Source organism: Arthrobacter sp. SAFR-044 (assembly GCF_051965175.1).
In the GTDB taxonomy this organism is placed as follows: Bacteria; Actinomycetota; Actinomycetes; order Actinomycetales; family Micrococcaceae; genus Arthrobacter.
The window spans coordinates 1-111549 of record NZ_JBQCMK010000010.1 but is presented as its reverse complement, the minus strand read 5'-3'; the positions used below and the strand labels follow the sequence as shown (position 1 = coordinate 111549).

Annotated in this window: 108 protein-coding genes and 1 pseudogene (1 of these 109 only partly in view); 53 read left to right on the top strand and 56 right to left on the bottom strand. The window is 65.7% G+C overall.

The window, feature by feature from the left end:
- Together ACTHQS_RS15980 and ACTHQS_RS15975 are read left to right on the top strand one after the other, a co-directional pair.
- Window positions 1-88, top strand: the final stretch of a protein-coding gene (locus ACTHQS_RS15980; protein WP_440170859.1) for an IclR family transcriptional regulator. It extends 656 nt beyond the left edge of the window; only the last 88 of its 744 coding nucleotides appear in the window; its start codon lies beyond the left edge, outside the window; the stop codon is at window positions 86-88.
- 132 nt (window positions 89-220) lie between these two features.
- On the top strand, window positions 221-1408 hold the full coding sequence (locus ACTHQS_RS15975; RefSeq protein WP_440170856.1) for a 4-hydroxybenzoate 3-monooxygenase: 1188 nt from the start codon (window positions 221-223) through the stop codon (window positions 1406-1408).
- 39 nt (window positions 1409-1447) lie between these two features.
- Here ACTHQS_RS15975 and ACTHQS_RS15970 read toward each other — a convergent pair whose 3' ends face one another.
- Window positions 1448-1987 (bottom strand): TetR/AcrR family transcriptional regulator, encoded by a 540-nt coding sequence (locus ACTHQS_RS15970; protein ID WP_440170854.1) that lies wholly within the window; start codon window positions 1985-1987, stop codon window positions 1448-1450.
- Window positions 1988-2045: 58 nt separating this feature from the next.
- Here ACTHQS_RS15970 and ACTHQS_RS15965 point away from each other — a divergent pair, with 58 nt between their 5' ends.
- Window positions 2046-3113 (top strand): FAD-dependent monooxygenase, encoded by a 1068-nt coding sequence (locus ACTHQS_RS15965; RefSeq protein ID WP_440170851.1) that lies wholly within the window; start codon window positions 2046-2048, stop codon window positions 3111-3113.
- Here the strand turns inward: ACTHQS_RS15965 and ACTHQS_RS15960 are convergent, their stop codons facing one another.
- From ACTHQS_RS15960 to ACTHQS_RS15940, 5 genes are all read right to left on the bottom strand, one after another.
- Window positions 3114-4937, bottom strand: a complete 1824-nt coding sequence (locus ACTHQS_RS15960) for an ABC transporter permease (protein ID WP_440170848.1) — start codon at window positions 4935-4937, stop codon at window positions 3114-3116.
- Window positions 4934-5998, bottom strand: a complete 1065-nt coding sequence (locus ACTHQS_RS15955; RefSeq protein WP_440170846.1) for an ABC transporter ATP-binding protein — start codon at window positions 5996-5998, stop codon at window positions 4934-4936. The genes ACTHQS_RS15960 and ACTHQS_RS15955 overlap by 4 nt, the downstream gene beginning before the upstream one ends.
- A 47-nt stretch (window positions 5999-6045) precedes the next feature.
- On the bottom strand, window positions 6046-7122 hold the full coding sequence (locus ACTHQS_RS15950; protein WP_440170844.1) for an extracellular solute-binding protein: 1077 nt from the start codon (window positions 7120-7122) through the stop codon (window positions 6046-6048).
- Window positions 7123-7306: 184 nt separating this feature from the next.
- Window positions 7307-7741, bottom strand: coding sequence for an acyl-CoA thioesterase (locus ACTHQS_RS15945; RefSeq protein ID WP_440170842.1), 435 nt, complete (start codon window positions 7739-7741; stop codon window positions 7307-7309).
- A gap of 54 nt (window positions 7742-7795) precedes the next feature.
- Complete coding sequence (locus tag ACTHQS_RS15940; RefSeq protein WP_440170840.1) at window positions 7796-8299, bottom strand: GNAT family N-acetyltransferase; 504 nt, start codon at window positions 8297-8299, stop codon at window positions 7796-7798.
- A gap of 156 nt (window positions 8300-8455) precedes the next feature.
- On the opposite strand from ACTHQS_RS15940, the gene ACTHQS_RS15935 reads away from it, so the two are divergent.
- The 3 genes from ACTHQS_RS15935 (at window position 8456) to ACTHQS_RS15925 (ending at window position 10213) form a co-directional block, all read left to right on the top strand.
- The gene (locus ACTHQS_RS15935; protein ID WP_440170838.1) at window positions 8456-8971 is read left to right on the top strand and encodes a MarR family winged helix-turn-helix transcriptional regulator; all 516 of its coding nucleotides are present in this window, start codon (window positions 8456-8458) and stop codon (window positions 8969-8971) included.
- 70 nt (window positions 8972-9041) lie between these two features.
- On the top strand, window positions 9042-9248 hold the full coding sequence (locus ACTHQS_RS15930) for a hypothetical protein (protein ID WP_440170836.1): 207 nt from the start codon (window positions 9042-9044) through the stop codon (window positions 9246-9248).
- Window positions 9245-10213, top strand: a complete 969-nt coding sequence (locus tag ACTHQS_RS15925) for a serine/threonine-protein kinase (protein ID WP_440170834.1) — start codon at window positions 9245-9247, stop codon at window positions 10211-10213. Before ACTHQS_RS15930 ends, ACTHQS_RS15925 begins: the two co-directional genes overlap by 4 nt.
- Window positions 10214-10221: 8 nt before the next feature.
- On the opposite strand, the gene ACTHQS_RS15920 is transcribed toward ACTHQS_RS15925, so the two are convergent.
- Window positions 10222-10899 (bottom strand): histidine phosphatase family protein, encoded by a 678-nt coding sequence (locus tag ACTHQS_RS15920; RefSeq protein WP_440170832.1) that lies wholly within the window; start codon window positions 10897-10899, stop codon window positions 10222-10224.
- Window positions 10900-11033: 134 nt separating this feature from the next.
- Window positions 11034-12476, bottom strand: coding sequence for an adenylosuccinate lyase (purB, locus tag ACTHQS_RS15915; RefSeq protein WP_440170830.1), 1443 nt, complete (start codon window positions 12474-12476; stop codon window positions 11034-11036).
- Window positions 12477-12657: 181 nt separating this feature from the next.
- Here purB and ACTHQS_RS15910 point away from each other — a divergent pair, with 181 nt between their 5' ends.
- Window positions 12658-12945: a hypothetical protein gene (locus ACTHQS_RS15910; RefSeq protein ID WP_440170828.1), complete on the top strand. Its 288-nt coding sequence runs from the start codon at window positions 12658-12660 to the stop codon at window positions 12943-12945.
- Window positions 12945-14291, top strand: coding sequence for a hypothetical protein (locus ACTHQS_RS15905; protein ID WP_440170825.1), 1347 nt, complete (start codon window positions 12945-12947; stop codon window positions 14289-14291). Before ACTHQS_RS15910 ends, ACTHQS_RS15905 begins: the two co-directional genes overlap by 1 nt.
- A 29-nt stretch (window positions 14292-14320) precedes the next feature.
- Here the strand turns inward: ACTHQS_RS15905 and ACTHQS_RS15900 are convergent, their stop codons facing one another.
- The gene (locus tag ACTHQS_RS15900; protein WP_440170822.1) at window positions 14321-15073 is read right to left on the bottom strand and encodes a hypothetical protein; all 753 of its coding nucleotides are present in this window, start codon (window positions 15071-15073) and stop codon (window positions 14321-14323) included.
- 399 nt (window positions 15074-15472) lie between these two features.
- Window positions 15473-15898 (bottom strand): phage holin family protein, encoded by a 426-nt coding sequence (locus ACTHQS_RS15895; protein ID WP_440170821.1) that lies wholly within the window; start codon window positions 15896-15898, stop codon window positions 15473-15475.
- Between the two features lie 109 nt (window positions 15899-16007).
- Between ACTHQS_RS15895 and ACTHQS_RS15890 the strand changes: the two genes are divergently transcribed.
- The 5 genes from ACTHQS_RS15890 (at window position 16008) to ACTHQS_RS15870 (ending at window position 21597) form a co-directional block, all read left to right on the top strand.
- Window positions 16008-17126 carry a histidinol-phosphate transaminase gene (locus ACTHQS_RS15890; protein WP_440170819.1) on the top strand — a complete coding sequence of 373 codons (1119 nt, stop codon included), beginning with the start codon at window positions 16008-16010 and terminating at the stop codon, window positions 17124-17126.
- A 148-nt stretch (window positions 17127-17274) separates the two neighbouring features.
- Entirely contained in the window at window positions 17275-18507 is a 1233-nt protein-coding gene (pdhA, locus tag ACTHQS_RS15885) for a pyruvate dehydrogenase (acetyl-transferring) E1 component subunit alpha (RefSeq protein ID WP_440170817.1), read from the top strand.
- Window positions 18507-19487, top strand: a complete 981-nt coding sequence (locus ACTHQS_RS15880) for an alpha-ketoacid dehydrogenase subunit beta (protein WP_440170815.1) — start codon at window positions 18507-18509, stop codon at window positions 19485-19487. The genes pdhA and ACTHQS_RS15880 overlap by 1 nt, the downstream gene beginning before the upstream one ends.
- 7 nt (window positions 19488-19494) lie before the next feature.
- Window positions 19495-20976 (top strand): dihydrolipoamide acetyltransferase family protein, encoded by a 1482-nt coding sequence (locus ACTHQS_RS15875; protein ID WP_440170813.1) that lies wholly within the window; start codon window positions 19495-19497, stop codon window positions 20974-20976.
- 3 nt (window positions 20977-20979) lie between these two features.
- Complete coding sequence (locus tag ACTHQS_RS15870; RefSeq protein WP_440170810.1) at window positions 20980-21597, top strand: phosphatase PAP2 family protein; 618 nt, start codon at window positions 20980-20982, stop codon at window positions 21595-21597.
- Window positions 21598-21627: 30 nt separating this feature from the next.
- Here the strand turns inward: ACTHQS_RS15870 and ACTHQS_RS15865 are convergent, their stop codons facing one another.
- The 5 genes from ACTHQS_RS15865 to ACTHQS_RS15845 form a co-directional block, all read right to left on the bottom strand.
- Window positions 21628-21963, bottom strand: a complete 336-nt coding sequence (locus ACTHQS_RS15865; protein WP_440170996.1) for a hypothetical protein — start codon at window positions 21961-21963, stop codon at window positions 21628-21630.
- A 173-nt stretch (window positions 21964-22136) separates the two neighbouring features.
- Complete coding sequence (locus ACTHQS_RS15860; RefSeq protein ID WP_440170808.1) at window positions 22137-22565, bottom strand: universal stress protein; 429 nt, start codon at window positions 22563-22565, stop codon at window positions 22137-22139.
- Window positions 22566-22609: 44 nt separating this feature from the next.
- On the bottom strand, window positions 22610-23902 hold the full coding sequence (locus tag ACTHQS_RS15855) for a PLP-dependent aminotransferase family protein (RefSeq protein ID WP_440170805.1): 1293 nt from the start codon (window positions 23900-23902) through the stop codon (window positions 22610-22612).
- A 70-nt stretch (window positions 23903-23972) separates the two neighbouring features.
- Window positions 23973-24632, bottom strand: a complete 660-nt coding sequence (locus ACTHQS_RS15850; protein WP_440170803.1) for a GerMN domain-containing protein — start codon at window positions 24630-24632, stop codon at window positions 23973-23975.
- Window positions 24633-24817: 185 nt separating this feature from the next.
- Window positions 24818-25375, bottom strand: a complete 558-nt coding sequence (locus ACTHQS_RS15845; RefSeq protein ID WP_440170800.1) for an NAD(P)H-dependent oxidoreductase — start codon at window positions 25373-25375, stop codon at window positions 24818-24820.
- Window positions 25376-25494: 119 nt separating this feature from the next.
- On the opposite strand from ACTHQS_RS15845, the gene ACTHQS_RS15840 reads away from it, so the two are divergent.
- The 6 genes from ACTHQS_RS15840 to ACTHQS_RS15815 all read left to right on the top strand — a co-directional run bounded on the left by ACTHQS_RS15840 (window position 25495) and on the right by ACTHQS_RS15815 (window position 33478).
- Window positions 25495-26106: a TetR/AcrR family transcriptional regulator gene (locus ACTHQS_RS15840; protein WP_440170797.1), complete on the top strand. Its 612-nt coding sequence runs from the start codon at window positions 25495-25497 to the stop codon at window positions 26104-26106.
- A 267-nt stretch (window positions 26107-26373) separates the two neighbouring features.
- A complete protein-coding gene (locus ACTHQS_RS15835; RefSeq protein ID WP_440170795.1) occupies window positions 26374-27357 on the top strand; it encodes an ABC transporter permease in 984 nt (327 codons plus the stop codon).
- 2 nt (window positions 27358-27359) lie between these two features.
- A complete protein-coding gene (locus ACTHQS_RS15830; protein WP_440170792.1) occupies window positions 27360-28349 on the top strand; it encodes an ABC transporter permease in 990 nt (329 codons plus the stop codon).
- A complete protein-coding gene (locus tag ACTHQS_RS15825) occupies window positions 28346-30544 on the top strand; it encodes a dipeptide ABC transporter ATP-binding protein (protein ID WP_440170790.1) in 2199 nt (732 codons plus the stop codon). The genes ACTHQS_RS15830 and ACTHQS_RS15825 overlap by 4 nt, the downstream gene beginning before the upstream one ends.
- A gap of 51 nt (window positions 30545-30595) precedes the next feature.
- Window positions 30596-32311: an ABC transporter family substrate-binding protein gene (locus ACTHQS_RS15820; RefSeq protein WP_440170788.1), complete on the top strand. Its 1716-nt coding sequence runs from the start codon at window positions 30596-30598 to the stop codon at window positions 32309-32311.
- 105 nt (window positions 32312-32416) lie between these two features.
- The gene (locus ACTHQS_RS15815) at window positions 32417-33478 is read left to right on the top strand and encodes a Gfo/Idh/MocA family protein (RefSeq protein WP_440170786.1); all 1062 of its coding nucleotides are present in this window, start codon (window positions 32417-32419) and stop codon (window positions 33476-33478) included.
- A gap of 75 nt (window positions 33479-33553) precedes the next feature.
- On the opposite strand, the gene ald is transcribed toward ACTHQS_RS15815, so the two are convergent.
- Window positions 33554-34672, bottom strand: coding sequence for an alanine dehydrogenase (gene ald, locus ACTHQS_RS15810; protein ID WP_440170783.1), 1119 nt, complete (start codon window positions 34670-34672; stop codon window positions 33554-33556).
- A gap of 235 nt (window positions 34673-34907) precedes the next feature.
- Here ald and ACTHQS_RS15805 point away from each other — a divergent pair, with 235 nt between their 5' ends.
- Entirely contained in the window at window positions 34908-36128 is a 1221-nt protein-coding gene (locus ACTHQS_RS15805; protein ID WP_440170780.1) for a PucR family transcriptional regulator, read from the top strand.
- Here the strand turns inward: ACTHQS_RS15805 and ACTHQS_RS15800 are convergent.
- Genes ACTHQS_RS15800 through ptsP form a run of 3 tightly spaced genes read right to left on the bottom strand, consistent with a single transcriptional unit; the run spans window position 36091 to window position 39071 of the window.
- The gene (locus ACTHQS_RS15800; RefSeq protein WP_440170778.1) at window positions 36091-36879 is read right to left on the bottom strand and encodes an alpha/beta fold hydrolase; all 789 of its coding nucleotides are present in this window, start codon (window positions 36877-36879) and stop codon (window positions 36091-36093) included. The genes ACTHQS_RS15805 and ACTHQS_RS15800 overlap by 38 nt on opposite strands.
- Before the next feature lie 41 nt (window positions 36880-36920).
- Entirely contained in the window at window positions 36921-37343 is a 423-nt protein-coding gene (locus tag ACTHQS_RS15795; RefSeq protein ID WP_440170776.1) for a helix-turn-helix domain-containing protein, read from the bottom strand.
- A gap of 42 nt (window positions 37344-37385) precedes the next feature.
- Window positions 37386-39071: a phosphoenolpyruvate--protein phosphotransferase gene (ptsP, locus tag ACTHQS_RS15790; protein ID WP_440170773.1), complete on the bottom strand. Its 1686-nt coding sequence runs from the start codon at window positions 39069-39071 to the stop codon at window positions 37386-37388.
- A 161-nt stretch (window positions 39072-39232) separates the two neighbouring features.
- Here ptsP and ACTHQS_RS15785 point away from each other — a divergent pair, with 161 nt between their 5' ends.
- The 6 genes from ACTHQS_RS15785 (at window position 39233) to ACTHQS_RS15760 (ending at window position 45635) form a co-directional block, all read left to right on the top strand.
- The gene (locus tag ACTHQS_RS15785; protein WP_440170771.1) at window positions 39233-39961 is read left to right on the top strand and encodes a TetR/AcrR family transcriptional regulator; all 729 of its coding nucleotides are present in this window, start codon (window positions 39233-39235) and stop codon (window positions 39959-39961) included.
- An 88-nt stretch (window positions 39962-40049) separates the two neighbouring features.
- The gene (locus ACTHQS_RS15780; RefSeq protein WP_440170769.1) at window positions 40050-42104 is read left to right on the top strand and encodes a PTS mannitol transporter subunit IICBA; all 2055 of its coding nucleotides are present in this window, start codon (window positions 40050-40052) and stop codon (window positions 42102-42104) included.
- A complete protein-coding gene (locus tag ACTHQS_RS15775) occupies window positions 42104-43267 on the top strand; it encodes a mannitol-1-phosphate 5-dehydrogenase (protein ID WP_440170767.1) in 1164 nt (387 codons plus the stop codon). The genes ACTHQS_RS15780 and ACTHQS_RS15775 overlap by 1 nt, the downstream gene beginning before the upstream one ends.
- A 129-nt stretch (window positions 43268-43396) precedes the next feature.
- Entirely contained in the window at window positions 43397-43888 is a 492-nt protein-coding gene (locus tag ACTHQS_RS15770) for an N-acetyltransferase family protein (protein ID WP_440170994.1), read from the top strand.
- Window positions 43889-43930: 42 nt separating this feature from the next.
- Complete coding sequence (locus ACTHQS_RS15765; RefSeq protein ID WP_440170764.1) at window positions 43931-44371, top strand: MarR family winged helix-turn-helix transcriptional regulator; 441 nt, start codon at window positions 43931-43933, stop codon at window positions 44369-44371.
- A gap of 37 nt (window positions 44372-44408) precedes the next feature.
- A complete protein-coding gene (locus ACTHQS_RS15760) occupies window positions 44409-45635 on the top strand; it encodes an MFS transporter (protein WP_440170761.1) in 1227 nt (408 codons plus the stop codon).
- Between the two features lie 117 nt (window positions 45636-45752).
- Here ACTHQS_RS15760 and ACTHQS_RS15755 read toward each other — a convergent pair whose 3' ends face one another.
- The 3 genes from ACTHQS_RS15755 to rraA form a co-directional block, all read right to left on the bottom strand.
- Window positions 45753-47195: a sugar porter family MFS transporter gene (locus ACTHQS_RS15755; protein ID WP_440170758.1), complete on the bottom strand. Its 1443-nt coding sequence runs from the start codon at window positions 47193-47195 to the stop codon at window positions 45753-45755.
- Between the two features lie 214 nt (window positions 47196-47409).
- Entirely contained in the window at window positions 47410-49074 is a 1665-nt protein-coding gene (locus ACTHQS_RS15750; protein WP_440170756.1) for an MDR family MFS transporter, read from the bottom strand.
- A 119-nt stretch (window positions 49075-49193) separates the two neighbouring features.
- Entirely contained in the window at window positions 49194-49679 is a 486-nt protein-coding gene (gene rraA / locus ACTHQS_RS15745) for a ribonuclease E activity regulator RraA (protein ID WP_440170754.1), read from the bottom strand.
- Between the two features lie 120 nt (window positions 49680-49799).
- Here rraA and ACTHQS_RS15740 point away from each other — a divergent pair, with 120 nt between their 5' ends.
- The 5 genes from ACTHQS_RS15740 to ACTHQS_RS15720 all read left to right on the top strand — a co-directional run bounded on the left by ACTHQS_RS15740 (window position 49800) and on the right by ACTHQS_RS15720 (window position 54345).
- Window positions 49800-51083: an MFS transporter gene (locus ACTHQS_RS15740; RefSeq protein ID WP_440170751.1), complete on the top strand. Its 1284-nt coding sequence runs from the start codon at window positions 49800-49802 to the stop codon at window positions 51081-51083.
- A 138-nt stretch (window positions 51084-51221) separates the two neighbouring features.
- Window positions 51222-51830: a TetR/AcrR family transcriptional regulator gene (locus ACTHQS_RS15735; protein ID WP_440170748.1), complete on the top strand. Its 609-nt coding sequence runs from the start codon at window positions 51222-51224 to the stop codon at window positions 51828-51830.
- A gap of 276 nt (window positions 51831-52106) precedes the next feature.
- Window positions 52107-53306 carry an NAD(P)-dependent malic enzyme gene (locus tag ACTHQS_RS15730; RefSeq protein ID WP_440170746.1) on the top strand — a complete coding sequence of 400 codons (1200 nt, stop codon included), beginning with the start codon at window positions 52107-52109 and terminating at the stop codon, window positions 53304-53306.
- Between the two features lie 102 nt (window positions 53307-53408).
- Window positions 53409-53912: a DUF456 domain-containing protein gene (locus ACTHQS_RS15725; RefSeq protein WP_440170743.1), complete on the top strand. Its 504-nt coding sequence runs from the start codon at window positions 53409-53411 to the stop codon at window positions 53910-53912.
- Window positions 53913-53952: 40 nt separating this feature from the next.
- Window positions 53953-54345, top strand: a complete 393-nt coding sequence (locus tag ACTHQS_RS15720; RefSeq protein ID WP_440170741.1) for a nuclear transport factor 2 family protein — start codon at window positions 53953-53955, stop codon at window positions 54343-54345.
- Between the two features lie 11 nt (window positions 54346-54356).
- Here the strand turns inward: ACTHQS_RS15720 and ACTHQS_RS15715 are convergent, their stop codons facing one another.
- Window positions 54357-54632, bottom strand: a complete 276-nt coding sequence (locus tag ACTHQS_RS15715) for a hypothetical protein (RefSeq protein ID WP_440170738.1) — start codon at window positions 54630-54632, stop codon at window positions 54357-54359.
- A 94-nt stretch (window positions 54633-54726) separates the two neighbouring features.
- Between ACTHQS_RS15715 and ACTHQS_RS15710 the strand changes: the two genes are divergently transcribed.
- Window positions 54727-55704, top strand: a complete 978-nt coding sequence (locus tag ACTHQS_RS15710) for a hypothetical protein (RefSeq protein ID WP_440170736.1) — start codon at window positions 54727-54729, stop codon at window positions 55702-55704.
- Here ACTHQS_RS15710 and ACTHQS_RS15705 read toward each other — a convergent pair.
- On the bottom strand, window positions 55701-56354 hold the full coding sequence (locus ACTHQS_RS15705; protein WP_440170734.1) for a LysE family translocator: 654 nt from the start codon (window positions 56352-56354) through the stop codon (window positions 55701-55703). The genes ACTHQS_RS15710 and ACTHQS_RS15705 overlap by 4 nt on opposite strands.
- Window positions 56355-56460: 106 nt before the next feature.
- Between ACTHQS_RS15705 and ACTHQS_RS15700 the strand changes: the two genes are divergently transcribed.
- Window positions 56461-56916 (top strand): Lrp/AsnC family transcriptional regulator, encoded by a 456-nt coding sequence (locus ACTHQS_RS15700; RefSeq protein WP_440170732.1) that lies wholly within the window; start codon window positions 56461-56463, stop codon window positions 56914-56916.
- Between the two features lie 13 nt (window positions 56917-56929).
- On the opposite strand, the gene ACTHQS_RS15695 is transcribed toward ACTHQS_RS15700, so the two are convergent.
- On the bottom strand, window positions 56930-57388 hold the full coding sequence (locus ACTHQS_RS15695) for an Lrp/AsnC family transcriptional regulator (protein WP_440170991.1): 459 nt from the start codon (window positions 57386-57388) through the stop codon (window positions 56930-56932).
- A 324-nt stretch (window positions 57389-57712) separates the two neighbouring features.
- Between ACTHQS_RS15695 and gluQRS the strand changes: the two genes are divergently transcribed.
- The gene (gluQRS, locus tag ACTHQS_RS15690) at window positions 57713-58594 is read left to right on the top strand and encodes a tRNA glutamyl-Q(34) synthetase GluQRS (RefSeq protein ID WP_440170730.1); all 882 of its coding nucleotides are present in this window, start codon (window positions 57713-57715) and stop codon (window positions 58592-58594) included.
- Here the strand turns inward: gluQRS and ACTHQS_RS15685 are convergent, their stop codons facing one another.
- The 3 genes from ACTHQS_RS15685 to ACTHQS_RS15675 form a co-directional block, all read right to left on the bottom strand.
- Window positions 58595-59140: a flavodoxin domain-containing protein gene (locus ACTHQS_RS15685; protein ID WP_440170728.1), complete on the bottom strand. Its 546-nt coding sequence runs from the start codon at window positions 59138-59140 to the stop codon at window positions 58595-58597.
- Window positions 59141-59192: 52 nt separating this feature from the next.
- A complete protein-coding gene (locus ACTHQS_RS15680) occupies window positions 59193-60509 on the bottom strand; it encodes an ATP-binding protein (RefSeq protein ID WP_440170725.1) in 1317 nt (438 codons plus the stop codon).
- 120 nt (window positions 60510-60629) lie between these two features.
- On the bottom strand, window positions 60630-61577 hold the full coding sequence (locus tag ACTHQS_RS15675) for an L-lactate dehydrogenase (protein ID WP_440170723.1): 948 nt from the start codon (window positions 61575-61577) through the stop codon (window positions 60630-60632).
- An 85-nt stretch (window positions 61578-61662) separates the two neighbouring features.
- On the opposite strand from ACTHQS_RS15675, the gene ggt reads away from it, so the two are divergent.
- A complete protein-coding gene (gene ggt / locus ACTHQS_RS15670; RefSeq protein WP_440170721.1) occupies window positions 61663-63495 on the top strand; it encodes a gamma-glutamyltransferase in 1833 nt (610 codons plus the stop codon).
- Window positions 63496-63582: 87 nt separating this feature from the next.
- Here ggt and ACTHQS_RS15665 read toward each other — a convergent pair whose 3' ends face one another.
- From ACTHQS_RS15665 to ACTHQS_RS15615, 11 genes are all read right to left on the bottom strand, one after another.
- Window positions 63583-65097 carry an amino acid permease gene (locus ACTHQS_RS15665; RefSeq protein ID WP_440170719.1) on the bottom strand — a complete coding sequence of 505 codons (1515 nt, stop codon included), beginning with the start codon at window positions 65095-65097 and terminating at the stop codon, window positions 63583-63585.
- A gap of 26 nt (window positions 65098-65123) precedes the next feature.
- Window positions 65124-66545, bottom strand: coding sequence for an aspartate ammonia-lyase (locus ACTHQS_RS15660; protein ID WP_440170716.1), 1422 nt, complete (start codon window positions 66543-66545; stop codon window positions 65124-65126).
- 7 nt (window positions 66546-66552) lie between these two features.
- Window positions 66553-67617 carry an asparaginase gene (locus ACTHQS_RS15655; protein ID WP_440170714.1) on the bottom strand — a complete coding sequence of 355 codons (1065 nt, stop codon included), beginning with the start codon at window positions 67615-67617 and terminating at the stop codon, window positions 66553-66555.
- A 30-nt stretch (window positions 67618-67647) separates the two neighbouring features.
- Window positions 67648-68355 carry a FadR/GntR family transcriptional regulator gene (locus tag ACTHQS_RS15650; protein ID WP_440170712.1) on the bottom strand — a complete coding sequence of 236 codons (708 nt, stop codon included), beginning with the start codon at window positions 68353-68355 and terminating at the stop codon, window positions 67648-67650.
- Between the two features lie 42 nt (window positions 68356-68397).
- Window positions 68398-69048 (bottom strand): DedA family protein, encoded by a 651-nt coding sequence (locus ACTHQS_RS15645; protein ID WP_440170710.1) that lies wholly within the window; start codon window positions 69046-69048, stop codon window positions 68398-68400.
- A 9-nt stretch (window positions 69049-69057) separates the two neighbouring features.
- Complete coding sequence (locus tag ACTHQS_RS15640) at window positions 69058-69816, bottom strand: phosphatase PAP2 family protein (RefSeq protein WP_440170708.1); 759 nt, start codon at window positions 69814-69816, stop codon at window positions 69058-69060.
- An 87-nt stretch (window positions 69817-69903) separates the two neighbouring features.
- The gene (locus ACTHQS_RS15635) at window positions 69904-73314 is read right to left on the bottom strand and encodes a DEAD/DEAH box helicase family protein (RefSeq protein WP_440170705.1); all 3411 of its coding nucleotides are present in this window, start codon (window positions 73312-73314) and stop codon (window positions 69904-69906) included.
- Between the two features lie 260 nt (window positions 73315-73574).
- Complete coding sequence (locus tag ACTHQS_RS15630) at window positions 73575-74168, bottom strand: NYN domain-containing protein (RefSeq protein WP_440170703.1); 594 nt, start codon at window positions 74166-74168, stop codon at window positions 73575-73577.
- A gap of 19 nt (window positions 74169-74187) precedes the next feature.
- Window positions 74188-75126 (bottom strand): restriction endonuclease, encoded by a 939-nt coding sequence (locus ACTHQS_RS15625; RefSeq protein WP_440170700.1) that lies wholly within the window; start codon window positions 75124-75126, stop codon window positions 74188-74190.
- Window positions 75126-76271 carry a restriction endonuclease subunit S gene (locus ACTHQS_RS15620; RefSeq protein WP_440170697.1) on the bottom strand — a complete coding sequence of 382 codons (1146 nt, stop codon included), beginning with the start codon at window positions 76269-76271 and terminating at the stop codon, window positions 75126-75128. Before ACTHQS_RS15620 ends, ACTHQS_RS15625 begins: the two co-directional genes overlap by 1 nt.
- The gene (locus tag ACTHQS_RS15615) at window positions 76268-77764 is read right to left on the bottom strand and encodes a type I restriction-modification system subunit M (RefSeq protein WP_440170695.1); all 1497 of its coding nucleotides are present in this window, start codon (window positions 77762-77764) and stop codon (window positions 76268-76270) included. Before ACTHQS_RS15615 ends, ACTHQS_RS15620 begins: the two co-directional genes overlap by 4 nt.
- Window positions 77765-77842: 78 nt before the next feature.
- Here ACTHQS_RS15615 and ACTHQS_RS15610 point away from each other — a divergent pair, with 78 nt between their 5' ends.
- Window positions 77843-79078: a hypothetical protein gene (locus tag ACTHQS_RS15610; RefSeq protein ID WP_440170693.1), complete on the top strand. Its 1236-nt coding sequence runs from the start codon at window positions 77843-77845 to the stop codon at window positions 79076-79078.
- A 394-nt stretch (window positions 79079-79472) separates the two neighbouring features.
- Here ACTHQS_RS15610 and ACTHQS_RS15605 read toward each other — a convergent pair whose 3' ends face one another.
- The 3 genes from ACTHQS_RS15605 to ACTHQS_RS15595 form a co-directional block, all read right to left on the bottom strand.
- Window positions 79473-80192 carry a thermonuclease family protein gene (locus ACTHQS_RS15605; protein ID WP_440170690.1) on the bottom strand — a complete coding sequence of 240 codons (720 nt, stop codon included), beginning with the start codon at window positions 80190-80192 and terminating at the stop codon, window positions 79473-79475.
- Window positions 80193-80353: 161 nt separating this feature from the next.
- The gene (locus ACTHQS_RS15600) at window positions 80354-80971 is read right to left on the bottom strand and encodes a uracil-DNA glycosylase (protein ID WP_440170688.1); all 618 of its coding nucleotides are present in this window, start codon (window positions 80969-80971) and stop codon (window positions 80354-80356) included.
- Between the two features lie 87 nt (window positions 80972-81058).
- Complete coding sequence (locus ACTHQS_RS15595; RefSeq protein WP_440170686.1) at window positions 81059-82471, bottom strand: HNH endonuclease; 1413 nt, start codon at window positions 82469-82471, stop codon at window positions 81059-81061.
- A 102-nt stretch (window positions 82472-82573) separates the two neighbouring features.
- Here ACTHQS_RS15595 and ACTHQS_RS15590 point away from each other — a divergent pair, with 102 nt between their 5' ends.
- Entirely contained in the window at window positions 82574-83086 is a 513-nt protein-coding gene (locus ACTHQS_RS15590; protein ID WP_440170684.1) for a hypothetical protein, read from the top strand.
- A 17-nt stretch (window positions 83087-83103) separates the two neighbouring features.
- Here the strand turns inward: ACTHQS_RS15590 and ACTHQS_RS15585 are convergent, their stop codons facing one another.
- From ACTHQS_RS15585 to ACTHQS_RS15565, 5 genes are all read right to left on the bottom strand, one after another.
- On the bottom strand, window positions 83104-83487 hold the full coding sequence (locus tag ACTHQS_RS15585; RefSeq protein WP_440170681.1) for an RNA-binding S4 domain-containing protein: 384 nt from the start codon (window positions 83485-83487) through the stop codon (window positions 83104-83106).
- A 54-nt stretch (window positions 83488-83541) separates the two neighbouring features.
- Entirely contained in the window at window positions 83542-84657 is a 1116-nt protein-coding gene (locus tag ACTHQS_RS15580; RefSeq protein ID WP_440170678.1) for a sulfite oxidase, read from the bottom strand.
- An 87-nt stretch (window positions 84658-84744) separates the two neighbouring features.
- Window positions 84745-85614: an SDR family oxidoreductase gene (locus ACTHQS_RS15575; RefSeq protein ID WP_440170676.1), complete on the bottom strand. Its 870-nt coding sequence runs from the start codon at window positions 85612-85614 to the stop codon at window positions 84745-84747.
- On the bottom strand, window positions 85615-86619 hold the full coding sequence (locus ACTHQS_RS15570) for an aldo/keto reductase family protein (protein WP_440170673.1): 1005 nt from the start codon (window positions 86617-86619) through the stop codon (window positions 85615-85617).
- Between the two features lie 39 nt (window positions 86620-86658).
- A complete protein-coding gene (locus ACTHQS_RS15565; RefSeq protein ID WP_440170671.1) occupies window positions 86659-87309 on the bottom strand; it encodes a hypothetical protein in 651 nt (216 codons plus the stop codon).
- A 162-nt stretch (window positions 87310-87471) separates the two neighbouring features.
- Here ACTHQS_RS15565 and ACTHQS_RS15560 point away from each other — a divergent pair, with 162 nt between their 5' ends.
- Window positions 87472-87870 (top strand): YchJ family protein, encoded by a 399-nt coding sequence (locus ACTHQS_RS15560; RefSeq protein WP_440170669.1) that lies wholly within the window; start codon window positions 87472-87474, stop codon window positions 87868-87870.
- Here ACTHQS_RS15560 and ACTHQS_RS15555 read toward each other — a convergent pair whose 3' ends face one another.
- The 3 genes from ACTHQS_RS15555 to ACTHQS_RS15545 all read right to left on the bottom strand — a co-directional run bounded on the left by ACTHQS_RS15555 (window position 87871) and on the right by ACTHQS_RS15545 (window position 91184).
- Window positions 87871-88755, bottom strand: a complete 885-nt coding sequence (locus ACTHQS_RS15555; protein ID WP_440170666.1) for a TIGR04086 family membrane protein — start codon at window positions 88753-88755, stop codon at window positions 87871-87873.
- 64 nt (window positions 88756-88819) lie between these two features.
- Window positions 88820-90820, bottom strand: coding sequence for an acyl-CoA dehydrogenase family protein (locus ACTHQS_RS15550; RefSeq protein WP_440170663.1), 2001 nt, complete (start codon window positions 90818-90820; stop codon window positions 88820-88822).
- A gap of 61 nt (window positions 90821-90881) precedes the next feature.
- Window positions 90882-91184 (bottom strand): hypothetical protein, encoded by a 303-nt coding sequence (locus ACTHQS_RS15545; RefSeq protein ID WP_440170660.1) that lies wholly within the window; start codon window positions 91182-91184, stop codon window positions 90882-90884.
- Between the two features lie 258 nt (window positions 91185-91442).
- Between ACTHQS_RS15545 and ACTHQS_RS15540 the strand changes: the two genes are divergently transcribed.
- From ACTHQS_RS15540 to ACTHQS_RS15525, 4 genes and pseudogenes are all read left to right on the top strand, one after another.
- On the top strand, window positions 91443-92900 hold the full coding sequence (locus ACTHQS_RS15540; protein WP_440170658.1) for a DUF3375 family protein: 1458 nt from the start codon (window positions 91443-91445) through the stop codon (window positions 92898-92900).
- Between the two features lie 130 nt (window positions 92901-93030).
- Window positions 93031-93798, top strand: a pseudogene (locus tag ACTHQS_RS15535) (DUF4194 domain-containing protein); the annotation flags it as partial.
- A gap of 191 nt (window positions 93799-93989) precedes the next feature.
- Window positions 93990-97466: an ATP-binding protein gene (locus tag ACTHQS_RS15530; RefSeq protein WP_440170656.1), complete on the top strand. Its 3477-nt coding sequence runs from the start codon at window positions 93990-93992 to the stop codon at window positions 97464-97466.
- A gap of 198 nt (window positions 97467-97664) precedes the next feature.
- Complete coding sequence (locus ACTHQS_RS15525) at window positions 97665-98342, top strand: hypothetical protein (RefSeq protein ID WP_440170653.1); 678 nt, start codon at window positions 97665-97667, stop codon at window positions 98340-98342.
- A 67-nt stretch (window positions 98343-98409) separates the two neighbouring features.
- Here the strand turns inward: ACTHQS_RS15525 and ACTHQS_RS15520 are convergent, their stop codons facing one another.
- Entirely contained in the window at window positions 98410-98904 is a 495-nt protein-coding gene (locus tag ACTHQS_RS15520) for an FBP domain-containing protein (protein WP_440170652.1), read from the bottom strand.
- A gap of 357 nt (window positions 98905-99261) precedes the next feature.
- Between ACTHQS_RS15520 and ACTHQS_RS15515 the strand changes: the two genes are divergently transcribed.
- From ACTHQS_RS15515 to ACTHQS_RS15490, 6 genes are all read left to right on the top strand, one after another.
- Window positions 99262-100347, top strand: coding sequence for an iron-siderophore ABC transporter substrate-binding protein (locus tag ACTHQS_RS15515; protein WP_440170650.1), 1086 nt, complete (start codon window positions 99262-99264; stop codon window positions 100345-100347).
- 10 nt (window positions 100348-100357) lie between these two features.
- Window positions 100358-101440, top strand: a complete 1083-nt coding sequence (locus ACTHQS_RS15510) for a FecCD family ABC transporter permease (protein ID WP_440170647.1) — start codon at window positions 100358-100360, stop codon at window positions 101438-101440.
- 38 nt (window positions 101441-101478) lie between these two features.
- Window positions 101479-102546 (top strand): FecCD family ABC transporter permease, encoded by a 1068-nt coding sequence (locus ACTHQS_RS15505; RefSeq protein ID WP_440170989.1) that lies wholly within the window; start codon window positions 101479-101481, stop codon window positions 102544-102546.
- A 1-nt stretch (window position 102547) separates the two neighbouring features.
- On the top strand, window positions 102548-103375 hold the full coding sequence (locus tag ACTHQS_RS15500; protein WP_440170644.1) for an ABC transporter ATP-binding protein: 828 nt from the start codon (window positions 102548-102550) through the stop codon (window positions 103373-103375).
- Window positions 103372-104424, top strand: coding sequence for a siderophore-interacting protein (locus tag ACTHQS_RS15495; protein WP_440170642.1), 1053 nt, complete (start codon window positions 103372-103374; stop codon window positions 104422-104424). Before ACTHQS_RS15500 ends, ACTHQS_RS15495 begins: the two co-directional genes overlap by 4 nt.
- A 207-nt stretch (window positions 104425-104631) precedes the next feature.
- Window positions 104632-105495, top strand: a complete 864-nt coding sequence (locus ACTHQS_RS15490) for an SGNH/GDSL hydrolase family protein (RefSeq protein ID WP_440170640.1) — start codon at window positions 104632-104634, stop codon at window positions 105493-105495.
- On the opposite strand, the gene ACTHQS_RS15485 is transcribed toward ACTHQS_RS15490, so the two are convergent.
- Window positions 105492-105797 (bottom strand): YciI family protein, encoded by a 306-nt coding sequence (locus tag ACTHQS_RS15485; RefSeq protein WP_440170637.1) that lies wholly within the window; start codon window positions 105795-105797, stop codon window positions 105492-105494. The two genes, ACTHQS_RS15490 and ACTHQS_RS15485, sit on opposite strands and share 4 nt — an antisense overlap.
- A gap of 59 nt (window positions 105798-105856) precedes the next feature.
- Here ACTHQS_RS15485 and ACTHQS_RS15480 point away from each other — a divergent pair, with 59 nt between their 5' ends.
- Together ACTHQS_RS15480 and ACTHQS_RS15475 are read left to right on the top strand one after the other, a co-directional pair.
- Complete coding sequence (locus ACTHQS_RS15480; protein WP_440170635.1) at window positions 105857-106342, top strand: MarR family winged helix-turn-helix transcriptional regulator; 486 nt, start codon at window positions 105857-105859, stop codon at window positions 106340-106342.
- Window positions 106343-106398: 56 nt separating this feature from the next.
- Window positions 106399-107160, top strand: a complete 762-nt coding sequence (locus tag ACTHQS_RS15475) for an SGNH/GDSL hydrolase family protein (protein WP_440170633.1) — start codon at window positions 106399-106401, stop codon at window positions 107158-107160.
- A gap of 5 nt (window positions 107161-107165) precedes the next feature.
- Here ACTHQS_RS15475 and ACTHQS_RS15470 read toward each other — a convergent pair whose 3' ends face one another.
- Genes ACTHQS_RS15470 through ACTHQS_RS15460 form a run of 3 tightly spaced genes read right to left on the bottom strand, consistent with a single transcriptional unit; the run spans window position 107166 to window position 109982 of the window.
- On the bottom strand, window positions 107166-107993 hold the full coding sequence (locus ACTHQS_RS15470; RefSeq protein WP_440170631.1) for an FAD:protein FMN transferase: 828 nt from the start codon (window positions 107991-107993) through the stop codon (window positions 107166-107168).
- Window positions 107977-108519 (bottom strand): FMN-binding protein, encoded by a 543-nt coding sequence (locus tag ACTHQS_RS15465; RefSeq protein ID WP_440170628.1) that lies wholly within the window; start codon window positions 108517-108519, stop codon window positions 107977-107979. The genes ACTHQS_RS15470 and ACTHQS_RS15465 overlap by 17 nt, the downstream gene beginning before the upstream one ends.
- Window positions 108516-109982, bottom strand: coding sequence for a ferredoxin reductase family protein (locus ACTHQS_RS15460; RefSeq protein ID WP_440170626.1), 1467 nt, complete (start codon window positions 109980-109982; stop codon window positions 108516-108518). The genes ACTHQS_RS15465 and ACTHQS_RS15460 overlap by 4 nt, the downstream gene beginning before the upstream one ends.
- A gap of 315 nt (window positions 109983-110297) precedes the next feature.
- On the opposite strand from ACTHQS_RS15460, the gene rpmB reads away from it, so the two are divergent.
- From rpmB to rpsN, 3 genes are read left to right on the top strand one after another with little or no spacing between them, the layout of a single operon-like run.
- A complete protein-coding gene (gene rpmB / locus ACTHQS_RS15455; RefSeq protein WP_015938871.1) occupies window positions 110298-110534 on the top strand; it encodes a 50S ribosomal protein L28 in 237 nt (78 codons plus the stop codon).
- Window positions 110534-110701: a 50S ribosomal protein L33 gene (gene rpmG, locus ACTHQS_RS15450; RefSeq protein ID WP_013602737.1), complete on the top strand. Its 168-nt coding sequence runs from the start codon at window positions 110534-110536 to the stop codon at window positions 110699-110701. The genes rpmB and rpmG overlap by 1 nt, the downstream gene beginning before the upstream one ends.
- Window positions 110702-110703: 2 nt before the next feature.
- Entirely contained in the window at window positions 110704-111009 is a 306-nt protein-coding gene (rpsN, locus tag ACTHQS_RS15445) for a 30S ribosomal protein S14 (protein WP_009358853.1), read from the top strand.
- Window positions 111010-111250: 241 nt separating this feature from the next.
- Here rpsN and ACTHQS_RS15440 read toward each other — a convergent pair.
- A partial coding sequence (locus ACTHQS_RS15440) for a hypothetical protein (RefSeq protein ID WP_440170624.1) occupies window positions 111251-111549 on the bottom strand: 299 nt, incomplete at its 5' end.

The window sequence follows — 111549 nt, the reverse complement described above, 5'->3', positions numbered from 1 at the left end:
TCCGCTCCGGGAGATGCGGCTTCAGGCGCTGGTTCCCGCGCTGCAGACGGCGGCCCGCGGCATTGCGCGCGGCCTGGCCGAGGCGTGATCCGGCCCGGAATGTCCCTGCCAATCCGTTCAACGGAATAGCTGTAACGCCGGTCACCGTGCCTGCCGCACACTGAATCCAGGCAACCATTCCGGCCCTTTCCCGGGCCCCGCAACGAAGCGAGACAAAGCCATGGCACGAAAAGTCATCACCACCCAAGTAGCCATCATGGGAGGCGGTCCGGCAGGGCTGATGCTCTCCCATCTGCTGGCCAAGGCAGGCATCGAATCCACCGTGATCGAGATCCGCAGCCACGAGGAAATCTCCCACACCGTGCGCGCCGGCATCCTGGAGCACGGAACCGTCAACCTGCTGGTGGACAGCGGCGTCTCGGACCGGGTGCTGCGCGACGGCGACCGGCACGACGGCATCGAGCTGCGCTTCAACAACGAAAGCCACCGCATCGACTTCAAGGACCTCGTGGGCGAGTCGGTGTGGCTGTACCCGCAGACGGACGTCTTCCTGGACCTCGCCGCGCGCAGGAAGGACGACGGCGGCGACGTCCGCTACAGCGTCACTGACACCACCGTCCACGACCTGGAGGGCAAGCCGAAAGTCTGGTTCACCGATGCCGACGGCGCCGAGTTCGAGATCCAGGCCGACTTCCTGGTGGGTGCAGACGGCTCGCGCAGCCACTGCCGGTTCCAGATTCCGGAGGCCCACCGCAAGTGGTACTTCCACGAATACCCCTTCGCCTGGTTCGGCATCCTGGCCGAGGCGCCGCGCAGTTCCGACGAACTGATCTACGCCAACTCGGCCAACGGCTTCGCCCTGATCAGCCAGCGCACGGAGACTGTGCAGCGGATGTACTTCCAGTGCGATCCCAAGGAGAACGTGGCGGAATGGGATGACGACCGGATCTGGGCCGAATTCCGCAGCCGCGTCAACGGCAACGGCTTCGAGCTCAAGGAAGGCCCGGTCCTAGAGAAGATGGTCCTGCCGTTCCGCAGCTTCGTACACACCCCCATGCGCTACGGCAACCTGTTCCTGGCGGGGGACGCCGCACACACCGTGCCGCCCACCGGTGCCAAAGGCCTCAACCTGGCCATCAACGACGTCAAGGTCCTCTTCGAGGGGCTGGACAGCCATTACAACTCCGGCTCGGACCGGCTCCTGGAGACCTACAGCGACCGCGCCCTGGACCGGGTGTGGAAGGCGCAGCAGTTCTCCTACTGGATGACCACGATGCTGCACACTCCGGCTGATGCGGACGATTTCTCCCGCGCCCGCCAGCTCGGTGAACTGAACTCCGTGGTCTCCTCCCGCCACGGCCGGGCTTACCTGGCAGAGGCGTACACGGGCTGGCCCGCCTCGGCCTAACGCGGCTGGAGAAGTACGACGCCGGCTGGCCGGGTTGGTTCAGGGGGTCGCCAGCCGCCGGACAGCCGCCGCGATGGCCTTGGGGTCGGGGTCTTCATCCCGGCGCACGGTGAGCAGGTGCAGCAGCACGCCGTCGCCGTAGTCGGCCACGTCCCGTGCCCGGGCCCGCGCGTCCGGCACTCCCAGTCCGGCAAGGGCCTGTTCGAGGCCTCCCACCAACTGGAAGTGGCCGGCCGTCACGGACTCCGGCTTGTCCAGGGACAGTGCCAGCCGGGCGCGGGTCAGGCCGGCGTGCCGGCCGGCAAGCAGCACCACCATGGAAGCGAGTTGGCCTGCCAGTTCACCCAAGTCCTTCGGCGGGCCGGCAGGACCCTGTTCCCGGAGGAGGGCGGCGTCCAGTTCCAGCAGCCGGTCCAGGACGGCGTCAACCAGGGCTGCGCGGTTCCGGTAGTAGTTGGATGTAGTGCCTTCCGATAGGCCTGCGGCAGTGTCCACGGCCCGGTGGGTGAGCCCCTTCATGCCCTTGTCCGCCACCACGGCCAGGGCGGCGTCGAGCAAGAGGGTGCGTCGGTCCGGCATGGGATTCAGTGTAGTGGGACCTCTTCCGGTTCACTACAAAAGTAGTAAAATGGCGCGCATGGAAACGATTACGATCGTTGGCGGCGGCATCGCCGGCCTGGCCCTCGCGGCTGCTTTGGACACCAGCCGCTTCCACGTGACGGTGTACGAGAAACGGCCGGAACTGCCCGCCGTCGGCAACGCCCTTGGGATGTGGCCCAACGCCCAACGCGCCCTGGCCCGGCTGGGGATACTGGACCAGGCGCGGGCCGTGAGCCCGGTGCTGGGGAGCGGATCGGTCCGGAACGCCCAGGGTGAGCCGTGGGTGACCGTCGACGCCGGGGAGATGTTCGGCATTTCCCGGATCGACCTGCTCCGGCTGCTGGATGGCGCCGTGCCCGCCGCCGTCCGCCGTGTCACCGACACCGTGCAGGCAGTCCCCGCGGACGGCAGCCTGGTAGTGGGCGCCGACGGCGTCCATAGCATGGTTCGCCGTGCGGGACGGGGCCCCGGCGCGGATGCCCGCCTGACGCCCTACCTTGCCCTCCGGGGAACCCTCCCGACGCCGGTCGCTCCGGACGAGGTGGGCGAGTACTGGGGCCGCGGTGATCTCTTCGGCATGGCCGCCGCCCGGGGCGGGTCTTTCTGGTACGCGAGTTTCCGGTCCGGACTGGGCCCCTACGGAATCGACGTTCCGTCAGCGCTGGAACAGGCCCGGGAGCGCTTTGCGGGCCACGCACCTGCCATCCGGCGAACCCTCGCAGCTGCCACGCCGGAGGAATGCCTGGTCCAGCGGCTGTGGACGGTGCCCCATCTGCGCTCGTATGTCCGCGGCCGGACGGTGCTCATTGGTGATGCCGCGCATGCCATGATGCCAACCCTTGGCCGCGGTGCCTGTGAATCGTTGGTGGATGCGGTGACACTGGCCGACCTCTTCAACAACACGCCTGAAGGCCGCGGCCAGGACCAGGCGCTGCGCGCCTATGACCGGCAACGGAGACTTCGCACCCAGGCCGTGAGTCTGGCGTCCTCAGCGCTGGGGCGTGCCGCCCTCGCTGACCGTGCCCAGCCGCTGCGTGACCGCATGCTCAACCTGGCCCGACGGCGGAACTCACGGGCCGCCGTCGGCAGCGGTTCGGGGCGATAGTCAGCGGACGGCAGCTGCCGGGCGCGTGGCGTCGTCCTCACCCGGGGCCTGGGCACCGGGAAGTCCCGGCGCGGGGGCCTGCGGACCGCGCGGAGCGGCGGGCAGCCGCTTCCGGTTCCTCCGCCGCCCGGACCTGCCGTAGACCAGATACATCGTCACCCCGGTGATGACCATGAGGAGCACCGTGTAAACGAAGGTGTTCGCTATGCCCTCAGTGCCTTCCGCCCCGTCGGTGTTGGCCTTGATCACCAGGCCCAGCGGCTGCACCAGCGGATGGGCCAGGAAGATGGCAGTGTCATAGTCGTCCAGCAGGCTGTTGAAGTTCAGGGCCGTGATGGCTGCAGCCGCCGGGAGGACCAGCGGCAGGAGGATCCGGCGGAAGACGTACAGCGTCTTGGCGCCCATGATGGCGGCGGCCTCCTCCAGGGAAGAGTTCACGGCGGCAAAGGACGCCTTGAGCATCCGGAGCGTGAACGGGATCTTCACCGTGACGAAGGCGATGAGCAGGATCACCGTTGTTCCCGTCAGGACAGCGCCGCCCACCAGGGGATTGGGGTGGTCGTAGCTGACGATCAGGCCCAGGGCCAGCAGCGCGGAGGGCAGGATCCACGGGATGTGCAGCAGGTACTCGAAGGCTGAGGCCACCCAGTTTTTGTACTTCTGCAGGAGCCGGGCCACGAAGAGCAGGCCGCCGACGGCGATTACCGCCGCCAGGGCGCTGTACACCACGCTGACGATGAACGGCCGGAGCCCGGACTGCTGGGTGAGGACGCGGACATAGTTGTCCAGCGTCAGGTTGGAAAACGAAAGCTGTCCGGTCTGGATGGCCGCGCCGTCGGCAAATGAATAAAGCACGATCAGCACCACGGGAAGCGTGTAGATGGCAAAGAGGAGATAGGCCGCGGCGTGCACGGCCACGTTGGCGGCGGGGTTGGCAATGTCCTGTTTCTGCAGCTCGGAAGACACCTTTGACACCGAAAAGTACGTGCCGCCCTTCTCCAGCCGCGACATGACGGCGAGCATCAGCATGGTGGCCACGCCAAGGATCACGGCCAGCAGTGCCGCCAGGTCACGCGAGGTGGGGCTGTTGGTGAACGTCAGGATCATCGGCGTGATGGTCTGGAAGTCGCGGCCGCCCAGCACCTGCGGGGCGCTGAGGGCGCCCAGGCCGGTGAGGAAGGACAGGATGGTGACGGCGAACAGGGTGGGCTTGAGCATCGGCAGGACGATGCGGCGCAGGATGGTCCACGTGGAGGCGCCAAGGTTCCGCGCGGCCTCGATGGTCTGGTAGTCGATGCCTTTGAGGGCGTTGGCAACGAACAGCATGTGGTTGGTGGTGGTGGCAAAGGTCATGACCACCAGCACGGCAAAGAATCCGGAAAACCAGCCGGGGTCCATGCCGGGGACAACCCGGACCAGCAGCGACGTGACAATGCCCTTGTCCCCGTAGATGAATTTGTACCCCGCCGCCAGCACAATGCCGCCATAGATGAAGGTGGAGGCATAGCCCAGGAACAGGATCCTTGAACCCCGGATCCTGAAGTAATGCGTCACCAGGACGATGAAGACGCCCACCAGGTTGACCGTGACGGACAGCGCCACGGCCAGCAGGAAGCTGTTGCCCAGTGCCTTCATTGCCCGCTGGGAGGAGAACAACTTCTCTGCGGCGCGGCCCGAAAAGCTGCCGTCCGGGAAGAAAGTGGCGATCAGGATGTTCACGTTGGGCCATACCAGGAACGCGGCTATGAACCAGGTGAGGATGACCCCCACCACCAGGACGAACGGGGAGCGGGCCATGCTGCGCACCGCGTTGTTGCCGCTCATGGCAGGGCAACCGCCTGGTCCTGTGCACGTGCGGCACCGGATCCCGGATGGTACTGGAGGATGTGCCCGGGTTGGACGTAAACCGTTGTAGCCGTGCCGGCCCCAGGGTGCGCGGCTCCGTCTTCCCTGACCAGGAGGCGGATGTCCGCGCCATGGCTGCGGACCACATACCGGCTGTGCAGGCCGTGGTAGGTCCGGGACACCACGGTGGCGGGAAGCCCGACGGCGGTCCCTCCGTCCGCGGGCCGGTCCAGGGAGGCCTTTTCCACGCGCAGGTAGGACCTGGCATCCGTGCTGAGGCCGGCGCCTGAGAGCCGGTTGACCTCCGCCACGAAATCCGGTGTCAGGGCCGAGCTGTCACCAATGAAGTTGCAGACGAACTCCGTAGCGGCATGGTCGTAGATGTCCTGGGGCGTCCCGACCTGTTCCACCACGCCTTTGTTGAAGACCGCCACCCGGTCGCTCATGGCGAGGGCCTCGTCCTGGTCGTGCGTAACGTACACGGTGGTGATGCCGAACTCGCTCTGCAGGTCCTTGAGCTGCTGGCGCAGCTGGTGGCGGAGCTTGGCATCGAGGTTGGACAACGGCTCGTCCAGCAGCAGGATCTTGGGCCGCAGCACCAGGGCCCGGGCAACAGCCACGCGCTGCTGCTGGCCGCCGGACAGCTCGGCCACGTTCTTTGCCAGCTGCTCGTCGCTGAGCTCCACGCGGCGTGCAATGTCCCGCACCAGCCGGTCGCTGTCTGCCGGTTTTTCCTTCCGGACCCGCAGCCCGAAGGCAATGTTCTCCCACACGCTCATGCTCGGGAACAGGGCATAGTTCTGGAACACCATGCCCACCTGCCGCTTGTCGCTTGGAAGGCGGGTTACGTCCTTCCCGTCCACCCTGACCGTACCCCTGGCCGGCTGGATGAAGCCGGCCAGGGTGCGCAGCGCCGTCGTCTTTCCACAGCCGGAGGGTCCCAGGAGGGTGAAGAATTCGCCTGGCTGGACATGCAGGTCCAGGTGCGGAATGGCGGTGAAATCGCCAAAGGTAACTTCGATGTTTTCCAAGCGGATCATGGCAACCCTGTCTGATGGAACGCGGAAACGGCGGCTGGCAGGACGGGTTACGTCATGTATTCGAGTTCGATCTTCTCCACCCAGGCGCCCATGTTCTTCTGGACGAATTCCCAGTCGATGTCCTGCTGCTTGAGGCCGGCAAAGAAGTCCACCACCTCGGGATTGGCCTTTGCCTGGGCGCCCTTGTTGACCGGCATGGAGTTGAACTTTTGGGCGAATTCGCCCTGGACCTCGGAGCTGCCAAACCAGTCAATGAACTTTTGGGCCTGTTCTTTCTTCTTGGTTCCCTTCACCAGGGCTATCTGCTCCACTGCGAGCGGGACGCCCACGGAAGGGATGACCGTGTCCACGTTCACTTTGAAGGACTTTTCGCGGTCGGCGATGATCGAGGAGGGCATTTGGCCCATGTCCACTTCGCCGGAAGCGATGCGGGCGAACAGGTCGGTCTTGGCAACGGCGGGGCTGCCGTTCTTGAAGTACTGCTCAACCTGCTTCCATCCGTCGTCGGAAATCCCCAAATCGCCGGAGTCGTCGCGATACCGGGAGAGGATGCCCGCGAAGACCAGTTGGGCCGTGGCGGTGCCCAGACCGGTGACCCGCTCGTAGCGGCTCTTGAATTCGTCCTTGGTCCACAGGTCCGGCCAGTCCTTTGGTGCGGCGTCCTTGGAGATCTTGTCCGAGTTGTAGCCCAGGAGGATGGCCTGCTTCACCAGGGGCCAGTACGTTTCGCCATCGCCCAGGCCCTTGTCCACCTCACCGGCCCATGCAGGCTGGTAGGCCTCCAGCGCGCCCTCGTTCTTGACCTGTGAGAAGTACATGTTGTTCAGGCCGAACGCGACGTCGGCGATGGGGTTGTTCTTTTCGGCAATGAGTTTGTTGGTGGCATCGGCGCCGCCGGCCCCCACGATCTCGATCTTGAACCCGGCTTCGGCCGCCTTGGCAGCCAGCCAGTCGCCCCGGCCTTCGCCGTTGGAGTTGGTATAGATCACCAGCGTGTCCCCGGACCCACCCGCCGGGGCTCCGGAGGCTTCACCGCTCGCGGCGGGCGGGGTGGAGCCCCCGCCACAGCCGGTGAGAAGGGTGGCGGCGACAGCGGCGGCAACCAAAGTCTTCAATTTACGCACGATCAGGACTCATTTCTGGACTGGAATCGGAGCATGTCCGCACAGCCTATAGCCGGGCATGACGAAAACCGGGCTGTTATAGCTATCGATTCGATAAACAGCCCGGCTGCTCACTCTGGACCAGTCGGGGAAACGGCTGGGGGCCGCCGCGTAAACCCGGGGGAAACGTTAGCCCTTGACCGCGTCAGTCCTTGATGGCGGTCCCGCTGAGGTGGTGGGTGGGGATCCGGTCCCGGTCATAGGTGATCTCCGTGTAGCCGTGCGGCTCGGGTTTGCCCTCCTGGTTCAGGTTCACGAAAACGATCTCCTCGATGGTGAGGATGCTCTGCCTGGTGATCATGTTGCGGACCTCGGCCCGCATGGTCAGCGACGTCCGGCCGAACCGGGTGGCCGTCAGGCCCATTTCGATCAGGTCGCCCTGGACCGCGGAGCTGACGAAGTTGATCTCCGAAATGTACTTGGTGACTGCGCGCCCGTTTCCCAGCTGGAGGATGGCGTAGATGGCGGCTTCTTCGTCAATCCACTTCAGCAGGCTGCCGCCAAAGAGGGTCCCGTTGGCGTTGAGGTCCTCAGGCCGGACCCACTTGCGGGTCCGGAAGGTGATGTCTGCTGTTTCCATAGGCCGAGATTAGCCGAAGCTGGTGCGGGCAACCCCAGTGTGACGGAGTTGCGGCTAGGCCATGGCGGTCTGCGCGGCGCTGTAGGCGTTGATGCGCTTGGCGTAGCAGTGCGAGTGCTCCACGCCGATGTAGGGCCCGAAGTTGGGGATCTGCTCGAACCCTGAGTTTTCATAGAAGTTCCGGCCGTCAGGCTGGGCGGATCCGGCCTCGGCCTTGATGCGGGTGATGCCCTGGCTGAATGCCTCCGCTTCCAGGGCCGCGAGGATGGAGCTGGCAACGCCGGAGCCCCGGGTGTACGGCAGCACGTAGAGCCGTTTTATTTCCGCCGTTGCTCCATCCAGGAGCCGCAGCCCCCCGCAGCCCACGGGCTGCCCCGACCCCTTGTCGTATGCCACGAGGAACACGGCACAGTCAGCGCCCGACGGCGGCGGGCCGGGTTCGTGGTCTGGCCGGCCAAAGCGGGCGTCGAGTTCGGCCTGCTGCGCACGGCGAAGGTCGGCACCCACGGGGTTGGACCAGGAAACTTGCCGGATGTTGAGCCTGGGGTTGGTCTGCATATCTGCCTCGATTCGCCGGAGGGGTATGCCTGATAAGGCTAGGCGCGGAGAGTTACGGAGGTGTTTCCCGGCGGTTAGCACCTGGATAACGCAGCGAAGCCAGCTAGGGAGGATGTTACTTGGCGGTCTAGTTACCAGTTGGTCTAAAATGATGGGATGGTTTCTACAGGCAACGAGGGATCCGGCTACTGGTACGGACCCGACGGGCAACTGGACTACGGCGCAGCAGTACTGAAGGCCCTCCGGGACTACCGCGCGGCCGAGACCGAAATCCGCCGCAGCACCAGGGACTCCATGGGTATGGGCGAAACGGACATCCTAGCCCTGCGTTACCTGCTGCGGGTCCAGGCGTCCGGCAAGCAGGTTGTCCCCAAGGATCTGAGCAGGTTCCTCAATATTACTAGCGCTTCCACCACTTCGCTGATCGATCGTCTTGTGGCCAGCGGCCATGTGCGCCGTGAAGCGCACCCTTCCGATCGCCGCTCGGTGGTGGTAGTCCCCACGGCTGAGTCGGACAAGGAGGTCCGGGAGACGCTCGGCGCCATGCACAAGCGGATGATGGCGGTGGCGGAAGGCCTCACGGCGGAGGAGGCGCGCGTGGTGGTCGACTTCCTCCAGCGCATGACGGAGTCGCTTCAGGCGCGTGAAGGCGAAGAAAGAAAAGTTCACTAGCCGGACTAGCTAGATCGCCTAGTTATATGTAAGCTTACGATTGTTCCTGAAGCTGCTTCCCAACGGAGTCGTGAGTGTTTTGGTTTCTGTCACCGAAGTTCCACCGCGTGGGTCCGGCATGGGTGTGACCACCCCGGATGAGCACATGGACCTGGGATCCACCCTGGACGGCACTCCAGCGCCGCAGGGAAAGGCCGTTGTCCACCGCGGTTCTCCAATGCACGTGGTCACCTCGGCTCCCGGCGTCGCCTGCCCGTCCGCAGCTTTTCCCGCATGAGGGGCGCCGGGACGGCAGTGCCGGCGCTGACGCATTCGTCGCTGAATAGCGGGCAGCCCCTGGCCGGCCGCTGGCAGATAGGGGAGCGCCTGGGCAGGGGGTCCGGTGCCGAAGTCTTTCGTGCGGTAGACCTGGAAGGCGGTCCGGCCGTTGCGGTCAAGATTGCGGCGTCCGGCGGCCGGAAGCAGCATCAGCGGATCAGGAACGAAGCTGCTGTCCTGGCCGGCCTGAACCATCCATCCATCGTCAGGCTTGTGGCCCAAGGCGTCCCGGGCGGCAGCGGGGCCCATTCGGAGCGGCCGTATCTCGTCGAGGAACTGGCCCTGGGGACAAGCCTGGCCGAAACCATCCGGGCGGAGAGTCCCAGCTCCGGTGATGTGGCAATTTGGGCCCGCGGTCTTTTTGGTGCGCTCGCGCACCTCCACTCCAGAGGGCTTGTGCACCGTGACATCAAGCCCGCAAACCTGATGCTGAGCGGCCTGCGGAGAAGTCCCGTCCGGATTGTCGATTTTGGAATTGCCGCCGCAACCGGTTCGCCACCAGAGCCGGGGATTTCGTCCGGCACAGTGCATTACATGAGTCCTGAGCAGGCATCCGGCGGGGCAGTGGCGCCGTCATGGGATGTCTACGCCATGGGGCTGGTCCTGCTGGAGCTCCTCACGGGCTCAAAGGCATTTCCGGGCACCGCGATCGAATCCCTTGTGGCCCGGACCCTGCGACTGCCGGAGGTCCCGGACCACCTCGGTGACTGGGCCCCCCTGCTGCGTTCGCTGACAGCCATGGATCCGTGGGAACGCCCGACGGCGGCAGACGCCGCAGGGATGGCGGCGCGGCTGATGCCCGGGGTACCGTCCGGCGGCCAAAGCATGCAAGGGGACCGCGGCAGCCGGCGAGGACCGGCGGGTGCCGCGGTCTGTCCCAGGATGCGGGCATTTTCTCCCGGGCGCCCCCGGCAGCAGGCCTAGCACCACGATCAGGGGGCGGCTACGTCCCGGCCTGTCGGATCCTCGGCAGTGGGGTCCGCCAGGGCGAGGCCCCCCACGGGGCTTCCGTCCCAGTGGATCAGGTTCCAGCCGCCAGCCAGGCTGCCCTCGAGCGCCACGATTCCGGTGTTGGCCAGGACATGGCGGGCAGCGAACTCGTGGTCCGCGCCCTCGGCCCGGAGCCCGGCCCAGGTACGGATTGCGGCACCGTGGCTGACCACAGCAACGGTCCCATGCTCCTGCTGTTCCGCCCGCCCAACTACGCGGGCGATCGCAGCATCGAACCGGTCGAAGAAGGCGTGGCCGTCCGGTCCTGCCGGCATGCGGCGGTCCAGGTCACCGGCAGCCCAGGAGATCACGGTGCCCATGTAGCGCTTGTGGGATTCGTGGTCTGTGAGCTTTTCCAGTGATCCTGCCTCGATTTCGTGCAGTCCCTCCAGCACCTCGATTTCGAGGCTGTGCAGCCGTGCCAGCGGAGCAGCCGTTATTTGCGTCCTGATCAACGTCGAGGCGTAGAGCGCACCGATGCGCTCGTTGGCAAGCGCACGTGCCATGGCCTCTGCCTGGCGTTCGCCGAGTTCGGTCAGTCCGGGGCCGGGGTGGTCGGTGTCCAGCTGGCCCAGCACATTGCCGGGGGTTTCGCCGTGGCGGATCAGGAGCAACTTCATATTCACAGTTTCCCACTCCTGGATGGGTGCAGGCGCACGGCGGCATCGTCCGTCACGCTGCCGGTGCCACGAAGAAGGCGCCGGGCCCCTGGGAGCCCGGCGCCGCCGTCGTACTTCCCAGCCGGCTGCGGGGCCTACTTCAGGTGGTCCACCAGCTGGTCCGCGATGCCGGTGTACTTTCCGGGAGTGAGGGCAAGCAGTCGTGCCTCAGCCTCGGGCGAAAGGCCGAGGCTTTGGACGAACTCCTGCATGCGGGCGGCGTCCACGCGGTGGCCGCGGGTGAGGTCCTTGAGGCGTTCGTAGGGGTTTTCCATGCCCTCGACGCCGGCAATCGCCTCGGCGCGCATGACCATCTGGATGGCCTCGCCCAGGACCTCCCAATTGGTGTCCAGGTCCGCTGCCAGGACGTCCTCGGCAACGTCCAGGCGCTCCAGGCCCTTGGCAACGTTGGAGATGGCCAGCAGGGAGTGGCCGAATGCCACGCCGATGTTGCGCTGGCTGGAGGAATCGGTGAGGTCCCGCTGCCAGCGGGAGGTGACCAGGGTGGATCCCAGGACGTCCAGCAGGCCGGAGGAGATCTCCAGGTTGGCCTCGGCGTTTTCGAAGCGGATGGGGTTGACCTTGTGCGGCATGGTGGAAGAACCCGTTGCGCCTGCCACGGGAATCTGCGCGAAGTAGCCGATGGAGATGTAGCTCCAGATGTCGGTGCAGACATTGTGCAGGATGCGGTTGAAGCGGGCCACGTCAGCGTAAAGCTCTGCCTGCCAGTCGTGGCTTTCGATCTGCGTGGTCAGGGGGTTCCAGGCGAGGCCCAGGCCCTCCACAAACGACTTGGAGACCTGCTGCCAGTCGGCTCCTGGGACGGAAGCCACATGGGCCGCGTAGGTACCGGTGGCACCGTTGATCTTGCCCAGGTATTCGGTCTTCGCGATCCGGTCCAGCTGGCGCGTCAGGCGGTGCGCAATGACGGCGAGTTCCTTGCCAAGGGTGGTGGGCGTGGCCGGCTGGCCGTGGGTGCGGGACAGCATGGGGACCGCCCGGTTTTCCTCAGCCATCGTGCTGATCTGAGCCACCAGGGCGCGGGCTGCCGGAAGCCACACGTCCTCCACCGCGCCCTTGACGCCCAATGCGTAGGAGAGGTTGTTGATGTCCTCGGAGGTGCAGCCGAAGTGGACCATGGCGGTCAGGTTCTCGATGCCGATTGCCGGGAGGCGGCGGCCGATGTAGTACTCCACGGCCTTCACGTCGTGCACGGTGACGGCTTCGATGTCAGCCAGTTCCGCTACGGACGCGGCGTTGAATTCGGTGACGATGGCACGGAGCTGGGCCTGCTGTTCTGTGCTCAGGGGTCCGGCGCCGGGGAGGACGTTGTTGCTGGTCAGGTGGATGAGCCACTCGACTTCGACGGCCACGCGGTCCCGGTTCAGGGCGGCCTCGGACAGGTAGTCCACCAGTGGCGCGACGGCGGACTGGTAACGGCCGTCCAGGGGGCCAAGCGCGATTTTTTCCGATGACGCGGCGAGGGCCAGGCGTCCTGAGGGCGTACGGGTATCAGCTGTGGCGGCAGTTTCAGGCATGTGCTGATTCTTTCATGAAGTCCGGCGCCCCCTTAAGCGGGCCATGCACGTTACTTGTCCACATAGCCGACGGCGGCCCTTACCCGGGCAGGGACGCGTGCCTAGCGTTGGGAACGGCAAGGTTGGGGCGCACTGTCCGGCCGGGGAGGCCGGGACGGAAGCTGGGCAGGGGGACGGTCTGATGGACGGGATATGGGGTGGCGGGCTGGACGTCAGCCTCGGAGTCCAGGAGGTGGGCAGGAAGGTGTCCCAGTCTTCGGACCGCACTGAAGAGGTGCTGGCGGGATTTCACGAGATCCAGATGGCGGACTGGCAGTCGCCGGCCGGACAGGCATACCGCGATTCCGTGAGCCTGCAGGCGGTGGCGGTACGGCGGGCCCTGGACCGGATCCGGGAGGCTTCTGCCGCAGTGGCCGTCCATGCCCGCGCTGCACTGGCGGCCGACTGTCCAGCTGAGGGACAGTTCTGATGGCGGAGGCAACCCCTTCCGGATCAGGCGGTCCGCTGCACATCTCGGCGCCACCCCCCGATGGCATCCTGAGAATTTCCGGCGGCGTGGGTGGCATCACGGTCCAGCTGGAGGAACTGGAGGCGGGAGCTGCGAAGCTGGATGGGCTCGCCGGGCGGCTCGGCGGCGTTGAGTCGGAACTGCTCAGCGCCTGGCAGGAGCTTGGTCCCTTCCAGAACCAACCCCGCTCCACAGGCTCCGCCGCGCTCGTGGCGGTTGGGGAGGCGCGGGACGCGGTCCGGAAAGTCCGCCTGGAACTGCAGCGGATCAGTGGACAGGTGCGCAGCTGCAGGTGGGATTACGAAATGGCCGAATCCTCTGCCCACATGCAGTGGATGGTGGGTCTGTCGGAACCGGCGGTGGAACTTCAGAAGCACGTGGACTTTTGGCGCACGGGCTTCCTGAACGGTGATGCCACTGAATCAGTGCTGGCGAACGCCGTCACGGCCCTTCCCGTGATCAAACCGGCGGTTGGCTGGCTCGTCCCATCGCTGCGCCCAGGCCCTGTAACGGCCAGGCAGGAAGAGAGCGTGCAGATCGACCTCGACGCCACTCCCGCGGGGCTGCTTGAGCGGGTGAGGCTGATCGAGGAGCGCGGCAGCGGCTACATCGAAATTATCGAGGTGGATACCGGCGGCGGAAAGGCCTACGTCGTGGTGGTTCCCGGGACACAAATGAACGACGCCGACCACGGCACCAATCCTTTCGATCTTTCCGGCATCGTCGACGGGATGGGCAACAACTCCGGGCAGGTAAATGCAGCTGTCCTCCAGGCGCTTCGGGCCGCCGGTGCGGAACCGGGAGCAGATGTGGTGGCGGTGGGATACAGCCAGGGCGGCATCCATGCCATGAACCTGGCGGCGGATGAGGACGTCCTCAGGGAGTACCGCATGAAATATGTCCTGACTGCCGGATCTCCCGTTGCCCGCATAACGCCTGCGCCGGAGGTGAGCACGCTTCACCTGGAACACCGCACGGACTGGGTGCCGGGCACTGATGGCCTGCCGAACCGGGACGCGAGGAACCAGGTCACCGTGACCGTGACCAATGACCTTTACGTGCGTGGCGGAGAAGACGCCGGCCTGGGCCCAGGGCACCGCCTGACCGGTTACGAGGAGGCGGCAGAGCTTGTGGGCGCCAGCAAGGATCCGTCGCTGGTCCAGTCCACCGCTGTACTGGGCGGAGTCCTGGGCGCCGGCGGGGCCGCCACTGCCACCCGTTTTTCCTTGTCGAAACCTCCGCAGCCCGCTCCGCCCATGGACCGCAGGGATCCCTTTTCCGGGCGGCCGCAGCCGGGTGCCAGGTAGGTGCTGATTGTCCCTGGCTGTTGCCGCCCTTACGAAATCTGGGCGGCGTGCAATTCTGCGTACCGGGTGGAGCGCGTCTGTTCAGGTTGCGGGACCGGTGGAGACGGTTGCGGGGCAGGCTGCGGACGGGGCGCTGGAGCGGGCACAGGAGTGGCTGCCGGGCACCGGTAGTTGTAGTCCAGGTTGTTCTCGGTGAACTGGGTTGTGGTGACGGTCCCGCCGGGGGTCAGGGGGGCGGACCCGCAGTACTCCCTGGCGGACCATGCCGAGTCGGGGCCAGCCAACCAGTTCCGGAGCGCGTACAGGTTGCTGCCAGGGCTTACCTCGCCCACAATTTCGCCGAACTGGTAGGAAGTGGAATAGATTCCCACTTCCGCGCCCGTCCCCTGCAGGTAGGCGGTCATGCCTTCCAGTTCGGCCGCATTGACTGCCTTGTCCCACAACCAACTGTTTCCGGTTTCGACGTCCAGCCACCACAGTCTGCGTACCCAGCTGCCGTCGGATTCCTTCAGGGTGGTGACGTCCGCGACAGCCATGGCGTAGCCGTGGACGTATGCGCAGGCCGGAGAGGCGGCGCCGTCGCATAATCCATACGGGTTGCTGACCTCAGCGCCCCGGTAGGTGTTGTCTGCCGGCCACCACAATGAGTCCACACGTCCTGTCGCGGCGGTGTTTACATACACTGCCGCCGGCGTGCCTCCGGCCGACTCTGCGCTCTGGTCCGCCCACGCCAGCTGCGCCCCCAGGCACGGGTTGACCGTCTCCGGGCGTCCGCCGTTCACCCCCACTATTGCAAATGCGGGGGGAGCCGGAAGCTCAGTGCCGCATTGCGGCCAGGAGATGTCATTGCCCAGCGTGGCGGCGCCCTCTGGCCCCGGCTCTGTTTCGGCGTGCGCGGGGCCTGCCTGCAACGTTAGGAGCAGGCAGGCAGCGACGAGCGATCTTATGGGCTTCATTGGGTCCCCGTCTTCCCGGAACTGGCAGCAACGGGCCTTTCGCGGCCCGGTTTGCAGCCTAGGCGGATGGTCCAGCCGGGGTCATGGGTGGCGGGTACTGAAGTTTTTGCTGCTGTTCCCCGGAATGGCACCTAATGGGTACCTGTTCTCCGCCGTCCTCCTACTTAGGTGGGCAGGTTTCCCCGGGGAGGGACTCGTCGAAAGAGGGGGCGATGCGCCCGGGAGTCAGCGCCTGCCGCCGGGCAGCAAACCCGCCACCAGCGACACCAGGGAGATGATGATCGCGGCAAGGAGTGCAGTCCAGAAGAACGAATCGATGGTGAGGTGTACCGGGGTGTAACTACTGATCCAGGCGGTCAGATAAAGCATGGCGGCATTGATGACGATGGCGAACAGGCCAAGCGTCAGGATGGTGATGGGAAGTGCGAGGAGCCGGACCAACGGCCGCACGAACGCGTTGACCACACCGAAGATGAGGCCGATGAACAAGTAGGCCAGGACAATCCCGATGGTCCCGGTGTCCTGCGAAATGCCAGTCCTGGCTACCGCATCAGATGCCGCCGTGCTGGAGATGTCCATCCCCGGCAGGAGCCAGCTGGCCACCCAAAGGGCTGCGGCATTGACGATGACCCGAAGGAAGAATGAAGCCATGGCACCATGCTTGCATACCGTCCCTTGTGGGCGGACGGCGGCGTGCCCTGATTTTTCCGCGGTTCGCTCCCCGGATTCGCGCCGGGGGCTTGGACGTAGGCTAGGAGCCATGACTTCATCTGATACCAGGGCGGGCGGTCCGGCACCGCGCCCGGTGCTGGACCGGCTGCCCCGCTATACGGCAGGTAAGCCGCCGGCCGCCGTCAGCGGTCTTGCCAGCTACAAGCTGTCCTCTAACGAAAACCCGCTGCCGCCCATCCCCGCCGTGCTGGAGGCCATCGCCGGCCAGACAGACATCAACCGGTACCCGGACCCCCTCAGCAGCAAGCTCCGCGCGGCGCTCGCGGACTTCCTGGGCGTGCCGGCGGACGACATCGTCACAGGAGCCGGAAGCCTGGGCGCCCTGAACCAGATCCTGGCCGCTTTTGCCGGCCAGAACGAGGACGGCAAAGCGGACGAGGTCATCTATGCGTGGCGGTCCTTTGAGGCGTACCCCATCAGCGTGGGCCTTGCAGGCGCCGAAAGCGTGCGCATCCCGGTCACCGCAGACGGGCGGCATGACCTCGATGCCATGGCGGCCGCCGTGAGCGCCCGCACCAAGGTCATCCTGCTCTGCACGCCCAACAACCCCACCGGGCCGGCCCTTAGTGCTGCCGAAACCGAGGCCTTTATCCGGTCCGTGCCGGCAGACGTGGTGGTGGTCATCGATGAGGCCTACCAGGAGTTCGTCAGGGCGGAGGACGCCGTGGACGGGATCGACCTCTACCGGAAATACCCGAACGTAGTGGTGCTCCGGACCTTCTCCAAAGCGCACGGCCTGGCCGGGCTCCGCATTGGCTACAGTGTTTCCCACCCCGAATTGACCCAGTACCTGCGGGTCGCCGCAACCCCTTTCGCCGTATCCCAGATAGCCGAAAGGGCAGCAATTGTTTCCCTTGAGAACTACGCCCAGGTTGTGGAAAGGGTACAAAGGCTTGTGGATGAGCGGTCGCGGGTACTGGCCGGGCTCAAGGACCTCGGTTGGGCCGTCCCCGATGCCCAAGGCAACTTCGTTTGGCTTGCCCTTGGTGCTGAAAGTGCCGCCTTCGCAGAGGTGGCGGGAACCCGCGCCCTTTCCCTCCGGGCCTTCGCAGGAGAGGGCGTCAGGGTCAGCATCGGCGAACCCGAGGCCAACACCCGGTTCCTCCAGTTGTGTGCCGACTATACAAAGGCACCCGCAACTTCCTAGCACTTATCAAGTAGCCTTCCCGCTACTTACCGAAGATAAAGTTAGGATCAATAAGCCAATGTATGCCGTGGCGGGAATGTATTCCCCCTGCGGCATATATCCCAGCGACATTGCATTGCATCCGGATGCGGCAAGCAAGGAGAACGGTATGGGCACTCATCTGCCTTCCACCGAGTTCGACGGAACAGCGGTAGACGACCAGCGGGAAGCCGATGCTGAAGCCGTCATGGGCGAGCCCGCGGCCCAGATGGTGCAGCTGCTCGGTCCCGACGGGAAGCTCGGTACTGATCCGGTCTTCAGTGGCTACGCGGACAAGCTCACCCCGGAAGACCTCCGCGGCCTCTACGCCGACATGGCGGCGATCAGGCGGTTCGATGTCGAAGCCACCGCCCTCCAGCGCCAGGGCCAACTGGCGCTCTGGGTACCGTTGACGGGGCAGGAAGCAGCGCAGATCGGTTCCGGCAGGGCCAGCCAGCCGCAGGACTATATCTTCCCTACCTACCGGGAACACGGCGTGGCCCTTACCCGGAATGTGGACCTGGCAGAGCTCCTGCGCCAGTTCCGCGGTGTCTCCAATGGGGGCTGGAACCCCAAGGACACCAACTTCCACCTGTACACCCTGGTCCTGGCCGCACAGACCCTCCACGCAGTGGGCTACGCAATGGGGATCCAGCGCGACCAGAAACTCGCTGCCGCCTCGGATGCAAAGGCCAAGCAGCCGGACGCCGCAGTCATCGCCTACTTCGGTGACGGCGCCAGCTCGGAAGGCGATGTCCATGAATCAATGGTGTTCGCCTCCTCCTACAAGGCCCCTGTGGTGTTCTTCTGCCAGAACAACCACTGGGCCATCTCCGTGCCCACCAACGTCCAGACCCGCGTTCCGCTGTCCAACCGCGCCAAGGGCTACGGGTTCCCGGGCATCCGGGTGGACGGGAATGACGTGATCGCCGTGCACGCCGTCACCGAATGGGCGCTGGAGCATGCCCGCCAAGGCAACGGACCGGTCCTCATCGAAGCCTTCACCTACCGGGTGGGGGCGCACACCACGGCCGACGACCCCACCAAGTACCGGCTATCGGCGGAGGAAGACGCATGGCGTGCCAAGGACCCGCTGGCACGGCTGGAGAAGTACCTGCGTGCCGAGGGCCTTGCAGACGACGCCTACTTCGCCAAGGTCAAGGCCGACGGCGACGAGCTGGCCGCGTACGTCCGGCGAACCGCCCATGACCTTGAAAACCCGGATATCCGGCAGGCCTTCGCCAACGTCTACAGGGAGGCCCACCCGCTGGTGGCCGAGGAACTGGCGTGGTTCGAGGAATACAGTGCAGGATTCGCCGGCGATGAAGAGTCCGCCGGGCAGGCAGCAAAGGCAGGCCACTGATGACCACCATGACCATCGCGAAGGCCATCAACGAGGGGCTTCGCGCCACCCTGGCCGCCAACCCCAAAACGCTGCTGATGGGCGAGGACATCGGGCCCCTAGGCGGCGTCTACCGGGTCACGGACGGGCTGATCGGCGAATTCGGCCCGGACCGTGTTGTGGACACCCCGCTGGCCGAGTCCGGAATCATCGGCACCGCCATCGGCCTTGCCCTGCGCGGGTACAGCCCGGTCTGCGAGATCCAGTTCGACGGATTCGTCTTCCCCGGCTTCAACCAGATCACCACCCAGCTCGCCAAAATCCATTCCCGCAGCAACGGCAACCTCAGCGTGCCCGTGGTCATCCGGATTCCGTACGGCGGGGGCATCGGCTCCATTGAACACCACTCCGAATCCCCGGAAGCACTGTTCGCCCACACGGCAGGGCTGCGCATCATCACCCCGTCCAATCCCCATGACGCCTACTGGATGATCCAGCAGGCCGTTGAATGCCAGGACCCGGTGATCGTTTTCGAACCGAAGCGCCGTTATTGGCTCAAGGGCGATGTTGATGTCGATGCGCCCGGGCCGTCCGAGGATCCATTCAAAGCCCACGTGCTCCGCGAAGGTACGGATGCCACCATCGTTGCCTACGGACCCTTGGTGCCCGTGGCGCTGGCGGCCGCCAACGCAGCAGAGGAGGACGGGAGGAGCGTCGAGGTCATTGACCTCCGTTCCATCTCCCCGGTCGACTTCGACACCGTCACCGCCTCGGTCCAAAAGACGGGCCGGCTGATCGTGACGCACGAAGCCCCTACGTTCGGCGGAATCGGCGGCGAGATCGCAGCCCGGATCAGCGAGCGGGCGTTCCACTCCCTCGAGGCGCCCGTGATCCGCGTGGGCGGGTTCCACATGCCCTACCCCGTTGCCAAGGTGGAGGAAGACTACCTTCCGGACATCGACCGCATCCTGGAGGCGCTGGACCGCGCCCTCTCCTACTGAGGACACCATGACCCTGAACAAGTTCAACCTGCCCGACGTCGGCGAGGGCCTTACCGAGGCGGAAATCGTCTCCTGGAAGGTTAAGCCGGGCGACACCGTGGCCATCAATGACGTGATCTGCGAGATCGAAACGGCAAAGTCGATCGTGGAACTGCCCTCCCCCTTTGCCGGGACCGTCACCGAACTGCTGGTGGCGGAAGGGGTGACTGTCGACGTCGGGACCGCCATTATCAGTGTCAGCGACGAAGTTGCCGGCGACCCCACTCCAGCTGATGTCCGCGCGCCCCAGGCCGTCTCCGCCACTGATATTCCCGCCGCTGAATTTCCCGCCCAGCCGCTTTACGGCAAGCTGTCCGCAGATGCGGGGGACGCGGGGAGTGCCGGTACCCCGTCCGCCGCTCCCCTGGTGGGTTCCGGACCGAAGGCCGACGCCGTCAAGCGCCGGCCCCGGAAGACCGCACCGTCCGCCGCCGTGACCGTCAACGCCCCCGAAGTTGAACCTGTCCAGCCGCGCACGCCCGGCGAGGTTTCCGGGAACGAAGCTGCCGTCGTCGACGCCCGGCCAACCCTTGGCGGCACCATCACGGGCCTGGTCAACCGGGTGCTGGCCAAGCCCCCGGTCCGCAAGATTGCCCGTGACCTGGGCATCGACCTCGCTGACGTCGTTGCCACCGGTTCCCGCGGCGAGGTCACGCGCGAGGACCTGGTGAGCTACCAGTCGCAGCGCGACGCCGAACTGGACAAGGCGGACGGCTTCTGGGGCAAGGCCGGGAGGCCGCAGGAACAGCGGGTGGAGAGCATTCCCGTCAAGGGCGTCCGCAAGGCCACGGCAAAGGCGATGGTGGAATCGGCGTTCGCGGCACCGCACGTCAGCATCTTCGTGGATGTCGACGCCAGCCGCACCATGGAATTCGTCAAGCGGCTCAAAGCCTCCCGGGACTTCGAGGGCATCAAGGTGTCGCCGCTGCTCATCCTGGCCAAGGCCGTCATCTGGGCCGCCGCAAGGAACCCCAGCGTTAACGCTGCCTGGGTGGATAACGAGGATGGCAGCGCCGAGATCCAGGTCAAGCACTTCATGAACCTGGGCATTGCCGCGGCCACTCCGCGCGGCCTCATGGTGCCCAACATCAAAAACGCACAGGACCTGTCGCTGAAGGAGTTGGCCCTCGCGCTGAATGACCTGGCCACCACGGCCAGGGCCGGGAAGACGCAGCCGGCCCAGATGCAGGGCGGCACGCTCACCGTCACCAACATCGGCGCCCTGGGCATCGACACCGGCACGCCCATCATCAATCCGGGCGAGGTGGCCATCGTTGCCTTCGGCACCATCAAGCAGAAGCCCTGGGTCCTGGACGGCGAGGTGATTCCCCGTTGGATCACCACCCTCGGGGGATCCTTCGACCACCGCGTGGTGGATGGTGATCTGTCTGCCCGCTTCATGGCCGACGTCGCGGCCATCCTGGAAGAGCCCGCGCTCCTCCTGGACTAGGCCGTGACAATAACCAGCGGCTCAATCCGAATAAAGAACCGCACGGCCAAGTGGCTGACGGAGGTCTTCCAGCCTCCGGTGGTGGTGTCCCTGCAGCTGTTGATAAGCCCCCTGGCCCAGGCGGGGTTCCCGGGGACCATCGGCTACGGTGCGCTGGCGGCCCTCTTCGTGTGCGTGCTGCCGCTGGTTGTGCTGCTGGTCCTGGTCCGGCTGGGGAAGGTCACGGACCACCATGTGAGCGACCGGAAGCAGCGGGCGCCAGTCCTGCTGATGGCGCTGGGCTGCATCGCTGTGGGGCTGCTGGTGCTCAAAGCCGTGGATGCGCCGCTGAGTGTCGTTGCCATGGTCCTGGCAGTGGTGGGCGGGGTGGCGGTGTTGGCGGCCGTCAGTCCGTTCTGGAAGATGAGCGGCCACGCAGCAGCCGTGTCCTGTGCCGCCGTCGTATCCGTGCTGATGCTTGGCGCCGCCTGGGCTCCGCTGCTGGTCCTGATCCCAGCGGTCAGCTGGTCCCGGGTGGTCCTCAGGGCCCACTCCCTGGCCCAGGTGGTGGCCGGATCGCTCTTCGGCGGCCTGGTCATGGCCGGAATCTGGTGGCTGCTGCAGGGCTGGCTGGTGGCCTGAACGTCCAGTCGGGCCCCGGGGGAAGCCGGCCTAGTAAGGGGCGTAGGCGGTGAAAGCCTCGAGCATGGCCGGATCAGCGGTGGTTCCCACGACAACCGCGGCGGCTGCCATCAGGCCGCCCATGAGCGCGGTCATGCCGGCCCAGGCGCCCAGGAACTTCCAGTCCTCGCGGAGGACGCTGCGGACGGTCTGGGGGAGCTGGAGCCCCGGTGTGATGAGGTTCGGTGCACTGTCCAGGCTGCCGTCATCAAGGAGCGCAACCACCCTGTCGTTGCTGCGGTCCACCCGCATGGAGCTGATGTGGTTGCCGTGGCGGGCCAGGAGGATGTCGTGGCCAACAAGCTGGCGGCGCTGCATGGTGATCAAGGGGAGCCCTTCGCTGGGGGTGGATTCGTGAGTGTCCACGCCTTTGGGGGCCCACCAATTTTATCGTTGCGCCGGCAGCTGAAACGGTGATATGGCGGTGAGAACGGACACCCCCCGCAGCGATCTCCGCCACCACGGGGGGTGTCCTGCGTTACCCGGGCAGTGACCCCGCCTTAGTCGGCGTCGTAGGTATTGGCGATGTACACGTCGCACGGGGCGTTGTGGGCCACGCTGTTGGCCACGCTGCCAAGTACCCGGCCGATGCCGTGCATGCGCCTGTTTCCCACCACGATGACGCGTGCGTCCATCCGGACTGCTTCCTTGATCAGGGCGTCGGCGGGCCGCCCGCGGGCTGCGGAATACGTGACCGTGACGTCGCGGCCCAGCGACTCCGCCACCGTCCTTGCCACCTGCTCCGCGGCGTCGGCATCGGACACGATCCACCGGTCGCTGCCGCTGCCGAACACCTCGGTCCGGTCGCTGTCGAAGGCCGAAACGACGTGCAGCGATGCGCCGAGTCCTGCCGCCAGGTTTTTGGCCGATTCCGCCGCCCGCTTCGCGGTCTCGCTGCCGTCAACCCCTACAACGATGATTCCACCCATATGCATGCTCCTTTGCTCGGTTTTCGGCGTTCGTGTGGCTTACGCTACAGCGCAGCCATGGCTTCCTGCAGCACCGGCGCCAATCGGCGCACCCCCTCGGCGATGGCGTCGGGGGGAACGGCGCTGAAGGCGAGCCGCAGCTTGTTGGACGGCTCGTCCGACGGCGTGAAGGCGGCGCCGGGAATAAACACGACGCCGGCATCGATCGCCTTGTGCAGCAGCGGGTAGGTGTCAACGCCTTCGGGCAGGGTCACCCAGACGAAGAAGCCGCCCTGCGGGCTGGTCCAGGTGGTTCCTGCCGGCATGTATTCCTTGAGCGCTGCCAGCATGGCTCGGCAGCGTTCGGCGTACAGCCCGCGGTAGGTTTCGATCTGGCCTTTCCAGTCGTAGTCGCGCAGGTAGGCGGAGACCAGCATCTGGTTCAGGGCCGGCGGGCAGAGCGTGACCGATTCTGCGGCGAGGTAGTACCGGCGCTGCAGGTGTTCCGGCACCAGGGCCCAACCGATGCGGAGGCCGGGGGCGAAGATCTTGGAAAAGGAGCCGAGGTAGATGACATCGTCCGGATTGGCCGCACGCAGGGGAGGCAAGGGTTCACCTTCGAAGCGCAGCAATCCGTAGGGGTTGTCCTCGAGGACCAGAATATTCGCCCTGCGGCATATGTCTACTACCTGCTGCCGGCGTTCCTTGGCCAACGTAATGCCGGAAGGGTTGTTGAAGTTGGGGATGGTGTAGAGGAACTTAATGCTCTTGCCGGCGAGCTGTAGCGCCGCTATCCGCGCCTCCAGCAGCTCCGGGACCAGGCCGTACTGGTCCATTTCCACGGTCTCCACCTGGACCTGGTAGGCCTCGAAAGTGTTTAGCGCTCCCACGTAGGTGGGGTCCTCCACCAGGACCACGTCGCCCGGATTGCAGAAGAGTTTGGTGGCCACGTCCTGCGCTGACTGGGAGCCGGCGGTAATTACCACGTTCTCCGCCCGGGCATCCAGGATGCCCTCGGCGGCCATGACGTCGCAGATCTGCGCCCGCAGCTCCGGGGTTCCCTGCCCGGCGCCGTACTGAAGGGCCGTGAGTCCATCTTCGGCAATTATTTTCGCTGCCGTCCCTGCCAGGCGGTCGAGGGGAAGCGACTGGAGGTACGGGCTTCCTCCTGCCAGGGAAACCAGTCCTGGCCGCATCGAGATATCGAAAACGTCCCGGACGGCCGACTGGCGGATATTCGCCGCACGCTCGGAAAACAATTCCTCGTGGCGGTGGGCCGATGCGGCCGCGCGCTCGATGGCATCGATGGCTTCGGCGGGCAGGGTTCCGGCCGAAGCGTCAAGTGTTTCGTGGGTCACAAAGTCAGGATACAGGCCGTTGTTGCTTGCAAAGCAACATCTGTTTATTGATGTCCGGCCGTTCGCGGTGCTACTTCAGCTTGAGGTAATCCGCCAGGGTTTCGCCGTTGATGTAGATGTCTGCCCTGATGGCACCAACTGCTTCGAGGGCGGTCTGGGTGAGTTGGGCCTCGATGCGGGGCAGGTCGCACGTTCCGCCCTGGTTGAGGGTCCCTGACAGGTAGACGGTGACGGTGGTGCCGTCGAAGCTGCCGGAGAGGAACGTCAGCCGGGATGCGCCAAGCGCGTTGTAGGTGTTCCCGTGGTGTTGCCCGTCGTCCAGCAGTGCGGTGATCGCCGCCTTGAGCCTGGCGTCGCCGGCGCCTCCCGGCCGGACGGAGCCGACCAGGCTGTCATTGCAGCCGAAACGGACGCCGTGCCTTCCGCCGTCGTCCACCAGCACGAAGTATGCCGTCACCGGAGCAACGCCGGGCCCGGCGCTGCTGTCGGGGTCGGGAGAGGCCTGGGGTTTGTCGGTCATCCTGCCTGCCTTTGCCGTCTCCCCGGCGGGAGGAGTGCCCGGCATCGTTGCCGGCAGGAGGGCCAGCGGGGGTGCGCTGGATCCGGCACCGACTCCCGTCGCGGGCGGGGAGGTCGCTTCGGGAGCCGGGAAGCTGCAGCCGGAGAGGAGCAGCGCCACGCAGCCCGCGGCGAGGGCGCCGGGCCCGTACGGGCTCCATCTCTTAGCCATGCGGCACCGCAATCCGATCGGGTAGGTCCAGGGGATTAACGCTACGGCGGCCCCTCCCGGCGGAGATGTCTGCGCGGTACCGGTTGGGACAAGAGTTGGTTACGACGGCGGGTGGACGCAGCAGCGCCCGGCACGCAGGGTGCGTGCCGGGCGCTGTGCCGTTGGTAGTGCAGTGCCGTTGGTAGTTACGCTGCCGGAGCCGCTGCGGCAAGGGCGTCGAAGACGCCCTTGATCTGCTCGACAACCTCGGCGTCATCCTTGGGGTGGACTTCAGCGAAGCGGACCATGGACCCGGGGACGGCGAGCTTGACGTCTTCCAGGATCTGCGCACCGGCGATGCCTGCGGCCTTGCGGGCCTCATCCTGGGCCCAGACGCCGCCGTACTGGCCAAACGCGGTACCGACGACGGCGGTGGGCTTGCCTGCCAGGGCGCCGGCACCGAAGGGGCGGGACAGCCAGTCGATGGCGTTCTTCAGGGCGGCGGGAACGGTGCCGTTGTGTTCGGGGGTGACCAGCAGGACGGTATCGGCCTCTTCGGCTGCGGCGCGCAGGGCTGCGGCAGCGGCAGGGACCTGGCCCTCGACGTCGATGTCCTCGTTGTAGAAGGGAATGTTGCCCAGGCTCTCGTGGATCACCACGTCCACCTGCTCCGGCGCGTTGAGCTGGATGGCTTCCGCCAGCTTCTGGTTGGTGGACTCGGCGCGGAGGCTGCCGACAAGGGTAAGTACTGTGCTCTTGGTCATGGGAACTCCTGGCTAGGGGAGCGGCGGGGGCCGCAATCGGTCAAACGTCAGGCTCTGGAGCCTTCATCAGACTAAACGGACCGTGGTCCGGTTCTATTCCCCGTGGCTACACTGTCTGTGTGAGTTCCATCCCAGTGCGGCCGGGAATGACCCCGGTAACGGCCGCGGAACGCAGCGACGCTGCCCGGAACCGGGAACGCCTCCTGCGGGCTGCCCGGGAACTGATCGAGCAGGGCGGGGCCGCGGCTCTCACCATGGACCGGTTGGCGGAGCAGGCAGGCGTGGGGAAGGGCACCGTCTTCCGCCGCTTTGGCAGCCGGGCCGGCTTGATGCTGACCCTGCTGAACGACTCCGAGGCCGCGTTCCAGGCCCGCTTCCTGTTCGGGCCGCCGCCCCTGGGGCCGGGCGACCCGCCGCTGGACCGGCTCATCGCCTTCGGCACCGAGCGGATCGCCTACGTGGTGGAATACGGGGACCTGGTGCTTGCGGCCGGAAATGCTTCGCGGGGAAGGTTCGAAGTTCCGGCTGCCGCACTCTGGGACCGGCACGTCGAGATACTGCTGCGCGAAGGCGGATTCGACTCGCCGGAGCCGTGGCTGATGGCCGGATCCCTCAATGCCACGCTTGACCCGGAACGGCTCCTGCACCTCATCCGTGACCATGGCGTCACGAGTGAGCGGCTGGCAACCTCATGGAGCGACCTTGTGACACGCCTTGTCACGGGCGCGTAGGTTACGCGCTGGCATACTCCTGCGTCCAGTCAAGCGGGCTTCACAGAACTATTCATAACGATCTGATACGGCGCGTCCTGTTTCAGTGGATTCCCGCGCTTTTCGGCTTGGGGCTTGTGATAGTTTCCTCTGGAATGTGACCCGCGACATAGTCCACCAGGACCTGCCCCCAAGGCTGCGGGAGGCCAGCTACCCGCTGGTGCAGGACCCGGTGAGGCGGCACAACCCGTGCTCGTCCGGGGAAGACGGAAGGATCCAGCAGCGCCCATGCTCAAGTACCTCGCCAAGCGCGGCATCACGTATGTGGTGATGATCTTCCTCACCACGTCCGCCGGCTACTTCCTGGCTGTCAGCTCGCTTAAGCCGGCGCTGCTGGAGCAGGAACGGATCCCGCGCCCCACCCCCGAGCAGGTGGCCAACTCAATGCGGCTGAAGGGCCTGGACCCGGACCTCAGCCCGTGGGAGCGCTACGTTGACTGGCTCACGGGCATCGTCACCCGCTGGGACTGGGGCCGCAGCCCCAACGGCGCCTACATCAACGCCGAGTTCGGGGACCGCGTCTGGATCTCCACCCGGCTCTTCCTGGCTTCCATCATCCTGACCCTGGTCATCGGCGTCGCGCTCGGCGTCTATTCAGCAGCACGCCAGTACAAGTTCCAGGATCGTGTCATCACGTCCTACAGCTACCTCGCCTACATCGTGCCGGCGCCCATCGCCTACTTCCTGGTGCAGCTGGGAGCCATCAACGTCAACGAATCAGTGGGCGACCGGATCTTCTTCGTCACCGGCATCTCCACCCCCGGCATTGCGCCGGGCTGGGCCCAGTTCGTGGACATGCTGGCCCACTATGCAGTCCCCACGGTGGCCATCACGCTGGTGGGGTGGGGCGCGTACCAGATCGCCCAGCGGCAATACCTGCTGGACAACGTGAACGCCGACTTCGTCCGAACCGCACGCGCCAAGGGCCTGACCCGGAACCAGGCCATTGCCCGGCACGCATTGCGCGTTTCCTTTATTCCGGTGGCCCAGAGCATCGCCTTCACCATCCCGGCGATCTTCGCCGGCGGCTTCTTCGCCGAAAAGATCTTCGCCTGGCCAGGTGTGGGGTCGTGGAGTATCGATGCCATCTCGCTGCAGGACGTCAACGCCGCCACGGCCACGCTGGCCTACGGCTCCGTGATCTTCGCCCTGGGCGCCATCCTGGCTGACTTCGCCACCACACTTGTCGACCCGAGAGTGCGGGTGCAGTAGTTATGACCAACCTGAACGCAGTTGACCCGGCAGCAGTGGCACAGGACGCGCACCTGGAAAGCGCCGACGTCGTCATTGGCAAGACCACCATCATCTTCCGCCGCTTCCTGCGCAACAAGACGGCAGTGGCGGGCCTCGCCATCTTCCTGGCCCTGACCGCTTTCTCGTTCATCGGGGGGTTCTTCACCCAGTGGGACAAGGAAACCATCGACCCCTTCAACATCGGAATGCCGCCGTCGACCGACCACTACCTTGGCACATCGCAGGCAGGAATCGACCTGTACGCCATGACCGTTGAGGGCACCAGGATCTCCATCCTGATCGGCCTGGTGGTAGGCCTGGTATCGGTCCTGATCGCCGCGGTCTACGGCTGCACCATGGCCTACTTCGGCGGCAAGGTGGACAAGGTCATGCTGTTCGTCCTGGAGGCGCTGATCATGATGCCGGCGCTCCTGGTGGTAGCTGTGGCCACCAGCGGCGGCGGTGCCGGCCTGAAACGCGACCTTCCCTCGTGGCTTCTCCTCATCATCGTCCTGCTGGTGTTCAGCTGGATGGGCACCGCCCGCCTGATCCGCTCCATGTCGATGTCGCTCATGCAGCGTGACTTCGTCAAGGCGGCCCAGTACATGGGTGTCCCGCCGCGCCGGATCGTTTGGCGGCACCTGGTGCCGAACATCGGCTCGCTGCTGATCCTGGACATCACCCGCGGCGTCACCGCCGCCATCCTGGCCGAGGTCGCCTTCTCCTTCATCGGCATCGGCATCAAGGTCCCCGACGTCAGCCTCGGCGTGCTGATCGGCCAGGCAACCTCCCAGGTGCAGACCTTCCCCTGGATGTTCTGGGTGCCGCTCACCGTGATGTTCCTGCTGACCGGCTCCCTGGCCATGATGAACGACGGCTTGCGCGACGCCTTCGACCCCAGCTCCAGTTCCACCGGAAAAGCCAAGAAGTCCAAAGCCCGGAACACCACCGCGGAAAAGAAGGCGGCATGAGCAGCGAAACCACCACCGGAGCCACGGACCCATCACGTCCAACCGTGGAGCGCCTGCACGTGGCAGGGCTGCAGGTCCCGGGTGACGCGGTGCTGTCCGTCCGCGACCTGAACGTCCGATTCAACACGGAGAACGGCGCGGTCCACGCCGTCAGGGGTGTCGACTTCGACCTGATGCCGGGCAAAACGCTGGGCATCGTGGGCGAATCGGGTTCCGGCAAGTCAGTCACTTCCCTGGCCATCATGGGATTGCTTCCGCCCACGGCGCAGGTATCCGGGTCGGTCCGGCTTAAGGGCCGGGAGCTGCTGGGTCTCAGCGACAAGGACATGTGCAAGTACCGCGGCAACGACCTCGCCATGGTCTTCCAGGATCCCCTGTCTTCCCTCACGCCCGTGTTCACCGTGGGAACGCAGATCGTCGAGGCGCTGACCATCCACCACCCCACTATGAGCAGGGCAGCCAAGGAAGCCCGCGCCGTCGAACTTCTGGCCATGGTGGGAATTCCCAGCCCCAAGGAACGCCTGAAGGCGTTTCCCCATGAGTTCTCCGGCGGCATGCGCCAGCGCGTCATGATTGCCATCGCCATCGCCAACAACCCCCGCGTCCTCATTGCTGACGAGCCCACGACGGCCCTGGATGTCACCATCCAGGCCCAGGTCCTCGAGGTGCTCCATACGGCACAGGAGGAGACCGGCGCCGCCGTCGTCATGATCACGCACGACCTTGGCGTGGTGGCCGGGATGGCAGACGACATCATGGTCATGTACGCCGGCAAGCCGGTGGAAACCGGCGCCGTAGATGACATCTACTACAACCCGCGGATGCCCTACACCTTGGGCCTGCTGGGCGCCGTGCCCCGCGTGGATGTGGCGGAGAAATCCTCGCTTGTTCCCATCGAGGGCATGCCGCCCAACCTGCTGCACACCCCCACCGGCTGCTCCTTCGCCCCGCGCTGCCCCCTGTCCTCGGACGCGTGCCTGGATGGCGAGCCCGCGCTGGCACCCGTTCCCGGCGGGGCGCTGCACCGGGCGGCCTGCATCAAATCAGACGCTTTGGGCGGAGACGTGGACGTCCACGACGTGTTCGCCGCCCCGCCGGTCCCGGTGTCCCGCTTCGACGCGGTTCCCCGGGCCGAGCGGTCCACGGTGCTGCAGCTCAAGGATGTGCGGAAGCACTTCCCGCTGACCAGGGGCGCCCTGATCAAGCGCAGGACCGGCACCGTCAAGGCCGTGGACGGCGTGAGCTTCGACATCCGCGAAGGCGAATGCTTCTCGATCGTGGGCGAGTCGGGGTCGGGAAAGACCACCACCTTGCTGGAAATCATGGAGTTCCATCCGGACCAGGACGGCGAGGTGGTGATCGGCGGCCTCAGCAACAAGCAGGCGGCCGACGCCAAGACCAAAGGCAAGATGCGCCGCGAACTCCAAATGGTGTTCCAGGACCCCACGGGCGCCCTGGATCCGCGGTTCACGGTCTACGAAGTCCTTGCCGAACCGCTGCAGAACGCGGGCATGGACCGTTCCGCCATCAAGAAGCGGATCATGGAACTGATGCGGCTCGTGGGCCTTCAGCCGGACCACGTCAACCGCTTCCCCAACCAGTTCTCGGGCGGCCAGCGGCAGCGGATCGGGATTGCCCGCGCACTGGCAGTGAACCCCAAGCTGGTGGTCCTGGACGAGCCCGTCTCAGCCCTCGACGTGTCGGTCCAGGCCGGGGTCATCAACCTCCTGGACCACCTGCGCGCCGAACTCGGCCTGAGCTACCTCCTGGTGGCGCACGATCTGTCCGTGGTGCGCCACATCTCCAACCGCGTGGCGGTCATGTACCTCGGGAAGATTGTGGAGATCGGGGCGGTGGACCGGGTGTTCGACAACCCCCGCCACCCGTACACCCGTGCGCTCCTCTCGGCCATCCCCGTGCCGGACCCCCAGCTGGAACGCACCCGCGAACGCATCATCCTCCAAGGGGACCTGCCCTCGCCCCTGCAGGCGCCCAAAGGCTGCAACTTCGCCACCCGTTGCCCTGTCTTCGCCGCGCTGCCGCCGGCCAAGCAGGAGAAGTGCCTCACGCTGGAACCGCCCCTGGAAACGGCGTCCTCCGCCACGGACCAGCAGTTCGCCTGTTTCTTTCCGGACGGGGAACTGGACGAGGACATGCTGGTGGTCCACGAACCGGCGGACCACCATGCGCCCTAAGACTTCTCGACCCCAAAGCACCACCACTCGCATCACAATGAAGGGAAAACCATGAGGAAACTGAACAGGATCGGCGGAGCTGCAGCCGTTGCTGCAGCCCTGGCGCTGACGGCCTGCGGCGGTGGCGGTGCCAGCGGCCCCGAAACAGCCAAGGGACAGGAATCCGGAAGTGACCTGTCCAAGCTGATCAGCATCAACGAGAAGCCGGCAGCCGATCTTCAGCAGGGCGGCAAGGTCACCCTTCCGCTGGGCAACATCGGCCCCGACTTCAACGGGTTCTCCAACAACGGCAACAGCGCTGACAACTCCGCCCTGCAGATCCCCATGAATCCGGTCGCCATGAACAGCGGCGGCATCGGCGGCTGCTGGAAGGTCGACTTCAAGGGCAAGGTCACGCCCAACACAGACTTCTGTGAATCAGTGGACAGCGAAGTCAAGGACGGCAAGCAGACCATCACCATCAAGGTGAACCCCAAGGCCACCTACAACGACGGCACGCCCATCGACGTCAAGGCCTTCAAGAACACCTGGAACATCCTCAAGAGCCCGGACGCCGGCTACGACATCGTCAGCTCGGGCGCCTACGAGTTCGTTGACTCCGTCGAGGCAGGCAGCAGCGACAAGGAAGTCATCGTCAAGACCAGCCGCCCGGTCTTCCCAGTGGATTCGCTCTTCTTCGGCCTCATCCACCCTGCTGTCAACACCCCGGAGATCTTCAACGAGGGCTTTAACGGCAACCTGCACCCGGAGTGGATGGCAGGTCCCTTCAAGCTTGACCAGTACGACACCGCCGCCAAGACGGTAACCATGGTTCCGAACGACAAGTGGTGGGGCCAGAAGCCGGTCCTTGCCAACGTGACGTTCCGCCAGCTGGAAACCAGCGCACAGATCGCCGCCTTCAAGAACGGCGAGATCGACGCCATGTCCGCCAACACCATCTCCCTCTACAAGCAGCTGGACGGCACCAAGAACTCCGACATCCGCCGCGGCCAGCGCCTCTTCGCCGGCGGCATGAACCTGAACGCCCAGCGCATCACCGACGTCAACGTCCGCAAGGCCATCTTCGCCGCCGTGGACCGCGAAGCCCTGCGCAAGGTCCGCTTCAACGGGCTTAACTGGGAAGAACCCAGCTCCGGATCGATGATGCTGCTGCCGTTCTCCGAGTACTACCAGGACAACTACCCGGTTAAGGAAACAGGCCCGGACGCCGCCAAGAAGGTCCTCACCGATGCCGGCTACGCGCCGAACGCCAATGGCATCATGGAAAAGGATGGCAAGCCCGCTGCCTTCAAGATCAGCAACTTCGGTGACGATCCCACCACCCTCGCCTTCACCCAGACCCTGCAGAAGCAGCTTCAGGCCGGCGGCATGGACGTGGGCATCGACCAGCGTGCCTCCGCCGATTTCGGCAAGGTTCTCGGTTCCCGCGAGTTCGACATGAGCGTTTCCGGCTACACGGTAGGCGCGGACGCCACGGACGCCGTCAAGCAGTACTACGACTCCAAGACCAACGAGAACAAGCTGGGCGACGCCGAGCTGGACAAGAAGATCGCGGACCTCGCCTCGATCGAAGACAACGCGGCGCGCAACAAGGCTGCCATGGACGTGGAAAAGGAACACATGGCGAAGTACTTCTCCATGGGCGTGGTCATGAACGGACCGCAGATCTCCTTCGTCCGCACCGGCCTGGCCAACTACGGGCCGTCCCTCTTCCAGAGCACCTCGCAGGTGCCGGACTGGACCACGATCGGCTGGGAAAAGAAGTAACCACCCGCCGCCTGATCGAGAAGACGGCACCCCTGGTGGACTGCTCAGTTCACCAGGGGTGCCGGCTTCTTTTAAGTACGCGGGACCGGGGGTAGCGTTGCTTCCATGACCGGAACTGAAGGCGACCCCCGCGCCATCCGCACTGCCGTCGTCGGCTACGGGCTTGCCGGCAGCGTCTTCCACGCGCCGCTGCTGGCAGCCAACACCAGTTACTCGCTGGACGTCATTGCAACGTCCGACGCCGGGCGGCAGGCGGCTGCCTCATCACGGCTTCCGGGCGTGGAGGTGGTGCGCGACGGCGCCGCCGTCCTTGAGCAGGCAGTCCACCTTGACCTGGTGGTCCTGGCAACGCCGCCGCTGACGCACTACCCCCTGGCCAGGGCAGCCTTGGAGGCGGGGCTGGACGTCGTGGTGGACAAGCCGTTCGCGGTCACCAGCGTGCAGGGACAGGAGCTCCTCGACCTGGCCCGGCAACTGGGCCGGGTGCTGACCGTGTTCCACAACCGCCGGTGGGACGGGGACTTCCTCACCCTCCGCAAGCTGCTGGCGGCCCAGGCCCTGGGAAAGGTGACCCGCTTCGAGTCGCGGTTCGAGCGGTGGTCCCCGGCCATCGCCAAAGCCTGGAAGGCGCGGGCCACCGCTGCCGACGGCGGAGGCGTCCTGTTCGACCTCGGCAGCCACCTGATCGACCAGGCCCTGCAGCTGTTCGGCCCGGCCACCGTCCTCCACGCGGAGCTGCAGGCGCGGCGGTCCGATGAGCGGGCCGACGACGACGTTTTCCTGGTCCTGGGGCACCAGTCAGGAGTGATCAGCCACCTGGCCATGAACGTGCTGTGCGCCCAGCAGGGGCCCCGCTTCCGGGTGCTCGGCTCGATCGGCGGTTTCACCAAGAACGGCGTGGACCCGCAGGAGCCCTACATCGCGGCAGGTGGCAGCCCGCTGGACGGGGACTACGGCGTGGAGGCACCCGAGTGGGCCGGGCTCCTGGGCCGCGATGGCCACCTTGACCGGCTCCCTACCGAACGCGGGAACTACCCGGAGTTCTACCGCCTGCTGGCAGCCAGGATCCTCGACGGCGGTGCAGCCTCAAGCCTTCCCCTCCCGGTAAATCCGGAGGACGCGGTGGAGGTCCTGAAAATCATCGAGAGGGCGAGGGAACTGGGTTAAATGACTCATCGATTGCTCCGTAGATGTCGTTCTGAGCGTTCAAAACGACAAGTACGGAGCAATCGATGGGGAGGACTAGGCCGAAACCAGTTCTCGCCAGTCGGCGACGAGGGGCAGGCCGTGGGCCTCGGACACGGAGTGGTGTGCCACGTGGCCGGCGGCGATGTTCAGGCCGGCGGCGAGGGCGGGGTCGCGGTCAAAGGCGGCCTTGACGCCCAGGTTGGCCAGGGACACGGCGTACCGCAGGGTGACGTTGGTCAGCGCGTACGTGGAGGTGTTGGGCACGGCGCCGGGCATGTTGGCCACGCAGTAGAAGATGGTGTTGTGCACCTTGTACGTGGGTTCCTGGTGCGTGGTGGGGTGGGTGTCCTCGAAGCAGCCGCCCTGGTCCACGGCGATGTCCACCAGGACCGAGCCGGGCTTCATCCGGGCCACGAGCTCGTTGGTGACCAGCTTGGGAGCCTTGGCGCCGGGGATCAGGACGGAACCGATCACCAGGTCGGCGTCCACCACTGACTTTTCGATCTCGTACTTGTTGGAAGCAACGGTCTTCAGCCGGCCCTGGTACTGGGCGTCCAGTTCGCGCAGGCGGTTGATGTTGATGTCCAGGATGGTGACGTCGGCGCCCAGGCCCAGGGCCATGGCTGCGGCGTTGGTGCCGGCAACACCGGCGCCCAGGACAACCACCTTTGCGGGGCGGACGCCGGGCACGCCGCCCAGCAGGACGCCCTTGCCGCCGGCCGGGGCCATCAGCGAGGTTGCACCCACCTGCACGGACAGGCGGCCGGCAACTTCGGACATCGGTGCCAGCAGCGGCAGGTTGCGGCCGTCCTGCACGGTTTCGTAGGCAATGGCGGTGACGCCGGAGTTGATGAGCTCCTTGGTGAGCTCGGGCTCGGCGGCCAGGTGCAGGTAGGTGAAGAGGATCAGGCCCTTGCGGAAGCGGTGGTACTCAGACTTGATGGGTTCCTTGACCTTCATCACCATGTCGGCCCGGGCCCACACGTCATCGGCCTCGTTGACGATCTCGGCACCCGCGATCGAGTATTCCTCGTCGGTGATGCCCGATCCCATGCCGGCCCCGCGCTCCACCAGCACGGTGTGGCCGTGGGTGAGGAACTCGTGGACGCCGGCCGCGGTGATGGCCACGCGGAATTCGTTGTTCTTGATTTCTTTGGGGACGCCGATGATCATCGTCTGCTCCAGTTTTTGGGGGCCGGTAGGCCGGAAAGGCGGAAGGATTCTCGTGTTTCAACGATAAATCCCGCTGTGAGCCACGCGACATGAACCGGCTCGCTGCCAGCGCACTGCAGCCGCGTGATTCCGCGGTTTTCCGTTCTCATACCTCGACACGTGTCGAGCCCTGAAGCGTCAAGTGTCGCCTCGTGTCCGTTCGTCCCCGGGGCCGCGGGGGCAGTACTGTTGGCCCATGCAGCAGCAGGATGTGGAACAGCTCGTGGAGCAGGTGGCGCAGAAGCTGGGCCGTGGCCTGTCCCTTGAGGACCTCGACGGCCTGCTGCTCGCCTACAGTTCCAACCAGTCCCACGCTGACCGCGTCCGGGTGAACTTCCTTTTGAGCAAGAAAGTCCCCGCGGACGTGAGCGCGTGGCAGCTCTCGCATGGCATCGCCACCGCCGTGCGGCCCGTTGTGGTTCCGGCCAATCCGGACCTGGGCATGCTGGGCAGGGTCTGTGTCCCGCTGATGGTGCGTGGCTTCCGGGTGGGCTACCTCTGGGTGCAGCAGGACTCGGCGGAGGAAAGCCCGACGGCAATCCTCACCCAGTTGCCGGCTGTCAACCATGAGCTTGAGCTGCTGTCCGGGCTCCTGCTCGACTCAAACACGGCCGAATCCGAATTCCGAAGGGGGCGTGAGCGGGAGTTCCTGGCCGCCTGTGCGGGAGAACCCAACGCGGTGGCCGCGGTGGCCGGCTGGAAGGAAGTCCAGGGCAGGGGGCCGTGGCAGATGGTCACGGTGCTGGACGCGGACGGCTGGGCCAGCGGCCCGGATCCCATCGCGTCAACCCTGATCCACCGGTCCACCGCGCTCCAGGCCACCGTGGGGGTGGACGCCGCACTGTTCAGCGCCGGCACGGAGACGCACTCGGTGGTGCTGTTCCGCGAATCGACCGGCCGGGCCAACCATGCCCAGGTCCTGGTGCATTACCAATTGGAGCTGGCCAAGCGCTCCGGGCGCCCCGTGCACCGGATCATCCTGGGGATCAGCGAAGGCTTCGCAAAGACCCGCCAGCTCTCCGAGGCGTACCGCCAGTCGCGGATGGCGGCCCAGGCGGCCGCGGTGGATCCGCAGTTAGGCGAGCTGGTGGACTGCAGGGCCACCGGCGTGTACCAGCTGCTCGCGTCCGCCGGGGGAGGGGTAGGGGCCTGGGCGGACTCCGGGTCGGTGTACTTCCGGATGCTGGAGGACCACGACCGCAACGGCGAGCTCATTCCAGTCCTGGAGCTGCTCTATGACAATGACGGCTCAGTGCAGGACGTGGCCACCAAGCTCCACCTCCACCGCAGCAGTATTTACAACAGGTTGGGGCGGATCCGGCAGTTGCTGGGGGTGGACCCGCTGAAGGGAATGCCCCGGTTGGAGCTGCATGCCGCCCTCAAGATGCGGCGGTGGGCGGCGCGGCCCAGGATTTGATGGCCGCCGCTACCTGGCGCGCGCGAAGGTGCTGGACCACGTGGCCTGCCCTGGGAACCTCCACGAAACTTCCCTGGGACACGGCCTGCGAGAGCATGAGCGACCACTCGGGGCCGGCCACCTGGTCATGGCTGCCGCGAAGGACCATGACGGGCGCGGTGATCCCGGCCAGGCGCAGCTCTGTGGGGTAGTCCATCATCACGGGCAGCTCGGTGAAGTACCAGCGCGGGCCGCAGCGGAGGTAGTCGGTGAACACAATCCAGTTGGAGGAGGGGCTTTCGCGGAGCATGGAGTCCAGGAACAGTGCCAGCGCCTGCCGGCGGACGGTGCGGTGCCGGGAGTCCACCACCGGTCCCATCAGCACCAGGCGCTGCGCCTGGCCGGGGGCATAGAGCGCCGTCTCGATCGCGAACTGCACCCCCATGGAATGCCCCACCAGGACGTAGGAATTGATGCCGCTGGCTTTCAGGGCCTGCGCGATGAAGGCGCCGTAGTCCTCGACGGACAGCTGCCGGCCGGGTTTGGGCGTGCCGGCGAAGCCCGGGAGGTCCAGCGAATAGGTGGGGGCGTCCGCAGCCAGTTTGAGGTGGAGCCGCCGAAGGTAGCGGTGGGAGACGCCGATGCCGTGGATGAGGACGTAGGCGGGGGTGGCGGAAGCCTCCGGGATTTCCCGTCCCGGCGCCGGCGTCCCGTCCGCCCACAGGATCCGGCCCTGCAGTCCATGGGCTTCCACATCGGCCGACTGGAGCAAGGGGTCCTTCCGGCGGCGCGGCCAAGCCACTCGGGTCCGCACTAGGCGCCCGTGCCGGCGTCGCCCCCGGCGTTCCTGTCATGCTTGCGCTTTTGTTCCGCAGGCTTTTGCTTCTCAAGCCACATCATGATGTCGGCCGTCCTGATCCGGCGGTGCGATCCGCGGTACTCCACCGGGATCTCGCCACGGTCCGTCATGTTGCGCAGGTAGGTGTGCGAGATGCCGGCAAGTTCGGCCGCCTGGGAGGTGGTGAGCATCTCCTCCACGCTGGTCACGGTCACGGTTTCGCCGCGGCCCAGCCTGGCGAGGAGATCCACGACGGCGTCCCTCGCCTGCCCGGGCAGCCGGTGGACCGTGCCGTCCACGAAGACGGTGATGTCGTTGCTGTCCTCGAGGGCGCGAATCAGCGCGCGGGCATCATCGGCGGGCAGGCCGGCCGTAACGCGGGGGGCTATCAGTGCCATGGACGTAGCCTATCCCGTGCGGCCGGCGTGCCCGCCGAGGCGTTAGAGCCCCAGTTCCTCCAGGACCGGCAGCTTCCCGCGGACCCAGGCGCGGGCTTCGGCGGCGCTCGGCGCGGACAGGGCCAGCTTGGCCAGCTCCTGCGCTTCGGACAGGGTCACCGTCTTCAGGACTGCGGCAACAGCGGCCAGCGAACGGGCCGTCATGGAAAGGGTGCTGACGCCAAGTCCGGTAAGGACGACGGCGAGGGCCGGGTCCGCGGCAGCCTCGCCACAAACACCCACGGGCTTGTTGTGGCCTTCCGCCCGGGATCCTTCAACCGTCAGGCCCACCAGGCGCAGGACCGCCGGCTGCCACGGCGTGTTCAGGTTGGCCAGCGGACCGAGCTGGCGGTCGGCGGCCATGGCGTACTGCGTGAGGTCGTTGGTGCCCAGGCTGGCGAAGCTGACTTCGCGGAGGATGGCCTCGGCGGTCAGGGCCGCGGAGGGCACCTCCACCATGACGCCCGGGGTCTTGATGCCGGCGTCGGCGCACATGGAGGCAAAGCGCGAGGCTTCCTCCGCCGTGGAGATCATGGGCGCCATGACCCAGACATCGGCCTCGGACTGCTGCTCGGCCAGGGCGATGGCTTCCAGCTGCCGGTCCAGGACGCCGGGGGTGGTGAAGTCGGTGCGGTAGCCGCGCACACCAAGCGCGGGGTTTGGCTCGGTGGAGTCCGTCAGGAAGGGCAGCGGCTTGTCGGCGCCGGCGTCGAGCGTGCGCAGGACCACCTTCTTGCCGGGGAAGGCATCAAACACGCTCTTGTAGGCCGCGGCCTGCTCCTCAACGGAAGGTTCGGTGTCCCGTTCCAGGAAGCAGAACTCGGTGCGGAACAGGCCAACGCCCTGGGCGCCCAGCTTGGCGGCCGCCTCGGCGTCCTTGCCGCCGCCCACGTTCGCGAGCAGCGGCACCTCGTGGCCGTCCGCCGTCGTGCCCGTGCCGGTGAACTCAGCCAGCAGCGATGCCGTGGCTGCCCAGGCTTCCGCCGTTGCGCGGAGAGTCTCGTCAGGTTCGGCGGTGATGCTGCCGGCAGCGCCGTCCACGTACACCTCGGTGCCATCCGGGAGTTCGTCGACGCCCACGGCGGCCACTACTGCGGGAAGTCCCAGGGACCGGGCGATGATCGCCGTGTGGGACTGGGGGCCGCCGCCTGCGGTGACGAGTGCCAGGACCTTGTTCGGGTCAAGGGTTGCGGTGTCCGCGGGAGCGAGGTCCTCTGCCACCAGGACAAACGGGGTGTTGGAGGCGGGGATGCCCGGCGCGGGCACGCCCCGCAGCGCGGCGACGATCCGGGCGCGGACGTCCAGGACGTCGGTGGCGCGTTCGGCCATGTAGCCGCCCAGGTTGTGCAGCATCTCGGACACGGACGAGCCGGATTCCCAGATGGCGCGTTCGGCAGAGACGCCCCGGGCCACCAGCTTGGCCGCCCCCTTGATCAGCATGGTGTCCTTGGCCATCAGTGCAGTGGCCTCCAGGACCGCCTTGCCGTCACCGATGGCATGCGCGGCGCGCTCCTTCAGTTCGTCGTGCACGGCCTGGGCGGCTGCCTTCAGGGCTGCGGTGGCTTCCTCGGCAGTGGTGTCGGTTGCCAGCTGTTCACCGGCAGGAGGCTCACTGATCGGTTTGGGCATCTGGCGGATGGTGCCGATGACGCGGCCTGGGCTGACGCCTACTCCTGGGAAGTTCTGCACTGAAGGTCCTCATTCTCTGCCGGTAGACAGGCCCGCCAAGTTCTCCGGCGCCGTGCCGGGTCCGCCGGAGGACTGCTACATCCAGGGGCAGGAAACGTGCCTGAAAAAATTGTATGTGATTCAGTTCATATAGCAACGCTATAGGTGCTAGGGTAGCGGTTATGAGTTTGGATGGCCAGCTTCCCCCCAAAATGCGACTGCTTCGTGCTGCCGCGGAACTGCTGGCCAATTCTGCGGGGGCTCCGGTCTCCACCCGCCAGATCACCCAGTTGGCGGCGGTTTCGGCTCCCACGCTGTACCACCACTTCGGTGACAAGGAAGGTCTGTTCGACGCCGTCGTCGCCGCAGGGTTTGAAGAATATGTCGCGGGCGAACGGGATTTCGCCCCGTCCGGACAGCCTCTTGAGGACATCCGGAGAATGTGGGACAACCACGTCCAGTTCGGACTGAAGCAGCCCGAGCTGTACCTGGTGATGTTCGGAAACATCCGCCCGGAAAGCCGGCCGGCCATCGTGGCCGACGCCGAGGCGCTCATGGAGGAGATGCTGAACAAGGCAGCGGCGGCGGGCCAGCTGAACGTCCAGCCCCGGGAAGCGGCCAGGTCCATCCTGGCAGCCAACGTGGGCGTGACGCTGATGCTGATTGCGGAGCCCGCCACCGAACGCAACCTCGAACTGTCCACCATGACCCGGGACGCCATGATCTTCGCGGTGTCCACCGAGCCCGCCAGCGGCCCGGCGCCGGGCGGCACCGGGAAGTCCTCGGTGGTGGTGGCAGCGATCGCCCTGAACGCCGCACTTCAGGCCTCGCACTCTGACCAGCTTTCCAGCTCGGAACTCAAGCTTTTCCTCGAATGGCTCCACCGGATCTCCACCAGCCCGGCAGGTTAGCCCCACAACCCCGCATTACCCAGCAGTACGTCGTCGTAATCATCGGACCAATCCTGCGGAGCAGCAGGAATGACGGTTAGGAAATCACATGGCAACAGAGACAGTTGCAAAACCCCGCACCAGCGCGCGCGTGCACGTCCAAAAGTTCGGGACATTCCTGTCCGGCATGATCATGCCCAACATCGGCGCGTTCATCGCCTGGGGCATCATCACCGCCCTCTTCATCGAGAAGGGGTGGCTGCCCGTTCCGCAGCTCGGTGGTTTCGGCGAGACCGGAGGTAAGCCCAACATCGGCCTGGTAGGCCCCATGATCACCTACCTCCTGCCGCTGCTGATCGGCTACACCGGCGGCAAGATGGTCTATGACGTCCGCGGCGGCGTGGTGGGAGCCATCGGCACCATGGGCGTGATCGTGGGCGCCGGCATCCCGATGTTCATCGGCGCCATGATCATGGGCCCCCTTGGCGGCTGGACCATGAAGAAGATCGACTCGATCTGGGACGGCAAGATCCGCCCCGGCTTCGAAATGCTGGTCAACAATTTCTCGGCCGGCATCTGGGGCGCCCTCCTGGCGCTGCTGGGCTTCTACGGCATCTCGCCGGTTGTCACGGCCTTCAGCGAGCAGGCCGGCAAGTTCGTTGAGTTCCTGGTGCAAAACGGCCTCCTGCCGCTGACCAGCATCTTCATTGAACCCGCCAAGGTCCTGTTCCTTAACAACGCCATCAACCACGGCGTGCTTACCCCGCTGGGCGTGCAGCAGTCCCTCGAGCAGGGCAAGTCCATCCTGTTCCTGCTGGAAGCCAACCCCGGCCCCGGCCTGGGCCTCCTGCTCGCGTACGCGTTCTTTGGCCGCGGTGCCGCCAAGGCCTCGGCCCCCGGCGCAGCCATCATCCAGTTCCTGGGCGGCATCCACGAAATCTACTTCCCGTACGTCCTGATGCGCCCGCTGCTGATCCTGGGTACCATCGCCGGCGGCATGACCGGCATCGCCACCCTCGCCGTCACCAACTCCGGCCTGGTGGCGCCGGCCGCGCCTGGCTCCATCTTCGCCGTCCTGGCGCAGACCTCCCGCGACAGCTACTTCGGCGTGATCCTCTCCGTGGTGCTCGCCGCCGCAGTCTCCTTCCTGGTGTCCTCGGTCATCCTGAAGACCACCAAGCACAGCGACGAGGCGGACCTGGGCGACGCCACGTCCCGCATGGAGGCCATGAAGGGCAAGAAGAGCTCGGTAGCCTCCACCCTGACCGGTGCCGGTGCGGGGACTGCCGCAGCCGCCGGCCGCGGCGGAGTGGGCGTGCTGGCCGGTCCCGTCCGGAACATCGTGTTTGCGTGCGACGCCGGCATGGGCTCCAGTGCAATGGGCGCCTCGGTGCTGCGGAACAAGATCAAGGCGGCGGGCTTTCCCGACGTCAAGGTCACCAACGCCTCCATCGCCAACCTCAGCGACACCTACGACGTCGTGGTCACCCACCAGGACCTCACCGAACGCGCCAAGCCGGTCACCTCCAGCGCCGTCCACTACTCCGTGGACAACTTCATGAACAGCCCCCGCTATGACGAAATTGTCGAGCTGGTCCGCGACAGCAACACCGAGGGCGGAACGGCCGACGCCGGGACCACCCACGGTGCCCACGCCGCGGACGTGCCCGTGGACGCAGCGCCCGCTGCCGCGGCTGCGGGAGGCGGCACAGCTGCCGCTGCCAACGGCTCCGCTGAGATCCTGGCCCGCGAGAGCGTGGTGCTGACCGGTTCGGCCACCACCCGCGATGCCGCCATCGACGAGGCCGGCCGGCTCCTGCTGGCACGGGGCGCGGTGGATGAGGGCTACATTGCCGCCATGCACGAGCGCGAGGAATCCGTGTCCACCTACATGGGCAGCTTCCTGGCCATCCCGCACGGCACCAACGCCGCCAAGGACCACATCCGAAAGTCGGCCGTGTCCGTCATCCGCTACCCGGAGGGCATCGACTGGAACGGCAAGCAGGTCAAGTTCGTGGTGGGCGTCGCAGGCATCAACAACGAGCACCTGCACATCCTGTCCTCCATCGCCAAGGTGTTCACCAGCAAGGAGCAGGTGGCCCGGCTGGAGGCTGCCACGTCCGAGGACGAAGTCCTGGAGCTCTTCGGAAAGGTCAACGCATAGTGAAGGCAGTACATTTCGGTGCCGGAAACATTGGCCGCGGCTTCGTGGGCCTGCTCCTGCACGATGCAGGCTACGAGGTGGTGTTCGCGGACGTGGCCGAAGAACTCATCACCCGGCTCTCGCAGGCGGACAGCTACGCGGTGCACGAGGTAGGGGAGAATCCCGCCGTGCGCACCGTGGACAACTTCCGGGCGTTGAACTCCAACGCCCAGGAAGCTGAGCTGGTCCGGGAAATCTCGACGGCGGACATCGTCACCACGGCGGTGGGCCCGCACATCCTGAAGTTCGTGGCGCCCGTGATCGCCAAGGGCATCGTTGCCAGGGAACCGGGGCTGGCCCCCCTGCAGGTGATGGCCTGCGAGAACGCCATCAATGCCACGGACGTCCTGGCCAAGGAGGTGGCCTCCCAGCCCGGAGTCACCGCGGCCGTGCTGGATGGCAAGGCGGTGTTTGCCAACACCGCCGTGGACCGGATCGTACCCAACCAGGAGGCCGGGCAGGGGCTGGACGTCACGGTGGAGACCTTCTACGAGTGGGTCATCGACCGCACGGCCTTCGGCGATTCCGCTCCAGTGATCCCGGGCGCCACCTTCGTGGATGACCTCTCGCCGTACATCGAGCGGAAGCTGTTCACCGTGAACACCGGGCATGCCTCTGCCGCGTACCTCGGCTTCGAAGCGGGCCTGGAGAAGATTTCGGATGCCATGGCGGACCAGGATGTGGCCGAGGACGTGCGGGCCGTGCTGGAGGAAACCAAGCAACTCCTGGTGGCCAAGCATGGGTTCAGCAACGACGAGCAGGAGGCCTATGTCCAGAAAATCCTGGTCCGGTTCTCCAACCAGTACCTGCCGGACACCGTGAACCGGGTGGGCCGCGCCCCGCTGCGGAAGCTGAGCCGGCATGAGCGGTTCATCGGCCCGGCCGCGGAACTGGCGGAACGGGGCGTGGTGCCGGAGGCCCTGCTGGGTGCCATCGCCGCAGCCCTGCGCTTCACCGATCCCGCGGATGCGGAAGCCACCGAGCTGGCGGGCATCCTGGGCTCGGCCAGCCCCGCCGACGCCACGGCGAAGATCACCGGGCTCGAACCGGACCACCCGCTGTTCAATGCCGTTGCCACCCTGGTGGAGGAGCGGCAGGCGGAATTGGCCAGCACTCCCGCCTGACCGGGCCGCCTTTCCGGCTAACCGACGTACTGCCTAAACCACGACGCCGGCACTCAAGCGAGTGCCGGCGTCGTGGGTTTCCTGTGCAAAGCTGGGCGTGTGGTCCCTACTGAAGATGCTGCTCCTGCTCTGTTCACGGCCGACGTCGACGGCGGGACGTTCCGCCTCCGCCACGCCACCCGCGCCGACCTGCCCGCCATGGTGCGGCTGCTGGCTGACGACGCCCTGGGTGCCGGCCGCGAAACCTCGCAGGACATGGAGCCGTACGGGCGCGCCTTCGAAGCGATTGCGGCAGACCCAAACCACCTGCTGGTGGTGGGGGAACAGGTGCCGCCAGGTGAAGCCGCCGGACCTGTGGTGGCCACTTTCCAGCTGAGTTTCCTCCCCGGCATCTCCCGGCAGGGTGCCTGGCGCTCGCAGCTCGAGGGCGTGCGGGTTGCGGCGTACCTTCGTGGGAAGGGCATCGGCAAGCTGATGGTGGGCTGGGCGGTCGGGGAGTCGCGCGAGCGCGGCTGTACCCTGATGCAGCTGACCACCCACAAGAGCCGCGCCGCGGCCCACCGGTTCTATGAGCAGTTGGGCTTCGAGGCCAGCCATGTCGGCATGAAGCTGCCGCTGTAAATCCTTGACTGTTAGGTGCCCTAAATGTTAGGCTACCTAACAATGAATACCAATGATCCCAAGCTGCAGGAACTCGCCAGCGGATTCCGTGAAGCCCTCCGCCACAGTGTCTACCTGGTCCGCCGCCTCGACGCGGACGGCGAACTCAGCGCCGCCCAGCTCAGCACCCTCAAGATGCTGCTCGGCGAAGGCCAGCGCGTCGGTGAGATCGCCCGGAACCTCGGTGTCCGGGTGCCCAGCGCCACCGAACAGATCATCAAGCTCGAACGCGCCGGCCTGGCCCGCCGCGAGCCGGACCCGGCAGACTCCCGCGCCGTCCGGGTGATCCTCACCCCCGAGGGCCGGGCCGCCGTCGACGCCGCGAACAAGCGGCGCAACCAAGTCATGGCCGACATCCTCAGCACCCTCACCGAGCAGGACCGCAAGGCCCTGGCGGACGCGCTGCCGGTTATCGACAAAATCAACGCTTCCCTCCAGAACTGAACCAGCAAAACACGCCACGAATTTAGGAGTACCCTCCATGGACGGCCAGCTCGCAGAAACCCTGCCGGCACCAGAATCGACCCTGCAGGCAGAAAAGGCCTCGTTCCTGAAGCAGCCCAAGGCTGTGTGGGCCACCGCCCTCGCCGCGGTGTTCGCTTTCATGGGCATCGGGCTGGTGGACCCCATCCTCCCGGCCATCGCCACCAACCTGGACGCCAGCCCCAGCCAGGTATCCCTGCTCTTCACCAGCTACTTCCTGGTCACTGCGCTGGCCATGCTGATCACGGGTTTTGTCTCCTCCCGTATCGGTGGCAAGAGGACCCTGCTGATCGGCCTGGCCGTCATTGTCGTCTTTTCGTCGCTTTCCGGCCTGTCCGGCAGTGTTAGTGAGCTGGTGGGCTTCCGTGCCGGGTGGGGGCTGGGCAACGCCCTCTTCGTGGCCACCGCACTCGCCGTGATCGTGGGTGTGGCCAGTGGCGGCGCCGGTACCGCCATCATCCTCTACGAAGCCGCACTGGGCCTGGGCATTTCACTCGGCCCGCTCCTGGGCGCCCTCCTGGGCGGCTGGCAGTGGCGCGCACCGTTCTTCGGCACCGCCGTCCTGATGGCTGCCGCCTTCATCGCGCTGATTGCACTGCTGCCCAAGACCCCGCTGCCCGAACGCAAGGTGCGCCTGCGCGATCCGCTGCTGGCACTGGGCCACAAGGGACTGCGGACGTCGGCGGCCAGCGGCTTGTTCTACAACTACGGCTTCTTCACCATCCTGGCTTTCACCCCATTCATCCTGGGCATGGACGCGTACGGCATCGGTGGCGTGTTCTTCGGCTGGGGCGTGGCCGTCGCCGTGTTCTCCGTTTTCGTGGCCCCGCCCCTGCAGGCCCGCTTCGGCGCCGTGAAGGTCCTGACGGGCACTCTGTTCCTGCTCATGCTGGACCTTGCGGGCCTGGGACTGGCGGCCGGGCACTCGGTTCCTGCCGTCGTCGTCCTGGTCATCGTTGCCGGTGCGCTCCTGGGCGTCAACAACACCATCTACACCGAACTGGCCATGGGCGTCTCCGATTCTCCCCGGCCCGTGGCGTCCTCCGGCTACAACTTCGTCCGCTGGATGGGAGGCGCCCTGGCACCGTTCGCGGCGGCCCAGCTCGGCGAACACTTCGGCCCGCAGGTCCCGTTCTTCGCCGGGGCAGTGGCCATGGTGATCGCCATCCTGATCGCCTTCGGCGGCCGGGCCTACCTTTCCTCGCACGAACCGCACGTCGTGTAACCGCGCCTCAAGCAGTAAACAACAAACCCTCCATCACGCCAGGTGATGGAGGGTTTGCTGTTTTCGGGCGAAAGCTGATGGGGCGTCGCCGGAAAGGTTGCCGGATGTGATGGGGCGTTAGTTGGCCTTCGCAGAACCCTTCGGCACGAACAGCGTCTCCGCCTGCTCCAGGGACATGCCGTTGGTCTCCGGGACCTTGAACATCACGAAGAAGAAGGACGCGGCGGCGAACAGGGCGTACATGGCGTAGGTCAGCGGCAGGGACGCGGACGCCATGACCGGGAAGCTGAGGGTGATCACGAAGTTCGCCACCCACTGTGCGGCAGCGGCCAGGCCCAGGGCCCGGGCACGGATCCGGGACGGGAAGATCTCGCCCAGGAGCACCCACACCAGCGGTCCCCACGAGGCGCCGAAGCTGATGACGAAAACGTTGGCGGCCACCAGGGCCACCGGACCCCACGCGCCCGGGAGGGTGATGTCCTCGCCGGAACCTGTGGCGGAAGAGAACGCCAGGGCCATGGCGCCCAGGGACACAGCCATTCCCACGGAGCCGGCCAGCAGGATGGGCCGGCGGCCCACCCGGTCCACCAGGGCAATGGCCACCAGGGTGACCAGGATGTTGGTGATGGACGTGGCCACCGAGATGGCCAGGGAGTCCTTTTCCTGGAAGCCCACAGCCTTCCACAGGGTGGTGGAGTAGTAGAAGATCACGTTGATGCCCACGAACTGCTGCAGCACTGACAGGATGATGCCCACCCAGACCACTGCCTGCAGGCCCAGGGTCTTGCCGCGCAGCGAGCCCTTCTGGCCGGCCACCTTGTCTTCCTCGATGGCTTCCTGGATCTCACGGATGTGCCGGTCGGTGTCCTCGGCGGGTGCGATGGAGGCGAAGACCTTCCGGGCCTCCTCTTCCTTGCCCTTGAACACCAGGAACCGCGGGGACTCCGGCAGGGTGAAGGCTATCCAGCCGTAAACCACGGCGGGAACGGCGGCGGCCAGGAACATCCACCGCCACGCCTCAATGCCCAGCCAGAAGTGCTGGTCCGCGCCGCCTGCGGTGGTGGCCAGGAGCGCGTCGGAGAGCAGCGCGGCGAAGATACCGGTGGTGATGGCCAGCTGCTGCAGCGATGCCAGGCGGCCGCGCACCTGCCGCGGTGAAATCTCGGAAATGTAGGCCGGGGCAATGACCGATGCCAGGCCGATGCCCAGCCCGCCCACCAGGCGCCAGAACACCAGGTCCCAGACGCCGAACGCGAACCCGGTGCCCACGGCGCTGACCAGGAACAGCAGCGCGCCCAGCTTCATGGCGGGGATGCGGCCATGGCGGTCCGCCACCTTGCCTGCCAGGAAGGCGCCGGCCGCGCAGCCCAGCAGGGCGACGGCCACGGCGAAGCCCGTCACGGCCTCGGAGAGCGCGAATTCTTCCTTGAGGGCGTCTACGGCACCGTTGACCACGGACGAATCGAAGCCGAAGAGGAATCCGCCCACCGCCCCCGCAAGTGCCAGCCAGATCACCCGCCGCGGTATCCCGGTGTTGGTCTGCTCCTGTGCAGTGGGCATGGCTCTCCCTGGGTTTGGGGGTTTATGGATGCGGTGCGGACGTCGTCGGCTGCGGTACCGGCCAAAGGGGCCGGCGCACACGCGCTACACAGTGTGGCACGTCACCGCCGCAGGTTCCACTTGGCGCCCCTTGTCCCCTTAAACGCCGGACGACGACGGCGGGCCGTGCCGCCGTCGTCGTCCGTTCAGTGCGCTCCCGGGCTGGAGCACCTGGCTAGTGCGCCGGAATCTCCATGCTGTCCCTGTCCTGCGGGGATGCCTTCTGGTCGGTCAGCTTCTTCCGGGGGAGGGCGAAGCTGATGAGGAACGCCAGGCCAGTCAGGGCTGCCGCCGTCAGCATCACCGCGTCAATGGACGTGGCGAAGCCTTCGGTGATGGGCCTGGTCAGGGTGCTGTTGGCGGTGTGCAGCCAGCTGGTGTCGTTCAGCGAGTCGTTGGACGCACCGTTCTTGAAGAAGTCGTACAGCTTGGCGTTGGCTGGGTCCGACGCCACGGCTGGGTCCTTCAGGACGGCCAGGTAGGCGGGGTCCGTGGCGGCAGCCTTCATGCTGTCGGCAATCCGGCCGGCAGCCAGGCTGAACAGCATGGAGATGAAGACGGCGGTTCCCACGGCACCGCCCATGGAGCGGAAGAACGCTGCCGAAGAGGTCCCCACGCCCATGTCCCGGGGCGGTACCGAAGTCTGCATGGCCAGCGTGAGCGGCTGCATGCAGAAGCCCAGGCCGAGGCCGAAGAACACCGCAATCAGGCCCGGCACCCACAGGTCCGTGTCCACCTGCAGCGAGAAGCCCATCACCAGGGCGGCCGCGGTCAGGATGCCGGTACCCATGATGGGGAAGATGCGGAACGTGCCGGAGGCGGAGATGGTGCGGCCGGCGGTGATGGATCCGAACAGGATGCCCACTGTGAAGGTGATCATCATCAGGCCGGCTTCGGTGGGGGTGAGGCCCTTCACGAGCTGAAGGTACATGGGGAGCATTGCGATGGCGCCGAACATGCCGATGCCGATGATGAAGTTCAGCAGCGAGGACAGGCCGAACGTGACGTTGTGGAAGAGCCGCAGCGGGATCAGGGCGTAGTCGCCGGCGCGTTTTTCCGCCAGCAGGAACCAAGCGATGCCCACCACGCCCAGGCCGTAGCAGAGGAAGGAGTTCAGCGAGGTCCAGCCCCAGGTGCGGCCCTGTTCGGCCACCAGGAGGAGGGGAACGATGGCTACGGTGATCGCTGCGGCGCCCCAGTAATCGATCTTCTGCTTCAGGTGCTTGGCGGGCAGGTGGAGGAACAGGAACACCACGGTCAACGCCGCCAGCCCGATGGGGAGGTTGATGAAGAACACCCAGCGCCAGCCGTCAAAGCCCAGGATGTTGGCGGAGCCTGCAAACGCGCCGCCCACCACCGGACCCAGGACCGAGGAAATGCCGAACACGGACATGAAGTAGCCCTGGAACTTGGCGCGGTCCTTGAGCGAGACGATGTCGCCGATGATGGTCAGCGCCAGGGCCAGCAGGCCGCCGGCGCCCAGGCCCTGGATGCCGCGGGCAACGGCGAGTTCGGTCATCGAATGCACTGAGCCCGCGTAGAGCGAACCCACCAGGAAGACGGCGATCGCGGCCAGGTACAGCGGGCGGCGGCCGAAGATGTCGCTCAGCTTGCCGTAGAGGGGGGTGCTGACCGTCGAGGTGATCAGGTACGCGGTGGTGGCCCACGCCTGCAGGGAAAGCCCGTCCAGGTCGTTGGCAATGGTGTAGATGGACGTGGAGACGATGGTCTGGTCAAGGGATGCCAGGAACATGCCCAGCATCAGGCCCACCATTACGGTGACGATCTGGCGTTGCGTCAGGGCTTCTCCGGCGCCTGGCGCGGCAGTGGTTTTGGACATGGGTGCTCCAAGGGGAAGGAAAAAGGATATAAGCAGTGATAGTTGCTTTCAGTAACTATCTTACTGGTTCTTTTGTTCCCCGGCCTGCCTCTTTTGCTGCGGTACCTTTTGCCCTTCCTTTACGGCTCCACGAGGATGCCGTCCGGGTCGCACCAGACGGTGGCTCCGGGACGGAACGTCACGCCGTCGATCACCACGTCCACGTCCACCTCGCCGGCGCCCGCTTTCAGGCTCTTCCGGGGGTTGCTCCCGAGGGCTTTGACCCCGAGGTCCAGTGCAGCGATCGCCAGCCGGTCGCGGATGGCGCCATTGATGACGACGCCGGCCCAGCCGTTGGCCACGGCGCTTTCGGCGATCATGTCCCCCATCAGGGCAGTGCCCAGCGAGCCGCCGCCGTCCACCACCAGTACCGCCCCGTTCCCCGGGGAGCCCAGTATGGACTTCACCAGGGCGTTGTCCTGGAAGCAGCGGATGGTCCGGACCGGACCACTGAAGTGGGACCGGCCGCCCAGCGACTGGAACTGCAGGGACACTGATGCCAGTTCGTCGTCGCGCTCGTCATAGAGATCGGCGGTGTTAACAGCTGGGGTGGATGGTGCGGTCACAGGGCTCTCCTCGCGTAGTGGTGGAATATGCACATGCGGCGCCTTGCGGAGGGCGGCGCGTTTACCGCCCACGATAGTCTGGTCGCACCGCCAACCGGCCCGCACCAGGGGGAGCACGCCATGAGTCTGTCCGATACGCCCGCGCCGGACGGCACCTTCGCAGGCAAAACCCCGACGGCGGCGCTCGCCGAGCCGGTTGAAAGGGTCACCGCCCGCTGGGTCACCGGGCTGGTGCTGGTGAACGTGGGCATCAACGCCGCCTTCTTCGGCCCCATCAACGTCTTCATCGGCCAGCAGGCCATCAGTATCGATGCACCTTCCAAGGAAGCCATCCTGTCCCTGGTTACGGCCTGCGGCGCCGCCGTGTCGCTGGTGGCCAACCCCCTCTTCGGTGCCCTGTCGGACCGGACCACGTCACGGTTCGGGCGGCGGGCGCCGTGGGTGCTGGCCGGGGCAGTGCTTGCCACCGCGGCGCTGCTGGCCATGTCCTTCTCGGGTGCCGTGGCGCTCATGGTTCTCTTCTGGTGCCTGGTGCAGCTGGGCGCGAACGCCGCCTACGCTGCCATCACCGCAGCAGTCCCGGACCGTGTGCCGGTGGTCCAGCGCGGGGGAGTGGGCGGACTCGCGGCAATGGGCCAGACCCTCGGCATCCTCGCAGGGGCGGTCTTCGGCGCCGTGGTTTCAGGGAATTTCATGGTGGGCTACTGGCTTTGCGCGGGGGCGCTGCTTTTGTCCGTGCTGCCGTACCTGTTCCACCGGAACGACCCCGCACTTCCGAAGGATGCCCGCAGCACGTTCCGCTGGAGCGGTTTCCTGCGCGGTTTCTGGATCAGCCCCCGGCGGTACCCGGACTTTGCCTGGGCCTGGCTGACCCGTTTCCTGGTAAACGTGGGCAACCAGCTGACCATTGTCTACCTGCTCTTCTTCCTGCGGGACGTCATCGGTCACGAGGATCCGGCCACCGGTGTACTGGTCTTGACCGGTATCTATGCCGTGATGGTGATGATCACTGCCGTAGCCGCAGGACCGTGGAGTGACCGGGTGGGGAGGCGGAAGCCTTTCGTCATCGGATCCTCGGCAACCATCGCCATGGCCGGTGCCATCATGGCGTTCTTTCCTGTGTGGCCCGGGGCGCTGGCCGGTGCCGCCGTCCTGGGCATCGGGTTCGGCGCCTACCTGGCCGTGGACTTTGCGCTGCTGACCCAGGTCCTGCCCTTTGCCGCCAGCCGGGGCAAGGACATGGGGGTCATCAACGTGGCCAACTCCCTGCCGCAGGTGGTCGCTCCGGCACTTGCGCTGCTGGCCGTGAACTACGGGGGCGGCTACCGGACGCTGTTCCTCACCGCAGCGGTCATTGGCCTGCTGGGCGCCGTCTTCGTGGTGAAAATCAGGGGCGTCGACTGACCCCTGGGGCACCTGAAGGTAAGGCCGCTGACTAATGATGGCGCGTGCCCGTGCCGTATAGTTGAACCGGGCTGCAGGGCGGTACGGAAGTGGGGGCGCTCCTGGCCGCAGTCCCTACGACACAACCCCGGAATGCTGATGCCCGAGACTTTTTCAGACCATCCGCCCATGGCCGCCAGGCCGTCCGCTCCACGCCAGCGCCTCCGCTACGCACGGATCCTCGACACCGCTGCGGGGTTCGCCCGCACGGGACTCGACGCCGTGGAGCTCTCCGAGGTCGCGGAAAAAGCAGACGTACCGCTCGGCACCCTCTACCGGTATTTCCCCTCCCCCACCCATTTGATGCTGGCACTGTACCGGCAGCAGCTGGACGAACTGCAGGCGGGCTCCCGCGGTTCGTCCCCCCGCTTCCGGGGACGGGCGCTCTCCAGCCTGCTGATGGAGATTTTCCATATGCGCGTCATGCAGCCCGCGGTGGAGCAGTGCCTCAGCCGTGGCGTGTACCTGCCGGAAAAGGACACCACGGAACTCCTGCGCGAGATCGACGCACTCAGTGAAAAGCTCGTGGCCGGGGCGTGCGGTGACGCGGTGGGAGCGCGGGTGCTCCTCCTGACAGTCACTGGTCTGGTCCAGTCCGTTCGCAACCGCCGCCTCTCCCTCTTCGAGGCAGAGGAAGACCTTAAAAAGGCCTGCGGCCGGCTCTCGCCTGCCGCCGAGTCCGGGTTAACAGTGAGTCGATCTGCGTAACTGGTCTAGACCAGAACAGGATTAAATCCGCCATAATCGCGTGATGCGGACCACAAAACCCGCTGCCAAAACGTTTTTTCTACGCTTACGCTTGTCAAGAGGTGCCGTCAGCCCTGCTTGAGGCTGCCTACCATGGAGGCACCGGAGCGGCAGGGCGGAAACATCCCCGGCGTTCCCACGGACCCGCCACCCCTGGGTTTCCTGTCGCACTACTTTCCATGCTGGCCCCCAGCTCCACGTGCCGTGCGCCCACGGCAAGCACCAGGAGACAACGACGTGTCCATTGACGCAATCACCGCCACCGACAATTCAGCAGCCACGGCCCTGACCGAAGACGAGATCTTCAGCGCCCACCAGGGCGGCAAACTGTCCGTCACCAGCACTGTTCCGCTGTCCAACAAGCGGGATCTGTCCATCGCCTACACGCCCGGTGTGGCCGAGGTCAGCCGCGCCATCCATGCCAAGCCCGAACTCGCCCGCACACTGACCTGGGCCGAGCGCCTGGTGGTCGTTGTCAGCGATGGCACCGCCGTCCTGGGTCTGGGCAACATCGGCGCCAGCGCCTCGCTGCCCGTCATGGAAGGCAAGTCCGCCCTGTTCAAGACCTTTGGCGACCTTGACTCCATTCCCCTGGTCCTCAACACCACCGACGTGGACGAGATCGTGGAGACCCTGGTCCGCCTGCGTCCCAGCTTCGGTGCCGTGAACCTTGAAGACATCTCGGCGCCCCGCTGCTTCGAGCTTGAGGAAAAGCTGATCGAAGCCCTGGACTGCCCGGTCATGCACGACGACCAGCATGGCACTGCCGTGGTTGCCCTCGCCGCACTGACAAACGCGGCCAAGGTGACCGGCCGCGGGCTTGAGGGGCTGAAGGTAGTGGTGTCCGGTGCCGGTGCGGCGGGGATCGCCGTCGCCGAAATCCTGCTCGCAGCCGGCATCACCGACGTGGTCCTGCTCGATTCCCGCGGCGTCATCAACAGCAGCCGCCCGGACCTGGCCGCTGACACGGCGGGCAAGAAGGCTGACATTGCCGGCCGCAGCAACCCCCGCGGCATCACGGGTGGCCCCGCCGAAGCGCTGGCCGGTGCCGACGTCTTCATCGGCGTCTCCTCCTCCAAGCTGGACGAGGCCCACCTGGCCACCATGAACCAGGACGCCATCGTGTTCGCGCTGTCCAACCCGGACCCCGAAGTCCTGCCCGAGGTTGCCGTGAAGTACGCCGCCGTCGTGGCCACGGGCCGCAGCGACTTCCCCAACCAGATCAACAACGTCCTGGCGTTCCCCGGCATCTTCCGCGGGGCCCTCGACGCCGGCGCCCGCCGCATCACCCCTGCCATGAAGCTTGCCGCGGCGCGCGCCATTGCCGGGCTTGCCGCCGAGGACCTGTCGGCCGACTACATCGTCCCCAGCCCGCTGGACCCCCGCGTGGCCCCGGCAGTCACCGCGGCGGTCGCCGCAGCGGTGGAAGCGGAGTAGGGCTCCTTCCTTCCGGAACCCACGACGGCGGTGCCTCCTTTGCTGAAGGAGGCACCGCCGTCGGGCGTTAAGGCGCTGATCCGGCCCCCTAGACTGGGCAGCATGAGCTCCGAAACCGTGGTGACCATCCTGTGCGGCCTGGCGATCCTGGTGGGGGTAGCCGGCACGATCATTCCTGTCCTGCCCGGGAGCGTGCTGATCGGTGTAAGCCTGCTGGCGTGGGCCATCTGGGGCGGTGCCGGGACTGCGGGTTGGGTGGTGTTCGCGGTGGCCATGATCTTTGTCGCCGCTGGAATGACGGCCGGTGCCGTCCTTACCGGCCGGAAACTCAAGCAGCACGCCATTCCCAGCCGCAGCGTGGTGGTGGCTTTGGTGGCCGGTGTGGTGGGGATGTTCATCATCCCGGTGGTGGGCCTCTTCGTTGGGTTCGCGGCGGGGCTGCTGGCCAGCGAGTTCCTCCGCACGCGGAATTTTACGACGGCGGCGAGGTCCAGTTGGGCCGCCCTGAAGGCCACGGGCCTGGGAATGCTCGCTGAATTCGGGCTCGCGTGCCTGGCCGCCAGCACCTGGGTAATCGGGGTGTGGATAGCCGCCGCCAGCGGGTGACGCCATTGCCCCCGGACCATTGCGCGGGTACAACCAAAAGATGACTCAGCCACCTTCAGCAAAGGACCCTGCTTCAGCAAGGGAATACGTCCGCGCCTGGATGGAAAAGTACCAGGCGGCATGGACCAGCAACGGCGCCGACGACATCCGGGCCCTTTTCGCCCCTGATGCGCTGTATGAAACCCGTCCCCACGATCCGGAACCCTGGCGGGGCCAGGAGGGTATCGTCGACGGCTGGCTCGCCGCACGCGACGAGCCAGCGGACTGGACGTTCAGCTGGGAGCTGCTTGGATGCGACGGCAACACCGCCTTTGTCCAGGGCGTCACCTCCTACTCGGGCGGCCGGCCCACGTATGACAACCTGTGGGTTATCAGGTTTGACGGGTCCGGCCGGGCCGCCGCCTTTACCGAATGGTTCATGGCCAGGAGTTGACCTCCCGGCTCTTAGAGCCCCAGCCCGCCGAGCTTGTCGCCCAGGCCACCGGGAAGTTTGTCGCCGAGTCCGCCGGGAAGCCTGGAGAGCAGTTCTGCCGGGTTAATGCCAAGTTTGGAGAGCAGGCCCACGTGCTGTTCGGTGTCCACCTGGTCCGGAAGTTCCGATTCTGCCTGCGCGGCTTTGTCCTGGTCTCCCTGTGAACGCAGGAGTTCAAGGATCTGGTTCTTGTCGATCTGCATGGGTTTCTCCTTGCCGGAAATCATCTTGATAAGGGTGCTTGCCACCCTTCCTGAATATGGTGCCGGGGACAAGCCCCTGGCCTTGGTGCGTGTTCAACTCCCGGGGACGGGGCAGTGTGCTCACGGTTAGCATGGAAAGATGAGCGCCGGGGAGACTGCACGGATTTACTGGGACAGCCGCGACCTCACCCCTTTCGGGCCGGCCCAGCTGCGCACCCCTGTCCACGACCTCGCCGGGGGAGTGGGCGGCCTGCTGACCGGCGTCCTGGGTGGGCGCAACCCCGCGCTGCTGTACATCGACGGCGAGGTGCCCCGGCTCAAGCGGCTGATGCCCAAACCTGCCAAAGTGGTGCATGAAGCGGTGTTTACCAGCCGCGAGCCGGAGCGCCTGATCACCCTGGCGCGCGCCTACCCGGGATGGGCCGGGCTCTGCTACCTGATGGCCGGGCTGCTGGTGTACAAGCACGGCGGCTACCTCCGCGCTTCCGAACTCCTCCAGCGCGGGCTGACCACCAGGAATGATGACGAAGCGAACCGCTACTCCTCCACCTACCTCACGCGGATCGTCACCCGGATCGAACTGGCCGAGCGGGTGGAAATCCCCGTGCTGTTCAGCGAGGAATCGGTGTTCCTTGCCCTGGCCCACTCGTTGCGCGAGACCGGCCGCACGGAAGCCGCGCTCGACGCCCTGACGGGGCTGCCGCCGTCGCTTCCCATGGCCCTGGCGCGCTGCTCCCTGGCCCTCAGCCTTGGCCGCAGCCGCACCGTCATCGACTGGACGGAGGGGTTGCTGAATGCGGACGATCTCTCCGCTGCCCTGTTGCTGGTCCGCGCCCGGGCCCTGCGCAGGGAAGGCCGGCTGGACGCGGCGCACCAGGCGGTCGCCGAAGTCCTGCGCCGCCGCAAGACGCACCTTGCGCTGCGAAACGACGCCTTGACGGACCGGGCGCTGCTGGTGTTGGAATCAAGCCGCCGGTCCCTCAACCCGCGCGATTGGGGACGCCGGCGCGGGGATGCGGAACCACAGCGGGAACTTGAAGCGCCGGCTCCCATCCGCAAGGACGAGGAGATGCGGCGGATCTGGGAGCAGGACTGGAAGGAGCTCAGCGGGGACTAGGACCCTGGCTGGGCGTGGCCGGCCAGGAAGGGCAGCAGCTGCTCGCCGAGCAGCACGGTCCCCAGCGCCACCATGATGATGCCGCTGGCCAGCGTCACCGCACGCGCTGCCCCGGGCCTGCTCTGCAGCAGCGTGCGCGACAGCAGGGCCACCACTGTGTAGACCAGGCCCGCCAGCGCTACGAACGTCATCCCCAGGAGGCCCGACTGCACCGGCACTGGCAGCGAGGCGTCGGTGCTCACGAACTGCGGAATGAGGGCAACGTAGAACAGCAAGCCCTTGGGGTTGATGCCGCTGGTGCCCATGCCCTGCAGGAAGGTGCGCAGCTGTGTTCCGGGACCGACGGCGGCATCCGCACTGAAGCTGGCGGCGCGCCATGACCGCAGCGTTCCCACGCCGAGCCACAGCAGGTAGCCTGCGCCTGCCAGGGTGATCCAGCCCAGGACTCCGGGCGTTCCGGCCAGCACCGCAGCCAGGCCTGCCACCAGCAGGGCGGTATGGAGGACGTAGCCACCGCAGAGCCCTGCGACTGCGGGGACGAAACTGCGCTGCCGGAGACCGGCAGCGATGGTGTAGGCCCAGTCCACTCCAGGCGTGCAGGCCAGGGCTGCGGCCACCACCAGGAAGGCCAGGAACAGCTGCGGATTCATGGGTTTCTCCTGTCGAAGGGCTCTCAGGAGCAACCATAGGGAGAATCGGGCCAAAAGTGCTGTCCTGTTTTCGCCCGCCCCGCTGTCCGCACAGTATATTTATTGCGTGCTGGATCGAATTGATAGAAATATTTTGCGCCACCTCCAGGAGGACGGCCGGATGACAGCCACCGCCCTCGCCGCAAAGGTGGGATTGACGGTGGCACCGTGCCACCGTCGGCTGCGGGAACTGGAGCAGTCCCGCGTCATCCGCGGGTACAGGGCGGACGTTGACCCCGCTGCCGTGGGGCTGGGCTTCGAGGCGATCGTTTTCGTCACGCTCCGCCAGGTGGACAGGTCCACCATGGAGATCTTTGAAACCCGGGTGGCGGAGAATCCCAACGTCATCGAGGCGCAACGGCTTTTCGGTTCGCCGGACTACCTGCTCAAGATCATCGCCGCAGACCTCCCTGCCTACCAGCGCTTCTACGACACCGAACTCACGTCCTTGCCCGGCGTGGAACGGTTGACCTCAACGCTGGTCATGAAGAACCTGAAATCCAACGCGGGCCCGCCAGTGTAGGGGCTGCCGGCGGCTATTCAGCGAGCAGGCCGGTGGTGCGGTACGGGATGACCTCGCGCAGGAACATGCTGGTGGACGTGCGGACAATGCCGGGGCAGAGGCGGATCTCCTCTGAGACTCGGTAGAGGTCGTCCGGGCTTTTGGCAACCACGCGGATGAGGAGGTCGGTATCCCCGGCCGGTGCGTGGCACTCCAGGACTTCGGGGATCTTGCGCAGTGCGGCGATGGCCTCGTTCAGGTGGCTCTGGTCCAGTTCCGCGCTCACGGCTGCGGCGACGCCGCGGCCAAGGGCCGATGGCAGCACTCGGCTGCTGTTGGGGCGCAGGGCACCTGATGCCGCCATCCGCTCCATCCGCGACTGCACAGTCCCGCGGGCCAGGCCCAGCTTCTGCGCCAGCACCATGACCGGGATGCGCGGGTCTTCGTCCAAGGCGTTCAGGATGCGCTTGTCCGTGGCGTCCAGTTCCTGCAATCTGATCACTTCCTGCCTGCTTTACTGTCACGAATTGACCAGAATGACTAATTCAAGTCCTGCTTGTTGTTCCAACTGTATGAGGTCTGCTGAAATAGTGGCAACAAGGGCAAAAGCTACCGCTGGCCCCGCAGGCTACAGGATCCCCGGAACACCACCCGGCCCCTGGACACCGCTTCCCGCAAGGAGGCCGCCGCTGATTGAGGCTTGTTCACACCATGCTCACTCTGCAAACACGGCAAGAGCCCCTGAGCTACCGACGTCGGAATTCCGCAGTCATCGGTAGCTGAGGGGCTCTTGTGTTGTTCGGTCTAGGGTGGGTATATGACCTCCGCAGGCCGCTTCGCCCCCAGCCCTTCCGGCGAACTGCATGTCGGGAACCTGCGCACCGCCATCCTTGCCTGGCTCTTCGCCCGCTCCACCGGCCGGACGTTCCTGCTGCGGGTGGAGGACCTTGACCGTGCCCGCGCGGGAGCGGAAGCCGTGCAATTGCGTGACCTGGCCGCCGTGGGTGTCACCTGGGACGGTGACGCGGTCCGGCAGACGGCCCGCGGCCCCCTCTACGCTGGGGCGATTGCCCGCCTTCAGGAGGCGGACCTGACGTATGAGTGCTTCTGCACGCGCCGCGAGATCCAGGAGGCGGCGTCGGCACCCCACGCCCCGCAGGGCGCCTACCCCGGGACCTGCCGCAACCTGGACCGCGCTGAACTGGAGTTCAAGCGCTCCATCCGGCCCTCGGCCCTCCGGCTGCGCGCCGGGGTTGCGGAGTTCACCGTCAACGACGTCCTCCATGGCCGGTTCACCGGCGTGGTGGACGACTTTGTGCTGCGGCGCAACGATGGCGTCACAGCCTACAACCTCGCCGTGGTGGTGGACGATGCCGAGCAGGGGATAGACCAGGTAGTTCGGGGTGATGACTTGCTCCCGTCCACGCCGCGGCAGGCCTACCTCGCGTCCCTTTTGAATATTCCCACCCCGGAATATGCGCATGTTCCCCTGGTGGTGAACCACGACGGCGCGCGGCTGGCCAAGCGCGATGGGGCGGTGACGCTCACGGACCTGGCCAAAGCCGGGGTGCCGGTGGAGGAGGTCCGGGACAGGCTGCTTGCCTCCGTTGGCCTGCCGGGCGGAACGCTCGACCAGGCGCTGCAGGCGTTCCAGCCCGCCGCCCTGCCCCGGGAACCGTGGGTCTGGCCTGGAAGCTGACTACTCCCCGGCCGGTTTGCGCTCGAGATCAGCCACGAATTCCTCCGCGAACCGCCGCACGCCGTCCCACTCGGTGTAGATGTAGTCGCGGCCGGTATCGGTGTCCGTGCTGCCTTGGCTGCTGACGATCTTCTTCATCAGCATGCGCTTGAGGAACCCGTACTCCGTGTAAAGGAGTGCGCCGCCGAACAACGCCACCTTTGCCGGGCGCCAGCCGGTTGCGTCCTCGAACTCGGCAACGTACTTCTGTGCTTCTTCCGGGTCTGCGTCGGCGGACATGCTGACGGAAAACAGGGCAGCGTGCAGTTTCTCCAGCGCCTCCCGGTTCCTGCGGACAAAGTCCGCGACGTACCCTTCGTGTTTTCCGGCGTGGATGGAAGCGCCCACGATGACGCCGTCGTAGCCGTCCGGAAGGTCGTGGTCTGCGTGCTTGAGGTCCAACGTCTCCGCCTCATGGCCGTGGGCTTGCAGCACATCGGAGATGTAGTCGGCGATCCGGGCCGTCTGGCCCTCGGTGGTCCCGTAGGGGATCAGAATCTTTGCCATGCACACCACTCTGGCGTCCCGGCAGGACACCGCACAGGGGCAAAGGTCCCAGCTAGACCCGCCCCAGCGCCTCGATGTCCTCGAGGAAATCGGCTTGGACCTCGGGACTCACGGTGGTCCGGGTATCACCGATGGCGTCGAGGTAGTCCTGGGTGGAGGGACCTTTCCGGACCGCCTCGCGGACCGACACGTCGCCGCCCGAGGCCAGCCCGCCGTCGTCGTACACGGCTTTTTCCAGTGCGCGCTGGGATGCGCTGCGGGCGGCGTACTCAATATCGGCGGGGGAGAAGCCCTGGGTCCGTTCCACCAGGAGCTCCACGTCCACCGCGTCCACCACCGCGGCAGGGATGAACCGCTGCCACATGGCTTCACGGGCCTGCCGGTCCGGCAGTCCGATGGGGATGACGTAGTCGAACCGGCCGTGTCGCAGGAAGGCCGAGTCCAGGGCGCGGATGAAGTTCGTGGCGCAGACCAGGAGCCTGCCGGGTTGTTCGCGGAACGCCGGAATGATCTTGAGCAGCTCGTTGGTTACGCCCTGCAGCGGCGACGGCGGATCCCCGGCACGCTGGGAGGCGATCTCCTCCACCTCGTCAATGAACACCACGGCGTGCTCCAGCTCGGCGATTTCCAGGAAGGTTTCGCGCAGCGCGCCGGCCAGTCCCTGGGGATCGCCGGCCAGGCGGGAGGGGAACACTTCCACGAACGGCCATTCGAGCCGGGAGGCGATGGCCTTGGCGAAGGTGGTCTTGCCGGTGCCGGGCGGACCAAAGAGAACGACGGCGCGCGGCGGCACCACGCCGAATTCATCGGCCAGGTCCGCCTCGGCGAGCGGAAGCACCAGGCGGCGTTCGAGCAGTTCCTTTTCCTTGCGCATGCCGGCCACGTTTTCCCACAGGTCGCGTGCCAGGACGCGGCCGCCGAGCTGGCCGAGCGCGCCGAGCTCCTGGCGCTGCACCGGGATGGTGCGTTCGAAGTAGCGGAGGTTCTTCTTGAGCGCGAAGCCGCGGCCCAGGAACGCCTCCACCCGGGTTTCGGATTCCGGCATCAGGGCCGAGAGTTTGTTCAGGCCGTGCGGGGCCATGCGGTTTTCGACGGAGGCGAGCAGCGAGGTGCCGATTCCGCGGCCGCGGTACTCGGGAAGGGTGGCCAGGAAGACGATCCAGCCCTGGTCGTGGGCGGCGCGTCCGACGGCGGCACCCACCACCTGATCACCCTGGACGGCCACTACGGCATGGTCCTTTTCGCAGGAAGCCAGGACTTCGGACAGGGCATAGACGGGTTCGACGTTGTTGGCCTTCAGCGTCTCCCACAGGTGCAGGATGCCGTCCAGGTCGGCCGAATGGAAATCCCTGATCCGCCAGTTGGTCATGGGTCACTCCTGTTGGTTCGTCGTTGAGCCAGCCGTGTACGAGTCAGCATTTGGCACGTGGAACTGAGCTTATGCGAACACGCCACCGGGAGGGTTGCCGCGGCGTTGCATGACGCCTTCTCAGAGCCCCAGCGCGTCCATGGTGTTGCGCAGGGTGTCCGCGGAATGCCGCAAAGCCGCCAGCTCGCCGTCGTCCATGGGTGTTTCCAGGACGCGGTGCACGCCGCCGCGGCCCACCACGCTGGGCAGGGACAGGGCAACCCCGGAGATCCCGTGAAGCCCCGACAGGACCGTGGAGACCGGAAGGACGGCGTTGTCGTCGCGGAGCAGGGCCTCCACAATGCGGGCACCGGAGAGGCCGATGGCGTAGTTCGTGGCCCCCTTGCCGGCGATGACCTTGTAGGCGGCCTGCACCACTTCCCTGGCAGTGTCGGCGAGGTATTCGGGCATGAAGATCCGCTCGCCGCCTTCTGTCCACTCGCGGATCGGCACCGGGCCAATGGTGGCGCCGGACCAGAGCGGGAACTCCGTGTCGCCGTGCTCGCCCACCATGCTGGCGTGGACGCTGGTGACCGAAACCCCTGCCCGGCGGGCCAGCAGCCAGCGCAGCCGGGACGTATCCAGCACCGTGCCGGAGGAGAAGATCCGTTCCGGAGGCAACCCTGAGATGCGCTGGGCCGCCACGGTCAGGACGTCGCACGGGTTGGTCACCAGGACGTAGACGGCGTCCGGTGCCCGCTCAAGCAGCGGCGGCATCAGCTGTTCCAGGATCCGCACATTGGTGCCGGCCAGGTCCAGCCGGCTCTGGCCGGGGTTCTGTTTGGCACCAGCCGTGATGACCACGACGTCGGCGCCTTCCGTCACGGCGATATCCCCGCCTCCTGTGACGGTAGCCGAGGCTGCGGCGAACTGGCTGCCGTGGGCGAGGTCCAGGGCTTCCGCCTCGGCCTTGGGCGCGTTGGCATCGAACAAGGCGATGTTGCTGGCGGAGCCACGGATCAATGCCGCGTACGCCAGCGAGGTGCCGACGCTCCCGGCACCCACCACCGCGAGTTTGGATCCTGGCACGGAGTCCCTCCTTCCCGGATTCGTTGAGTGTGTCCTACCCGAAGAGTAGCGTGGCCCACATCACTCGACATCCCTAGGAGCCACCATGCCACATTTCGGACGCCGGCTCGCAGCTGTTACTGCGGCACTGGCGATGAGCGTTACCACCGGGGCCATCAGCCCCGCTTCGGCCGATCCCCGCCATACAGACAAGGACCCCACAGCCACCGGCTATGGTGGCGCGGTCAGCACGGTGGACCCGGAAGCATCAGCGGCAGCCATCGAAGTCCTCCGCAAGGGCGGAAACGCAGTGGACGCGGCCGTCGCCGCCGCAGCCACCCTTGGCGTCACTGAGCCCTACAGCGCCGGAATCGGCGGTGGCGGCTACTTCGTTTACTACGACGCGAAGAACAAGAAGGTCAGCACCATTGACGGCCGGGAAACCGCGCCGGCAGGGATCAAGCAGGATGCGTTCATCGATCCTGCCACCGGCGAGCCGTACCGGTTCACGCCGGAGCTCGTCACCAGCGGTGTCTCTGTAGGTGTTCCCGGTACGCCCGCCACCTGGGAGCGCGCGTTGAAGCGTTGGGGCAGCTTCAGTCTGGAGGATGCCCTGGAGCCTGCCATCGAGGTCGCTGACCGCGGTTTCGTGGTAGACACGACCTTCCGTCAGCAGACGGAAGACAACCAGAAACGGTTCGCAGCATTTACGTCCACCAAGGACCTGTACCTCCCCGGTGGGCAGCTTCCCGCAGAGGGCTCTATTTTCAAGAACCCGGACCTTGCAAACACCTACCGGCTTCTAGCCGACAAGGGCATGGACGCGTTCTATGACGGACCGCTGGCGAAGGAAATCGCCAAGACCGTCCAGAACCCGCCCAAGTCTTCGGACACAGCGCTCCCCGTCCCCGTCGGCTCCATGACCGAGGAGGACCTGGAGCACTACAAGGTCGTGGAGCAGAAGCCGACGCACGTAAACTACCGCGGCTATGACGTCTACGGCATGGCACCCTCCAGCAGCGGCGGGACCACCGTGGGCGAGTCGCTGAACATTCTGGACGTGTTTGACCTGCCGGCATTGAAGGACGAGCCGGCCGTACTGCACCACTACCTCGAGGCCAGCGCCCTGGCCTTCGCGGACCGTGCGAAGTACGTAGGTGATCCGGCCTTTGTAAAAGTGCCTACCAAGGCTCTGACTGATCCCATCTTCGGCAAGGAACGGGCCTGTGAACTGGACCCCCTGACGGCAGCTCCCAAGCCCTTGAAGACGGCTGGCGATGTCTCCTCCTACGACGGCTCCTGCCCGGTGGATCCCGCTTCTGCCGCCGATGAGAAGGACACGGAGAACATCTCCACCACCAACATGACGGTCTCGGACAAGTGGGGCAACGTGGTGGAGTACACGCTGACCATTGAGCAGACCGGCGGTTCCGGCATGGTTGTTCCCGGCCGCGGGTTCCTGCTCAACAACGAGCTCACGGACTTCTCGACGGTCTACAGCGCCACGGACCCCAACCGGATCGAGCCGGGCAAGCGGCCGCGGTCGTCCATGTCGCCCACCATCCTCCTGGAGGACGGCAAGCCCTTCCTGGCGTTGGGCTCCCCGGGTGGCTCCACCATCATCACCACGGTTCTGCAGACCCTGGTCAACCGCATTGACCTGGGGATGAGCACTCCGGACGCCATTGCGGCTCCCCGTGCGTCCCAACGGAACACTGCCAGCGTCACTGCCGAGCCGGCATTCATCGACAAGTACGGCGCTGAGTTGACTTCCCGGTTTGGTCACACGCTGGCAAAGTCGGGTGACTCGTTCACGTCCGCTGCGGAGATCGGGGCAGCCACGGCCATCGAGTTCCTTGAGGACGGGCGGGTGCTGGCTGCCGCTGAGCCGGTGAGGCGCGGCGGCGGCTCCGCCATGGTGGTCAAGCTGTCCAAGTGACGGGCAGGAACTGCCGTTAAACCCGACGGCGGCACCTGGGTTCTTCAGCAAAAGAACCCAAGTGCCGCCGTCGGACGTTAAGCCCAGCTACTTCTTGAAGGTGTCAGCCGGTGCGTTGGCGACCACGGGCGACGTTCCGGTGAAGCCTTCGCGGGTTTCGGCGATTTCGCGGATGCGGTGGCGGCAGGCGTACCAGCCAACGACCATGAGGATGGAGGCGATGGCGGTGACGAGCATGGTCAGGGGGGAGTCGATGAAGACCATGACCAGGACGCCCACCAGGAAGACCAGCGACAGGTAGCCGGTGTAGGGGGCGCCGAACATCCTGAAGGAGGGGCGCTCCACCCAGCCTTTGTCGGCCCAGCGTTTGAGCTGGATCTGGCACAGCACGATGGTGGCCCAGGTCATGATGATGCCCACCGAGGCGATGTTCAACACGATCTCGAACGCCTGGGCCGGAACCAGGTAGTTCAGCGGAACACCCAGCAGGGACACTACGGCGGTGATGGCGATGCCGCCGTAGGGGACACCTGCTTTGTTCATCCGGGAGGCGAATTTGGGGGCGGAGCCGTTGACGGACATGGAGCGCAGGATGCGTCCGGTGGAGTAGAGCCCGGCGTTCAGCGAGGACAGGGCGGCGGTGAGGACGACGAGGTTCATGATGACGTCCACGCCCTGCACCCCGATGGAGCCGAAGAACGTCACGAAGGGGCTGACGCCCTTCTGGTAGGACGTGAACGGCAGAAGCAGGGCCAGCAGGATCACCGAGCCGACGTAGAACACGGCGATGCGGAAGACCACGGAGTTGATGGCCTTGGGCATGATCTTTTCGGGGTTCTCGGTTTCGCCAGCGGCGGTGCCCACCAGTTCGATCGAGGCGTAGGCGAACAGGACGCCCTGCATGAGGATGATCATGGGCAGCAGGCCGTTGGGGAAGATGCCGCCGTTGTCCGAGAGGAGGTTGATGCCGACCTGCTGGCCGTCAACGGGGGTGCCGAAGATGACGAAGTAGGTGCCGATGATCAGGAACGCGACCAGGGCGGCGACCTTGATGAGGGCGAACCAGAATTCCATTTCGCCGAAGACCTTCACCGAGACGAGGTTCAGGGCGAGGACCACGATGAGGGCGGTCAGTGCCCAGGCCCACTGCGGGACGTCGGCCATCCAGGGGACGTAGTTGCCGAAGAAGTGCATGTAGAGGGCGGCGGCGGTGATGTCCACGATGGTGGTGGTGGCCCAGTTGATCCAGTAGAACCAGCCGGAGACGAACGCGGCTTTTTCGCCGAAGAATTCGCGGGCGTAGGAGACGAACGAACCGGACGAGGGGCGGTGCAGGACCAGTTCACCCAGGGCGCGGAGGATCAGGAACGCGAAGAAGCCACAGACGGCGTAGGCGATGACCAGGGACGGGCCCGCGGCGTTCAACCGGCCGCCGGCGCCCAGGAACAGGCCGGTACCGATCGCACCGCCGATCGCGATCATCTGGATCTGCCGTGGCTTGAGGTTCTTGTGGTAACCCTTGTCCTCCGCGTGCAGGGAGGTCTCTGACGCATGCGCGTGGCCACCGTCAATCAAGTGGTCAGGAAGCGGGGTATTTGTCATGGGGTGTCCTTTGGGGGATGTAGGGACTACTTGCTGAGGTTTGCCAGGCGTTCGGGGCTGAGGAGTTCCTGGAGCTGGGCATCGGTGAGGAGCCCGTGTTCCAGGACGAGCTCGGCCACGCCCTTGCCGGTGGCAAGTGCTTCCTGCGCGATGGCGGTGGCGGTGGCATAGCCGAGGTGGGGATTCAGGGCGGTGACCAGGCCGATGGATTGCTCCACGGTGCGGCGCAGGTGGTCGGTGTTGGCGGTGATTCCCTGGATGCAGCGGGCCGTAAGGGTGCGGCAGGCTGCCTCGAGGTGGGAAATGCTCTTGTGGAGGCTGTGGACGATGATCGGTTCGAAGGCGTTGAGCTGCAGCTGCCCGGCCTCGGCAGCCATGGTGATGGTGACGTCGTTGCCGATCACCTCGTAGGCCACCTGGGAGACCACCTCCGGGATGACCGGGTTGATCTTGCCGGGCATGATGGAGGACCCGGACTGGACGGCCGGCAGGTTGATTTCGCCGAAGCCGGCGCGCGGGCCGGAGGAGAGCAGGCGGAGGTCGTTGCAGATCTTGGACAACTTGACCGCCACGCGCTTGAGCACGCCGGACAGGTGCACGAACGCGCCCACGTCCTGGGTGGCCTCGATGAGGTCGACGGCGGTCACCAGCGGGAGTCCGGTGATCTCCGCCAGGTGCCGGCAGGCTGTATCGGCGTAGCCGGCAGGGGCGTTCAGCCCGGTGCCGATGGCGGTGGCGCCGAGGTTGATTTCGTGGATCAGCAGTTCGGCTTCGGCAAGGCGCAGCCGGTCCTCGCCGATGGTGACGGCGTAGCTGCCGAACTCCTGGCCCAGGGTCATGGGCACGGCGTCCTGCAGCTGGGTGCGGCCCATCTTCACCACCGTGCGGAATTCCATGGCCTTCGCGGCGCAGGCATCCTCAAGTTCCTCGAGTGCTGCCAGCAGTTCCCGGGCGGCGAAGATGGTGCCCAGCTTGACGGCGGTGGGGTAGACGTCGTTGGTGGACTGGCTGAGGTTGACGTGGTCGTTCGGGTGCAGCCGCGCGTAGTCGCCCTTGGGGTGACCAAGGATTTCCAGGGCGCGGTTGGCGATGACCTCGTTGGCGTTCATGTTCGACGATGTCCCGGCACCGCCCTGGACCACGTCCACCACAAACTGGTCGGCAAGGCGTCCGGCCATGACATCCTGGCATGCCTGCTCGATCGCATCGGCGCGTTCGGCATCCAGCAGGCCGAGTTCGCGGTTGGTGCGGGCGGCGGCCAGTTTCACCGCGGCAAGCCCGCGGACCAGGTGCATGTTGGAGGACAGCTTCTGGCCGGTGATGGGGAAGTTCTCCACGGCGCGAAGCGTGTGCACGCCCCAGTAGGCGTGCGCAGGCACGTCCCGGTCGCCGAGCAGGTCGTGTTCGGACCGGACCTGGGCGGGTGCGGCGGTTTGGGTGGCAGTCATGGTGTCCTTACAGGGCTTCGTTGACGGGTGCGGACAGGTGATTCAGAAAGTCGGTGGCCAGCAGCCGGCCCACCTCGTGGCCGCCGCCCAGCACCGGGGCCGTGGCGATGCCGGCGAGCGGCTCCGTGTCCACATCCAGCGCCTCCAGCAGGCGGACGGTGGCGGGCATCCGGGCGCGGTCGCCGCCGTCGGAAATCTTGACGGCAACGGCGCTGCCGTCGGGCAGGCCCACCAGCTGCACGCCCTCAAAGCCGTCCTTGGCCACGGCGCCGGGCAGCAGGCGCATCAGCTCGGTGACGTCGCGGCCCTCGCCGGCCACCATCTCCGGGTGCTGCTGCATGGCGAGCCCGACGGCGGCTTCCGGGCTGCCGCCGTCGAGCTTTCCTTCCCAGGAGGCCGCGGCCGCCTGGGCGATCCGGCCGAAAGCGCGGGCCATCCCGCGCAGCGTGAGGGCAAACAAAGGGGTACCGCAGCCGTCAGTGCTGACGGCGGCCGGCTCCTCTCCGGTCAGGCCGATAACCGTTTGCGCCACAAGCTGCTGGAGCGGGTGGGAGGGATCCAAGTAGCCCTGCACGGGCCAGCCGTTGATCTTGCAGGTGGCCACCATTGCAGCGTGCTTCCCGGAGCAGTTCTGCGTGATCTGCGTAGCGCTGCCGCCGGTGCGGAGCCAGTCTTCCCGCTCCGTGGTGCCGTAGGGCAGGTCCGTGCTGTTTTCCAGGTCGGTGGGGGCGAGCCCGTGCAGTTCGAGGATGCGCAGGGCGCCGTCCCGGTGGACGGCAGCACCCGAGTGGCTCGCGGCGGCCAGTGCCAGGAGGTCGGCGGGAAGTTCAAGGCCGGCGCGGACCATGGCCACTGCCTGGAGGGGTTTGAGTGCGGAGCGGGGGTAGAACGGTGCCAGGGGGTCCCCTGCCGTCGCCGCCACTGAGCCGTCAGCCGCGAGGGCAAGTGCGGAGCCGTAGTGGACACTCTCCACGAGGCCGTCGCGGATGGCGGCGACCAGCGGGGTGTGCTGCGGCAGGGACAGCCCGGCCGGGGCAGCGGTGTGGGCAGCAGAAAACACGGGGGATGGCATGGGGTCCTTGGGAGGGTTGGTTGGATCTTGCTAGCTGTTGAGGATGGAGTCGAGGGCCACGCCTACGGCTTCCAGATGGTGGGCCATGGCGGCGCGGGCTTTTTCCGCGGAGCCGGTCTCGATGGCGGCAAGGATTTGCTGGTGCTCGATGTCTGAAGCATGCTGGCGGTCTGCCACCATGTTCAGCGTCTCGGATTGATGCGCCAGCGCGTCCCGGATGTCAGCCACGACGCTTGCGAACACTTTGTTGCCGCTGGCACGGGCGATGGTGGCGTGGAAGGTGGAGTCCAGGGCTACCCAGGATTCGGGATCCGTTTCGGTGGCCATGGCACCCATGATGTGGCGGAGGGTGTCCAGTTCCTCCTCCGTTCGACGCTCTGCGGCCAGTCCGGCGGCGGGAATTTCGATGTGGGGACGGGCTTCGGTAAGGTCGCGGGCGGAGTACTGGCCGAGGGTCAGGTCATTGGCCACCTTGCTGGCAATGACAAACGTGCCCTTGCCCGTCCGGGTGACCGTCAGGCCCAAGGCGGTGCAGGAGCGCAGGGCTTCCCGGATCACCGAGCGGCTCACTCCGTACTGCTGCGAAAGGGTGGCCTCCGAGCTGAGTTTGCTCCCCACCGGAATGCTGCCCGACTCGATGTCCCCGCGGATGGCGTTGAACACCGCCTCGGCAGCGCTCAGCCGGGCAAGGGGACGGAATGCAGGCTGTCCTGCTGTCCGGCTGTCTGACAGGTTCACGCTTTAAATATGGCACTGGTCACAGTTGCTGTCAAACCCTTCCTAGGAATTCGGGGCCCTGTCCTGCCGCAGGTTGGCCGCGCGCCGCCGCTGCTGCCGCCGTCGTGAGCGGAGGTGCCAGGCGATGAGTGCGGCCACTGCCACTGCGGCAATCACGACGGCGAGGTCCCGGCCGACTGCCTGGGCCACGGTCTCGTAGGAGTTTCCTGCGAGGAAGCCCAGCAGGACGAAGCCGATGCCCCACACCACGCCGCCCGCTGCGTTGTAGGCGATGAAGCGGCCGTAGGGCATGCGGGACGTGCCGGCCAGGGCGGGCATGACGGCACGGAAGAAGGCGGTGAAGCGGCCCAGGAATACGGCGGACCCGCCTCTGCGCCGGAGGAAGTCCTGCGCGTTTTCCAGCCTGCCGGAGTGGCGGGCCAGCATCCGTGTCTTCATGAGCCGGTTGCCCAGGTGCTTGCCCACCTCGTAGCCCACGCTGTCGCTAATGATGGCGGCGCCCACCACCAGGGCCATCATGGTGCCCAGGTGCACTTCTCCCCGACTGGCAACCACTCCGCCCAGGACGGCGGCGGTTTCGCCGGGGATGACGAAGCCGACGAACAGTGCGTCCTCGGCGAAGACCAGGCAGAAGACGGCGATGTACGCCACGAGCGGGCTGACGTTCAGGAGTCCGTCAATGAAGCCCGTCATGGCAGCGGATCAGGCTTGGGGCGCCGGGACGGGGCCGAGCTTCGCCAGGAACGGTATGCGGGCCAGCAGCGCCAGGCCGAACCGGTTCCACAAACCGGTCAGGAACGCCGCGCCGGTGGCAGCCGTGAGGAACGACGCCGTGACATCGGTCGGATAGTGCACGCCAAGGTAGACGCGCGAGAGTGCGACGGCGACCGCCACCACAATCCCGAGGATGGCCGCGGGCCGCTGCCACCGGGTGCCCCGGGCCAGCAGGAAGACGGCGATGGCCAGCGCCGAGGCCAGTGCCACGTGTCCGCTCGGGAAGCTGTCCGTTCCCGGTTCGGGGATGAGGGGGTTGAACAGGGCGGTGGAGTCCGGCCGGTGCCTGGCCACCAGCACCTTGAACAGTTCGCTGCTCACCCAGCCCCCGGCCGCCACCAGGCCCGTTGCCACCGCGTTCACGGGGCTGCGCCGCACCAGCAGCAGGTACAAGCACAGGGCCGCGATCATCAGGACGCCGCCTGCCGGGCTGAACACCACGTTGATAAACATGGCCACCCCGGTCAGCGGAGCGGTGTGGTCATGGCTCAGCTCGGCATCCACGGACATGTCCGCCGACGTCAGTGCGGGAATGAAGCGCAGGGCCAGGCCCGCGGCCACGATCAGGACAGCCGCCGTGCACGGCACGGCGACCCAGTGCCGCAGCTGGGGGAGGGCCGCCATGCGTACGGCTGCAGCCTCCGATGGGGATGCCGCCTCGGGGGAATGGTTGGTGTGGGACGTCAAGGGTCAGCCTGGTTCTTTCGCCGGTCAGGGTACCTACGAGTATGCGCTCGCGTGGCTGGGAAATCCCTGACAGTTCGGACTTTTTGCCTAGCCGGCCTGAACCACTCGTGCCCGCCCTTCAATGTCCCTGAGAATGGTGAACAACTGGACAACCTTCTCGTCCCCGAAGAGGACATCCGGTCCGGAGGGTGCCAGTTCGTTGTAGGGGGAATCGAAGAGTGCGGACGGTGGCACCCTGCCGTTGTCCACAAGGTGGTTCGTCAGGACCTGCAGGAAGTCGAGCTGCTGTGATGTCAGGGTTGTCCCGGCTACGAAGTCTTGCAGGGCTTCCTGCACTGCGTCGCGGTCCAGGCCAACAAGGGACCGCACGTAGAGCCCGAGTCCGTCGGCGGCTGCACGGTTGAGATCCTCGGGGGAGCCCAGACCGCTCTCGAGGAGGATCCTCTCGAGCTCGGAGAGGTCCAAAGCGGTCAGCTGCCTGTTCCGGCGGAGGCGCTGGATGGAGGCATGCTCCTGATACTGGTGGAGGTACTGGCGGATCTTGTCGCGGTACCGATCCAGATCCACGTGCCCGTTGCTGGCACCCGTGAGCTCAATCTCTTCCAGCTCCCCCAGTTCATCCTGGAAGTTGGTGTACACAACGTTCCGGCGGCGCTTTTCGATAAGGTGCACCAATTCCCGCAGCTTGAGCCGGATCTCCTCCAGCCATTCCACCGATACCGAGTTCCACTCTTCGTCGTCCAGGACTCCTTCGATCAGCTGGAGTTGCGCAGCGATGGCCGGAACGTTTGGCTGGTCCTGCAGGGCAGCGGCCACTGCCTGGACCTTGGCCCGGAAGGGTCCCAGTGACTTGCCCTGGAGCGACGCGAGTTCGGTTTGCAGCATGAGGAAGTCGAACCGCTTGGCCTCCTCGGTATCAGGTAGGGCGCCAATAGACGCGAGCCTGGCGATGCGCGTTTCCAACGCCTCGAAGTCTTCGACATCCAATGCATCCCATGCCGCGGGCTCAGCGAACCTGTCCACCCATTTGCGTGCCGGCCTCACCAGGAAGTTGTCGCGGGGGAGCCGGTCAACCGTGTGCTGCAGGGACTTTCTTAGGTCCATCACGAAGGGGACCTTCGCGTCCCAGGTGAGGTCCGCCGTCGTCCGCAGAAGCTGTACTCGCGTGGTGAAGGTGCTTTCTGCGAGGGACTTTCCCACTGAACCCTCGTTGCCCGCCATGCCCGCATTGAAGAACTCCGCGTTGCGGCACAGGTCGAAGATGAAGAAGTCTTCCTTGTCTTCGCCCGGACCGTAGAGGTTGGGGCAAAGCCGGGTGCCGCGGCCCACCATCTGCCAGAACTTGGTCTTGGACCGGACCATTTTGAAGAAGACAAGGTTGACGGCCTCGGGAACGTCGATGCCGGTGTCCAGCATGTCCACGGAGATTGCGACATGCGGATTGTTATCGCGCTCCGAAAAGGCATCAATCAGGTTTTGGGCGTACTTGACCTGGTGGGTGATGACCCTGGCGAAGTGGCCTTTCAGGTGCGGGTAGTTCTTGTCGAAACGTTCTTCGATGAACTGGGCGTGAAGGTTGTTCTTGGCGAAGATGATGGTCTTGCCCAGCCGGTCCCCGCCGGCGACCTTGTGGCCATGCGTCATGAGGACCTCCAGCGCCTTGTCCACAGTGTCGGCGTTGAAGAGCCAGGAGTTCAGGGCGTTGGCGTCCACAGAGTCCGGGATTTCGCCTTCCTCATCCCATTCAAGTTCGTCCCAATGCTCCTTTTCAACTTCGGGAAGGTCGTCGTAGGAAATCCCCTCGTAGGGGAACTTCAGCGGGACCGGAACCACTCGCGGTGGAACGAGATACCCCGCATCAATGGCTTCGTTGAGCTCGTACGCGAACGTGGGGACGTTGTCTTCGATTCCGAAAAGGCTGTAGGTGTTGCGGTCCACTTCGGACTGGGGCGTGGCGGTGAGGCCGACCAGGAGTGAATCGAAGTAGCTAAAGATGGCGCGGTACTTCTGGTACACCGAGCGGTGCGCCTCATCCACCACAATGAGGTCATAGTGGCCAATGCCGAACCTGCGCTTTCCCAACTTTCCCTCGGTCTGGTTGATGAGGTTCATCATCGTGGGATACGTGGCCACATGGATTCGGCTGTCGCCATCTTCGCCGGCGCCAAGGATGACGGGTCCGGAGCCGGGGAGGTGGGTCTTGAACGCGTTGGCGGCTTGTTTTACCAGGGCAACCCTGTCCGCCAGGAACAGGACACGCTTGGCCCAGTTGGCCTCCTGCAGCAGCTTTGCAAGCGCGACGACGGTTCGCGTCTTGCCAGTGCCCGTCGCCATGACCACCAGGGCCTTGCGCTCGCAGTCCGTCTCGTAGGCCTCGGTGACCGCGCGGATGGCATTGTGCTGGTAGGGGCGTTCGACGATGGCGTCGTCGATCTGCTGCCTCGCCAAGGGCTTCCGCGTCTGCCGGCGGTTGATCAACAGCTGCAACTGGTCACGGGTATGGAATCCCTGGACCGGCCTCTCCGGGTACATTTCGTCATCCCAGATCCAGGTCTCATAGCCGGAGGTGTAGTAGATGACAGGCCTGCGGCCGTACCGGCGTTGCAAGCAGTCAGCGTACAGCTTGGCCTGCTGCTTGCCGATGTGCGGGTCCACGGTGGTCCGCTTTGCCTCCACCACCGCGAGCGGGAGGCCGTCGGCTCCCCACAGGACGTAGTCAACGTAGCCGGTGCCGGTCAGGGTTCCGCTGGACGTGGGCATGGTGTCGACCCTGAACTCGCGGTCTTCGATGTTGTCCAGCGGCCAGCCGGCCTCGTGCAGGTCCAGATCAATCAGGTGGCTGCGCGTCAGCGCTTCGTCGTAGTCGTGGCGGTCCGGGATGGCCTGGTTCTGCTTCTTGGCCTCGGCTACCTCGGCCTGGAGCTGAGCCAGCTGCGCAGCAAGGCTTTCGGACTCGGCTGCGGCCTTGGCCAGCGCGTCGTCACGTGCCTTCAGCTGCGCTTCCAGCTCCTGCAGTTGCTCCGGCGACTGCTGCGGGAGGACTGCAGCCTTCGGCGGCGGAGCGAGATGTGCGGCGTCGAACGCCAGCGACGGCGGCAGCTGGCTGCCGTTCTTCGCATAGTTCCTCGCAAGCCAGTAGCAGGCATGGTGCAGTTCCCGCAGCACAAGTTCGGCACCCTGCGGCGTCGGAGAGACGGCATTGTGGACGGCGTTGTTCCCGGCTTTGCGGATGATGGTGAGCTTGTTGCCGATTGTGCTGCCGACGAGATTCTTGAACGCGGGCTCGCTGAGTAGGGCGTTGAGGTCCTCTTTGTAGGGGAGGCTGAGCGTGGGCTCCACCTTGTACAGCCACTCGACAATCCGTTCGATGGTGTACCGGGCGTAGAAGACAGAGGCGCGAGGATCAATCCGGGCAAACTGTTCGGAACGGCGGGCTTGCTGTGCCAGCTCCGGCCAGTCCTCCAACAGGAAGCCAAAGTTGCTGTTCACTGCCCCCATGCAGTTTGTCTCCGATCATGCGCCCCAAGTTCTTCTGGGACCAGTCAACCATGTGATGCTGTGGAACAAACTGTTGCCGGGAAGTTTGGCGCAGTCTCGTTTGATGCCGTTTGATTGCGTTTCTGTACTGGGGGAGCTGATCTGGCTATAGTGGAAACACACCCCAGATGCTTCGGCTACTGGTTAGAAGGCTCCGAGTAATCGGGGCCTTCGGAATTTAAGCTGACCATTTCGCAGGGCGGTGAATAATGCCGTGGTCGTCATGTAGTTTGTCCGGCAGTTGGCTCGCAGCCCAATGAGTCGAGCGTGACCTGCCGGTGAAGGCTCGGGTTTGTCTGCTTCAGCTCATTACTTGCGCGCTTTGGTTCCATCGGAGACAACAGACCGGTCTGCTTCCCTAGATCGAAGCGCACCATTCGCAACGGCGTCACCAGATCGGAATCGTTCGTGCAGATGACGTAGGTGTCTGCGTCATCGTTGAATCCGTCCAGGAGCAGGTGGCTCGCAAGGGATACATCTGAGCCCTTTTCTTCGGTCTTTTTAACTTTGACGGTCTGGGGCGTGCCGTCCGGATTGTAGGCAGTGGGGTGCACCGGCATGATGCGCGGATCCACCCTGTACTTGCCAAGAGGGACACTGGTGCGTGACAACGTCTCCAAGGCACGGACATGGGCCTGCTGGCGTTGCCGCGTCTGCGGGTCCGATCCGGGGATTGGTTTGACGATTGCCGTGAAATAGCGGACCCGGCTGAGGTCGAATTCCGGGAGCAGGAACTCCGCCATGGCCTCTAGATTTAGCCACTTGTCCTGAGGATGTCCTTGCAGGAGCCGGCGGTAGAGATTGGATCCGTCCACGTACACATTTGCCGTGGGCCTACTCAAAGAAGTCCTCGTCCAGTTCCACCACGTCGTAGCTCTGCTTCACCTGCACGCCCACGCGGTACTTGATCATCAGGCCGACCAGTCGCGCGGAGTCGATCAGGATGATCCGCGACGGGACGTTCTCGGCGTATTGCCGGGCCCCGGACGTGAAGCCGCTGGTGGTGATGAAGACACCACGGGACGCCCCGACGCCGTGCAGGGCGCCCACGAAAGCCTGGATGGTCTCGCGGCCCACCGTGTTGCCGTCGGCGTAACGTTTGGCCTGGACGTAAATCCGGTCGAGCCCGAGGGCGTCCTGGTCAATGACCCCGTCCACGCCGCCATCTCCGGTTCCACCGATGCGGCGGCCCCGTTGCTCAGCGCCGCCGTAGCCCATCTTCAAGAGGAGCTTGACCACGGCTTCTTCGAAGAAGTCCGGGTGCCCCTCACGGAGTCGAGCGAGCAGTGAAACTCCCACTTCTGCATGGATACGATTGATGCCGTCCTCGATTTGCTCGACGGGCTCCAGTTCCTCCGACGCGACTGCTTCTGTTGCGACTGCATGCGAAGATTCTGTTGGTTTTTCGGACTTAGGCCAGTACTTGGCGAAGATTTCGTGGGCCTGGCTGTAGTTGATGCCGTCCGGGTTCGCTTTGAGCCATCGGCGCCCTTCGTCCGTGATGCAATAGTGCCCCTTCGTCGGGCGGTCGATCCAGTTGGCCCGGGTGACGTGACTCAGGACCCAGCCCATCCGCTGCTCGTATCGAAGGCCGCCCGAGTTCAGTGTCTCCAGACGTGCCGACTCTGAGAGGTCCGCTTTGTCTGCGGCCTGATGAAACAGGTCCTTGCGGTGCAGCGTCCGGCCGTCCTCAAGCGCCTCCAGGACAGGAACGATCAGTGCCGGCCAAATCGGTACCTCGGTTGCCAGCGACTCAGTTGCTGTTTCGGACATTAGAGTTCCCCCTTGAACGCGCGGTGTTGAAGCGACGCAAACAGTGCGTCCAACTCAGCCAGGTGCTTGCGATGGGATTCCCTTAGACGTTCAACGGCGGCCGCGCGGGCCGCAAAGGTCTGTTGGAGTTTCGTCGGGGGCAGCGGGAGTTGAACCCCGGATAAGCCGCTTTGATTGATCTTGTAAGTTCCATTTGTTGTTTTCGCAGCAGCTTCGAGTTGGGCTCGGACCGCTGGAGTCCCCCAAGACGCTTCAAGAAACGTCGGGTCTATCACATCAGTATTCGGTTCCACCGCGATCACGGTATCGGGGAACCCGACGTCCGCGATGTCCGCTCGAGGGAAATAGCCTTTGCCAACCAGCGAACGATTGCCGTTCCCTCGGCAAATCAGAAGGAGATTGCTGGAAACGCGATTGCTGTCTGGGATCGGCTTATCAAAGGTGGAGGTCTTTACTGCCGTAGGGTCGAACGAAGATCCGGTGACTGCGCTGAGTGTGAGAACTCTTTGTTGAATGGATCCGCGAGTCGATGGTGATACGCCATTTCTGAACCTCTGGCCGCAGATCTCGCCGAGTGTTGTAGTTGCGGCGAATTCGATAAACATTGCATGGAAAATTGACTGGGTGAGGGAGTCGAGGTGTGCAAGGGCTTCGCTGCGTTTGGTGCGAAGTTCGTCTGCCTTGTCCAGGATCGCGGCAATCCGCCGCTGCTCGTCGAGGGGTGGCAGGGGAACTCTCAGCTCGGCCAGCCGCGCGAATGGAATTGACCGACGACGCTCAGCAGAGCCCTTGCCAAGTGATGGGTAAGCGGCCATAGCACGGGGACTTTTTAGAAAACGTATTAGGTAGTCGTTACTAACTGCGCTCTCGTTAACCTCGAAGGAGGTATACATCGGACTCACGAGGCTGTCTTCGGGGGCGATGCCAATACTGCCCTCATCGAGGTGGATGGTCGCGTAGGCGAGCTGTCCCTCGCGCACCACCTTGTAGTTCGAGAGGTCCCGGCTGAACACCTGCTTCCGGAAGTATTCATCACTTCGAACGAACCCGTCGTGCTTTGTAACCGAAAAAACCGGAAGTCCGGTCTGCGTTCCCGCTCGTTCAGATGTGACACGTGAGATATCGCCGAGTGGAACAAGGTTCACTTGAGCAGCTCCCGCAGCTCTGCGAGACCCTCAACAATCTCGGCTTCGAGTCCGTCCAGTGCCGCCATGATCTCCTCAGGCTCGGCGTGCTCGACGTCTTCGTGCACGATCTCCTTGTACCGGTTGAGCGACAGGTCATAGTCGTATGCCGCGATCTCGGAAAGCGGCACACAGAATGACTGGTCGGTGCGCACCCGCCCAAGTTCCGTCGTCGTACGTTCATTCCAGCGGCGCAGGACGTCGGGAAGGTCGGAGGAACCAAGGGGTGTGCGCTTGTCGTCGAGGCTGAAGCCATCGGACTTCACGTCGTAGAACCAGACGTTGTCTGTGCCGCCGGAGTTGGTCTTGGTGAAGAACAGGATGGCGGTGGACACTCCGGCGTACGGTTTGAAGACACCGGAAGGAAGCTTCACCACGGCGTCGAGCTTGTGGCCCTCAACGAGCGTTTTCCGAAGTGACTTGTGGGCGCCTGTAGAACCGAACAACACCCCGTCGGGGACAACAACGGCCGCGCGGCCCCCGGGCTTGAGCAGTTTGATGAAGAGCGCCAGGAACAGGAGTTCGGTCTTCTTCGTCTTGACGACCTTCAAAAGGTCCTTGGCCACATTGTCGTAGTCGAGGCTCCCGGCGAACGGTGGGTTGGCCAGGATGACGTGGTACTTCTCCTCCTCAAGGCTGTGCAGGTCGGCGAGGGAGTCCCGGTAGGAGACGTCCGGGTTTTCGACGCCGTGCAGCAGCATGTTCATGGAGCCGATGCGGAGCATGGTGTTGTCGAAGTCGAAGCCGTGGAACTGCTGGTGGTGGAAGAACTTGCTGCTCTCGTCATTGGTGAGCAGGTTTGGGTTGTTCTTCCGCAGGAATTCGCCGGCCTGGACCAGGAACCCGCAGGTTCCGGAGGCGGGATCGCAGATGGCCTCCAACGGTTTGGGGGCGGTCATGGCCACCATCAGATCGATGATGTGCCGGGGCGTCCGGAACTGCCCGTTCGTGCCGGCGGACGCCAGCTTCGACAGCATGTACTCGTACAGGTCGCCCTTCGTGTCCCGGCCGTCCATGTTGATGCCGTCGATGACGTCGACGACCTGCTTCAGGACGCCGGCATTGGGGATCTTGAACTGCGCGTCCTTCATGTGGTGGCTGTAGGTGGAGTCTTCACCGTTGGACAGTTTGGGCAGTTCGTTGCGCAGGAAAGGGAAGATGTGCTGTGAGAAGACCTCGAACATCTCTGACTGGGAAAAGTCCTTGAACTTGGACCAGCGGAGGTCCGAGTAGGGGCGGCCCTGCGGGTCCAGCCCGTCAGGGAACACCGCGTTCTGCAGGGGCTGGCCCAGCAGGTTGGCGCGCTTCTCCTCGCGCGTGTGGTTCTCGTCGAGGCGCTTAAGGAACAGCAGGTACGTGGTCTGCTCGATGACTTCCAGCGGGTTGGAGATGCCGCCGCTCCAGAACGTATTCCAGACCTTGTCTACTTGGGACTTAATTTCACCTGTGATCACCCATGCGAGTTTAGTGGCCTGGGGCGACAGCGGTGGGCCACCAGCCAGTCGCCTGTCGTTTGTGTGAAGATTTGCCCTATGGACGATGCAGAACCGAACCTTGCCCTCTACGTGGAGGGTGAGTCAGCCCTTGTTGCCGGGACGCCCGAAGCCATTACTGAGCTGTTCCGGAAGCTGGATGTCCAGCCAGAGGCGACTTCGAAGTTGGGAAGCGCCGTTGCGGACGTGCTTGCCCTGGCTGCTGGCATAGCAGGGGCAGTCCCAGGTGCAGGCATCAGTGGAAACTCATTCCAGATGACACCAGAGTCCTATGCCCGCTACCTGGAATTGGTGGGTTCAACCAAGGAAAAGGCCGGCATAATCAGCGGTCTTTTGCGGCAGCCTGACGGCACCATCGACACCGTGGTTGAGCTGGTGAGTTCTACCCCCGCCAATCCTGCTGCAGTGGTGAACCCTTATGTCCTGGCAGCAACTCTTGCCATCCGGACGGCAATCCACAGTCTGGAGGTGCAGCTCGAATCGATCGACGCCAAGTTGGATACCGTCCTCCGGGATGCTCGCAATGAAGCTCTCGGCAACATCCAGGGGACGAGCCACATCCTGGACAAGGCTTTTGGCTACTTTGAAGACACAGGCACGCTGAGCGATACACTCTGGGATCAAGTGGCTGGCCAGGCAGCGGTGCTCGCCCAGATGCAGGCGGTGGCGCTGAACCATATTGATGGGATGAGGGAAGGGCTTGAGGCCAGAGGATTTGGGAAACGACTGAATGCAGCGCAGCTCGCTGCATCTGGAGAACTTCAACACTGGCTCATCATTACAGCAGTTGCACTTACCAACATGGTCCGCATGGATTCGCTCGAGATTGTGCGCGGAGCGGCCGAAGGAAACGCAGGCCTCCACGCTGCGCATGTTGAGCGGTCTCGGATGCGCAGGCGCGATGCCACAAAGGCTAAGCTGCAGCGACTTGCTGAAGCGGCCGCTGCGGCTGCTAAAGCAGACATGATGGCCCGCGTTATGAATCCACTTGAGATGCCCAAGCTGTACGACTCGGTCGCAGAAATCAACAGACTCCTCAAAGCCTTCTCTGATGCCTATGACATGCCCTGGAACGTTGAGTTTCAGCGGAAGGAATGGCACGAGTCGGTCATGGAGCTGGGGCAAGCGGCTGGCACCACTGTGGCGGGCGCAGTGAGCGCTGTGGCTGGGGGAGTGGCGGCAGCACCTAGAGCGATCGCGGGAGGGGTGGAGGACGGAATCCTGCACGTGGCCCGGAGCATTGAGGAGCGCCGAAAGGTCGAGGCGGACGACTGACCGGGTGAATCTAGATCAGCACGGCCGCCAGGTTTTGCCGCCCGGGGCGTAGCAGCGCGGCCCGGTGTACTTGGTGGAGGGTGCAGGAGGAACGTACGGTTGCGGGGCTGGCGCGACGTAGGGTGCTGGGTTCGGTGCCGGTACGGGGAGATTGCGTAAGCGCTCAGCCTCAGCTGCCGCTTTTCGGGCTGCTTCATCTGCTGCAGCCGCGGCCGCCGCAGCCTCGTCTGCCGCTTTCTTTTCAGCGGCAGCCGGCTCCTCTGCTGCTTTGCGTTCGGAGGCGGCCCGGGCTTCAGCCGCAATGCGATCCTCCTCGGCCTTCTTCTCTGCCGCGGCCAGGGTGGCTTTCAGGGCCTTCGTATCTTCCGCCTTCGTTTCTGCGGCGGTAATTTTCTTATCCAGATTTGATACGTGCTTGGCCAACACGGCAGTTGAGCCCTGCCCACAAAAGGGCGCGCTCCGTTGCTTTGTCGGCGTTGAGGAGCTTCCGGAGTGCCTTTGCAGCAGCCACCTTAGTTGCCAGTACGCCGGCCGCCGCACCTGCTGCGGCGGATGTGGTTGCCGGGGCAGCCGCGGTGGCGGTTGCCAGTCCCTTGGTTGTCTCGGCCAACTGGGCCGGGAGCGTGCAACCAACGCCTTCAGAGAAAAGCCCGCTCTTGGCAGCCCTTGCCTCTTCGTAGGCTGCCTGCACGGGCGGCAGGAATTTCCGGTTGCCGCCGTACTCGACTGGAATTCCAAGTCCCTGCTGCGCAATTTTGGCATTGACCAGGAAGCCGTCGGCTGTGAAGACTCCCGCGAGAGTCCTGCCGTACTTGTCGTGGCGCTCGGCATCGAACTCGAGCCTGACTTGGGCCTCCTTCGGCAGAAGGCCCTCCAGGTACTTCGAGGCCTCCGGCCCGAGGCACTCGACCGGTTGGTTTGGGTCCTTGGTCTCAGGAGTGTCAATGTTCAACAGTCGGATGGTGTGGTCACCATTGTTGATGGAAACCACCAGAGTGTCCCCATCAACCACGCGGACAACTGTGCCGGTACCAGCGTTGGCAGCTGCACCCGCAGCGAATGATCCTGCGACCAGGCCGGTGGCCGCCAGTGACGCAATGATGAGTTTCTTCATGCCAAGTTCGCCCAGTTGCAGCAGGAAACGAGGTCGAATTAAGTGCTCTACCTCCGAGAATCCTGAGTGTTTACTCCACTAATGCTGAAGATGTAGAAGCAAGGATTTATCAAGAGTGCATCAAGGTGCGCGCAGTTTTTGGGTGAGCAGCAAAGCGGCGGCTAGAGGTGCTGGATGCCCGCCCGCTGCATCGCGTCCCGGTAGGTGTCCACGTTCTTAGCCAGGAGTTCTTCCTGCTTGGCCTCGGAAACAGCAAAGGCCCTGCCGCCAAGGGCGGAGGCCTTATAGATCTTGATGCCGGCGTTCTTCAAGGAGGAGTGGTAAGTCTTCTCGAACAGGGTCAGGAACGTGGATGCGTCGGTGCCGTGCGCGATGATCGCCGAAACACGGGAGTTGATTTTAAGGAACTGCCTGAATGGGCGGAGGCCGTCGGTCTTCTCCTGGACACTCAGGGCCGAGGGGCTGCCGCTCTCTCGGACCCACGGGTAGGCGTTCCACGGCATGACGTAACTGGGGTCCAGCTCGGCGAGCTCGTAGATCTGGGTTGCGCGGCGGGCCGCTTCATCATCGTTGTTGTGGGAGACAAATCCGGACTCGGTGCCCTTGCCAGGGCTGGCCTGGAGGCTGATGATCCTGCACTCATCTTCATCGTGGATGGGGTCGATGTAGGGGACGGTGGAACCGGGCTTCTTTTCCATCAATTCATCGCAAAGCTGGGTTACCTTCGCGATATTCGGTTCCTGTAGCAGGGCCTTTTTTTCGTCCCAATCAATTGTCACGATTTCTCCCTTGGCAGCGAGGCGTCCAGAATCAGGCGTCCTATGTCACTCTACGCTTCCCCGGGGAGGGGTGGGCACCGCGAATTTTCACGGCGGTCCAGACTGCACCTGCGTTGCTGCGCTCGGCTTCCCAAAGCGCCTTGTCCTTCTGCCGGGGAGTGGTGGTGCGGTGGAGTGGTAAGTGTGACCGGTTGGGGTGGTGGTCGCCACCGTGTGCCGCGGACCGGGGACGGGTTCCGCTGTCCACCTGGGTGTTTCTTTGGTGTGGTTGCAGGCTTCGCACAAACCCTGGCCGTTACTGGCCATCGTGGGTCCGCCGTTGTGCCAGGACGTCACGTGGTCGTGGTGCCGGATGGGGGCGTCACAGTACGGGGTCCGGCAGGTATCGTCCCGGACCTGGAGGAAGCGTTTGAGTCCTGCCGGGAAGAGCCGGGCTTTGGAGTCCATTGCCACCAGCTCGCCCGTTGCGGGGGCGGTGTAGAGCCGGCGGACCCACACGTCGAGCTCGGGATTCGACCCCGAGTCACGTGTTGCCGTTCCGGTGCGTGCTTTGGTGCCGGCAAGGGCGAGTTCCCTGGCGACTGCTGCGGGAATAATGCCGTAGCCGGGCAGCCGTGCGGGTTCGGCGTCGGCCTGCAGGAGGGTGCGGTCGGTCATGACGAGCTGGATCTCCACCCCGGTGATGCCGCCGGGGGTGCCGGTGACGCGTTCGACCAGGGCGTCCGCCATCAACTGCCCCCGCGACCGGTCATCACCGTTCGAGCGGGCGGTGTCAGCGTCTGTACTGAGAGCGGCGTACGCGGCCACGCCCTGGGCGACGGGCAGCAGCGCGGTCAGGTAGGCCATCGTGTCCGGGGCCGGGCGCAGGCTCACGCACCGCTCGCCCACGGCCCGGCTGGCCCGCTTCGCGACCGAGGCGGGGTCCCGCCGGTACGCCGCCGCCCGGACTGCGGCGATGATGGCCTTGTCTCCCATGCCCTCCAGCGCACCGGTGTCGGCGGCGAGTTCCTCATCCACCCCGGCCCGGTCCTCGACCGAGAGGCAGATGGTGTCCTTCACGATCAGGGTGGCCCGCCACTCATCCAACAACCCACTGCGGAACGCGGCGAACGTGTGGGGCATTCCGGTCAATGTTTTGGCCAGGCCCAGCAGCCGGGAACCCCGGGCTGGTGACTCCCGGCGGGCCAACGCGATCTGCGCCGCGACTCCAGAGCCCTGTTCCTCGGCCGGCACTCCGGCGGCTGCCTGCTCCCGCCGCTGGGACAGATCAAAAGCCACGGATATTTCGGCCTGCCGGGCACCCGCGAGTGATTTCAGGTCCTCCAGGCCACGAATCTGTTCGATCATCCCCGCACCATCGGCAGGGAACGGGACGCGGGAGAGCAGGCCCAGGACATCACCAAGGGAAGGTGCGGGCGGGTAGGGAGCGGCACCACCGGCGGACAATCCGACGCGTCCCACCGCCCGTTGTACTCCCGCCGATTCCACAACCGCTTCCATAACCAAAGTCTTCCACCAGGGTCCGACAACGCGGACCGCCCAAAAGCCCTATGTGGAAAACACGACGCAGCCACGATCCCAAACCATGCTGTTCAATGGATCATGCAGTTCACCAGAAAGGGCCTGAAGGCAGAAGGCTTCGCCGGCTTCCGGCCTATCCGAAACCTTGAGACCATGAGGATTCCGCAGGGAACAGGGCTCTTTGCGGTCGTGGCGCCGGAAAATTTCGAAGCGCGCTTTCTCCCGAAAAGCACCGCCGGCGTCTTCAAGAAGAAGGACCCTTCCCTCCCCGCAGCCGCGCTAACCGCCGAGTGGGTGGATGCCGCCGTTGTTCTCTACGTGGGGAAGGCCGGACCAGGAAGCAAGGGCAACCGTGGGCTCCGTCGCCAGATCCAGGAGTTCATGGACTTTGGGCAAGGAAAGCCACCCGGCCACTGGGACGGGCGGCTCATCTGGCAGCTCGCTGACACCGGATCACTGGCCATTGCATGGAAGGAACTTTCAACGGACCAGCTGAACGGCGCAGAAGCGGGTTACCACGCTGCTTTCGTGGCGGAATATGGGCGGTTGCCGTTCGCCAACCTCGTGCAGGCACGCACCAAGGCGGGTGCCTGACGCCGGCACCACATCCGTCACGCAGGACCCCGCAGCCGCTCCATCTCACGGCGGTCCTTCTTGGTGGGCCGGCCCGCGCCCCGGTCGCGCTGCGGCAGGCCAAGCGCCGGCAGCACCGGCCGCGGCGGAGTGTGGTCGGTGAAGCAGTGCGACGCAGCCTCAGCCCCCACGCGCTTGGCGATGAGCCGCCGGACCTCGAGGATGCGCTCGTACCCGGGCATGCGTACGGTGACGGTATCGCCCGTTACCAGCGCTGCCGACGCCTTGGAGGGGTTGCCGTTCAGGCGGACATGCCCGGCGCGGCAGGCTGCAGTGGCGGCCGACCGGGTCTTGTAGGCGCGGACGGCCCACAGCCACGCATCGATGCGGACACTGGCGGGAGCGGATGGGAGGCTGGTCATAATTGGCACCGAGTATAGCCCCCGCCAGCGCTGCCCACGGCAGTAAAACCAGTTTCACTCCACCGTCACGCTGACCCGCTGCACCACGTTGTTGCCCATTCCCTGGTAGTTCCAGTCCTGCTCAAGCGGCTGGGTGGCGCCGGTGATGTCCGTGGCGCGGCAGGCCAGGACGTGCTCGCCGGGGTCCGCCACCCAGGGCAGGCTCCACCTGCGCCACGCGAAACCACCTACGGGCTTATCAAGGTGGGCGGGCAGCCAAGTTCCATCAATCCCCACCTCGACGGCGGTCACGGCGCCTTCGCCGGACCAGGCCCTGCCCTCCAGCATCACCGGGCCCGCGCGGAGGATACGCCGCCGCGTGAAGAAGTCGGGGACACCCGGCGGGGCCATCAACGAACGCACCCTGATCCGCGAAACCGGGCTCCCGCCGTCGTCCGCCGAGCTCTGGTAGCGGTAGGCAACCTGTTGCTGGAACCCGGTGAACGGCGTCTTCACCACCTCGATGGACTCCAGCCACTTGACGCTGGCCATCCCGTACCAGCCCGGCACCACCAGCCGCAGCGGGTAGCCATGCTGCGGCGGCAGGTCGGCGCCGTTCATTCTGTAGGCAAGGACGACGTCGGGACGCAGCGCCTCGCGGATCGGCAGGCTGCGTGCGTAGCGCTGGGGGACGCCGCCCTGCACGCCGGCATCGGCCCCGGTGAAGACCACCTCCACAGCGTCCGGCAGCACTCCGGCCTTGCCAAGGAGGTAGGCCAGCGGCACACCGGTCCAGTGGGCGGTGCCCACCGCCTCCAGGACCCAGGGCTGGCTGAGGGGCCGCGGCTCCAGCAGCGACCGGCCGTTGCCCGCGCACTCAAGGGTGACGGGCACAGTAATGGCCGGGTCCCTCCTTAGCGCGGCCATGCTCAGCTCCAGGGCGAGTTCCACCGCACCGCTTATCCGCAGGTGCCAGGCGGAAACGTCCAGGTCCGGGATGTCGAAGTGCGTGAGGACGTAGTGGAGCCCGGGCGGCGTGACCTCGCGGCGGAGTGCCTCCAGCGGCATGGAATGGTTGCGGGCGGCGAGCTGCAGTTCCTCGCGGGTCAGTGGGCCTGACGTGGGCTGCGCGGCGGCGGCAGGAGCCGGCGCCGGCTCCTGCCGGGTGGACTGCTGGTTGCTGGGATTCATGGCGGTGCGATTCTGCTCGGCGGACTAAAGGCCCCCCGCCACAGGTCTACGCCGGGCCGCCCCGCCCGTCAACGAGATTAACCCCGGCTATAGCACCGGCCGGGTCAGGAACTCGGCCAGGCTGATGGGATCCTGCCCGGTCAGCCCATGGACATCCGGCGAAAGCCCTGCCATCTCGCCGGCCGCCATCGCGGTGTAGGTGCTGACCCACGCGTCCAGCTGCCACTGCGGGGCACCGTAGGAAGCCCGTGACGCGTAGGCTTCTTCCACCGTCTCCGGCTGGTAGCGCACCGTCCGCCCCGTACCGGTGCTCAGCACCTCGGCAGCCTGCGCCATGCTCAGTTCCTCCGGGCCGGTCAGGTGGTAGGTCTTGCCCTTGTGGATGGCAGGATCCCGCAGCACGGCGTGGGCGCTGCGGGCAACGTCCTCCCGGGCCACCCCGGAGAAAACGCCATCCCCCGCAGGGCCCCGGATCACGCCGTCGTCGCCGGTCATCAGCGGCAGGAAGTCGAGGTAGAAGTTGTCCCGCAGGAAGGTGTACGCCATCCCGGACGCCTTGATCCGCTCCTCGGTGGCGTAGTGGTCCCTGGCCAGGGTGAAGGTGGCATCCGGTGCCGCCCCGTAGAAGGAGGTGTACACCACGTGCTCCACCCCGGCGGCCGCAGCAGCATCGACGAATGCGTAGTGCTGCTGCAGCCGGTCTTCGGCCTCGGCGGCGGACACCATGAACAGGACTTTCGCCCCGTCCAGCGCCTGGCGGGAGGCGGCGGCGTCCCCGTAGGAACACACCACCGGATGTGCGGCGTCCAGCTGCGGTGCCCGTGCGGCGTCGCGCACCAGCAGGCGCTGGGCGAAACCGGACGCGGCGAGCTGCCGCGCCACCATTCCGCCCAGGCCCCCGGTGGACCCGGTGACAGCGAGGTCCGGCAGTTCCGGCAGTTCCGACGGGGACGCCACTCAGGCTTCCCGGGTGGCCGGCGACTTGGTCTGTGCGGGATCGCGTTCGGCCAACCCCCCGACGGCGTCGTCGATCCTCTTGAGGACCTCCGCCTCCAGCTTCACGCCCGCAGCGCCCACACTGTCGGCGATCTGCTCGGGCCGGGAGGCGCCGACAATGGCGGACGCCACGTTGGGGTTCTGCAGCACCCAGGCAACAGCAAGCTGCGGCATGGACAGGCCTGCGTCCTGGGCAATCGGCTTCAGTTCCTGGACGGCTGCCAGGACGTCGTCGCGCATCCACCGCTGGATCATTTTGGCGCCGCCCTTTTCATCCGTGGCGCGGGTGCCTTCGGGGGCCGGCTGGCCGGGCAGGTACTTGCCGCTGAGGACGCCCTGCGCCATGGGCGACCACACAATCTGGGATACGCCCAGCTCTTCCGATGCCGGAACCACCTCAGCCTCGATCACGCGCCACAGCATGGAGTACTGCGGCTGGTTGGAGATGAGCTGGAAGCCGAGTTCCTTGGACAGCTTGTGGCCTTCGCGGAGCTGTTCCGCGGTCCATTCGCTCACGCCGATGTACAGCGCCTTGCCCTGCCGGACGATGTCCGCGAACGCCTGAATCGTTTCTTCCAACGGTGTTTCGAAGTCGTAGCGGTGGGCCTGGTAGAGGTCCACGTAATCGGTCTGCAGCCTGCGCAGCGAGCCGTTGATGGATTCCATGATGTGCTTGCGGGACAGGCCAAGATCGTTCTTGCCCTTGGGGCCAGTGGGGCCGAAAACTTTGGTGAAGATTTCCAGGGACTCGCGGCGCTCACCCTTCAGGGCCTCACCCAGGACGGTCTCCGCGGCTGTATTGGCGTAGACGTCAGCTGTGTCGAAAGTGCTGATGCCGGAGTCGAGGGCCGCGCGCACGCACTGGCTTGCGACGTCGTTCTCCACCTGCGAACCGTGGGTCAGCCAGTTGCCGAACGTGATTTCCGAAACTTTGAAGCCGCTGTTACCGAGGTATCTGAATTCCATGTGTTCACGCTAACCCAGATGGTTGCTCAGGGTAAGGGCTTAGCCGTTCTCCTTGGCCTGCTCCTTGAGCACCTGTTGGGGCCCGGCCAGGGAAACGAGGGATCCGGTGTCCAGTGGCGGCAGCGGATGCGGCGGCTGGGGCTTTTTGAAGGACCGCGGCATTTCATGCGGCGGCCGGTGGTTGTGCAGGGCGGACTCCACCAGCGGCGCGACCTCGGACACTTTGTCCGCAGGTACAGCCGGATCCGGAAGATCCCGCACCGACAGTTTGATCTCCGGCGCAGCTGCCCGGGCCCTGGCCTCGGCACGCTTATCGGCCTCGGCAACGGCGGAGGCCCAGTCTTCGGCGAGGACCTGCGGTTCAGGGCGGGCGGCGGCAAGTTTGGGGTGGCGTACGACGGCGGTGCGCAGCGACTCTTTCAGCCGGTCCGGCTTCATGATGGCGGCACGTTCCCGCAGCGGCGTGCGCGGCTGGGCCTGCTTGGCCGGTGCGCCGGAAAAACCGACGGCATCCCGTTTGCCTGGAGGCCGCCCGAACAAGGTCATCAGCACGACGGCCGTGAGGCGCCCAAGGCCCGCAAGGACCAAAGTGATAACTCCGAGCAGGAAGAGGACCAGGAACATCAGGAGAGCCACACCCATGGTGCCCAGGAAGGTCAGGTTGAGGACGAGAGTGTCCGGGTTCTCCACGTCTTCTCCTCTCTAGCCAACATCCTGGGGCCGCTTCCGGTGTACGGTGCCGGGCATAAGCTCCTTCTCCACCATACGGATTTTTGTCCTTCCATGCCCCTGCCGGCAGGGGCCCGACGCAGGTTGTAGCGAAGCTGTTACCCGATATGACAGCATCGCCGGGTGACCGCATCAATAGATTCCGCAAACTGCATATGTCTGTCCGGGGAGCCCTACGCTGCCTGCTGTGGCCGGTTCCATTCTGGCCAGGCGGAGGCATCCACGGCGGAACAGCTCATGCGCTCCCGCTACAGCGCATTTGTCCTGCTGAATGAGGACTATCTGCTGCGCACCCACCATCCATCCACGGCGCCACCTGCCCTGGACCTGGACCCCGCCATGGAGTGGCGCCGCCTGGACATCGTGGCCACCGGCGGTGGCGGCCCCTTTGACACCATTGGCACGGTGGAGTTCAAGGCGTACTACCGTCACGGCAGCGCGCGAGGCATCCTCTACGAGAACAGCCGGTTCGTCCGTGAGGACGGCCGGTGGTTCTACGTGGACGGCGACATCCTCGGGTGACTACTCCTCGTCGTCGTAAAACTCGCTGTCCGGGGTGAAGCCGGCACGGTCAACCTTGCGGTGGAAGCGCATACCGGCAAGGCCGCCGAGCACGGCTCCGATCAGGGCCACGACGGCTACCACCACCGCGGCGATGATACTCGTGGTGGTCAGCTGACCTTCGTTAATGGGGATGCGCGGGAAGCTGTTCAGGTTGGCCAGGACGTTGAACTGTTGTCCTGCCACCAGGCCCAGGATGGCCACCACAACGGCCGCGATCAAGGCCCAGACCCACACCATGAGCCCCTGCTTGACGCCGTTGAAGCGGGCCATGCGGCCTGCCACGTAGCCGCCGCAGTAATAGGAGAGGAACAGGATCACCAGCAGGACAATGATCCCCACCAAGCCAACCGTGCCACTGTTCTGGGCGGCCTGGTTCACGGCCTGGTTGACGTCGGTGTTGTTGGCAAGGCCCACGGCGGTTCCGGCGGCTGCCACCAGTGCGGTGAGCAGCACGGCCATGCCGGTGGCGGTCAGCCACCCGAAGAAGGCGGAGCCGACCTTGATACCGCCGAACCGCTCCTTTTGGCGTGCGACGGCGGTCTCCCGGTCTGCCATCCCCGGGTTCACCGCGGGCGCCACGACTGGCGTCGCAGTGGTGGGAGCAGGCTGGTACTCCCGCTCCGCCGTGGGTGCAACGCGGTCCCGGTCCACAACGCGGCCCCGGTCTGAGGCGCGGTCCCGGTCCACGGACCGGGCTGCCGCCCCTTCCCGGGCCGGCGCCTGGTCCATCGAGCGCGTGGCGGCGTCGTCCGTGGCACCCGCGCGGTAGCTTCCGTTGCGGGTGGTGTCGTCCTCCCGGGCACGGCGGGGAGGCAGGTTCTCTGGGTCCGTTGAGCTGCTCATGGTTCAACTCAACCACCCGGCCACGGTGATAGCAAGCGTGCTTACTATTTTGTGACCTGCGGTTTTACCGGTATTTCCGGTGCAGGTCCTCCTTCTGGGATGGGCCCGGCGTGGCATCGGCAATCCATGGACCGGTCCCTTCGGACTGGTCCAGGACGCCCTTTTCCAGCCACGTGTAGTCACCGGCGAGGACTTTGCGGGTCAAGGCCCGGTCGGCGTCGTCCGTGTTCCGCCACAGCTGGTCGAAGTACTCGTCCACGCGCACCTTGGCCTGCTCGCAGTAGGCGTCGGCGAGCTCGTACGCGCTGGCCGCCTTGTCCGGGGAGGTCTTGAGCAGCATCTCTGCGCGGGAGCAGCAGGCGGTCATGGCGAAGAGTTCGGCGCCAATGTCCACCACCCGGCCCAGGAACGCCTGCTTGCGTTCAAGCTTGGCCTGCCACCGGCCCATGCCGTAAAAGGTTTGCCGCGCCAGCCTGCGTGAGGAGCGTTCCACGAACCGCAGGTGCTTGGCCAGCCTGCCAAACTCGCCGTAGGAGCGGGGATCCATTCCGGCGCCGGCCACCAGCTTGGGCAGCCACTTGGCGTAGAAGCTGGAAGCCCCGACGGCGGCCTTCGCTTTGTCGGCCAGGCTCGCATCAAGCGACGCAAGGTCGCCCGCGGCGGCAAGGTGCGCATCCACCGCTTCCCGTGCAATCAGCAGCCGCATGATTTCGGAGGAACCCTCGAAGATCCTGTTGATGCGGAGGTCCCGCAGCTGCTGCTCCGCCGGGACCGCACGTTCGCCGCGGGCTGCCAGCGACTCGGCCGTTTCGAACCCCCGCCCGCCCCGGATCTGGACCAGTTCGTCGGCAATCCGGCAGCTGATCTCCGTGGCCCAGAGCTTAGCGAGGGCGGCTTCGATGCGGACGTCCTTTTGCCCGGCATCGGCAAGTTCGGCGGACAGTTCAAACACGGCGTCCAGGGCAAAGGCCGAGGCCGCGATGAAGGCAATCTTCTTGCCCACGGCCTCGTGCTCGCCCACGGGCCTGCCCCACTGGGTGCGGGCGTCGGACCACTCGCGGGCGATCTTGAGGCTCCACCGTCCGGAGGCCACGCAGAGCGCGGGCAGTGCCAAACGGCCGGTGTTGAGCGTCGTAAGCGCGATCTTCAGGCCCTGGCCCTCGCGGCCCAGACGGTTGGCGGCCGGCACCCGCACCTGGTGGAAGCGGGTCACGCCGTTCTCGATGCCACGCAGGCCCATGAACGCGTTCCGGTTCTCCACCGTGATGCCCGGCGAATCCATCTCCACCACAAAGGCGCTGATGCCACCCTTGTGCCTGGTGCCGTCCGCATCGCTGTGCGCCGGAACCACTGCCATGACCACCACAAGTTCGGCGATCACGCCGTTGGTGGTCCAAAGTTTCACGCCGTCCAAAAGGTATGCATCGCCGTCGTCCGTGGGCGTTGCCGTGCTGCCCAGCCGGGCAGGGTCGCTGCCCACGTCCGGTTCGGTGAGGAGGAAGGCTGTGATGGCGCCGCCGGCGCACCGCGGCAGGTACTCGCGTTTCTGTTCGGGTGTTCCAAAGACCTTGACGGGCTCCGGCACGCCGATGGACTGGTGGGCGGAGATCAGGGCGCCAAGGCTGGGGTGCACGCTGCCCAGGAGCGCAAGGGCCCGTCCGTAGTACACCAGGGAGAGGCCAAGACCGCCGTATTCCTCCGGGATCTTCATGCCGAAGACACCCAGGTCCGCCAGCCCCTTGATGTAGTCGTAGGGGATTTTCGCGTCCCGTTCGATCACGCGGCCGGACATGGTCTTTGCAAACCCGGTGAGGCGGGCCATGAACTCCTCGCCCCGTTCCACGGAGACGGCGTCTGCGGCAGGCCAGGGGTGGACCAGGTCCAGGTCAAAGCTGCCAAGGTACAGGCCCTTGGCGAAGCTTGGCCGGTCCCAGCCGGATTCCCGGGCGGCCTCAGCGACGGCCCGGGCGTCTTCGGCGGTGGCTCCAGCGCCGATGTTGCCGGCGGGGACGGGGGTTTCTTCAGCCGGGGCGTCTTTGGCCTGGCTGTCAGTTGCGGAGGTCATGGGTTATCTCCTTGGCCGGATTGGCCGGTGTAGCCATGGATCCGCCGGGTTGGAGAACCCTTCAGCTGTCCCTCAAGATTACCCGCGGGTAGGTTCCGGTGCTAGGGGATGGCTGGGCCTGGAAGTCGCCGGGAAGCTCAACGGCGGAGGCGCGGTGGACCAGCTTGTCCCAGCCGGCGTTGATCCCGTGGACTACCGCCATCAGGGTATTGGCCACCACCATCCAGGTGAGTTTTCCTGCCCCCAGGACTACCAGGGCAACCAGCCCCGCCGTGAGGACGAAACCGGCCAGGATTGCACCGAAAACCAGTGTCCCGATGAAGACCAAGGTGGCTGTTTCCACTGAGCTTAGATCGAACTGCATGAATCCCCCTGCTGCGACATTGCTTCCGAAAGACTGCTGTGGCGAAGACCAGTAGCAGAAGCCTAGGGGGACAGCCGCACAGCCAGCCAGAGGAGGATGGGGCGGATGTGACTCTTGATACGGGATTGAAACACTACCGGCAGGTAGGTCACGGAGTGGTCGCGGCAGCCTGCGTTAACCTTGTTGTTGGCAGTTTTCCCGTCAGGCCCCTTCGGCCCGCACCTGCCCAGCCCCCGCCCACCAGTCCAAGGAGAGTGTGTGCCCCGCTCCGCCAGGTCATCCGCTGACGCCATCAGCGCCCGGCTCCGGGACCTCGAACTCCTCACCAAGGGTCCTGCCTGGGCCCTGACGCGGTCGGCGCCGTGGGTGATCGCGGTGCTGCAGGCTTCCTTTACCCGCACCCGCCCGCAGGTTCCGCTCGAGGAATTCCATGCCGACGTCGACTCCTTCCTTGAGGAGCTCCGCCGCCAGGATCCCGGGCTGGGAGGAGGAGCCAGCGGAAAGGCCTTTGGGGACGAGTGGACCCGGCGGCAGTTCCTGACCCGCCGGAACCAGTCAGGGCAGATCGTCTATGAGGCTACCGAGCCGGCAGCCCGCGTGCTCGCCTTCCTGGACAGCCTCTCCAGTGAAAGGTCAACGCTGAACGGTTCCCGCCTGGGCACCCTGCTGGGCGACGTGGAAAAGCTCGCCAATGAGACCAACCCGGACCAGAGCGCGCGGCTCGAAGCCCTCGAAGAGGAAATCGAAGAGCGGCAGCAGCTCATCCAGGACATCAGCACCGGAGAGTTCGACGGCCTGCTGGACGACGATGAAGCGGTGGAGGCTGCAGGAAACATCCTGGACCTGGCCGCCAGCCTGCCCGCGGACTACAAGAAGATGCGTGACCGGATCGAGGAACTGGTGGGCGGGCTCCGCAACCAGATTATCGAGGAGTCCCTGACCAAGGGCGCCACCATGGCCCAGGTCCTTGACGCGGACAAGCGGCTCCGCCAAAGCCCCGAGGGCAGGACGTTCCGGTCGTTCACGGCATTCCTCGAGGATCCGCAGCAGCAGCTGAGGTTCCGCTCGGCCATCGGCGAGGTGCTGAGCCGCCAGTTCGCCGACGACCTCTCGCCCGATGACCGGGAAACCCTGAAGAACCTGGTGGCCGAGCTCCGCCAGCAGCACAGCCAGATCCAGCGCATCTACGGCAAACTCAGCGAAAGTCTCAACACCTACGTCCAGAGCGACGACTTCCGCCAGTCGGTCCGCCTGCGGCAGGTCCTGCGCGAAGCGGAGCAGGCCATCCGGTCCCTCCCGTACGAGCGGGAACGCCCCGGCCTGGTACCCGGACCTGTCCTCTACAACGCCGGCTTCGAGTCCCTGTCCATGGTGAAGCTCTTCGATCCCGACGAGTTCGCGGCACCGCCCCGCCTGGCGGATCCCATCGCCTTCACCGATTCGGACCGGGTGCGCTCGCCGAGGACCGGCAAGGCCAAACCGGCAGTGGTCCGGGCGGCCATGGCAGGAGCCGCAACCCTCGCCGACGCCTGGCAGCAGCTGCCGCCCGAAGAGCAGCACATCAATACCATCCGCGCCCTCCTGTCGGAGGCCCTGCATGCCGGGGCGGACTTCGACCGCGGCGCCTGGGATGGCCTGGACTTCGAACAGATAGACGGCTCCACCCGCAGGGCCTACCTGCCGGTGGTCACGCTCGCAAAGGATTCAGATGACTGAGGTTTCACACGTCACCACCCCAGCGCCCGATGCCGCCCAGGGAGTGGCATTGAAGGGGACGAACGAGGGCCCCGGTGCGAGCTTGCGAGCACCGGGAAGTCCGGACCCGCTATCGGAGCCGCGCGCTGGGCTGATCGAAGATCAGCCGCGCGGCGAAGGGGCGGGGGCGGCATCGGGCACTGGGTACCCCGGACCTGTTTCACCGCGCGACACTTTCGTCGACGGCGCGGCCTTGTTCCCCGGCGACACCGGAGTCCTGTCCATGAAGGTGCGGCAGGCCCTGGTGAAGCTCCTCAAGGGCCCCTACATTGACGGCGGCCGGGACGAAAAGCTCTGGACAGTCCTGCTCGACAACCAGGTGATCCTACGCAGCCGCCTTTCCGAGCTTTTCCTGACCCTGCAGTTGGACCATGAGCGGAAGATCGCCGTCCTGCGTCCCGTGGAGCCGGAGGTAATCGGCGGCAACAGCCGGTCCAGCATCCTGCGCCAGCAGCGCGCCCTCAGCCGGGTGGAAACCATCGTGCTGCTCCGGCTGCGCCTGCTCCTGGACCGGCACGTCACGGCCCAGACGGACCCCACCATCACCCGCGAGGAAATCACGGACCTGGTGGCGCACTACCAGCCCGCCGGCCAACAGGACGCCCTGCGCGACTCGGACGTGGTCACCCGCGCCATCACCAAGCTCCTGGCCCGCCAGCTCCTGCTCCCCACCGGCCTGGACGACGTCTACACCATCTCCAACGCCCTGCCCCTGGCCCTCCCGTTCGAGAACATCGGCGACATCCCGGCCCACATCGAGGCCCTGGTAGCGGCCTCGGCAGACGCCACCGGCACAGAAGCGATGCTGGACCTCGACGCCGAGTCTTCCTCGAACGAGAACGAGAACGAGGACGAGGAAGGCGCGGGGGACGACGACGCCGATGCCGCCTCTGGTGACGGACGAGAAGGCGAAGCAGCCGATGCCGCCCAGGGAGTGGCATCGGGCCTGTCGGAGCCGGGCGCATCGTCCGTAGGACGGATGCCGCCCGGCGAAGGGGCGGGGGCGGCATCGGCTGCGGAGCCAAAGGCGACCAAGACTGAGGTGACCAAGTGACGATCGCGAGCATGCTTCCGTTGGGGGACGTGACCAACCCGGGGCAAATGCGCCTGGCATTGGTGCAGGTGGTCAACTGGGGGACGTTCCACGGGGCGCACACGATGCACGTGGACCGGAACGGCACCCTGCTGACGGGTAACTCGGGCGTGGGCAAGTCCACGCTGTTCGATGCGATGCTGCGGGTGTTCGACGCCCGGCCGAGATCCAACGAAGCCGCCGCGCAGCGTTCGGGTGCCGTAGAAGACAAACGGACCACTTTCACGTACATGCGTGGCAAGGTGGGCGACAAAGCCGTGGGCGAGGGCTCGGCGAGTGCGTTCCAGCGCCCTGGGGCGACCTGGTCCGCCGTCGCCCTGACGTTCGATAACGCCGCCGGGACGCGGGTGACGGTCTCGGCGCTGTTCGACCTGCCCAAGAACGGGACCGAGTCCAGCGTCGGCCGGTTCTACCTGATCGACAACGTTCCCCTGGACCTTGAAGCGGTTGAGGGCATCGCCGACAAGCGGTTCACCAAGGGCGCGCTGGAGACGATCTTCCCGCACGCCCAGGTGTTCGACGTCCACAAGGCGTTCGCGGAGCGCTTCCGGCGCCTCCTGGGGATCAGCTCGGACCAGGCACTGCCCCTGCTGCGCGTGATTCAGGCGGGGAAAGGGCTGGGCGGCAGCGTCAACACCTTCTTCCGCGACCAGGTCCTCGACGCACCGGCAACGCTCGCCGCCGCGGACGATGTGGTGGAGGAGTTCAGCAACCTGATGTCCATCCGCCAGCGGCTGGAGGACGTCCGGCAACAGCGGGACCAGCTGGCTCCGGTCCCGGGGCTCAACAGGGAGTATGCGCAGTCGCTGCTGGACGCGAACCGGCTCCGGGAGCTGGTGGGCGGGGAGTTCGAGGCCTACCGGCAGCAGCTGGCCGTCACGGTCCACCAGAAGACCCTGGTCCGTTTCCGCGAGCTCGCGCAGGCAAAGGCCAAGGAACTCGGCACTGAACGGGCGGTCCGCGATGCCCTTGCCAAGGACCTGCGGCAGCTGGAAACCGACTACAACAACCAGGGCGGCAACGCGATCTCGGCCATCGAGCAGTCGCTGGAGAACGCCCGGGTTGGCCTGAAACTCCGCCAACAGGTGGAGGAGGCAGCCCAGCAGGCACTGGCCGACGCCGGCCTGCAGCTCGAGTGGAGCGCTGCCGGCTGGGAGCAGGCACACGAGCAGGCGGCGGCCCGGTCAGCTGAGCTGAAGGATGATTCGCAGGCCCTGCAGGAGCTGCGGTTCGAGGCGTTCGACGCGCATGCCAGCCGGAAACGGGAACTGGCCGCGGCTGAGCAGGAACTTGTCTCACTGAAGACGCGCAAATCCCTGCTGCCGCCGTCGAGCATTGAAAACCGCGCCGCCATTGCCGCCGCAACCGGCATCCCCGAGGACCGCATGCCCTTCGCCGGCGAGCTGATGGACCTCGCGGAAGGGGAGGAACGGTGGCGCCCCGCTGCCGAACGCGCGCTCCGCAACCTGGCCACCACCCTGCTGGTCCCCGGAGAGCACTTCGGCGCCGTCACCCGCTACCTCAACGACCACAACGTCCGGGGCGCGCTCCGGGCAGTGGACGTCTCCAAGCCGCTCGCAGGCGGCGCGCTCGCCGTGGAGGACACGCGCGACGGCGACCTGCTCACCAAGCTGGACATCCTCGCCTCGGGCGCGGCTGCCGAAGCCGGGGAATGGGTGCGGGAGCGGATCGCCATGGACTTCGCCTATCCCTGCGTGGAGGACCCGGACCAGTTGGCCACGCTGGACAAGGGGCTCAGCCTGGGTGGCGTGGTCAAGCGCAACCGGCACACGGTGGAGAAGGACGACCGCTTCACCAGCCGCCAGGATTACGTCCTGGGCTTCGACAACGCGGCCAAGCTGGAGCTCGTGGCCGGGCAGGTGGAGGACCTCCGGGAGGAAGTGGCCAAGGCCGCCGAACTGGCGCAGAGCCGCGAGGATTCGCACCAGGGCATGAGCCGGCAGCTTGACGCACTGCGGCGGATCGCCGAAGACGACCGCCCCTGGGAACAGGTGTCTGCCGCGGTGGCCGCCGATGAGCTCGCACGGATCGAGCAGCGGCTCAAGGATGCGCTTGCTGCCCAGGCCGACCTGGAGCCGCTCCGCGCCACCATCGAGGAGGTCCGGCACAAGCACCAGTCCAGCACTGAGTCCGCCGCCGTCCTGCAAAGCGAATACAAGGCACTCGACCGCCAGCTGACCGCTGCGGACACCCTGCTGGAAGCCGCGCGTGACCGTCTGGCCGAGGCACCGCCGTCGGCCGCCACCGTCACAGCCCTGGAACCCTACTTCGCCGACTTTGGCGACATCACTGAGATGCACGAGCTGGACAACCTGGCCAACCGGATCCGGACCGCACTGCTCGGCGAACTGCACACCGCGGAGTCGCGGGGCCAGGCGACGGCGGAGCGGCTTACCCGTATTTTCGAAGGCTTCGTGCGCGAGTGGGGCAGCGCCATCTCGGCTGACCATGGGACCAGCATCGGCGCCGCAAGCGAGTTCGAGGCGCGCTATCACGCGATCGTCAACGACGGACTGCCCGCGCAGGAGGCGGAGTTCCGCCAGTTCTTCAACCAGCGCACGCACGAGTCCTTCAGCACCCTCCTGCACCTGCTGGACGAGGAACGCCGTTCCATCACCAGCCGCATCCTGCCCCTGAACGGCATCCTCTCGCAGGTGAACTTCCACGAGGGAAGCTACCTGGAACTGGACATCAAGCAGACGCTGCCGCCCACGGCCAAGCAGTTCAAGGACGCCATCCAGGGCGCCTTGAAGGCCCGGCACACCCGGCCGGCGAAAGCGGAAGCGAGCCGTGCAGAGGGTTCCGGGCCGGAAAAGGACGACGACGGCGAGCTCACCGCCCGCTACAAGTCCCTGGAAACCCTGGTGAAGCGGCTTGGTTCCCAGGCGCCCGAGGACCGGCGCTGGCGGGCCGAGGTGCTGGACGTGCGCGGGCACCTGTTTATCCAGTGCAAGGAGCACAGGGAAGTCACCGGAACGCCGTCAAACGGGAAACGCAGTGGCAAGAAGACCGAGGTGTTCATGCACGCTGACACCGGTTCGATGTCCGGTGGCGAGCGGCAGCGGTTCACCGCCTTCATCATGGCCGCGGCCCTGAGCTACCAGCTGGGCATCGCCGAGCAGGGCTTCACCACCTACGGCACGGTGATGATGGACGAGGCCTTCGTGCTCGCGTCGGAGGAGTTCGCCGGCGCCGGCATCAAGGCGCTGCACGAGTTCGGTTTCCAGCTGCTGCTGGCCGCACCCGAAAACGTGATCGACCTGTCCCGGCACCTGGGCTCTGTCACCGAGATCCTCCGCGACCGGCGAACCAACCGTTCCGGCGTCCTCACGGCGCCGGTGATCCGTCCCCGGCCGGGGGAGGAAGGGGTTTGGCGGTCGGAAGCGAACCCGGTGGACATCGTTCTGCGCTGATCGGGAACAGCTATATAACAAATTGGATATAACAAATTGATGGATTTATTGTCCGGGTAATGGTGGCTGGTGTTTTCGTTGTGCCACTCTGGGCTTTACCAACTACACCTCGCCTGAATAAATCCCATAGGTACTGCTGGATGCTGGGTCCGCGCTGTTCCCCAAGAGAACGATGGCGTCCTCTTGAAAGGCATTCCCATGCGCCTCCTGCAATCTGCACCGCTGACGCTCGCTGCTGTGCTGCTCCCCCTCGCGGCCTGTGCCGACGGGACCCCGCGCGATGGCGGGTCATCCCCGGCGTCCGCCGCCATTTCCACAGTGGCCCCGGACCCGGCTCCGTCAGTAGTTCCCGCCGCCACATCGTCACCGGTTCCCGCGGGTCCGGAAACCTTCACCTTTCCCGATGGCCGGCTGTCCTTCAGTCATCCGGCGGACTGGACGGTGCAGGTTTTCGAGCCGTCGAAGACTCCGTACGTGGGAACGGCCACGGTTCACGACACCGAAGGAAACAGCCGCATCAACATCTACTACGGCCAAATCGCCGACGTCGTGGCCGGCTCTGCCACCCGGACCGTCATCGAAACAGACCCCGTCCTGGGCCTCCGGGACCATTCTGTCCCCACGCCGCATTCGTCGTTCTTCGTGGACCGCAGTGAAGGCACCGCAAGGTACCGCATGGAACTCACGGCCGGACTGCCTGTTTCCCCGGACGGGCAGGTGCGGGAAGGTCCGGTGCTGCTTGGCGACCGGGTCCTGAGCGCGGACGTCCTGTTCGACGGGCAGCCGTTTGCCGATGATGATGCGGCGAAAGCCTGGTACTGGAGCGCTGAAGGCCAAACGCTGAAGTCGGTGCTGATGAGCTTTTCCTACCGCTGACCGGCAAGCGGGGAACCCCGTTCAGGGAGTGAACGGGGTTCCCTGCCCGCCTGCTTGGCCCGACGTTCTACGTGGCCTGAACGCGCGCAAGGAACTGCGCCGTCCGGTCCTGCAGGCCGTTGATCTGGCGTTCAACCACGGCGGCGGGATCGGGGTTGATCTCATTGACCGGCGGTTCCCTGCGGACGTTGCCGCAGCACACGAAGTCGGCACAGATTAAGGTTCCGACGGTGTTGCCGTTGCGTCCGGACTGGCCCGCCCGCTTGGCGACCCACAGGAGGACGTCCTCCTTGGACAACACGTCCCGGCAAAGCTCGCACAGCACCGACCGGTTCTTTTTGGCGCCTCCTTCGGGGGCGCGGAGCATGATCCCGGTGAGGCCCTTAGGTCCCGGAACCACCAGATAGCCGCGCAGCGGCATCTTGTCATCGCGCCATCCCAGGAACTCCAGGCTGTCCCAGTCCAGGGAGTCGAAGTTCCTGGGCAGCGTCAGCTTTGCGGCTTCTGACCGGCTGGCGTTGACGAAGGATGAACGGATCTGTTGGGGTGTGACTGATTGCATGGCTGAAACTTTCGTGAAGGTGGGCGGCCCGGAGCCGGGCCAAGGGTAACGGGGGATTCAGTCAGTTCCCGCGGTGCAGGCCAAAGCGGCCACCCCGCTCTCCAAGGCAGCGGCGGCCCAGCTGGCCTTCTGCGTGCGCATGGTTCCCGTTGTCCTGTTCCTGTTCAGCCATCCGGTGTCCTAAAGCCCGGACCGGCAAGGGCCATCCTGCCAAATGATGCGGGTCCTGTTCAAGGAGCTGGTCAGGCAGTGTCGCCTTCGTCACCCTACGCGGATTAGGTGACAAAACAGTTGCGTAATTGCCATTTACATAGGTTAGCCTTACTTAAGTTTCGTCAGCTTGATCCAAGGAGTCCCGTGACCAACCCCTTCTTCCCCGGCCATCCAACCCGGCGGACCCTCTTCTCATCCGCCGGTAAGGCTGCGGCAGTGCTGGCCGCAACAGCCCTCACGCTGTCCGCCTGCAGCACGGGGCCCGCCTCCTCTGTCGGGGACGCAAGCAACGACGGCAGCAGCGCCCAGTTCCCGGTCACCATCGACCACGTGTACGGCACCACCACTATTGAGAAGCAGCCCACCCGGGTGGCCACCGTCTCCTGGGTGAACGACGACGTCGCCATCGCCCTGGGCGTGGTTCCGGTGGGCGTCCCCAAGAACGAATGGGGCGGCAACGACAAGGGATCCACCCCCTGGAAAGATGCGGCCCTCGAAAAGCTGGGCGCCGGATTCGGTTCGGCCAAGGCTCCCGCCCAGTACTCCGAGGCGGACGGGATCAACTTCACCGAGATCGCGAAGCTCAGCCCGGACGTCATCCTCGCCGCCTATTCGGGCCTCACGGAAGAGGACTACAGGAAGCTCAGCGAAATCGCCCCGGTGGTGGCCCAGCCGGACGTGGCCTACGGAACCTCCTGGCAGGACGCAACCACCATCACCGGCAAGGCCCTGGGCAAGGACGCCGAAGCCGCCAAACTGGTTTCCGACACCGAATCGACCGTCAAGGACAAGGTCGCCCAGTACCCGCAGATCCAAGGCAAGAGCTTCATCTACGGCAACCTGGAGCCCGCCAAGGGCGACGGCGTGAACGTCTACACCGCCAACGACAACCGCCCCCGCTTCCTCAGCGAAATCGGCATGACCCTGGCCCCGGTGGTGGCGGACAACTCCAAGGGCTCCAAGGGGTTCTACATTCCGTGGTCCGCCGAAAAAGCCAACGAACTCCAGTCCGACATCTTCGTCACTTGGGTCCCGGACGCCTCAACCACCGACGCCATCAAGGCCGATCCGCTGCTGGGCCAGATCCCCGCCATCAAGAACGGCGCCCTGGTAGCCGATTCGGACAACACGCTGACCCTTTCCATCTCGGCCTCATCACCGCTGAGCCTGCCGTGGTCCCTGGACATGTTCCTGCCGCAGCTGGCCACGGCAGCGGATGCAGTGGAGTAGGCGCACCTCCATGAGTACGACGACGGCGCGTCCGCCAGCGGACAACGGCGCCCAGGTGTCGGCCACGGCAGCCCCGGGCACCCTCCGCGGTGATGCTTCGGGAAGGAGGCGGGCCGCCTGGCTGCTGGCCGCCGTCGTCGTGCTGGTGCTCCTGGCCGGCATATCGCTGGCCGTGGGCGCGCGTGACGTTCCCCTCGGCACCGTGTGGCAGCCCCTGACGGCCTTCGATCCCGCCAATGGCGACCATGCCGTGGTGCGCGCCCGCATCCCTCGCACCGTCCTTGGCCTGCTCGCGGGCGGCGCGCTGGGCCTGGCCGGTGCCGCGATGCAGGGTGTTGCCCGCAACCCACTGGCCGATCCCGGCATCATCGGAGTCAACGCCGGAGCTGCCCTGGCGGTGGTCGCCGGCATCTACGTGTTCGGCGTCACCACCTTCACCGGCTACATCTGGTTCGCGTTCACCGGGGCCGCCGCGGCCGCCGTCGTGGTGTACCTCATCGCCTCGCTGGGTAGGGACGGTGCCACCCCGGTGAAACTCGCGCTGGCGGGAGCCGCGCTGAGCGCCGGGCTGTCGTCGCTCATGAACGTCATCCTCGTCTCCAGCCAGGACACGCTGGACAGGTTCCGCTTCTGGCAGGTGGGCGGCATCGCGGGCCGGGACTGGTCAGTGCTCCTGCCGGGCCTGCCCTTCCTGGCAGCCGGTGCGCTCATCGCGCTGTTGGCCGGCCGGAGCCTCAATAACCTGGCCCTGGGCGACGACATTGCCCGCGGCCTGGGCCAACGGGTGGGCCTGTCCCGCGCCGTGGTGGCACTGGGGGTCGTCCTGCTGTGCGGCACGGCCACCGCGTTGGCGGGGCCCATCGGCTTCGTGGGCCTGGTGGTCCCGCACGCCGTCCGATTCCTCACCGGCCCGGACTACCGCTGGATCCTGCCGTTTTCCCTGGTCGCCGCCCCGGCGCTGCTCCTGGGCGCGGACATCGTTGGCCGGGTGGTGCTGCTGCCCGGTGAGGTCCCGGCCGGGATCATGACCGCCCTGGTAGGCGCACCGGTGTTCGTATGGCTGGTCCGCCGCGGCAAGGGGGCCGGGCTGTGAGTGCCAAGGAGACTGCAACCCCCACCCAACCCCGCGAGATGGCACTTCGCAGCAGTCCCCCGCCCAAACATTGGGGTTATCTGCCATCTCGCGGAGTGAACCGGACGGGGATTCTCGCCGCAGCCGCGCTGCTGATGTTCTTCGCGTCCGTCCTGCTGGGCAGTTATACGGTGACCATCCCGGATTTCTTCACCATCGTCATCAACCACCTCACCGGCGGCATCAAGATTCCCGGCGCCAGCTTCATCGTGATGGAGAACAAGCTTCCACGTGCCGTCATCGGCACCCTGATCGGGATCGCGTTCGGCCTGGCCGGCGCCCTGTTCCAGACCATGCTCCGCAACCCCCTTGCCAGCCCCGACGTCATCGGCATCAGCTCCGGGGCCAGCGCGGCGGCGGTTGTTGCGATCGTTGTTTTCGGCGTATCCGGTGCCGCGGTGTCCGGGGCGGCGCTGGCGGGAGCCCTGGCCGTGGCGGCCCTGATTTACGCGATCTCCCGCGGAGCCCGCCGAATTGGCAGGGGAACCGGTGCCGGAAACCGGCTGGTCCTGGCAGGGGTGGGGATCGCGGCCGCCCTGCAGGCCGTGGTCAGCTTCCTGATGACGCGCGCTGAAATCCGCACCGCCGCCGACGCCCTGGTGTGGCTGAACGGATCCCTGAAATCCGCCAACTGGGACCGCGCAGGGATCCTGTTCCTCGCGCTCGCCGTCCTGGTTCCCGCGGCCGGGCTTATCGCCGGGCCGCTGCGCATCCTGGAACTGGGGGATGACGCAGCCGCCGGCCTGGGCGTCCGGGTCAACACCGCGCGCCTGGCACTGGTGGCCATCGCGGTATCACTGGCAGCAGTGGCGACGGCGGCTGCCGGGCCGGTCTCGTTCGTCGCCTTCCTGGCCGGTCCCATCGCCCGCCGCTTCACCGGCAAAGCCAGTTTGCCGGCGTCGGCCTTTGTGGCGGCTCTCATCGTCCTGGCCGCGGACTTCCTCGCCGCGAACCTGGCGCCCCTGTTGCTGGGCGGCACCGTCCTGCCGGTGGGCGTGGTCACCGGCGCGCTCGGCGCCCCGTTCCTGCTGTGGCTCCTGGTCACAGCCAACCGAAAGGATGCCTGACGTGGCAGTTCTCCAAGCCAAGGACCTGACGCTCAAATACGACCAACGATGCGTGGTGGACAGGCTCAGCGTCGGAATCCCGGAAGGCAGGGTGACCATGATCGTGGGCGCCAACGCCTGCGGAAAGTCGACCCTGCTGCGCGGCCTCTCCCGGCTCCTGAAACCCGCCGGCGGCGCCGTGACCCTGGACGGCAAGGACATCCATTCCCGTCCGGCACGCGAACTGGCCCGCACCCTGGGCCTCCTTCCCCAGCACCCCAGCGCCCCGGACGGGATCACCGTCCGCGACCTGGTGGGCCGGGGGCGCTACCCGCACCAGGGCTTCTTCCGCAGCTGGAGTGAAGGGGAATCATCCCCACATGATCTCGCGGTGCAGCGCGCGCTGGAAGCCACCGGAACGCTGGAGCTCGCCGGGCGGAACGTGGATGAATTGTCCGGCGGGCAGCGGCAGCGGGCCTGGATCGCCATGGCGCTCGCCCAGGAAACCGACGTCCTGCTGCTGGACGAACCCACCACCTACCTTGACCTTGCGCACCAGGTGGAGGTCCTGGATCTGGTGACGGACCTGAACCGCACGCGCGGCACCACCGTGGCCATCGTCCTGCACGATCTCAACCTGGCCGCACGCTACGCGGACCACGTCATCGCCATGAAAGACGGCACCGTCGCGGCCCTGGGCTCCCCGGGGGACGTGGTGACGGAGGACCTGGTCAGGAACGTCTTCGGCCTGGAGAGCCGCGTCATCCCGGATCCCGTCTCCGGCACCCCGCTGATCATTCCCATCGGCCGCCACCACGCCACAACCACCGAACTGGAGCTCGTTTCATGAAGACCCGGGAAAGCGCTGGGCAGCCAACCGCCACCCAGCCGATGAGCCTTGCCTTCGAGGTGACCGTGTCCGCTGTCCAGCAGCTGAGCCCCACGTTCCGCAGGATCACGTTCGGCGGCTACTCGCTGCGTGACTTCGGCGTCCACAGCGAGACCCTGGACCTGCGGATCAAACTCCTGATCCCGTCGAAGGCCCCGGATGGCGCGGAACTTCCGCTCCCCGCCTTCGACACGGGCCACGCGGGCTGGTACCGGGACTGGCTGGCCATGGACCCGGCCGTTCGCGGATCGATGCGCACCTATACGGTCCGGGAGGCGCGGCTGGATGCGGTGTACCCGGAGATCGACGTCGACTTCGTGATGCACGCCGACGACCACGGACACGCCGGGCCGGCCGCGGACTGGGCATCCAAGGCCAAACCTGGCGACCCGCTCACCCTCATAGGCCCGAACAACCGCGCCGCGCACTGCGTCACCGCGGAAACCTATTCCGGCATCGAGTGGCGCCCCGGCATGGCGCAGCGCGTCCTGCTCGCCGGTGACGAAACCGCTGTTCCCGCCCTCTCCGCCATCCTCGAAACCCTCCCGCCGTACATGAGCGGGCACGCCTTCCTGGAGGTCCCGCAGGCCGCCGACTTCCTGGAACTCAGCTCCCCGGCGGACATCGAAATCACCTGGCTGGCCCGCGGCGCCGCCATCGGACGGTCCCGGCCGCACGGGCAGCTGCTGCAGGAGGCCGTGCGCAACGCCGTCCCCGTGCCCGGCTGGGTGGGCATCACGGCGGACGACGGCGGCGCCGGGCCTGAGCCCGATGACGTCAACGTGGACGTGGACATCCTTTGGGAGACGCCTGCACGCCTGGAATCCTCGGTCATCAGCGGCTCCAGGAACCCGCACTTACCAACTGGTGCCCTGCCCTTCTACGCCTGGATGGGGGGCGAAGCAGGGGTTATCAAGGAGCTGCGGCGGTACCTCGTCCGTGACGTGGGGATCGACCGGAAACAGGTGGCGTTCATGGGGTACTGGCGGCAGGGCAAAGCCGAAGGGTAGCCCCGGCACCGTTGCCGGCTACGCCGGAACCGGCGGCTTGCCGTCGCTTAGACACCTCCTTCCGCTGCGTTTCGGCCGCGGGCGGCCTTCACTGCGCTCCTGTCGGCGATGCGCTCCTACGCAAGCCCCCGGCTCCGGCTGCAAGGGTTCGTCACCATTGCTTTACCTCGGCTTTCCCTGCGCTTTCTATGGTGGGGTTAGGTTGGCGTGGTGCCCTGTGATCCCTTGCTTCCTGACTCCGGGCGGGTGTTTGTTGCCCTTGGCGACTCGTTTACCGAGGGAGTGGGGGATCGGGATGAGCGGCTGCCCAACGGGGTGCGGGGGTGGGCCGACCGGGTGGCCGAGAAGCTCGCCAAAGCGCAGCCAGGGTGGAAGTACGCCAACCTGGCCATCAGGAGCAAGCGGCTGCGGCACATCGTTGACGAGCAGCTGGAACCTGCGCTGCGGATGCGGCCAACGCTGATTACGCTCTACGCCGGCGGCAACGACATCCTGGACCTGAAGACGGACATGCCCGCGCTCATGGCGGACTACGAACAGCTGGTGGCCCGGCTGGCCGGTACCGGGGCCACGCTGGTCCTCTTCACGGGATTCGACGTCAAGGTGTCCGCGCTGCTGGAACCGCTGAAGAAGCGCAACACCTACTACAACCAGCGCGTCCGGGACATCGCGGATAAATACGGGGCCGTGCTGGTGGACTACTGGTGCCTGGACGCCTTCCACGACCGGCAGATGTGGGACTCGGACCGGCTCCACATGTCCAAGGCCGGGCACAAATACCTTGCCGGGCAGGTGCTGGACCAGCTGGGCGTGCCGCACAAGATCAAGCCCAGGGACTGGGAACCGCCCGCCCGGCCCAGCCTGCGCGAGTGGGAGCGGCGCCAGCGGCGCTGGGTCCACGACTGGGTCCTGCCGCTCTTCGGCCGCAAGCTCCGTGGCGTCACGCTGGGGGACACCCTCACCCCGCGCTGGCCCCAGCCGGTCAAAGTCCCGCGGAAGGGCGGGTTGAAGAAGCTCGCCGCGGGAACGTCCGACGGCGGCAGCGCACCTTACGAAGGCATCGCGCCTTAGGGTGCGGGCTGCGGCGGGGTGTCCAGCAGGATTTCGTAGCCCGGGGCCACCCGGCCCGCGTGGAACTCCATTACTTCGAAGTCGGCAACCCCGTTGGTGTAGAACGGATCCTGGGACAGGCTCGCGTCCAGGGTTTCCCGTTCGGCCTGCGACAGCAGCAACCCGCCGGTACGCGGAATCTTGCGGCCGGCGGCGATGAACACGCCGTCGTCGAACGCCTTCTGCAGCCAGGCGATGTGGGCGTCGTTGTGGAAGTCGACGATCTCCTGGGGCACACGGTAGGTAAGGGAGACAACATACATGGGGCAAGCCTACCGGCGCCGCACAAGCTACTTGAAGGATCAATCGTAGAATGGGGAACATGACCGAACCCCGCTGGCTCAACGCTGACGAACGCCGTGCCTGGCTGGCACTGGTGAGCATCAATACGCTGCTGCCCGCGGCCCTGGACACGAAGCTGCATGCCGCGGGAAAGCTGTCCCTCTTCGACTACACCGTCCTGGCCATGCTGTCCGAAGCTGAGGACCGGTTCCTGCCCATGAGCGAGCTCGCCGCCCGCAGCAGTGCATCCTTGTCCCGCCTTTCGCATGTGGTGACCAAGCTGCAGAAGCGCGGATGGGTGGAACGCCGCCCGCACCCCTCCGACGCCCGGGTGACCACCGCGCACCTCACTGAGGAAGGCATGGCCACCATCGTGGGCCTGGCCCCGGGTCATGTCGAAGACGTCCGTGACTTGTTCCTCGACGCCCTGACCGAACAGGACGTGCTGGACCTGGCGCGGATCGGCGAGAAAGTGGTGGGTCGGCTGGATACGGACCACTGGATCCTGCGCGAGAAGCAGGGCTGACCGGGGCAGATACCGGTCGATTGGTTGCTCCCGGCAACGGACGGCAAACTAACCGGATGGATTTCACTTCCCGATTCGTGGCACTTGGCGACTCTTTCACCGAAGGGGTCGGTGACGACCACCCGGCACGTCCCAATGGCGTCCGCGGGTGGGCCGACCGCGTGGCAGAACAGCTCTGCGCCGCCGACCCGGACTTCGGCTATGCCAACCTAGCCATCCGCGGCAGGAAGCTCCGGCAGATCCTGTCTGAGCAGGTGGACGCCGCCGTCGAACTCAACCCCACACTGGTGAGCATCTACGCCGGCGCCAATGACATCCTCCGCCCGCGCGTGGACATCGATGATCTCCTGGTGGAATACAACGACGCCGTGGCGAAGCTCGCTGCCACCGGCGCCACCGTGGTGATGTTCACGGGTTTCGACGCCCGGGGTTCGAAGGTGTTCGGCACCATGCGCGGCCGCACTGCCATCTACAACGAACTGGTCCGCGGCATCGCCGGGGACCACGGCGCCCTGCTGGTGGACTACTGGCGCTTCAGCGAATATTACGACTGGGGCATGTGGGCCCACGACCGGATGCACATGTCCGCTGCCGGCCACGCGAACATGGCCAAGCGGGTTCTCGAGGTCCTTAAGTACGACCACTCCATCGACATCCCGCCCATGACGCAGGTCCCGGAACTCAGCCGCGCCGAGGCCATTCGCGTCAACGCCCAGTGGTTCAAGGAGTACGCGGCGCCGTGGGTGGTCCGCCGTGTCACCGGCAAGTCCTCCGGGGACAACCTGCAGCCCAGGTACCCCCAGCTCACCCGGCTGTAGCTTTTTTACGCCGGCTGGAACGCCGGGGTCGCCAGCATCGAGCCGTCCGCGTGGATGGCCAGCACGGCAACATCCCAGTTGTCAGCGGCCCGGTCCAGCATCGGCGTTCCGCCGGCAACGATGGCCGTGGCCAGGACGTCGGCGGTGACAATATCAGCGGCGGCAACGGTGACCTGGACGAACCCGGCGTCACGGGTGCCGCTTCCCACCCGCCAGATGTGCTCGCCACGTTCAGCGGAGCCGGAGGTGGCCATCGCCTTGTGCCGCCCCGTGCCGCCCAGCGGATGTGCGGTGATGAGCGTTTGGCGGTCCGCCGGGTCCACCACGCCTGCTTTCCAAGGCTCAGCGCTGCCCGGGTGCGGAGAGCCGCTGACCAGGACGTCGCCACCGGCATTGAGGCACCAGTCCCGCCGGCCTAGGGCGAGGAGTGACGTCCCGGCCTCACGGACGGCATGGCCCTTGATGATCCCGGACAGATCCAGCACCCCGTCGGGCCTTTCAGGGGTGAAGGCCCCTTCCGTACCCAGGCGCCACTCATGGGCCTCGGCGTACCGCTCGCGCATCTGCGCCGAGGCGTGGGACAGCTTCAGGTCACCGCACGCCAGCCTGCTCGCCTCCGAATCGGGACGGTACAGGCTGAACGTTTCGTCCAGGTCCCGGAACAGGCGTTCGACGACGGCGGTGGCGGCACCGAGCTCGTCGAGCCCCGGCTGCCCTTCCGCGGGCGAGCCCACCGGCATCGTCAGGCCGATGACCGTTCCCATGCATTCAAAGGTGCGGGCCTTGAGGACCGTGCCGGTGGCTGCCGGCTGTGCGTCAGAGGTTTGCTGCATCGATGGCTGCCTGGAGAGAGGTGAGGTAGGCGTCGCTGGTGATGGTGGCGCCGCTGACGGTCTGGACATCGGCCGACTGTGCCGCCAGGACCTTGCTGCGGAGCAGGGGTGCCGCGCGGTTGCTGATCTGGATGGATTTGCCGTCCGTGTTGGTCAGCTGCAGCGCCGTGACATCGGTGATCTTCCCGTTCGCCACCGTGATCTGGACCTGCACGGGGCCAAACCGGGTCTGGACGGTGTTTCCTTTGTAGGTGCCGGAGGCAGAGGAGTTAGTGGACCCGGAGGACCCGGAAGAACCTGTAGTACCGGAGGAACCTGTTGTGCCCGATGAGCTCGAGGACCCAGCCGAACCGGACGAACCTGTCCCCGTGCCGGACGAACCCGTGCCGGTGGCACCCGTGGTGCCTGTCGCCGTCGTACTTGATGCCACGGTGCTGATGCCGTTGACTTGGGTGCCTGTCTGCCAGCCGGCCAGGAGGATCCCGGCGGAGGCCAAAGCTGCTGCGACTGTTCCGCGAATTTTCACCAGTCAAACCTTTCGTGATGGATCTGTTCCTCAGGGACGCCGGCCTTCCCGGCATCCGCAATGACGTTGGCCGCCCACGCCGCCGGGCCGCAGACGTAGACGTCCGCATCCCTGATGTCCGGCACATAGGAGGCAAGGCTGTAGCCGTGGCGCACAGAGTCCTCGGGAAGCCAAGTGGACCGGCCGTGGCCCCGCGGCCCGGTGAGGTGGAAGAGCCGCACCCCTCGGGCCTGGCAGAGGTCAAGGATTTCGCTGCCCAGGTAAAGCTCCTCTTCTGTGTGCCCGCGGAGCAGGACGGTCGCCTCGCCCGGAGCAAAGGGCGTGGTTTCCAGCAGCGCCCGCAGGGGGGTGATGCCGATGCCGGCGCCGATCATCACCACCTTGTTCTTCGTCCGGGCTGCCGTGCTGAGCAATCCGTAGGGACCCTCCAGGGCCACCTTTGTGCCCTTCCGCAGCCGGAGCAGCTGGGCGGACCCGTCGCCAAGGTTCCGGACAGTGACCCGCAGCGTCCCCTGGCCGTCCCGGCCGTTGACGACGGGCTCCGCGGACAGGCTGAACGGATGGGGGTGCCACCACATGCCCGGCGCCAGGAAGCGCCAGATGAAGAAGCGTCCGCCTGTCCCTGCCAGCTGGTCCAGCTTCCGGCCCCTCATGACGATGTTCACCACGCCGGGAGCCACAGCTTCCACGCGGGCCACCGTCAGCTGGTGGCGCGCGGTGGCCAGCACCGGCTCCAGGATGCGGAAGTACACCAGGGCGCTGCCGGTGTAGATGCAGATGGCGAGCCAGTACCACCGCTGCCAGGTGCCGGCCGCAAAGAGGCCGCCCACGCTGAACTGGTGCGGGATTGACGTTGCCACTGCTGCGTAGGTCAGCAGGTGGACCACGTACCAGAACTCATAGGGGAAGCGCCGGCGCACAGCCACCAGGGAGGTCACCACGACGGCGATGAACAGAGCCATGGAGACGAACGCCAGCCACATATCGGGGACCTGCACCCACAGGTTGATGGATTCGCTGACCGGGTCCAGTCCCTCGGCCATGCCGTACCCGACGGCGAGCAGGAGGCCGTGTGCCAACAGGAGGTAAAGGGAGGGCTTGCCCAGTTTGCCGTGGAATTCCAGGGCCCGGTCATGCCCGATCGTGCGGTCGATGAAAGGGATCCTTGCGGCCAGGAGCAGCATGAGCAGGACCAGGTCCATGCCCGCCAGCCCGGCCACGATTCCCGCCGCCGTGAACAGTGCGGCGGGCGACGTGATGTTGGTGGCACCGCCGTCGGCCAGCCACAAGGCGATGGCGGCAGCCACGGATGCCCAGGCAATGACGGTCAGGAAGTCCGTCCGCAGCATGCGCTGGCGATACTGGCGGGCGAACCAGCCGCGGGCGGGTATCTTCGGTGGTGAAAGCTCCGGGCGGCCGGAGCTGCTTGCGGCCGGTGATACCGGCAGGAGCTGCGTGTTCATGGATCAAACATGCGTGGGGAAGCTATGTCCAGGCTGTGAAAAGGGGTCAGCGGCGGCTGTGACCTTTCCGCCTTTGGGTACCTCTTATACACCCGATTGGTCTTTAATTGCGTCAACTCGTAGACTTGGTAGGCGCTAAGTGCGCGGAGCGTGCGCAATTGCTCCGGTTGCCCGGTAATTTTCTCCAGGGTGGCCGGTAGTTAGGGGCTCAAGTTGCGTGACTAACCGTTGCCCGTACATTCTGTGGGTCGCACTTGGCAGCATGGTCCAGCAGCAGATATGCGGATCATTACTTTCAATTCTTGAGGAGAAGTCATGGCAGCACACTGCCAAGTGACCGGAGCCGAGCCGGGCTTTGGGCACAGCATTTCGCACTCGCACCGCCGCAACAAGCGTCGGTTCGATCCGAACATTCAGAAGAAGCGCTACTGGGTTCCGTCCCTGCGCCGTAACGTCACGCTGCAGGTTTCTGCTCGTGGCATCAAGACCATCGACGTACGAGGCATCGACGCAGTCGTCGCCTCGATCCTGGCTCGTGGGGTGAAGCTCTAGTGGCTAAGGACAAGGACGTACGTCCGATCATCAAGCTCAAGTCGACCGCGGGCACGGGTTACACCTACGTAACCCGCAAGAACCGTCGTAACGACCCGGACCGCATGGTCCTGAAGAAGTACGACCCCAAGATCCGCCAGCACGTCGAATTCCGAGAGGAGCGCTAAACATGGCTAAGAAGTCCAAGATTGCTCGCAACGAGCAGCGCAAGGTCATCGTTGAGCGTTACGCTGCCAAGCGCCTCGAACTGAAGAAGACCCTGGTTGACGAAAACGCAACCGACGAAGCACGCGAAGCAGCCCGCCTGGGCCTGCAGAAGCTGCCCCGCAACGCGTCCCCGATCCGTCTGCGTAACCGCGACATCATCGACGGCCGCCCCCGTGGCACCTTCCAGAAGTTCGGCATCTCCCGTGTCCGTTTCCGCGACATGGCACACAAGGGCGAACTCCCGGGCATCACCAAGTCTTCCTGGTAATCCAGCACCGCTCATTCCAGCTGCTTGAGAAGGGCCGGCAACCTTAGGGTTGCCGGCCCTTCTGCGTTAAGCCGTGGCAGGTGGGCGCCGGTCCGGTGGGCTGTGCGGCAGCACACAGGGTGGAATTCCGACGCCGGTTGGCTTCCTGGGTGCCCCACCACGCGTATCGCCCCGGAATCCCGGGGATTTCCTACCCCCTGAGGGCCGGTTTGCGGTGGGCCCGGACTGCGTGTATTGTTTTCTAAGTCGCCGCGGGGGAGACAGTGAAGAACTGATCACCGGGTGGCCAAAAACCCCAATCAAAGCCAAAATCTGGTTGCTCTTTAGGGCGCTGGAAATCGGTTGGGGCGGTCTTCAATTCGATGCGGATCCTGAAAGATGGATTTGCTTCGCGGTGGAGGATCGGGTAAGTTTGAAAAGTTGCTCCGGAGCGATCCTGAACGAGGGTTTGGGTGGTGCCGGGTGTGTCTGTTGTTTGAGAACTCAATAGTGTGCCAAGTTTGTTGATACCGATTATGTATGTAATTGGTTGATTGTGCC

What these genes read in the sequence shown, in the direction of transcription:
- ACTHQS_RS15680 (WP_440170725.1), bottom strand. Translation starts at nt 60,509, where the DNA reads ATGACCAACTGGCGGATCAGGGATTTCCATTCGGCCGACCTGGACGGC.
- ald (WP_440170783.1), bottom strand. Translation starts at nt 34,672, where the DNA reads ATGATCATCGGCGTCCCCAAAGAAATCAAGAACAACGAATTCCGCGTG.
- ACTHQS_RS15550 (WP_440170663.1), bottom strand. Translation starts at nt 90,820, where the DNA reads ATGACCTCCGCAACTGACAGCCAGGCCAAAGACGCCCCGGCTGAAGAA.
- ACTHQS_RS15875 (WP_440170813.1), top strand. Translation starts at nt 19,495, where the DNA reads ATGACCCTGAACAAGTTCAACCTGCCCGACGTCGGCGAGGGCCTTACC.
- ACTHQS_RS15510 (WP_440170647.1), top strand. Translation starts at nt 100,358, where the DNA reads ATGAGTACGACGACGGCGCGTCCGCCAGCGGACAACGGCGCCCAGGTG.
- ACTHQS_RS15520 (WP_440170652.1), bottom strand. Translation starts at nt 98,904, where the DNA reads ATGCAATCAGTCACACCCCAACAGATCCGTTCATCCTTCGTCAACGCC.
- ACTHQS_RS15685 (WP_440170728.1), bottom strand. Translation starts at nt 59,140, where the DNA reads ATGGCAAAGATTCTGATCCCCTACGGGACCACCGAGGGCCAGACGGCC.
- ACTHQS_RS15905 (WP_440170825.1), top strand. Translation starts at nt 12,945, where the DNA reads ATGGCGGAGGCAACCCCTTCCGGATCAGGCGGTCCGCTGCACATCTCG.
- ACTHQS_RS15895 (WP_440170821.1), bottom strand. Translation starts at nt 15,898, where the DNA reads ATGGCTTCATTCTTCCTTCGGGTCATCGTCAATGCCGCAGCCCTTTGG.
- purB (WP_440170830.1), bottom strand. Translation starts at nt 12,476, where the DNA reads ATGCCTGAAACTGCCGCCACAGCTGATACCCGTACGCCCTCAGGACGC.
- ACTHQS_RS15910 (WP_440170828.1), top strand. Translation starts at nt 12,658, where the DNA reads ATGGACGGGATATGGGGTGGCGGGCTGGACGTCAGCCTCGGAGTCCAG.
- ACTHQS_RS15585 (WP_440170681.1), bottom strand. Translation starts at nt 83,487, where the DNA reads ATGACCAGCCTCCCATCCGCTCCCGCCAGTGTCCGCATCGATGCGTGG.
- ACTHQS_RS15595 (WP_440170686.1), bottom strand. Translation starts at nt 82,471, where the DNA reads ATGGAAGCGGTTGTGGAATCGGCGGGAGTACAACGGGCGGTGGGACGC.
- ACTHQS_RS15880 (WP_440170815.1), top strand. Translation starts at nt 18,507, where the DNA reads ATGACCACCATGACCATCGCGAAGGCCATCAACGAGGGGCTTCGCGCC.
- ACTHQS_RS15825 (WP_440170790.1), top strand. Translation starts at nt 28,346, where the DNA reads ATGAGCAGCGAAACCACCACCGGAGCCACGGACCCATCACGTCCAACC.
- ACTHQS_RS15725 (WP_440170743.1), top strand. Translation starts at nt 53,409, where the DNA reads ATGAGCTCCGAAACCGTGGTGACCATCCTGTGCGGCCTGGCGATCCTG.
- ggt (WP_440170721.1), top strand. Translation starts at nt 61,663, where the DNA reads ATGCCACATTTCGGACGCCGGCTCGCAGCTGTTACTGCGGCACTGGCG.
- rpsN (WP_009358853.1), top strand. Translation starts at nt 110,704, where the DNA reads ATGGCTAAGAAGTCCAAGATTGCTCGCAACGAGCAGCGCAAGGTCATC.
- ACTHQS_RS15755 (WP_440170758.1), bottom strand. Translation starts at nt 47,195, where the DNA reads ATGCCCACTGCACAGGAGCAGACCAACACCGGGATACCGCGGCGGGTG.
- ACTHQS_RS15710 (WP_440170736.1), top strand. Translation starts at nt 54,727, where the DNA reads ATGAGCGCCGGGGAGACTGCACGGATTTACTGGGACAGCCGCGACCTC.
- ACTHQS_RS15580 (WP_440170678.1), bottom strand. Translation starts at nt 84,657, where the DNA reads ATGAATCCCAGCAACCAGCAGTCCACCCGGCAGGAGCCGGCGCCGGCT.
- ACTHQS_RS15820 (WP_440170788.1), top strand. Translation starts at nt 30,596, where the DNA reads ATGAGGAAACTGAACAGGATCGGCGGAGCTGCAGCCGTTGCTGCAGCC.
- ACTHQS_RS15470 (WP_440170631.1), bottom strand. Translation starts at nt 107,993, where the DNA reads ATGCAGCAAACCTCTGACGCACAGCCGGCAGCCACCGGCACGGTCCTC.
- ACTHQS_RS15605 (WP_440170690.1), bottom strand. Translation starts at nt 80,192, where the DNA reads ATGAAGAAACTCATCATTGCGTCACTGGCGGCCACCGGCCTGGTCGCA.
- ACTHQS_RS15830 (WP_440170792.1), top strand. Translation starts at nt 27,360, where the DNA reads ATGACCAACCTGAACGCAGTTGACCCGGCAGCAGTGGCACAGGACGCG.
- ACTHQS_RS15850 (WP_440170803.1), bottom strand. Translation starts at nt 24,632, where the DNA reads ATGGCTAAGAGATGGAGCCCGTACGGGCCCGGCGCCCTCGCCGCGGGC.
- ACTHQS_RS15460 (WP_440170626.1), bottom strand. Translation starts at nt 109,982, where the DNA reads ATGAACACGCAGCTCCTGCCGGTATCACCGGCCGCAAGCAGCTCCGGC.
- ACTHQS_RS15845 (WP_440170800.1), bottom strand. Translation starts at nt 25,375, where the DNA reads ATGACCAAGAGCACAGTACTTACCCTTGTCGGCAGCCTCCGCGCCGAG.
- ACTHQS_RS15815 (WP_440170786.1), top strand. Translation starts at nt 32,417, where the DNA reads ATGACCGGAACTGAAGGCGACCCCCGCGCCATCCGCACTGCCGTCGTC.
- rpmB (WP_015938871.1), top strand. Translation starts at nt 110,298, where the DNA reads ATGGCAGCACACTGCCAAGTGACCGGAGCCGAGCCGGGCTTTGGGCAC.
- ACTHQS_RS15955 (WP_440170846.1), bottom strand. Translation starts at nt 5,998, where the DNA reads ATGATCCGCTTGGAAAACATCGAAGTTACCTTTGGCGATTTCACCGCC.
- ACTHQS_RS15480 (WP_440170635.1), top strand. Translation starts at nt 105,857, where the DNA reads ATGACCGAACCCCGCTGGCTCAACGCTGACGAACGCCGTGCCTGGCTG.
- ACTHQS_RS15720 (WP_440170741.1), top strand. Translation starts at nt 53,953, where the DNA reads ATGACTCAGCCACCTTCAGCAAAGGACCCTGCTTCAGCAAGGGAATAC.
- ACTHQS_RS15760 (WP_440170761.1), top strand. Translation starts at nt 44,409, where the DNA reads ATGGACGGCCAGCTCGCAGAAACCCTGCCGGCACCAGAATCGACCCTG.
- ACTHQS_RS15835 (WP_440170795.1), top strand. Translation starts at nt 26,374, where the DNA reads ATGCTCAAGTACCTCGCCAAGCGCGGCATCACGTATGTGGTGATGATC.
- ACTHQS_RS15545 (WP_440170660.1), bottom strand. Translation starts at nt 91,184, where the DNA reads ATGCAGTTCGATCTAAGCTCAGTGGAAACAGCCACCTTGGTCTTCATC.
- ACTHQS_RS15935 (WP_440170838.1), top strand. Translation starts at nt 8,456, where the DNA reads ATGGTTTCTACAGGCAACGAGGGATCCGGCTACTGGTACGGACCCGAC.
- ACTHQS_RS15750 (WP_440170756.1), bottom strand. Translation starts at nt 49,074, where the DNA reads ATGTCCAAAACCACTGCCGCGCCAGGCGCCGGAGAAGCCCTGACGCAA.
- ACTHQS_RS15570 (WP_440170673.1), bottom strand. Translation starts at nt 86,619, where the DNA reads ATGGAATTCAGATACCTCGGTAACAGCGGCTTCAAAGTTTCGGAAATC.
- ACTHQS_RS15660 (WP_440170716.1), bottom strand. Translation starts at nt 66,545, where the DNA reads ATGACTGCCACCCAAACCGCCGCACCCGCCCAGGTCCGGTCCGAACAC.
- ACTHQS_RS15665 (WP_440170719.1), bottom strand. Translation starts at nt 65,097, where the DNA reads ATGACAAATACCCCGCTTCCTGACCACTTGATTGACGGTGGCCACGCG.
- ACTHQS_RS15485 (WP_440170637.1), bottom strand. Translation starts at nt 105,797, where the DNA reads ATGTATGTTGTCTCCCTTACCTACCGTGTGCCCCAGGAGATCGTCGAC.
- ACTHQS_RS15635 (WP_440170705.1), bottom strand. Translation starts at nt 73,314, where the DNA reads ATGGGGGCAGTGAACAGCAACTTTGGCTTCCTGTTGGAGGACTGGCCG.
- ACTHQS_RS15780 (WP_440170769.1), top strand. Translation starts at nt 40,050, where the DNA reads ATGGCAACAGAGACAGTTGCAAAACCCCGCACCAGCGCGCGCGTGCAC.
- ACTHQS_RS15945 (WP_440170842.1), bottom strand. Translation starts at nt 7,741, where the DNA reads ATGGAAACAGCAGACATCACCTTCCGGACCCGCAAGTGGGTCCGGCCT.
- ACTHQS_RS15655 (WP_440170714.1), bottom strand. Translation starts at nt 67,617, where the DNA reads ATGCCATCCCCCGTGTTTTCTGCTGCCCACACCGCTGCCCCGGCCGGG.
- ACTHQS_RS15960 (WP_440170848.1), bottom strand. Translation starts at nt 4,937, where the DNA reads ATGAGCGGCAACAACGCGGTGCGCAGCATGGCCCGCTCCCCGTTCGTC.
- ACTHQS_RS15495 (WP_440170642.1), top strand. Translation starts at nt 103,372, where the DNA reads ATGAAGACCCGGGAAAGCGCTGGGCAGCCAACCGCCACCCAGCCGATG.
- ACTHQS_RS15475 (WP_440170633.1), top strand. Translation starts at nt 106,399, where the DNA reads ATGGATTTCACTTCCCGATTCGTGGCACTTGGCGACTCTTTCACCGAA.
- ACTHQS_RS15590 (WP_440170684.1), top strand. Translation starts at nt 82,574, where the DNA reads ATGCAGTTCACCAGAAAGGGCCTGAAGGCAGAAGGCTTCGCCGGCTTC.
- gluQRS (WP_440170730.1), top strand. Translation starts at nt 57,713, where the DNA reads ATGACCTCCGCAGGCCGCTTCGCCCCCAGCCCTTCCGGCGAACTGCAT.
- ACTHQS_RS15505 (WP_440170989.1), top strand. Translation starts at nt 101,479, where the DNA reads ATGGCACTTCGCAGCAGTCCCCCGCCCAAACATTGGGGTTATCTGCCA.
- ACTHQS_RS15625 (WP_440170700.1), bottom strand. Translation starts at nt 75,126, where the DNA reads ATGTCCGAAACAGCAACTGAGTCGCTGGCAACCGAGGTACCGATTTGG.
- ACTHQS_RS15765 (WP_440170764.1), top strand. Translation starts at nt 43,931, where the DNA reads ATGAATACCAATGATCCCAAGCTGCAGGAACTCGCCAGCGGATTCCGT.
- ACTHQS_RS15705 (WP_440170734.1), bottom strand. Translation starts at nt 56,354, where the DNA reads ATGAATCCGCAGCTGTTCCTGGCCTTCCTGGTGGTGGCCGCAGCCCTG.
- ACTHQS_RS15645 (WP_440170710.1), bottom strand. Translation starts at nt 69,048, where the DNA reads ATGACGGGCTTCATTGACGGACTCCTGAACGTCAGCCCGCTCGTGGCG.
- ACTHQS_RS15740 (WP_440170751.1), top strand. Translation starts at nt 49,800, where the DNA reads ATGAGTCTGTCCGATACGCCCGCGCCGGACGGCACCTTCGCAGGCAAA.
- ACTHQS_RS15975 (WP_440170856.1), top strand. Translation starts at nt 221, where the DNA reads ATGGCACGAAAAGTCATCACCACCCAAGTAGCCATCATGGGAGGCGGT.
- ACTHQS_RS15735 (WP_440170748.1), top strand. Translation starts at nt 51,222, where the DNA reads ATGCCCGAGACTTTTTCAGACCATCCGCCCATGGCCGCCAGGCCGTCC.
- ACTHQS_RS15860 (WP_440170808.1), bottom strand. Translation starts at nt 22,565, where the DNA reads ATGGGTGGAATCATCGTTGTAGGGGTTGACGGCAGCGAGACCGCGAAG.
- ACTHQS_RS15920 (WP_440170832.1), bottom strand. Translation starts at nt 10,899, where the DNA reads ATGAAGTTGCTCCTGATCCGCCACGGCGAAACCCCCGGCAATGTGCTG.
- ACTHQS_RS15610 (WP_440170693.1), top strand. Translation starts at nt 77,843, where the DNA reads ATGGACGATGCAGAACCGAACCTTGCCCTCTACGTGGAGGGTGAGTCA.
- ACTHQS_RS15785 (WP_440170771.1), top strand. Translation starts at nt 39,233, where the DNA reads ATGAGTTTGGATGGCCAGCTTCCCCCCAAAATGCGACTGCTTCGTGCT.
- ACTHQS_RS15940 (WP_440170840.1), bottom strand. Translation starts at nt 8,299, where the DNA reads ATGCAGACCAACCCCAGGCTCAACATCCGGCAAGTTTCCTGGTCCAAC.
- ACTHQS_RS15555 (WP_440170666.1), bottom strand. Translation starts at nt 88,755, where the DNA reads ATGAGCAGCTCAACGGACCCAGAGAACCTGCCTCCCCGCCGTGCCCGG.
- ACTHQS_RS15925 (WP_440170834.1), top strand. Translation starts at nt 9,245, where the DNA reads ATGAGGGGCGCCGGGACGGCAGTGCCGGCGCTGACGCATTCGTCGCTG.
- ACTHQS_RS15890 (WP_440170819.1), top strand. Translation starts at nt 16,008, where the DNA reads ATGACTTCATCTGATACCAGGGCGGGCGGTCCGGCACCGCGCCCGGTG.
- ACTHQS_RS15805 (WP_440170780.1), top strand. Translation starts at nt 34,908, where the DNA reads ATGCAGCAGCAGGATGTGGAACAGCTCGTGGAGCAGGTGGCGCAGAAG.
- ACTHQS_RS15965 (WP_440170851.1), top strand. Translation starts at nt 2,046, where the DNA reads ATGGAAACGATTACGATCGTTGGCGGCGGCATCGCCGGCCTGGCCCTC.
- ACTHQS_RS15970 (WP_440170854.1), bottom strand. Translation starts at nt 1,987, where the DNA reads ATGCCGGACCGACGCACCCTCTTGCTCGACGCCGCCCTGGCCGTGGTG.
- ACTHQS_RS15525 (WP_440170653.1), top strand. Translation starts at nt 97,665, where the DNA reads ATGCGCCTCCTGCAATCTGCACCGCTGACGCTCGCTGCTGTGCTGCTC.
- pdhA (WP_440170817.1), top strand. Translation starts at nt 17,275, where the DNA reads ATGGGCACTCATCTGCCTTCCACCGAGTTCGACGGAACAGCGGTAGAC.
- ACTHQS_RS15795 (WP_440170776.1), bottom strand. Translation starts at nt 37,343, where the DNA reads ATGGCACTGATAGCCCCCCGCGTTACGGCCGGCCTGCCCGCCGATGAT.